Genomic DNA, 111,328 nt, shown 5'->3' with positions numbered 1-111,328 from the left:
AAGAACAAGGATTAGAATTTGATAACCCAATCGCAGAGCTAGGCGATGACGCTAACAGCATGGACCTAATCTTAGGTACAGGTAGCTCAGGCGGTACTTACTATCCACTAGGTGGTGAGATGGCAAACGTTTGGAAGAACAACATTGATGGTCTAAACGTAACATCTACTGAAACAGGTGCTTCACTAGATAACTTAGCATCTATGCGTGACGGTGAAATGGACTTAGGTATGACGGTTCACGTTCCAGCACAAGATGCGGTTAATGGTGAAGGTGAATTTGACGGTGGAGCTATTGAAAACGTAGCGTTCATTGGTCATATCTACCCTGAGGTTATACAAATCGTAACTCGAGAAGAAACTGGAATTGAAAGTTTCGAAGATTTACAAGATTAATAACACTGACGAAGAGATAACGCCGTTTGACGTTATCTCTTCTAATTTTCTCGAAAGGCGGGATGTCTATGCAGCAAGAACAACACAATCAAGTAGACGCGGATGAAATCAGGGAAAAATATGACCGTGAAAGTAACCAACGTACGAATATTGGAAAATGGGCCTGGATTGTCGCTTTTCTAGGCATCTCTTTAACCATTTTCCACTTATATACTGGATATTTTGGTGTTATTCAGACTCAAAAACAAGGCGCCATTCACTTAGGTACTGCACTGGGACTTATTTTTCTATTATTTCCCGCAAAAAAAGGATTACACAAAATACAAAAAGGAATCCCTTGGTATGATGTAATTCTAGCGTTTGTATCTATATATGTGGCTTATCACAAAATATTTTTCTATGACGCTTTAAGAGATGCCAGGATTCAAGGTTATACGGAATTCGACTTTTTAGTTTCTGTACTTGGAGTCTTGTTGCTACTTGAAGCGACTAGACGAGCAGTTGGTTTACCAATCGTAATTGTGGCCGGTGCTGCAATTCTTTACACACTTTATGGTAATGTTATCCCAACTCAAGTGTTATCTCACCCAGGTTTTGACTTGGACCGTATTATGAATCAGCTTTGGTTTGAAGACAGCGGTGTGTTCGGTACACCCATTAAAATTTCTGCCAAATTTATCTTCCTCTTCTTATTCTTTGGGGTCATGCTGATTCATACGAATATCGGTAAGTTTTTCAATGATTTAGCTTTTGCGCTAACTGGAAGATATACAGGTGGAACAGCTAAAGCAGCAGTTTCTGCCAGTGCATTACAAGGTATGGTATCTGGAAGTTCAGTTGGTAACACGGTGGCTTCAGGTTCTTTCACGATTCCAATGATGAAACGAGCAGGTTTCAAACCGGAATTCGCAGCTGCGACCGAAGCATCTGCCTCAACTGGTGGTCAAATTATGCCACCACTAATGGGTGCAGCCGCTTTTATCATGATGGAGTATATTGGCGTTAGTTTTTCTACCATTATGTTAGCAGCATTAATCCCAGCCATTCTGTATTTTACTGGAATTTTAATTGGTACACACTTTGAAGCAAAGAAACTGGGCATTTTAGGTCTACCTAAAGATCAAGTGCCAAGCTTTAGAAAACTAATGAAAAAGCAAGGGTACTTATTATTACCTCTTGTGATTATTGTTGGGACAATCGTTGTTGGGTTTACACCACAACGTGCAGCATTAATGGGTATTTTCTCAGCATTTTTAGTTAGTTTAATTCGCAAAGAAACACGTATGTCAATTAAACAAACGATTAAAGTCCTTGAAGAAGGGGCGCGGGTTGCCCTACCGGTAATTGCTGCGGTAGCAACTGCAGGTATTATCGCTGGTGTCGTTAGTATGACTGGGCTGGGTAACAAGTTTGCGGATGCGATTATTGCGTTATCTAACGGTATCTTACCACTAGCATTAATCTTCACGATGTTAGCATGTATCGTTTTAGGTATGGGGCTTCCAACAACAGCGAACTATGTTGTAACAGCAACAGTTGCAGCTCCAGCATTAATCAACAACTTTGGACTTGAGCCAATCGCAGTTCACATGTTTGTTTTCTACTTTGGTATTGTTGCAGATATTACACCACCTGTATGTTTAGCAGCCTATGCAGGCGCAGGTATAGCCAATGCCAATCCGTTTAGGTCCGGAACGACTGCCGTTAAGCTCGCCATCGCTGCCTTTATCATTCCATATATATTCGTGACTCAACCTATCTTACTTTGGGTTGATGTTGAACCACTTGCTTTAGGCATGGCTATAGCAACGGCCTTAATTGGAATGATTGCGATAAGCAGTTCGTTAATTGGGCATTTCTCAGCCGCTTCAAAAGTTTGGGAAAGGTTTATTCTTTTCGCAGGCGGTATGATGATGATTATTCCAGAAACGATCACAAACATCGTTGGTCTTGTTTTAATCGTTGGTGTTTGGCTGCTTCAAAGATCACGCAGAAAACACAAAGACCAGGATCATGACGGGGTAGCAGCCGCACAAGCTTAATATACAAACTCGCCATCTTATTGGCGAGTTTTTCTTTTGAATTCTATTAAAATCTGCTAGAATTTTATTCAGGGAGTGAACATATTGAGCAAAAGACGTTTAAACATAACAGGAACAATTTCTCTAGAAGATTATCAAATACATAATAAACACCATAAAAAGAAACTCGTGCTTGGTTACTTTTTGTTTGTAATGATCACATTTGCAATTGTATTACTGGCAACGGGTACAGTGACAGGATCTCTTCCTATCGTGGTGATCATTGCCCTAATATTAGGATCTGTCATTGGTGGGATATCCACGTTTATGCTTCTTATCACTAATAGGTTTGTTGCTAAACGAGAATATAAAAGTGATCAACTCATTCAAGAAGAAATGACTTTAAGTATAGGACCAAAAGGAATTGAACAAAAAATTAGAAACTCGAAGACATTGTTTGAGTGGAAACATTTCATTAAATTTAAAGAACACCCTCAACTATTTCAACTCTATGTATCTAAAAATAAAGCATTGATTATTCCAAAACACTTTTTCGAAACTGATGAAGAGATAAAACAATTTAAACATGAAGTTGAAGAACGAACACAACTCACTGCCCAATCATGATGAAGATAAACAAGCAGCAAAAGAAATTGCGCATGCTGTCTTATTCCATACAGAATCAGCATTACCACAAGGCTCATTCGTGAGAAGTCCATTACAAGAAGTTGTACATTTGGCAGACGAACGTGATAAGCAACCTGGAGACGCGCACCACTATAGAGATATGGATAAACAAGAAGAGCTAAGGCTGATCCGTAACATCGACGCTCAGCTTGATGAAATTTTCCAAGAACAGATGACAAGTTAAGAAACAAGGGCTTGCCAAATTGCACCCTTGTTTTTTTTGTACATACTATTATTGATAATATAAACTATTAAATAAAGAAATGATTACAAAGGATGGTTCAATGATCTATCAATTTAAAATGACGATTAAAGATAGTAAGCCACCTGTTTGGAGAAGGATTTTAGTAGATAGTCAATCTACTTTTGCTGAACTACATGACATCATACAGTTGGCATTCGATTGGGAGAATGAACACCTTCATTCGTTTGAATTTAGAGAAGAACCTGTTTATGGGTCTAATTTCTACTATATTGAAAACACACTTGAAGAGTTTCAACTTCCATTTAAAAAGACCCTTTCACCTGCTGAAGAGATTTTAGAAGACCATTTTATTGAAGTTAAAGACAAGTCTAACTATTCCTATGATTTTGGTGAAGACTGGGAACTGGAAATAAGGCTTGAATCCGTTCTAAACCCTGATCCTGATGCCTTGTATCCACAATGTATCAAAGCACGCAGGGATGGTCCTGGTGAGGTACACAAAATTTGGTGGCTGAAAGATCAAGCTGAAGAAACCGAATTTGACCATAAAGCCATTGCCCGAGAAGTGGATGAAGCGCTAGAACCACTCAAGCGACCAGCTTCTAACTCTGGCCAGGAAATTCCAAATGAAGAGTGGTTAAGATTATTTAAATTAGCAGATGACTTTAATAAACTCAAACCTTGGAAAAGATTATATGACGATCAAATCATAGCTGTATACATTCCCGAGCTTGATGATTATGCTTTTTGTTCGATTTTAGGACGAAATGGAGAAGAATTTGGATTAGTTGCTTACATTGGTCAAGTTGGATTAAAAAATTTATACACACTATTAAACGATCAAATAGATTCGATAGATGAATTTGCCAGAAGTCAAAGTGCGATTCAACTTTCATTATCTGACCGAGAAGAACTTGAACCTGAAGACTATGAAATTATTAAAAGCTTAGGTTTGTCTTATAGAGGTAAGAAGCAGTGGCCACTATTTAGAACTTATGTGCCCGGCTATTACCCATGGACTCTAAGCAAAGAAAGCTCTTATATTTTATCGATCGCTTTAGAAGAAGTAATTAAAGTCATAAAACGAATCAATACGATGCCTTTTGAATTACCCGATTCCACAAACGGGGAATTTTTTGCAAGAACACTTAATAACAGTGAAGAGTATAACGATGCAGTATTGAAGATTGATTGGGGAGAACTATTAAATTACGAGGTTCCGTTAGTTGTCAAAGACTTAGATATCAAAGGTGTTCAAAAACAATTTCAAAAAGCAAATATTTCTTTGGAATTTGATAGTTTTCAGCTCAATGAACCGGTCCAGAACAAACCAGAAGAAAGACCTTTTTATCCAAGAATGTTTGTTGCAGCGGATTCGAGTAACGGCATGGTCATTTTCCACGATATGCTAGAACCGGGACCATTCACTGAGCAAATACAATATACATTTTTAAAACTCGTTGAAAATATAAACGCTATTCCGAATAATGTCGTATTGCAACAAGAAGCCTATCGGCACCTCTCACCTTTACTGGAGCAATTGAATATTCAAAGTAATGTGAAAGAAACACTCCCAAACATCGATGAACTTAAACAAGGCATGTTAAACAACCTGCCATTCTAAGTTGAAAAATGACTAAAGATCAATAAACGTCTTTAGTCATTTTTATTTTGTAGTATTTGTTTTTTATACTTAATGAAATCGTCTAAATGTTTTTCAATAATTTGTTTTAATATTTCTAGATTTAGTTTTTGATAATCATGTACTGCAATATTTCGAAATCCTACCATAGCTTTTAGGCTACGTGTTACAGTATCATCTATTATTCCTTGTTCATTTAAATAAGAAAAGGCATCTCTACTTTGTTGTGGTAACCCAAATTTGTTTTCTGCTGAGATATGCATTGCTAAAACAATTGCTGCTTCACAGGCTCTTTGAATATTTAATATTATTGAATCTTGTTTTGTGTAATCAGATAAATTAGCAGGATTGTTATCATATACATCGTTAATTCTATTTATACAGCGTTCAATAATACTAATTTTATTTAAAATTACATCATTCTCCATATACAGACCCACTTTCTTTAATGCGGTCTAAAATCACTTCACGTTCTTCGTTTAATTTTGCATACATACGATACGAGTACATATGGTGTTCTTGTCGAACCTTTTCATTATTACAGAAAATAACTTCTCCTGTGTAAAATATTTGAGCTTTCATTACCGTAGTGGCTTCAGAAAGATCTATAAGATCAACATCATAGCCAATTAAATCAGCTAATTCTTGGGCAATCAAAAATAACTCATAAGGTGTTATCTTCATAATTGAATAATAAGCCAAGTCTATATCGCTTTTAGGGTGTGTAAGCCCTTCTTTTTGGGAGCCAAATAATATTATATACTCCGGGTTGATTTTATCTTTTAAATATTTTATAGCAACGTCTAGCAATTTATTGTCCATGCCACCACAACCTTTTAACTATATACTAATTAATGTTTTACCATATTGCCACAATTTAATCCCTATTCTTATAAAAAATCAGATAATCCACCCACTCGTCATTTTCTAATGAAAAGTCTATACGTTTGCATTCAAATTGAAAGCCTGCCCGTTCAGCGAGTTTCAAAGACGGTTGATTATCTGGATTAATGTGTAATTCAATACGGTGGAAATCCAGATGCTTGAAGAATGCATCTCTTCCTGCTATAACGCTCTCAGTCCCGTAACCTTGACCCCAAAATTGATTATGAAGCGAATAACCCATCATCGCCCATTGATAATCCATTCTCAAAATGGTAACTAACTCTACTTTTCCTAGATTGGCACCATCATTTTTTCTAAATATCGCAAGAATGTACATCTTATCTTGTTTAGCCGATTCTTCAAAACCTTTTATCCATTTTACAAACCATGACCGGGTACTTCCTGATAGATCTTTAGGTCGGCCTTCATCATACTTATATTGTGATGGTTTTCGCTGATCATAACTTTCATACCACTTTTCATAATCCTCTTCTATATAAGGGCGTAATATTAAGCGTTCTGTTTCAATAACTAGATTTGATATGTCCATCTTCTACCTCTTCTTATTTTCTATTTTCAAAAACAACTATAATTATGACTACGGCTATTAAAAATGCTACTGCAAATTTCAATAGAATCCCCACCTTTAGGTATATATGTATACCTATTGCTTAGTTCTCAAAAACATTCATCGTTTAAACTCAATTAACCAACAGTCCCTGTATTCACCTTCATGCCACTCGTGCTTCGGTAATAGCTTTACTTTTTCATAACCACATTTTTCATAGCATTTAAGTGCACGCTCATTCCAAGTTTGCGGATCCATTACGACTCGATTCGCTTCTTTTTCCTGAATCAAAAACTCGGTCATAGACGAAACAAGCCAGGTACCAATCCCCTGACCTTGATAATCAACTTCGCCGATAAATTGATCGATTCCAAACGTCTTCTCCGACTGGTCATAACCATACTTTTCAAGATACTTTCCTTCGACTTCATAGAATTGGATATACCCTATAGGCTGACCTTCGTATTCAACGATACAACCCTTTGCGATACCTTCAGAATCGTAGAACTCTTCTTTGACCTTCTCCAAATCAAATGGATTGTCACGCCCCTCATAATATTGTAAAACATCTGGGTCGGATAGCCATTTAGCCAACCATTGCTGATCTTTATTTTCAGTTTTTCTTACCAATAACTTTCCCTTTTTATATAACAATTCAATCATTCCTCATAGCGTTTTTTCTTATATCATCTCGTAGAGTGGCTCTATTTTCTTATAGGACTATTATTTTTTCTCATAGAAAGCACTCTTTTTCCCATAGATTTGCTAAATCTCCTCATAGAACCAATGTCTATTCTCATAGAAAACTATATTCTCTTCTCTAAAATACAACCTCCTAACCCATTTCTATATTCATTACCGTTTTCCTTTCATTAATAGAAACTTCTTACAATTTTAAACGTCTATATATTTGACTGGGGGGAATAGCAATGAAAAAGTTATGGATGATCATTCTTATTACTGTCGTCTTAACGGCTTGTGGGACTGCATCTGGAAACTCAATGCCAGAAGCAATGCCTGAGGACTTCAATTTTTCGGTCAAATTCGGAGTTAGTAGTAAAAACCAAGTCAATACTTACACTGACACCATCACTAAGGATTTGATTGCTAATGGGACGGCTACTGCTGACTTAACGTTGACTGATGAAGAGATGCAAGATATTTATAAAAAAATGAGAGAAATCAACATTATGGAAGAAAAGGATTTAATCCCTGACACTAATTGCGGCCAGGAACCACACACAGATGATTCTTGGAAAATCACTATAAAAGGAGAAACCATTACACATGAGTGGACTGAAAGTTACTGCGAGTTAACAGATGATGCTAGAAAACTGTATGATTTACGACAAGAGATCTGGCAACTGGTTAGATCCAAAGATGAATATAAACAACTGCCAAAAGCTGAAGGTGGTTATAGTTAATCCGACCCGAGACTGATAACATTTCCATCTGCAAACCGTTTTGAACAAAAAAAGATTTATTGTACACTTAACTCAACTCGAAAACCCTAATTTTTATTTTTTGACTTAAATTCAAAAGAAAGAAGTGAACTGTAGGTCAATGATTTAATACTCTTATTCTACTAAACAGATGAAGCCAGTAAATTAGACCCTTTTATAAGGGCTTAGTTGTCATGCTTTCATCTACCTGTAGGATAGGAGTATCTTTTTGCCCTCCTATCCTCTTATTTAAAGGATAGGAGTTTTTTATTCCTATCCAAACTATGATAGGAGTGATTTGATGATTTGTCGATTAACCAATATCAAATATGAATTAGCTGAACGAACATTATTGAATATAGAGGATTTATCTATTCATAAAGAAGATCAAATAGGTTTAATAGGTCTGAATGGATCTGGTAAATCTACATTGATGAAAATGATTGCGAATGAAACTCAGCCCACTGAAGGTGTAGTGTCTAGCTATGGAACGACTGCCTACCTTCCTCAGTTAAAACCACAGAAAGATACCTTAAGTGGTGGCGAAATCACGCAAGAGTGGATTCAACGTATTTTTTCCCAAGATAAGGATTTATTATTGCTGGATGAACCTACGACCCATTTAGATCAACAACACATAGAAAAACTAGAACAGAAGTTACAACAACTGAATAAACCTTTCCTAGTCGTTTCGCATGATCGAGCTTTCCTTGACATCCTCTGCACGAAAATCTGGGAAATTGATGAAGAGAAAATTAAAGAATATTCAGGCAATTACTCAGATTATGAGGCCCAGAAACAAGAACAACTTCTTCATCATGAAAAACAATACGAGAAGTATGTTAAGAAGAAAAAGCAGCTTGAAAATGCTTTACAACTAAAGGAACAAAAGGCTAACCGCGCGACAACTATACCTAAGAAAGTTTCTAAATCTGAAGCAAAAATCACAGGTTCTGCCCCTTATTATGCAAAAAAGCAAAAAAAGCTCTATCAAGGCGCTAAAGCAATCGAGTCCCGAATTGAACAACTCGACAAAGTTGAGAAAATAAAAGAGCTTCCGCCTATCAAAATGGATTTGGCAGCACCCTTAACCGCTGCCAATAAGCATTTAATTCGTGCCGAGCAGTTACCAGGTCACGTGGGGCCTAAACACCTTTGGAAACCTTCCACTTTTATGGTTGGTAATGGTGAAAAAATTGGGATTATTGGCCCAAATGGGAGTGGTAAAACTACGCTAATCCGTGAACTCATGACAAATGACGAACACATTCAGCGCTCCCCACAAGCCAAGTTTGGTTACTTCAGTCAACAACTGGAACATTTAGATACAGAAAAGTCTATTTTACGAAATGTGAAAGAAAAATCATCCCAGGACGAAACACTCATCCGAACAGTACTCGCTCGGTTAGGCTTTTTCCGAGATGACGTGTTTAAAAATGTAGCTGTCTTAAGTGGAGGCGAGCGTGTTAAAGTCGCATTGGCTAAAATTTTTGTGAGTGATGTGAATGTACTTGTTCTGGATGAACCCACTAACTTTCTCGACATCGCAGCATTAGAAGCTCTTGAACAATTACTTGTTGAGTACCCAGGAACTGTACTCTTTGTATCACACGACCGTCGCTTTGTGGAGAAGGTGGCCGATAAACTAATGATCTTGCATGAGGGCAATCTACATGTCCACCAAGGCTCTGAACAGGATTTCTGGCAAACATTAAAGAAAGCTGATTCAAATGAAGAACTGTTAAAAGTTGAAACACAAATCACCGAGGTGTTAAGCAGAATGGGCTTTGGAACCAGCGATGAACTCGAGGAAGAATTTGAACGACTGGTACAAAAGAAAAAAGACCTAGAATCATAATTTTAATACTATTTAATCCAAGCCCTGAATAATATGTTAAGGACTAGCTTTTGAAAGGGGATGCTTCATGGACAGTCGATTAATGTATGGGTTCGTTGCCGGTTTTGCATTTATGTTTATTCCAGTAAGATCAGATTTATTGGAAGGATTAGCACAATTCCTCGATACACTATTATATGTTATTGGTCTTGTAGCAGCAGTTATATTTGGTGCCGTCCTAATCTGGAATGCATTTAGAAGCCTAAAAAGCAGCGTCAAATAACGTTTCCCCCTCGTTCATGAGGGGGGGTATTTTCCATCCACGCGTCCAGTACTTGGACCAGAAAATTCCGGATGCTATAGAAGACGACAAACCAACAAATGTGGTTGCGACTTAAGAGAGAACAAAAAGGCACGTGAACTTTCACGTGCCTTACATTTTTATTAATAGGCAACATACATCATCAACAGTAACACAGGAAAGAATCCGGACCACAACGCAATATGTGACTCATATTTCTCAGGCAGTAGTTTGCTGTAAGTATAAAAGAAAAGAACCATCGCAGCGATCGTAATTGTACCATCAATCACAAGATCCTGATTTAAAAAACTAATAATTTTAAAGATCAGGCCTGTAAAGTAAAAAAATACAATCCCCAGCCCCGCATGAATTAACACCGACACCAACAAACGTGAATTAGCCACAACATCCCTCCAACGCACTTTTTGATTATCTATTAAATTCTCTATAGTAAGGTATATTCCTTCTCTATTAACTATATTCATAGAGAAAGAATTCTTTCTATGAGAAGATATCGTGGTTCTATAAGAAAAATCTGTCCTTCTATGAGAAAAGGACGAGCCTCTACGAGAAGTAACAGGCTTTCTATCAAAAATAAAAAGCACACAAGCCTAAGCTGAGTGCTTAAATCTAACTCGATTACGACCTTGATCTTTTGCTTTGTACAAGGCTTCATCAGCATGTTTTAATAAGACATCTCCTGGTATACTTGCCTCAGCATCATAGCAAACACCTATGCTAACACTTAAACTTTCTTCAACACCAGGGAACTTTAATTTTGGAATGCTTTCTCTTAATTCTTCAGCTAACACCCTAACATCTTCTTGATCCTTATCTCTTAGAATAGCTACAAATTCTTCACCACCATAACGAGCAATAAACCCATTATGATTAGTAAAATGTTGATTAAGTCGTTCAGCAAACACTTTTAAGCAAGCGTCGCCCATTTGGTGGCCGTATCGATCATTAATATTTTTAAATCGGTCTAAATCCATTAACATAATCGCAACAGACTCATCATTAACTCTTGCTTCTTCTATATCTTTATCGAGAACATTCATAAATGAACGTCTATTAGGAATTTGCGTTAATTCATCAAGGTAAGAGATTTTCTGCAAGAATTTATTCTTCTCTATTAACTCTCGCTGTGACATAACTAATTCGTCGGTGCGTTCTTTGACCTTTTCTTCCAGCTGTTCATTTAAAATCATTAGCTGATTCGTTGAATGTTTAAGATTTTCCTCCGTTTGCGCGTGTTGTATGGCTAAGATCATTGCTTGGACGAATAAATAGGTTAAAAATCCAACAGACAATATTGGTTCGGCGTTTATCCAACCGTTATAAAACAATGCATCATTAATTGCTGTTAATAACACAATGATGAACCCTAGTAGATTTAGGAAGGCATATTTCTCGTGATTCTTCCAAGCTTTTATAATAACTAACAAAATATAGACAAAACCAAATACTAGAGTCGATTGAAACACCATGAGATAATTTGTAAATATATATGTTGGCGTTAATAGGATGAATAACGAACATCCTAAGGTTAGTATGATGTAAAACCTAATAAACTTTTGATAAGACTGTTTCGGAAACATATAAGAAATAAGGATTGAAAATAAAGGTGCAAGCCATAAAAATGACCAATATTCCATTTTTATAGCCCAAACCCAAGGGAAATCCGGAAACACCTCAAAAAAGAACTTCTCTCCCTCTAAAGATAAACGTGTCATAACAATCAATGCGAGTAAACAAAAGAATAAGTGGTATCGATTTCGTCCCTGTATAAAATAACTCAATAAATAGTACATCATCAGTACAGATAGACTACCAATAATTAAGAAGGAAAAACCAACTCTAAGCTTTTGTATTCGAGAGACTTTTTCATTTGGACCAATCATCACTTCATCGAGTAAACCCATTACACGATGGTGAAAATTAACCATCTGAATCGTCACACTAACTTCTTTTTCTTCTGCATATAAGTCAACTATTTTTGATTGATTGGAAGGTATGGTATATTGACGATTGGTGCCCATTTGACCTTCTTCCAGGTATAGATCACCATTAACCCAAAGCTTATAAGCTGAACCCAAATTAGGTATATATATCGAATACAAATTAAGTAACTGTTCTTGGGATAGGCTTAATGTCGAATGATAGGTTGCATATTTATAATCGGAGAAAGCGTGAGGTACCTCTACTAGTTGTTGTTCCATACTTTTACTTCTTAATCCTTGAGGTGACAGCAACTGATTTGGGTAAAACTCCCACTCCCCATTTAATACATAAACCTCTTCGTTTAAATTTGCCTCTTGCAAAGCAAATAAACCTTCACTATTTGGGACTGAATTTTTTTGGTTTAACCAATACCAAACAAGCGAAAAAACAACTAAAACAAGTATAAGTACAAGCCATTTTTTGATACGCAAGTCAGCACACCCTTACACCTAATTCAATCATAGGAAAATTATACTACAATATATTAATTTTACTTGATAAAATTCTATTATACAATTCAATTTCAAATAAAAATAAGAGATTTGTTTTAGTTTGACTTAGTTTTGTCCACATTATTTAGTGAGGTGATATGATGACAACGCTAATCATTTTGCAGCTAATATTAATCGGTGTACTCATGTGGTTTTTACGTAAAGAACAGCAGGAAAAAGACGCTGTGGTCGCTAGAAAAATTGAAAAAGGTGAAGAGCTTATGAAAACCATGGCAATGGGTCTCTCTTATAGATTCAATTATCCACGTAAAATAAATGATGAAGATGAAATTGAATTTGAAAAAGGTTCAGATATTTTCTTAAAACAAACCCCACTTGAATTTGAAGATTTTGTTGCAAAAATAATCAAACAAAAACTTGGCGGAAATATATATACGACGCCACAAAGTGATGATCACGGTATAGATTTTGAACATCACTTAAATAATGAACTTTACTTAGGGCAAGTAAATGTCTTTAAAGAGAATGTAGGTCCAAAGCCTATTGCCGTCCTTCATTCAAATGTCGTGAAAGCAGGAGCCAAAGGTGGTTATGTTATAACAACGAGTGGCTTTACTCAAGCAGCTAGAAATTACGCAAAAGAACTAGATATTCAATTGATTGATGGAATCGAACTGGTTAGCTATTGGCTGGAAAGCATGGATGCTAAGGTTTATGAACCAAATGGTGAGTTCGCATAAGTTTAACGCCGCATTGGGAGGTCAATGCGGTTTTTATTTGCTTATCACATCGATATATTTGATTATTTTCAAAGAATATTTGCCTATTTTAAAAATTTATTTGGCCATTCTAAAATTTTATTTGCTTATTCGCTTATAATACATTTCTAAAAAGGAAAAGTCATACTTTTATAGAAATAGCTTATAGAACGATATTAATAAGAAGGTGATGATATGAGAATCGCCATCATTGCTGATGTACATGGGAATGCATCAGCTCTGGAAGCTGCTCTCAGTGAAATTGACGAGAAAAATATTAATCACATTTACTGCCTGGGAGATATGATTGGAATCGGCCCACAGACAAACGAGGTCTTACATATATTATTTTCTCGAAAAAATTTAACGATGATAACGGGAAACCATGATGAATCAGTTCTAGCAATAATTAATGGCGAAGAACACCCCAATAATCATCCACACGTCAAGCAGCACCACGAATGGATTGCTGAACGCATGGACCCATCATTCGTATCGAAGCTGGAACAACTTCCTCGTTATTTAAACGAAAATTTAGTTGGTCACCATTTCAATTTCATTCATTATCACATTAATGATGAAGAACTTGAAACACCTATTAGTGAAAACCCATTTCATAGAATTGTTGAGCCAAGCTTAAAGAACATGGAAGAGTTGTTTGATGGATATGAGGCAGAACTGATTGGATTTGGTCATCACCATCCCACCCACTTGTTCACAAACCCTCATACAATTTATCTAAATCCTGGTGCTTTAGGTTGTCACAATCAACCAGCTGCACGATACGCAATCGTTGATGTAAGTAATGATTCTTTAAATGTTAAATTAATGGAAACGCCTTATGATAATTCATATTTCCTTAAATCTTACGAAAAACTCGATGTCCCACAGCGGGACTTTATCATCCAAGCCTTTCATGGTGGACAAATGCCATAACTAGACCCATCAACATAAGGTTGATGGGTCATTTCTATTCTACATATCTATATTTTGTTCTAACTCGAACCGTTATATCAAGTTGCCCCGGTTCGATGGATGTCCCCCCGGATGAAGCTGCAAAGGTCTGATACATAACAGGACTATCACCAGTTAGTTCTTCAATTTTTATAGGAAGGGGATCTAGCTCCGCATTAACTGTTTCCGCTAATGTTTCAGCTTTGGCTAACGCATCTTCCATGGCACGTGTTAACCCGATCTGGTAAAAAACTTCTGGATGACTAACCGAAAATTCGATACTCATCACACGGTTCGCACCCGCTTCAACTGCAGAATCTATCACACGACCGACCGTTGCAATTTCATCTACACTAATTCTAAGTAAATGTGTTACTTGATAACCTCTAAACTGCTGAACACCATCAACATAATCGTATTGAGGAGTAATTGAATAATCGACTGTCTGAATATCCTGCCGTGGTATCCCTTGATTAACTAGTGCTTGAATAACTTGATTTATCGCCTCAGCATTTTGTTGCTGTGCAGTAGCTAAATCCTGATTTTCTGTCACCACACCTAGAGTGACTTCAGCAACATTAGGCTCAGCTGTGACAATTCCTTCTCCAGTTACAGTCATTACTCGTTCTTCTTCTTGACGTTCATCATCTGAAATTGAATTTGACCCATAATACAAAAACCCAACCACCTTTCATGAAATTATCGCTCATACTATTTCATGTCAAAATGGTTGGGTGTGTGATTATTTTTTAATAATAATAATTTTTATGGGTTTCTATATACATGACGTTCATTACTAATCGTAAACGTTTCACCAGAGCCAAGGTCGACCTGATGACCGTTAATCTCTATAACTTCATCGTTAACCCATTCAAAATCTGCCTGGTCTTGTCTATATTCATAATAAATTTGTTTTTCCGTCCACAGTGGCCCGTCTATTTTACCTACAATCCAATAGGAAGTTGCTGCTCCACCATTACCTAGATATAAATCCACCGTATATTTACCATCTGGAGAATCTGTTGTGTCGATATGAGTTAAAACATTTCCTGACAACCCACTTACAGCCACTAAGAGTAATGCTAAAACAGGAGAAATTATAAGGGTTACAACGCTTCGCATCACAGCCCATTTATTTTGTGCATCACCTAATAAACCTAAAATAAATGCCACAACCGCCATTACTATCAATACTGATTCAGAAGGGATCACTTTCCACTCCGAGTACAAACGCATATAAAGACTTAACCCTGCTAGAACCAAAGTGACAGTTATTAACGTAAATCCCCATATATTGAAGTAGCTCCGCATATGGCCCCTCCCAATCCTTTTTCTAGATTTTAACATAATCAATTCATAAACCTGGGGGCGGTATTCAAATTGTAATGATTTGTAACACAAATGAAATGGAAGCGACCAAATAAAAAAACGTTCTGATCTTAACCAGAACGCTTTTGTAAAATATATGATTCATCATACCCCGTATTCACATTAATTGCTTTTCTTGTGTATTTATAGTCAATAATCAGGTACGATTCACCTTCATGCTCCATTTTTTCAACCAACGTACCTGCATATCGTTCATTTTTCTCCCCATCTATAAACGCTTCTTCTAAATCTTCAAAAGTTAAGTTTAGAGGTTCACTAATTTCTTCAGCGTCGTACCCTGCAAACTTCCAGTTACCCGCTTCATTATAGTAATGAATATTGAATTGCATGGTTTCATTAAACGCCTCATCACCTAATTGAACAAAAGAAAGCGTAAATTGATAATTATTGCTCATCTCTAAATTAAACCTGGTATTTAAACTATAAGGCTGTAAAACTAGTATAAAATGGTTATAAATGAAAAATTCCTTTAAGTAATGTTCAGCCCATTCGTTAATAACATGACTAGATATTGTATCACTTAGGTGCGTTTTAGTGACTTCAACAGCCTCATTATATTCTTGCGTTCCTTCTACCATACCAAACCAATTTTGTTTTTGTGATTGTAGTTGTTGCATTATACCAATCGATGTCGCTAAGTTATTTTCTACAATTTCACGAGCTTCATCCACACTTAAGAATGTTTCTGCTTCTTTGGACACCTGATCGCCTTCACCTGATCCTACATTATCCGTACCTTCATCTATATCTTGTTCATTCGAATCACTTTCGGAAGGTTTTTGCTCTTCTTCAGGTTCCTCTTCAAATTTTACCTCTTCTTCAGGTTTTTCAGTGGTTTCTTGATTCTTCTCTTCAGTCACATCTTCTTCTGTTTCTTCTTCAACCGGCTCCGGAGCAGCAGGTTCTTCCACAGCATCATCTTGGCACCCCATTAATAACCCTAATGACACGAGCAGAACGATTAAATACTTCATTGAATCCCCCCATTGAATTCCATGATGTTTAAAACAATAAATTAATTTTATTGTAATAATTTGCAAAAGTCTATGATATTTAGAAAAAATAACCAAAACCCAACTAAGGTCTATAAGAAAGATAGACTAGTAAAAATTTAGATTCAATGAATGAGTCAAAGAACAAAGAGAAACCTCAAAGACAGTAATCTTTTATGTTAAAATTAGTAAAATAATACATTTAGGGTGATTCCATGAAAAAAATGATTATTTATGGTGCTATTATAATTTTGTTCTTATCTATTACCATATGGGCTACTATGTTTCAGCCAGGCATAGATAACCCAACTGCTCGTGACATTTTAAACAACAGCCCTAACGCAGATATTATTAAACTTGACGGTTTAATATACCTCAATGCAACGGAATCAGATAAACGTGAGTTAGTTAAGGGAGAAAAAATCGGAGAAATTAAAGGTCAGTCCTCTACTTCTTGGTGGTTCTGGAACCTATATGCCACCAAGCTTCCTGAAGGAACAGATGTGTATACCACTAAGGATAATAACTACAACAATGGGGATGCCCCTTTTACTATATTAGTTGAACTTGAGGGTAAAACTCTTAAATATAAAGCATTAGTCGAAGGTTAGCCCCTTCGACTTCACTTCCAGCCTCGCCATGTCCAGTTATTTAATAATTCTTTACCTTGCTCGACCCACTTATAGCATTCTTGAACAAAATCGTCACTATAACTGTATTCTTGTCTTGCTATTATAAATTCGTCTTCGTCTTTCAACTCTATTTCCCCATCAACTTTTAGTTCTAAATCTAGTTCATAGTCTGTATAAGTGATAACGCTATGTTTAAATTTAGCAGGAGAAGCTATATTTAAGTACAAATCATTCTTTTCCCCATTGGTATGATAAGCTTCAAATAAATTAAAGGGACGATCAAACCAAAAATATAAGAACACATTATTAGGCGTATACCATATTTCACCATTTTGGGAAATTTCTGCACCAGCCTCTTGATAAGCAACTATTCTATTAGGTCTCTCTTCGATTACAGTAGCAAATGACTCCCTGTATACTTTCCCATCAGATTTCTTTGCACAAATTTTAATCGAATCCACCCAATCCCCCCTTGTCTCTTTATTGCCTTATTTAATGATTATATTTCTATACCCTTCCATTCTGTAAAATTATGGTATAGTATTAAAAACCACTCCATAATTTTGAAATGGCTGATTAATACTATTGGAAGGTAAACAATTGAAAACCTGGCTTAAAATAAGCATCCTCACCATAATCTACGAATACAACTCAACACCATCAATATCAACTAATTGCATTTATAATCCTTTTTTACGCATTTGTTAATCTGGATTAACACTTAGTCCTTGTAGCTTCATATAATCTTTCGTCATATGTAGGGGAATATTATGCTTACCAGAAAATTTTTCAAGATCATCTGTTACGGTATCAGGTTTAAAGTCAACAATTCTAAAGTTACTCCCTTTTTGCATTTGAATAATGGCGCCTTTTTTAGACCGGCCAATTCGCTTAAAATTAATCATCTTAATATCACTTGGTTGAACCTCTTTATACATCAACTTAAACTTCCAAAATGAGACATAGTAAGTCAGTTTCTTATTGGAAATTTGAAAATTGAATCTTAAGAATCCAACTAATACAAAAGAAAGCATTAAAATAAGTGTTAAGACTACAACTATTGTTGAAGTTGTTATGAAAAGTAAGCTAGTTAGTAAAATTAAATACGTTAAGATATAAATTGGATTGATTTTGGCTTGATATTTTTTCATACAACTACTCCCCTACTAACTACCGAAAACTGGCCACCCTTTTTGTTGGGCTAACTTTTCCATATCTTCATCTGGATTCACCACCACTGGATGATCCACCATTTCTAATAAGTGACTATCGCTTTCACTATCCGCATATGCCCATAACGTTACATCATCCACTGTCAGACCGCGGTTATTTAACCATTCTTGTACAGCTTCAGCTTTTTTCTCACCATTGACGATATCACCCATCTTACCAACTGCAATATCATTTTCATCATAGAACAACTCTGAACCAATGATATCAACATCTTCTAAACCAACCGCATCTTTAAATGCCGTTAAGAACGGATTTAATGCACCAGATACAATTACAACTTGATCGCCATCTGCCTGGTGTTGTTTAATCTTTTCAACTAAAGGACGGTTAACTCGCTCTAAGTCGCCATTAGCCAATGCATGAAAGAACTCTTCTAGATCTTTTTTTGACTTACCCTTAAAGGATTTTACGAAAGAGCGGAAAAACGTATGTTTACCTGCTGTCTTACCGCCTGTTACTAATTTTCCAATCGCTTTACCTGTTCCTAAACCGACAGACACCCATTGTTTCGCACTATATTGTTTCTTTGCGACATCAAACATAACTTTAAACGAATTTCCCTGATACAACGTGCCATCGAAATCAACTGTAATGACTCTCACAATAACACCTCTTATTTTTTCTGCTTAGATTTTAATATCCATTTTAGCATAATATGGGAAAAGTGCACGAGATAACAATCACTTACTAATCGGAGAATTCGTTAAGATATAATAACAACAAAGTGAATGCAAATGTAATGATGGATATTATAATTGAATTCTTCAATACATCAATAAAATAACTTGAAAGCGTTCCACTATCCTCATAAATAAATAAAACACTACTATAAATTCCAATGATAAATCCATAGACTAGACCTTTAACCAATTTTTTCTCTGATTTCTGTAAAAAATTCATATCATACTCCCCTTTCTTTACGTTGGTGACCTGAAATATTCACCTATATCTTCTTATAAAATGTACTTTCTATAATAGTAAATTTTAACATACAATTCTGTTAATTCTGTTATAATGATAAAAATGAACTACGTCGGGGGGGTGCGATGATGAATATTAGAAAAGCCACTATGGAAGATGCCCCAGGGATTGGGAAAGTCCATGTTGACAGCTGGCAAACAACTTATAAGAATATCGTGTCGGATCGTTTCCTAAATCAACTTTCCTACGACAACCGCACTAACCTTTGGAAAAGAAACATCTCAGAAAATGAATTTCACATTGTTGTTGCGGAAAATGAAGAAGGAGAAATTATAGGTTTTGCTTCAGGCAAACAAGAAGATTCAGGTAATTTCCCTGATTATGATGGCGATATTACTTCAATCTATCTTTTAGATGAATATCAGGGCCAAGGAGTTGGCCAAAAACTATTAGAAGCTGTTTTCTACCAATTTAGAATCCTGGGCTACAATTCTGCAGTTGTATGGGTGCTTAAAGACAATCGTTCAAGACATTTTTATGAAAAAACAGGTGCTGAAGTTCTCATCGATGACCAAAAAGTTAAGATTGGTGGAGATCAGTTGGACATCATGGCCTACGGTTGGAAAGATTTATCAGTAGGAGTGAAATTATGAGTGCGAGAATAATAGCTGCTGTCATTTTTGGGGGATTATCAGGGTTAATATTAAATCTTGTAGTATCGTCCCTTGGAGCAGATCATACAAACCCTGCAACTATAACTATGTTAGGTATTATTGCAGGGCTAATCATAGTGTTAATAATGGAAGTTAACGATTGGCGCTATCAGAATAAGGGAGGGAACACGGGTGATTGAACGTTTAACGGGCAGTATTATAATAGGAGCTATTGTTGGTTTTATAGTTGGAATGATGGTTTATCCATCATCAGCAGCTATCACGTTATTTTTAGGAATAATCTCCGGCATATTAATCTGCACCGTCATCGAAATTAATAAATTGCATAAGGAAGATTAGAGAAACATCTTAATTGATGATTTTAATAGAGAAAAACAAAAACCCTACTAGAAAGACGTTATCTAGTAGGGGTAAGATACATGTTAATCAGTTCACCAATTAGAATACATTGTACACTCCAAACCTATTACTTCTTCCCAGTTCTAAATAAATCCATTGTTTTATAACCCTGCGATAAGACCTCTACCATTTGATTAGCACGTTTATCGCGAGTTTTCTGTTGTTTTGCTGAAAATATAAAACGAGCCCAGTCCTTCCGGTACCCTGGTGTTAAACTCTGATAAAACTTCAATTCCTCGGGATGGTCTTTTAGTAAACCTTCAACATCACCCACAAGGTTCTCATAATCTGAAACTTTTTGGCTTGAGGCCTTTGATTTTTTAGTAGATTTACCAACCCGCTTCAGTCCCATAATCGTGAATGTATCATCCAAACTCATAACTTTAGCGAACTTGATATCACTTCCCAATACAAAGCCATCCTTTGTGTCTAGCGCAGGAAAAATATCATCACGGTGTATGTAAGAATCGTAACGCTTATTCCCTTTCTTTGGATAAGCCAAATAAATATAACCATTCTCAATCAAATACTTCTGATTAATAATCTCTTTAATCTTTTCTTTCATGTCATCTAAGGATTCTACAAAGACAAAGATTCCATCATGCTCCTTGGAATACTCGTTTGAATAACCCTCGAACGTATCATAATCTTCAGGTTCGTTAATCACTACAAAATTACTAAACTGATCTAGCTTTAATTTTTGTTTAATCGACATATCCTAACCTCACTATCAATATTAAATCTGTAATTACAATATTCGACTTTATACCAGAATAACCCTGTTTTTATTATTTTACCTCTACTTTCATCAGTGGTAAGTCCCTGTCTGGAAACACAGTTGAAGGTATTGATCCTATTCGTACAGCGCCCATTTTTAAATAAAAGCCCTCTGCATATGGATCACTGTCTATCGTAAACTCTATAATTCCAAAATCTTTCGCTCTATGTAAAATATCTTGCCAAATTTGCTTGCCTATACCTTGACCTATAAATTCAGGGTTAATAAAAAGGTTTTCAAGTTTATTAGGATCACATTTAAAGCTGTCAAACCCAATAATTTGATTATCTTTTTCAATCACATAATACATAGGAGATTTGATAATATCTTCTTCAGTTATTGTTAATTCTTCTTTACATGCTTCTAAAAATTCATCAGAATATCCCCAATAAGCTTTTGACTTATAAGCTATATCACTAAGTACAAAAGCATCATTTGGTTCAGCTTTTCGAGTGTTCATAAACCGACCTCATCCCCTACTAGTCTCTTGTTTCACATATTTCATTTTCTTATTAACTTCCCTTTCAGTATCTCCTTCAAATTCACTAATCTTCATTTTTTTCATAATCCTATCCATTTTGGAATTGATTCGAACAACATAAATCAAAATGACAATCATTAAAACTAGACCTACTATTCCCATTCTTATCCTCTCCATTTATATTATTTTTCTTTAAAATCATCCTGTAGTATTCTAATGTATATCACTAATTGAAAGGTCGTTATATATGAAAAACGGATATAAAGTTATTGAAATTATAGATAATCAACTTAATGAAAATGGTCACGAATGTACAAAAGAGACTTATGAAAGACTGATTGAGCTAGGTTATTCCGACGTGCAAGCTAAACAAAAGATGGGACAGGTCATGGTGCAGGAAATGAAGGTCATGTTAAAAAATGAAGAAGCATTTAACGAAGACCGCTACTGTGAGAAATTAAAAGACTTAACTTAAATACTCTCGTTTTAACACTCTCATTAAATAAGGTGCACGATTCAACACAAATAAGCTAATTTCAGGCCCCTTCGTTTTATAAGCTCGATTAATATCAATCAAACGTTTGTTTAATAGTCCATTTAATGTACTCTGATTTCCCTTATAAATCGCAACGTTTTCTTTATTAGAATCTTTTATAAGTTTCCAGAGAATTTGTTTATCAGAATGATCTAAATGTCTCATCGTTTGATAGATAGATTTCTCTTCATCTGGAATGCGGTTTAAGATATAGGATTGGAATTGTGATTGATCCATACGTCACCCTCACTCATTCTTATTAGGAGTGGTCTAATGAATAAAACTAGTCACCATTTTTATCGTGATTTAGCGTGTAAAGACTTTCAACCTGTAGAGAGTAAATCCGCTCTTATAGAATTTCAATCTCAATATAAGTATTTGTTTATGGCTTATCATCCAGGTAAACAGCAAATCCAGACAATCTTCCATTTGAGGAGGTTTTAACTGCCTTCAAATATACTCTTAAGGAATTATTTTACAAACCACCTTCACGCGGAATGGTGTCTAATGCTTTTCAACATATTTACGGATATTTTCGACATGAGCTTACATTACAAGAAAAAGAATATTTTTCAACAATGATTGATCAATATCGAAACAAAGCAGTATCTATTTCACTTCTCATTAGCCAGCTAAAGCAATGGGCTGAAGCTTATAACAAAGAGTATATTAAGCAACAAAAGATTTTAAGTTTAACTTCATGAAGATTGAATATTTTTACCATATCATAACATACAATAACATTACACAATCTTACGCAAAGGGGCTTTGCGATGTTAGATCATCAACCGGTGTGGGTAAATATTGATTTGCCAACTAAACGTTATACGGTTCATCGTGAGTGCATATATACGAATAAGATGTGCGAGACACCGTATAAAGGCGTTGGTAAATTGAAGCGTGATGGAGGTTGGATTCGTTTTAGGAATGCGGAAGCAGCGAAAAAGAGGCTTCAGGAAGAGTATGGTCAGTTTGAGTTAATCATTCACTGTGAGTGAATGCCACCGTGAGAATCGGTGGCATTTTTATTTTTAATTTAATTGTTCTAATAACAGCTTATATTCGTCTTTGGATTCAGAATGTCCTGCCTCGTCAGCATGGTCAATCATGTACAATAGAATGTTTCTTAATCGGTTCTCTATAGATTCACGGACAGATAAAAGCCATTCATCATATAAGCCTTCAAATAAAGGGAAATTTAATTCTTTAATTACGCGTTCATATTTTATGAGCTTCATATTTAGGTTTGATTCTTTTTCAATAAAGTTTAATTGATCGATTAAATCTTTTACATCACAGTCTATATTTGTTGCTAGCGAAATTCGATCGGTTTCAATCTCGAGGAAATTATGAGTAGACAAGTCATTTTCTTCAAAGATTTTCTTCAAATGATTAATTGCTACCCGAACATTTTTCAACCCATTCGTCACCGTCAAATCTGGCCAAAACAAATCACATAAATTCTCACGAGTAACTGTTTGATTAATCGCTAGATAAGCCATAATATTTTTAGCCTTACGTTGATTCCATTTACCTTCTAGTTTTTCATTTTTGTAAATGGCCATAAATCCATTTAATAAATTCAATTTTAGGCTGTAATTGTTATCAATTTTACTCATACCATCTTTTAAAACAGATTGAATAGATTGTTGGAGTTCATCAAAATGTTTCGGTACAGTGATTGTTGATCCACTGTGGTTTGAAAGTTGACGAATAAATTTTTTAATTAATCTTGCCGTTTCTTGAGGTTGGTCTAGATGAACCATATTCGATGCGTCAGGAATGATGTAATATTTGCTCGTGGTGAAATAATTGGTGCTTATAAAATTTAGTTGAGGTGGATAGTTTTGATCCAGTTCTCCTGACAATAGCAGAACGGGTTCATTTATACTTAATAAATTATCATATGAAAAATTACTAGTATTTAAATCTAGCAGCTTAAAATAATTTTCAGGATTCAGCTGATGAAAGCTTTTCTTGAGAAGGTCAACATGACGACTAGATTGTTGATGAATGAATTGCTTTATCATTTCATCTACTAAAAAACTATACCCATGTTCTTCTGCTAAAGATTTGCGCAACCGTACACCTTTTTTGGCAACATTCTTGGGATAGGACCCTGGTGTGCTTAAAGATACGATGCTCTGTATGTTTGCAGGCTGATAAGATGTTATATAATCTAAAATGAAGAAAAAGCCATGTCCATGACCAATATAATGGTACTCGTTTATGGATAGTTCGTGTAATAAACCTCTAAAATCTTTATGGAAGACTTGCCAGCTTACGTCAAATTCAAACCCATCGCTTTCCCCATGACCTCTAAAATCAAAAGTTAAAAGATTATACTCACTTAAATATGATAAAAGAGGTTTCCATGTAGCTTGATTCATGCCGGCACCGTGAGCTAATACAACTGTTTCTTTATGTGAATCTATAAAATTATATGTATAAGATATTCCATTTTGTGTGTAAGTTTGTGTAGTCATGGGCAATCACCTTATATTTTAATTTTAATCATTATCTAAAATACCATAAGTGTAACGTTTGTGTAACCCTTGCTTTGTTATGGTGAAAATACCTTGATCACTATCGCTGAAGATTGGTTGCCGAGTTGCTCTTGTAGTAGCTCGGTTTTCCTATATTTAAGTATAAAAAAACGTGGTTAGAGGACCACGTTTTCGTTTTATTATAATTTTGGTTACGCAGGAAGGGGGTGGGAAATGGGTGGGGTCCTTCCTGCGATTGAAATGTACTATCCCGCCTGGTTCATCTTTCAATGGTTACCCCATGACGAGTTTTCCACAAAGGTTAGTATACGACATTTTTTATATAATTTCCTTCATTTTCTTTCAATTTTTTTATATTTTTTCATTTTTCGTTACGAATGTCTATAAATATACGTTAAAATTGAAACATTCGTAAGAAAAATAGGAAAAGGAAGTCCGTTATGTTTGATTCAACAAATGAAATGTTTCTCCAATTAAATAGCAGCTTCAAAAATCCTGGTCGAAAATATGTCATTCTAACAAACCGAGAAGAAATTGGTTCCATTCAAAACATGAAAGGTACATCAATTAATCTTGGTAATATTTTATTAAATTTAATTGGATGGCATTCCGGTATAAGTCTAAATTATGAATTAGTCAATGAACAAAATGAGCTTCTAGGTTATTTGCGTAAACAGATGGGCATTCGTTCAAAGGACCTTCATTTATTTCGAGCTGATCAATCTTGGGTGGCATCTGTTAGAACTCACGCCAAATTAAAAGACCCCAGCATTTCTGTAATGGGGGCAAATGATGAAGAATTGATTAAATGTGAGTGGCGCACAAGTGGGATCGATTATTCATTAACTGATGTTAAAAATAATCAACCAATAGGAACGATTCGAAAACGATCTATGGTTTATGAATCTGTTAAAGAGAATTTGATGAATGCTGATGGTTACTATATTCCAGTATTGAATGAGGCAGAAAAGACTCTTATGATGATTGGAATAGGAATTTCAATTGATTTATATTACTCTAACTAAACCGAGTGCAGTGTTATGGTGACTGCACTTGGTTTTTATTTTCGGTTGGAGTTGAATCTCCTTTAATATTATCTAAAATATAATAGGCCATCCCTATCAAGTAACATAATAAAACTATGATTACGATAATTAAATTTAATAAAATATTATAAAAACCAATTAAAAGCCCACTCACTGCAAATATAACAAAACTCCAAAGTAATGCACTTAATACTTTGCTTAAATAATGTACCATTATTCTCCCCCTATTCTACATTTCGTTCCCTTAATTCATCCAATATGACATGGAACCAAATAAATATGTAAGACGCAATTAACACAATAAGGATAATTATAGCGGGCATGAAACCAATAAACGTCATTAATAAATAAAACAAAATAAATTGCCCAAGTGCATATAGCACAAACATTCCAATGTATTCACCCATAATATAACCTCCTCTTTCTAGGATTCTATTTATTTAAATTTAAATTTAAATGTTTTGGTAAATTATTGCAATATTAATATTTATGGTAAAATAACCTTAACTTATTAAAGGAGCTTTCTTATGACACATGATCAAAACTGTCCATTTTGTAACCTAGAAGAAGATGAAAATCAAAAAATTGTTTTCGAAAATGATACCTGTTATTTTCTGCAACACGATAAACATCAAGATGTTCTAGAAGGCAGTGGTGTGATTGTGCCAAAAAAACATCGTAAAGACACTTTCTCCATGACACAAGATGAATGGAACGACTCATATGAATTGCTACAAAAAGCTAAAAACTATCTTGAAGAAAAATTTAATCCTGACGGCTATACCCTTGGATGGAATGTAGGAGACGCATCTAATCAATTTATACGTCACAGTCATTTTCATGTCATCCCTCGATATAACGATGAACCTTTAGCTGGAAAGGGATTACGCTATTGGATCAAGCAACCTGAGAATAAAAGAAAATAGTGGGTTTATCATGATTCAAATCTATAATATTGGGAGTTTTTTTATGAAGACTGGTTTTGCTTTTATTTTAGAATTACTGCGTATTGCAATTTTGTTTATAGTAATAGGTGGAGTCTTGTGGGCGTTGATAGAAAATGTTTATGATAATTCTTCCACAACAGCATGGGTTACTTCTTTAGCTGTTTTAATAATATTCTTTGTGTTATACAGAAACATACTACAATTCTCTGGTTGGTATAAGGGTAAAGGAAGAAACAAACTTTCGAAATCTGTAACACTATCATTAATTGGAGCTTCTATTATATTACTACTCGCACCTCTCGCTCTAGAAGCATTATAAGGAGATTATTAATGGGTCATGTGATATTAAATTTCATATTTCTGACCGGGATTGTTTATAGTTTGATAACTTTATTTATTGAACTAAGCAAGGAAAAGAAAAGTCGTTATTTTATCGTTCTTTCTGTAACCATCGGTATTATGTGTATATTATCTCTGGGGCTTAATTTATAACCTTATCATGGTAATCCAATGTTAACATTAGTTTTTTTGAAGATGTTTGAGTATAAAATATATCCACATTTTTTCTGAGGTAAGCTCAACAATATACCCTTTATCTTCTAAGTATTTGTAACTTTTTATCTGGCCACGACTCACCTTTTTTTCTAATTGCTGATTATAGAAATAAATCATCTCCTTTTCAGTCGAATAAGTGGTGTAAAAAGGTGAACAAATATCCTCCTTCCCTTGTAATATTGTCCACTTAGGGAGAGAGATAGAATAATCCTCATCCATTAGTTCACAATGAAATACTTCGCTCGCGAATAAATAGCTCTTCACATAATTATTAACACCTATATTCCAAAAATAAAGCTGAAAAACCAACACAACAGGAAGAGCCAACACTAAAAATTTATAAGTTAAGGTTTTTCCTTAATAAAAAGAATCACCCCAACTACCATAAACCCAATTATCATAATGACTGAATATGGTATGTATAATATATTACCTGCCATATTAACCATATCCCCTCTTCCATAAAAGCCACAATTTTATACCTTATTTACACAAAGGAGCATTACTATGGATTTTGATGAAATCGACTTTGATGATGAAAATCTAGAAACCTCTGATAGTTTAAGGTTGGCTTTATTAGCTGCTGCATTAACAACAGCGGCAGATTTAATAGCTACGATATCTGCCTTAAAAGCCATCGATGAAGAAAAAGAATCTATTAAACAAGATGCCCAAGACCAGCAAGTTCTTGAAGAACAATTACAAAATATGCAACAACAAATAGATGAATTAACACAACAAAACCAAGAACATATTAATCATCAAAATTATTTGATTGAAGTCCTGCAATCGATGCAAAGTCAAATCAATAAATTAAAAAGATAATTATGACGAAATTAAAGTCAATGACCGTACATATATGATATATGATGATAATGTTGAAAACCCATGGGAATTGGCCACTCATCGTTCTTTTGATGTGATTAATATGCTTTTTAGAAAAAGCTGGATTAAAAGAGAGACTATATTCTCTTTATGGTGGCAACGACCTATTTGCTGTGTTTTTGACTGAAGATATGTATAAGACTATCCAAAAGTTTAAGTGGATTGAGAAAAAAGAGAAGCCTGCTATGATACCAAGACAGTTTTGATATAAAACTTTTTGTATATTCTATTGCGATTTTTTCAATTGATCTATTTGCTTCTCTAAGTCTGCGATTCGATTTTTAAAATATATGTTTTGTTTTTCTAAATTAGCTGCAATTTTATATATAGAATAGCTAATGAACATTAACAACAAACCGACAATAACTATTGGTATGCCTCCGTTAAAGCCATTTGCAAGTACTGCAAAAGCCCCAAAAATTAAAGTGATTGTACTTACCACACCTACTACTGATGTGTATTTATAAACATTATTCAACTATCCCACCCCTAATCAATTTCTACTACTGTGGTCACTGGAACCTCAAGTTTTGTGTCGACCATCTTTTCATCGTCTATTGAAATATCAGCAATAGCTTCAAATTCGTAGGTGCCAGGTTTTAATTCAGTTAGACCTGGATGGTTAAATTCAACCTTATGAGCTTCCCCTTTCTTCAAATCTGTTGATAATAAAGGTTGTTCCATACCACCGATATGTTCAAAATCCCCACCAACTTGATAAACATTAAAGAAAAAGATACTTCCTCCATGATAGATTGTCTTTTGATCCTGATCCCCAAGGTATGTAATCGTGGCATAAACATCTAAATTTTCACCTTTTTGTTCAACGTTAATAGAAACTTCGAATTCACCTTCTTGAGCTGTTGCTTTCTCATCTTCTACAACTTGACTAACAGTTGCTGCACCATCGCCTTTTGTTCCACAGCCGTATAAACCGAATATCAGAATTGAACATAACAATAATAAAATGTATCTGATAGTTCTCACTCCTCATTAACTATTAAACGGTTTACTATTGCCAGTTTTAGCTGTTGATATCACTTTTGTGTGATATTTTTATCAAAGATTGTTTTTGTTTACTCATGAGAACCACTGCTTTCTACCATTTTGCGCTTAATAGTTCTTCTTTTTTCTCGTTATATTCTTCTTCGCTTATAATGTTATCTTCTTTTAAGCGATGAAGTTGACGGAGTTTTGATTCATAGTCCTCAGACCCCGTTTGTTGTTGAGTTGGACTTTTGCTTTCTCCTTGAACATCAACTTCATAAGTTGCCACTCCTTTATTTGAAAACACATTAACCGCATGATAGCCCGTAATAGCCACTGCAATTAATGTCCATATGATTCCAAAAGCGCCGAAATTAGAGATCTGCGTAATCCCTATAAATACAAATGCAACCCCAACAATCATTCCTAACATTGATTGACTTTTTCCAGGTTTAACTCGATATCCTCTGCTATTGTTTAGAAAATGATTATTCATCTTGATTCCCCTTTAACTATTTTCTTGTCTCACTTTTCTTATGGTTACAATTACATTCGTGAGTATTAAGCTCACCACAGCCACCCCTACAGCCAGACCATCTTGTATACCTTCATAAACACCCTCTAAACTGTGTGGGCTATCCCGTGTTTGGAAAATAAAATAGAAAGCAACAAATAGCGGCAATATTGACCAAACGTATGTAAATTTTGGTTTGTATATGTGTGTAATGAAGTTAATTAATACAATCACTAACACTGGTATAACACCATAAATAATCCAAATCAAACTAACCACCCTTTGACTATTTATTCCATACTTAATTAGACGATTCTATCTCTTTAAGGTTTCAGGACTTTTCTATAGTAAACAAGCGTTGAGCGATCATTAATACGTTTGATAACACTTGTTTTTCTAAATCCAAGTTTTTCGTAGAGATAACAGTTTCCTTTTTCCTCTAATAGGGTGGCTAAATGCCATGAATTGGCTTCTTGAACCATATCTTCTAAAAGCTTAATAGATACTTGAGCTAGCCCCTTCCCTTGGAATTCTGGAAGGATGAACATTGGACTAATCCAGTATTGAAAGTCTCCTGTACTTTGTACACAAATTGCACCAACTATTTTACTTTCCAAAATAATCTTATAGAAGCCACCAGATGGATTATTAATTCGATCATAGACTCGATTAATATCCTCATTGGCTGGATTAGTAGAGCAGTCTTTGTACTTTTTCAGCAAAGGTTTGAAGGCTTTAATTTGAATATCAAAAATAATATTGGCATCTTTATTAGTAGCTTTTTTTAATTTGATGTCCATAACATTTTCCTCTATTTAAATAATTTTTTGTGTTCTTTAGCTAAATCTATTTCTGGTATATAGCCTTCTTCAAGTTTTTGAATGACTTGTTGGGTTGTCGTTTGCGCAAATTGATAGTGATCTTCATCTATCTCTTGCTGTTCTAAAGCTTCATCAAGTTCGTCTTCATCCAATACAATGACTTTACCTGAAGGCAGGTAAACAACATCTACAAATAAATCATCTAAGTATGGTACACCGTCTTCAGTACCAATGCCTCTACAAATATCGAAATAAAATTGAACCGGTTCACCCATTTCATTAAATGAAGTAGTGACGGAGTAAAAGTCATCATCGGGAAAGTGCTGCATCCATGCATAGCCATTATCAACTACACACACTTCTTCATCACCGTATGTAAATGTCAGCTTTTCCTGTACGCTTTTCATCGTGAAAAGAGTTATATAGCCTGAATATTCTGAGGTCTTCACGTATTTTTGATAGTAGCCATTTTCTAAGATGCGACTCCAGTGCCTACGATCGGCATATTTTCTCTTTAACATTCCTTCCTCCTACTCTTCAGTGGGCTCAGCAGGTCCTGGAAGCTCAAGCTGATATATAGCAATGTCTAGCCACTGATTGAACTTATATCCTGAGTTTTTAATGGTACCAGCATGGTCAAAACCTAATTTTTCATGAAGTTTAATAGAACCTTCATTAGCTGCATCAATCACGCCAATCATCGTTTTATACTTGGCATTTTTAGCATATTCAATAATTTCTTCTAAAAGTGTGGCACCAATCCCTTTCCCACTACTTTTCTTTTTAACATAAACAGAATGTTCAACTGTGTATTGATAAGCCGGTCGAGGCCTAAAAGGTCCGTAAGTCGCAAAACCAACAACTTCTCCAGAATCTTCATAAACAATGATCGGAAGTTTAGCCTCTTGTTTAGCTTCAAACCACTCTTTTCGATTCTCATATGTAAAAGGTTTATAATCATAGACTGCTGTAGTTTTTAAGATAGCTTCATTATAGATTTCTAAGATAGCCTTAATATCATTATCGGTTGCCTGTCTGATCATGATGCGACATCCCCTCTTTATTGTTAATTTTTCCTAATTTTATCATAGTTTTATAGATAATAAAAAACGCGACCGTGGTCGCGTTTTACGCTTTCTGGGGCGTAGTTTTTCCATGAACAAACCATGCCTTAAGTTTTTCAAATCGTTTGAAGAAAAATTGCACGAATACACCGATTCCGAGTGCAATAATAAAGGTTCCAATACCAATTGGACCACCGATGATGAATGCGATCATCATAATCAAAACTTCTAATGATGATTTCGAAACCGCCAGGCTCCATCCTGTACGATAGTGAACCGCCATCATTAGATTATCAATCGGATTTTTTGCGAAATCAAATTGAAGATAAGCTCCAATTCCCGCACCCATAAAAATAACACCAATCACTAATAATAGTGATCGCATTGCCAATGTTGTGACAGCGAATTCAGGGAAAACGATTAATATCCAAAAATCTATAAAAACTCCGATTAAAAAGATTGTGATGACCGCTGCATAGTCAATTCTTCTTTTTAATAAAAAGCTATTTATAATCATTAGTGCGATACCAACAATAAGAATCCATGACCCAACAGTAAGTCCAATCAAGTCATATAATCCGTAAAATAGCGCATCCCAAGCGCCCACACCTAATTCAGATTTAATAAGCATTGTGACACCAAATGATAGCATCAGCATTCCTGTAATATAAAAAATAATCGAATATGTGAGTTCTTTCATGATTGTCACTCTTTTCTTTGAATGTTCAACCACGTCATATTATCATATGAAGAGAGTTTGGTACAGCATTTTTATTGTGAAACCTTTTGGTAATTAATTACGTTATAATGTAAGAAGCACTAAGTTTCAGCAAGTAGAACTTTAGTGTCAGAGTGTACGAGCGGACTGTCCTTAAGTTTCAATATATTAATTTAAGTGTCAATTAACGCTATATAAGTGTCAGCTAATTTTGGAAGGATGATTGTAATGGCAAGACCTGTTTGTCAAAATTGCCACACAGAGTGGTCGTGGAAAGATACACAGAAAAGTATGATGCAGTTTAAGCGAGGAATGATTTGCCCTCATTGTGGCGAAACGCAATATCAATCAAGAGATTCAATGATGAAGACGTCCATGTTTGGTATATTACCACTTTTTCTTGGACTTCCAATTGTTAATATTTTTAATTTATCTTGGTTGGGAACTACATTAGTAATTTTAGGAGTGGGTTTTGCTTATATGAGTATCATCCCGTTCTTCATGAAGCTATCTAATAAGGATGAGTTGTTATGGTAAATTATTTTCCTTCGAAGCGTGATTGGTGGTTAGGGGTAATCATTTGGGGTTTGCCTATTGTTATGATATTTAATGCTCTCATTTCTGTTGATGTTATCGGTTTAATAATATCCCCAATTTTATCCTTATTTTTAATGTGGATTTGGTTTAAAACTGGATATAAAATTGATGGTTCAACTCTGTATGTACAGTCAGGGCCGATTAAACGTAAGATAGACATCACTAAAATTCAGTCTTTAAAAAAATCACATACGTTATGGGCATCTCCTGCACTATCATTAGATCGCTTAGAAATTTTATACGAACGTGACTTTCGTTATGCAGTTATATCCCCTAAACATGAACGAGAGTTTGCCCAAGCTTTGTTAGAAGTTAATCCAAATATTAAATTAGATGATAAGCTGAAAGGTGGGCACTCATAATGTCATTAACCATGTTAATTTTCCTCGTTATATTTCTAGTGGTTGGGGCAATTTTAGCCGTGAGATTTACAAAAAATTAAACGCGATTGCATAATCGCGTTTTTCTAATTAAACCAGCCTAGAAATTCTAGTAATCCCGCCCCTAAAAGTGTCACGCCAATACCGATTCCCGCAAAAGCGAAAAACACCTTCCAATCTTTATCTTCAAACCAAACCATAAACGCGATTAATATCGCAAAAACAGAACCTGTTATGATTGCTGCGGTTGGCGTTGTGGGTGTGACCCAGTCGTACCAATTAATAGAAAGAATCATATTTCATCCTCCAAACATCTTATTGATAGATACTGCTATTAACAATTTGATATAAATTATTTTTTACTGACTATTGCTTTTCCAAACTTTATACGAAAGATAACAAGCTCCACCGAACCACAATAACCCACCAATCCAGAGGTTAACTACCTCGGGTAAATAATCAAATGGTGACAGAGATATATAAATGTGATTATGTATTAAATGCCCAATTATTTTTAGTAAGATAGTAATAATATAAAAAATTAGAACACCATTTAAAAAAGAACGCAATTTAATTTTTCTATTAGGCTCCCATTAAATTAATGCAACTATTAAAATGGGACCGATAATATAACCCCAACCCATGGTATCACCCCAAACCTAAATCTCTTTTCGTCCTAATTTCAGCCCATTCTTCCAACGCCTGATTTATTTTTTGGCCTCCTATACCTTTTCTCCACCCATCTAAAAATTGCTTTAGTGATTGTTCTTCTAAATATTGATCGCCTACCATTTTTAATAGATATTGAGTTCTGGCATAATCGAGGCGTGGGTCTCCCGCACCAGCATTAACCAAATCTAATACTGCAGTAATGTTAAGACCATCCGTAAGAACGTTTAGTGGGTGAAAATCAAGGTGGATGAGAAAGTGGTTGTTCAGTTTTATGGAATCCAGCATTCGCTTTTCTTTTTGGTTAGATAGCAATAAATTAGATGGTTGATTATAATTTACGCGATTAATTTTAGCTTGCATGTGACCGAATTCCTCACCTAATAATTTTGCGTGTTCTGGAGTTTCTTGTAGCTGATGTAATAGCGTCTTACCATCAGCCCATTCCATCAACATGGCTGAATAATCTTCAGCTTTAACTACTTTATGTACATTAGACACCGGAATTCCGTGTTGCTTCGCATAGAGAATAGTTTTTTCTTCTTTAACAAATTGATCATGACGATTGCTAGGTAAAACTCTAAGAGCAAATTGATTACGTCCATCTTTAACTTTATATACTTGGCTATCTCTCCCCCATGAAATAGATTCTAGAGTAACATGTTGGGGTAGATCTAACTCTTTTAGTAGAGTCTTCATGCCTGCCTAATTCTCCAAAGTCGGTATAGGCCGAATACTAATATTGCATATGCAATACCTTCTAATATCTTAAAGCTAGTTGAGACAAACCCCACCATTGAACCAATAGACATGTTACTTGGCCCACCACCATCTATAACATTTGTAATGAACATATCAGATAATAATCCAAGTAACGGGAGCAAGGCTAAAAGCCCAAAAGCTACTGTTCCAGCGTGGAAACGATTTTTCATGGAGATGGCAATACTTGCAATAAGAACACTATATGTAAAAATAAAACTCAGCATAACAATCGCATTGTACACTTAATACATCTCCTTTTTATCGCCTAATAATTCTGTAATTCTTTCCTGCTCCTCACCTTTATCCAGATATTCAAAAAAACCTAACCTATTCCCCCAAGGGTCAGAAAATGTTCCCCATTTGACGGGTACTTCTTTTCTTGAATGCACTTCAAAATCTTCAATGTTAAATTTATCGAGTAATCGTTGTTTTGCCGCTTCAATATTAGTAACGCCTAAACGTAAAGGACCACTCCCTACAGTCGGTATGCCTTCAGCGACTTGAAGCCAATTACCGGGAACGATTTCCCATTCGGCGAACCCTTCATGTGGAACAAAATCTGGTTTTCTCTGAAACAGCTCTTCATAAAATTTTTGGCCCTCATCTATATCACTAACTCGAAATTGAATAGTCATTTCAAAAATCATATATTCCCCTCCATTTTTACACCTATTACCAATTTCTACATAGTTTGACGTTTTTCCTCTACAAAAAATGAGTCGTTTCTATGAATTGTTCCGATTTCCTTTTGTTAAAATAGACTTAGGGTGATGACCATGAACATTTATGAAGTGAAAGTATATAAAGATTTGCAGACTTGGCGACGAAAAGTTTTAAAACGTTCCAATGCATTTAAACGTTTATCCAAGAAGACACAAACGAAATTTAACGGAATGATTCCAGACCGTGTGCATCGAGTGATTACTGAAGGCATTAAAGGAATGGTTAAAACAACATTGGTCGGTTCAAACATTACAACCCGTAAGCATCAGTATAACGGGATGAGTCTTGAAGAGCGGGATCAGCTTTTACGTCAAAAATTATCAAACTATAGAAAAACGGCTGCTGCTGAAGGGGCGAGCACTGGAGCAGGCGGAATATTGCTTGGACTTGCTGATTTTCCACTTCTTTTATCAGTGAAAATGAAATTCTTATTTGATGCAGCTGCTGTTTATGGCTATGATACAAACCATTATGAAGAACGTTTGTTTATTTTGCATGTTTTCCAGCTCGCATTTTCAGATGACCAACACAGACGAGAGACTTTTCATATTATAGAGAATTGGGAAGATCATAAAGAACGCTTAAAAGATATGGATTGGCAAGTCTTTCAACAAGAGTATCGTGATTATATTGATTTGGTGAAAATGCTTCAGCTTGTCCCAGGACTAGGCGCGATTGTTGGAGCATATGCCAACTATAATTTACTTGACCATTTGGGCGAGACCGCTATGAATGCCTATCGCTTGAGATTACTGCAAGAGAAACCTAGAGATTATTGAGTTAAACCAATTAAATGCAACTCGCATCGTTTGGTGATAATATGATAATCAAACTAAAGGAGGCGTCTAAATGTTAGAAGCAATAGATCATAAAATAATGCACTGTTACCCAGGGATGGTTGCCATAGTGACTGCAGCTCATAACGGAGAAGAAAACGTCATGGCAGCTGGGTGGCACTCTTACATATCGTTTACTCCGCCCATATATGGCGTAGCGATTGGCCCCGAGCGTCACACACATCAACTAGTTAAAGAGTCAGGAAAGTTTGCGATTAATTTTCTACCACTTGAAAAAGCTAGATTTATTTCACAAGCTGGAACATACACAGGATCACAAGTGAACAAGTTCGAAAAAGGCGGAATGAGCTTTGAGTACGGTGAGGCCACAGGTGCACCAGTTCTAAATGACGCCTATGTGGTCTATGAGTGTGAAGTAACTGATTGTAATACATACGGCGACCACGATTGGTTTGTTGGCGATATCGTTCAGTTTCATCAAGATAAAGAAAAATTCCTGGATAACGGTTTACCAGATTTTGATCAATTATCAATCCCTCTATATCTTGGTCGTTCTAAATATACAAGTGTAGAGAATAATAGTCGTTTTGAAAATCATAGAATTAAAGATTAGAAGGAGAAAACCATGAAAGTTGTCACACCAAAACCTTTCACCTATGAAGGTGGAGATAGAGCAGTTTTATTATTACATGGATTTACCGGAAGTACAGTCGACGTTCGAAAGTTAGGTCGTTTTTTGCAAAAGCGTGGGTATACTTGCCATGCACCATTATATAAAGGGCACGGTGTGGGGCCTGATCAACTTATTCAATCCAGCCCTGAACAGTGGTGGGAAGATGTAAAAAATGGATACGCGTTACTTAAAAATAGCGGGTACGAACAGATTGCAGTTGCAGGCGTTTCATTAGGGGCTGTTTTTTCTCTTAAACTAGCAGCCGAACATCGTGTTAATGGAGTAGTTTCGATGTGCGCTCCGATGCAGGCAAAAAGTATAGAAGACTTGACCAAGCGTGTGCATGATTATGCCCTAAGTTATAAGAAAATTGAAGGAAAAGATGCCGCCCAGATTGAAGCTGAAATAGCCAAGTTTAAACTACAACCCATGCTATCACTTAATGAACTACAAAAATTAATCGTGAATGTGAGCCAACAACTTAAGTCAATTACAATACCAACATTCGTCTTACAAGGCCTATTAGACGAAGAGTTGTACATCAACAGTGCTAAATTAATTTATGACGACATTAGTACTATGGAAAAGCAGCTTAAATGGTATGAAAAATCCGGGCACATCATAACTCTCGGGAAAGAGCGTGAACAAATAGTTGAGGATGTATCTCAATTTTTAGAGACATTAGATTGGGGATAATGTATGGAAATTAAAATCGAACCATTACATAGAGAAGACACGAGAAAGTTATTAGAGTTCGAACGTAAAAACCGTAAGTTCTTTGAGGAATTGGTACCTAGTCGCGGTGATGATTATTATGTCTCTGAAAATTTCATTCAAAACCTTGAATCGTTGTTGGATGAGCAAGATCAAGGATTATCTTATTTTTATTTAATAAAAGATATGCAAGGGACCATCCTTGGGCGAATGAATCTAGTAGACATTAATCAAACCCAACGATTCGGACATGTTGGTTACCGATTAGGTAAGGACTATACAGGCAAAGGAATCGCTAATCAATCATTAAAACTCTTGATGGAAAAACTAGATTCATTGGATGTTCACCAAGTACGTGCAAAGACAACGACAAACAATATAGCCTCACAGAAGGTGCTTGAGAAAAACGGCTTTGAACTCGTTGATACGAGTGATGAGGAATTCATGATGAATGGCCAACCATTAAAATTCGTTTATTACGAATATCAAAATAAATATTTATAAAGGTTTCACCAATAAAATTTCGTCTCTAATCGGAATCCCATTTTCAGCGACAAGTGGGATTTCGGGCTTTATCTCCCTTGCTTTCTCAACTGCATTTATCGAAAGTTCAGCTAAGCGGTATCCTCGCTTTTGATAAAAACCAATCGCACGTAAGTTATCATTGGTTGTGATGAGTTTGATATGCTGACAGTCGTTTAACTTGGCCATTTCTTCTACTTGTTGAATCAGTTTTGATCCGATGCCTTTATTTTCTACTAAACTATCCAATGAAATAATTTCACATACATTTCCTTCAATAACATAAGTGATTAAACCAACGATTTCATTGTCTTCGATTACTGCATAGCCATCTAATTCATTGCATTGATAGACCCCTGTTGATGTGACCATCTTGGGACTTCCCCAATGTTTTTCAAAAAACTGATTAAGCTTATGTTGAGGTACATCTTGGTTCGTAATCAAACTTTTCCCCTCCATCAGTCTACACCTTTAAAACGTTCTTTACTTTATCTTCAAAGTCAGCTTTTTTAGCATGTTCAACTGCTTCATTAAGATTTATATGACGTAGTAATTCATCCATCAACAATCGATAATAAGCATAGGTAACAGATTTATCAGATGTAACGATTTCTTGAATATTTTCATCAGTTAAATTAAGCGTTGTTTCACTAAACTGATTAGCAGCATAAAGTGCAAATCCTTCGAAGAACCACCTTGGCCCCATTAAGTCTTCTTCGCCATGGAGAATTCGAATATGTAATTCATGGGCCATTTCGTGTGCAAGAAGTTTTTCATAAGCACGCTCTTCTTGACCAGCTTTGTAATTTGCAGCATAGATTTCAGGTGTAACGACCGTCAAAGTTCCATTAATAACTATGCCTGAAACGGTTAGTGGCAACTCAACCTCTGGATCTACATCCAATGCTTCTTTGACCTTATCATCGAACTGCTCTTTTGAATCAAATACATGGACCTTTTTCACTAAAGGAGTTGTAACATGTTCATCCCAATGATGGTTTTTAGCAAAAATAGAAATCCTCTCTTGTGCATCTTGCACAACTTCTTCATACCAAGGCCGCTTATCTTCTTCTCTATTTGGTAGCTCAATCGTTAGGTCAAATCGTTTTTTAGTCATGGATAACACACCCCAAATTTACATAAAATCTAATCATTCAATCTACTCACACGATCAGAAATATAATTCCTTACTGCTAAAAGCTCCTCTCGATTGAAATGAGCTTCTTTGACTCCTTTATATTCATTAACGGTTTTACGAATTGTCGGATGGAACTTTTCAGGAAGCGCTACAAGCCCCCATTCCCCTGCTTCTTTTTTCGATGAAATAACTTCTTCTTTTAAATACCAATACACTCTTAGCAAGTTTAAGACACAATATACTGGATTATCTTCAATATTCTCTAAACAATCATTATAGTCCTCTACAATTGAAGATTTGTAATCAGACTGAGGAATTTTTGGAAAAATCTCGTCTATTGGTGGTCCAGTTAAGCTTATTCCATAGTGATTCATGATTGTGATATGGGCAGCCAGGTCAGGGTCAGTTAAAGGTACTTCATTAATAAAACTTTCAAAATCATTTTTATATTTTTCTCGCCAATCCTCACCATAATGGAAGTCAAATGGGCTTGGGTGTTGCCACGTTTGAAGTTGAGATTCATTTAGCACACTTATCTCCACAGGATAAGGTTGGGATGAGTGATTTAAGAACAGCTGAGTTAGTTCCTTTTTGGCCTCTACATTTACTGGGTATTTCGTGACCACCAGTAGATCAATGTCACTTTTATTAGGATTAAACCCTCCCATTGCTAGAGATCCATGGAGGTAAATCCCTACAAGATTATTATTTAAAATGTTTTGTGTTTCTTTTTGTATATTAAATGTAAAATCTTTTACATCTGAAGAGCATGTTTGCCAATTTGTCATCATTTTTCCTCCTTAACTCTATTTAAAGCTAAAACTAGAAAAGAGTCTAGCACATTTTGCAACTAGACTCTTTCATTCTACTATTTCACTTCTTCTAATAGCTCTTCTAATTTGTTTACTGCCTGGAACTCAGCTTCTTTTGCTAATTGTAGTTTATCTATCGTAATCTGAGCATTTTGTGGCTTGTTTGGCTCCCCACCTTGTGGAAATGGATAAAGCTCTATGAGTTCTTCTAAATGATTGGCTACTTCATTATATTTCTCTTGCGCATCATAGCACAGATTAGATATTCGCTCATCATCCTTCCATTCAACTTTTAACCAATCAAAAAACTTCGCAGCAACTCTTCTTGCGTCTTGGACCACGTGTATATTGTAGGCATTTCCGAATTCACTCACTTGACCCTTTTCAAACGCTTCTATCCATGCATCGTAACCTTTTAAACCATTTTCATAAGGTGGTAATTCATGTTGGTGTTCACGATATCTCGCATGTTCGATCGCCATTTCTAAAGCGTTTTTCAACTGAGATTTTCTGTCGATTTCAAACGAGTCTTGAACGGTTGCGACGAACATTTCATTCACTTGCCCACGACCGAGCTTTTCGTAAGGCAGTGGCTGATCTCCGGCAGGATCTTTAGCCATGAATGCTTGTTTTTGATCGTCATAACCATAAATATTCCCGAATTCAGGGACATGCATATCCCATGAAATCGCAGGCACACCCTGATCAATGCTATCTTGTACCATCGCAATCGCCTGTTTCAGTTCTTCTGGAGTTGGTGCCACAAAGTCTTTTGTACGAACGGTTGTAGCTTTAATTCCTAAATTAGCTAGTCCTCTTTCAAAAATGCTTTCCCAATCAAACGCTGTCGGTCCAGCGACATCTACATCGGCCGCATTAATGTTAATTCGAAAAGCAAAACCTGTATACCCCATAACTTGAGGTAGGTCATAATCTTCTTTTAAAAATCTAACTGTATTTAAAATAGCTACACCTGCGGAAGTCCAGCCTCCTGTCAAATCATTACAGTTTAATACCTGACTTTTTTCACTCATATTTCATTTCCCCTTTACAATAACTTGGATGAATCGAGTACTTTTTTAGTAGATAAGCCTTTATTTTGACGCTCCTTGATGTAATCACTAACTTCAACCCTTATACGTTCGCGCTGCAGTTTGTTACGTGACCTTGAGATGACGTTATAAATATTGCTTACCTTCATTTCAAACAGTTCGGCAATTTCTTTCGGTGATAATTGTTCGAAAAAGAATTGTTCAAAGATGCTGCGTTCATGGGCGGTTAAACAATTTAGTAATGTTGCCACACCTTGGAGTGTTTCTTTACGTATCAGTTGCTCGACAGGGTTGTTGGTTGGCCTGTGTTCAATAGACTGGTTAAGTTGAAATAATATGTGATCGATATCTGACCAATCAACTTCTTGATTATTAGTCGCAAATCCACTAAAGAGCTGCTCGTGGGCATATGGGCCACCCCGCCTCAATTTCATATGACCTTGGTTTTGTACAATGCGATGAAACCAAGCCATGAATTTTTCAGCATCAATTAGCGTTGATATTTTCAAAAAAGCTTGTAGTAATGCCTCTTGAACTATATCTTCGGCCATGTATGTATCCTGAGTCATCTTCCTTGCCCAGCCATACGCCTTGGCGCGGTGACGGCTGACGAGTTCACCGAACGCTTCAGGGTCTCCTTGTTTCGCACGTGCAATCAAGGCTTGGTCATTAATCAGGTCGGCAATAAATTGTTCTTCTTTTGCTTTAGACTGTTCGAGCAACATTTGTGTCCTCCTCTCTTTTCACTTTTAATATACAGATGCCATTCAAAGGAGAAATCTATCATAATATATTTAATTTTTTTGGAATGTTTTGGACATATCTTAACTATATTTTACTGGGGTGGTTTGTCAATTTCTAGAGAGGAGGGATACAATGTATCAAACACTTGTGTTAATTCATATTTTATCTGCAATTATTGGTGTGGGGCCTACTTTTTTCGCTCATGTATTATTTCGTAAAGAACAAAGTATTTCGGAATTACGTAGTTCACTTTCAATGTTTAAGAAACTTGAAATTTTCCCTAAGATTGGTGGAACACTAGCTGTTATTACGGGTATTATTTTGTATTTCATCGGGGAATGGGGAGCTTTTACACAATTGTGGTTATTGGGAACATTGATTTTGTATATTTTGATTCAAATTTTGATTATTGCTTTTATAGGTCCGAAATCTAAAAAATTGAGACTTTATTTATCAGATCCTACAACAGGAAGGCTTGATGTTTTACCTTCCGAATATAAAAAAATGTTCTATCAAGCGAATCGATTATTTTGGCTTGCTTCAACTATGGGTGTTTTAATCTTTATTCTAATGATTTTAAAGCCTTCTGGACTATAAAGACGCTATAGAATGATAATTTTTTCCTCTAAAATAAAAGATTGTCCTCTTTATTTAAAGGTTTTTTCATGTTAAGGTCGTATTGTTAATACAATACGGTGTATATTTATGAAAAGAGGGAAGTCATATGGCAAAACTAAAGTTTATAATTTTATCATTAATCGGTATTTTCTTATTTGTTACACCCGTACCTTATGATGGTTCAACAAGTGTACCAGTTGCTGTATTAGCTGGCTGGTTCAAAGATTTATTAGACGATAACATTTTATTTGTTGCATTAATATTAATTACGATTTCTGCACTTATGTCTATTGTTGTTAAATTAATGCCTCATCGTTTTCCTGAAGACTCCTTTATTGGAGCTGTCTTTGGCGTATCTACTTTTTGGTTATTAATTCGTATTTTAGGTATGTTCTTTATCATTTTTACTTACTTCGGCATTGGCTGGGAAGCTATAAGGCACGAATACACAGGAGGAGTTATTCTTAATGATTTAATGCCTTCATTAGTCGCTGTGTTCTTATTTGCTGGATTCTTCTTACCACTGTTATTAAATTACGGACTTCTTGAGTTTGTTGGGGCCTTATTTACTAAGATTATGCGTCCAGTATTCACTTTACCAGGCCGCTCAACAGTCGATAACTTAGCTTCATGGTTAGGTGACGGAACAATTGGTGTTCTATTAACCAGCCGTCAATATGAAGATGGTTATTATACAAAGCGTGAAGCTGCCGTTATTGGTACGACATTCTCAGTTGTTTCAATTACGTTCACGATTGTTGTGGTCGATCAAGTCGGTTTAATGCATATGTTTTTACCGCTTTATTTAACTATATTTGCAGCTGGTTTAGTCGCAGCAATTATTATGCCGCGTATTCCGCCTTTATCTGGAATTCCTGATACCTATTATTCTGAAGAAAAAGAGGTATTAAATGAAGATATTCCTGAAAACTATAATGCATTAAGTTGGGGCTACACTCAAGCTATTGACCGTGCAAAACGTTCACCAGGCTTTGGGCGTTTCCTAAAAGAAGGTGCTAAAAACGTTAGTGATATGTGGTTTGGTGTGCTACCGATTGTTATGGCTATTGGTACACTTGGTTTAATGGTGGCGACGTTCACTCCAGTATTCACATGGTTAGGTGCACCATTCGTACCGATTCTAGAATTCTTACAAGTTCCAGAAGCTCAAGCTGCTGCTGAGACGATTCTAGTTGGTTTTACGGATATGTTCTTACCGGCTCTTATGATTGAAGGTGTTGCTAATGAGATGACGCGATTCATTGTTGCAGCATTAAGTGTTACACAGCTAATCTACTTGTCAGAAGTTGGGGGCGTAATTTTAGCATCTAAAGTTCCTGTTAACTTCTGGCGATTAATAGTTATTTTCTTATTACGTACAATTATCACATTACCAGTCATTATCTTAATCGCGCATATGCTTTTCTAAAAATTTATATGGATCACCGCTCGCATGGTTGCGAGCGGTTTTTTATTTGCAGTTTAAGTTGTGATTAATGGAGTTGTTTGCGTGAATAATGGAGTTTTAATCTCGATTAATGGAGTTTGGTTTTCGATTAACATAGTTGAGTTCCAGAATAAAGGAGTTTTGATGAGGTTTATTCGAATTTCACTGAAAAAGCCTCTCTCACACCCTAAACCTTCGTCGCTCCAATGAGTGTATTTTTAATTGAAGTGCAGATCAATAATAATTAAGTTGATTTCGTTATTAATGGAGTTGAAGACTCAATTAATAGAGTTTTCTGTCCGATTAACAGAGTTTCAAACTTAATTAATTGAGTTCTAAAGTAGATTATTGAAATTTAACTAAAATAGCTGTCCACCAAATAGATTTAGACAAAGAAAAAACTTGGCCTCGGCCAAGTTTATCCCAATTATTATTTTAATTCGTTATTGATCATTTCAGTAAGACGTTCAATTGCTTCATCTTCATCAGCACCGTCTGCTTGAAGCTGTATGGTTGTGCCCGGTTCATCTCCTAGAGTCATCACGCCTAAAATACTTTTGGCATCGGCTACTTTTTCACCTTTAATAATTTTTATGTCAGAAGTGAAGCGAGCTGCTTCTTGTACAAGCTGTTGCGCTGGACGTGCTCGTATGCCTGTTTCATTTTTTACTTCGATGTCTATTAGTTTCATTGCCATGATCCTCCTATGCTACTCGTTCCTTGCTAAATGTTGCGTTACTGAGTTTAACATGGAACATTTCGGACATCAATTTAAACCATTCTCTATCTAATACGCTTCCCATAAAATAATTAGGATAATCATGTAAAAAATAGCTCCGGTTTAACGAGAGCTATTTCTTATATACTACTTGCAGATGCGTGAGAATTGCACCGCATCTGCTTTTATTCGTCTTTTGATACAGCCATGTTCAGCTAACGGCACATCTTATGAAGATTGCTGTGCTTCTTGGGTTGGGCTCGATTTTTTAATAAAGAATGCTAAGAACCACCCTACAACAGACAGGATCCCTGCTGTTAAAAACGACATGTTTACACCGTGGAGCGCGCCTTCAACGCCTTGCTCTGGTATGGCTTCGTTGGCCATGATGGACACGAGTAAGGCTGTTCCGACTGCTCCGGCCATTTGCCTCATGGTGTTGTTCATGGCAGTCCCGTGTGGCATGAGTTGCTTAGGTAATTGGTTAAGGCCAAGTGTTGTAACAGGCATCATAACCATGGCGATGCCAAGCATGCGTGCAGCATTCACGACAGCTAAGTAAACGAAACCTGTTGCTGGTGTTAGGTTCGTGAACATGAATGTTGTAATAATTACTAACAATAATCCAATAATCGATAAATACCTTGCACCGAACTTATCAAATAGTCGACCGGTAATTGGGTTCATGATTCCCATTAATGCGGCACCCGGCAAGAGCATGAGCCCTGATTCGAAGGCTGTGAATCCGAGCATATCTTGCATCATGATCGGGAGAATAACAGCCCCGCCAATCATGGACATAAACATGATCATACCAATGGCAGTCGTTAATGTAAAAACTTTATATTTAAAGATTTTAAACTCTAAGATTGGTGTTTTGAGTTTCGTCTGGCGTGAGATAAACCAAGTTAGCGCAATGCCACCAATCATGAGTGAAATAATAACGTTTTGACTTCCCCAACCTGTTTCAGGGTTACCTGCGATACTAAATCCATATAAAAGTCCACCGAAACCCAAAGTCGATAGAATAATAGATGTAAGGTCCATTTTCGGGAATGTCCGCTCTGTTACGTTTTTCAAAATAAAATAAGCGACAATGATGTCAATAATCGCGATCGGTAATACCACGTAGAACACACTACGCCATGGGAATTGCTCAACAAGGTACCCCGATAATGTCGGGCCTATTGCCGGCGCAAAGGCGATGACCATCCCGAACATCCCCATTGCAGCTCCACGTTTTTCAAGTGGATAGACCAGAAACATAATCGTCTGCATTAGTGGAAGCATAATACCTGCACCTGCTGCTTGTAGAATCCGGCCAACTATAAGGGTTTCAAAGGTTGGCGAGATCGCACAGACAACCGTTCCAACCGCAAAAGATCCCATAGCGGTTAAAAAGAGTGCCCGGGTTGTAAACCTTCCGATTAAAAAGGCGGTAACTGGAATCATAATTCCGTTTACTAACATAAATATCGACTGCAGCCATTGTGCTGAAGCATAGTTAATTTCAAGTGCTTCTGCAATTTTAGGTAGTGCAGTACCGAGTAATGTTTGATTTAAAATAGCTACAAATGCTCCTGAAATAAGCACGGCCATTAAAGGTCCGCGTTTAATATTCACTTCTTGTTGTTCTTTTTCTTCTGACATACTATTCCTTCTTCCCTTTATTCAGTCGCTAACATTACATCTTAACAAATATATTTCGTTTTGCGAAGGAATATGTTTGAGAAATTTATGAAAAACGACCATTGTGCGATGTTGATTTGGATTAATGGAGCGCTTATTGTGATTAATTGAGTTCTGAACATGATTAATGGAGTTGGGAGCTCGATTAATGGAGTTGAATCTCGGAATAATGGAGTTTACTTATAAATTAAGTGAGTAACTATATTTTTTTTAACAAAAAAAGCTCTGGCCTTAGCCAGAACTTATGCATCGTTATTCTTCCTCTTCATCTTTTTTCTCTTTCAAGTATTCATATCTTTGTCGCTGCCTGTAGCCGTAAGTGCCAGTAAGAATTGTTTCTTCACTTTCTAACGCAGTTCCTAAACCACCAATGATTGTTGCAAAGCTTGTGATTGTCCAAGCGATATAAATGTAACTAACATACGTTGCAGACTCACCAATTTGGAGTTCCAGTGTTTCCAAAGGGATGAATAGGAAGACAGCAACTAAAAACATTAAAAATAAGTTTAGGTAAAACAAAGTAACTGAAATGAGTAAAGTAAATAATGTGGCGATGTTGTATAACATTCTTAAGCGATTATTGGTTTTAGAATAAGGTTTCTCCCATAACTTATGTGCTGCCATAACCCATAAAATCATAGCTAGTATTGCTACAACAGTTAAAGTAATCAAGCGCCATAGATCGTAATTACTCGTATGCTTCCATATCGTTGGAAAAACCACTGCATAAGACCCTGTCGCAAAAGCTACCACCAATACCTTCACAAATGCGGGAAACATTCGCCAAGGTCGATTCGCTCTTACCATACCAGTTAAAATTCGTATTGCACCTAAAATTTTAGAAGGGATTGTAAATCGTACATCTATGTTTTGCTCACCGTTTTGTGGTGTTTCTCGACGTATTGGAGAGAATTTCTCAAATCCTTTATGCCCTGCAATAATTTGACCATCGACTAATTTCAGACCAGTTTTCCCATCTTCTTTAATCTTATCTTTCAATCGTTTCTCTGCTTGTTCACGGTCTTGATCCGAACTTCCAAAGTACATTTCACTAACGAGCTGAATAATAGATGATCGTATTCGTTTAACCATTGGAGTTGAACCCAACCCAGGCAAGCTAAGGATGGCGATATTTTCTTCTTCATAAGCTTCAGACACCACTACTTTTTTATTGTGAAACAGTGGTAAATCCGTAAGGCATATAAGATAATCTTTGTCGCCCTCTTTAATATTTTCCAAAATAGACTCTAAGATTTGACGTGAATTTCCCGTGGAACCTGTAAGAGAATCCGTGACATGATTAATTTCCCACTCACAGGAATCATCTATATAAACTTTCAGCAATGAAGGTAGTTCATCTTTAATTTCGTCAACAATATCATTCGCGAAACCTGGGGCTGTTATTAGTTTGATATTATTATTGGAACCATTTGAACCACTCAACATCGCTCACCTCTTTATATAAAAGTTAGTTAGTTATGTTTTGCACAAAATTTGTTTTTTAAACCTAAATTTTTTTATAAAAGAAAAAAATCTGGAGCAAGGTCCAGATTTTGATATTATTTATTTTGAAATGTCGGGCTAAGTTCACTCCAAACGTCAAAAAGGTTTCCATCTGGATCTTGAAAGGTAAAGTTATTACCTGGATGTCCACGATCTTCAATTGGCCCGACCATAACATCATTTTGCGAGAATTCATTATGTAATCTATGAAGTTTTTCATAACCGTCTACCTCAAATGTGATATTGAAGTGATCGTTCCCATTTTCAACTTGAAATGTGTTTGTTTGACCTGGAGCAGCCTTAACCAGAAACATACTGTGGTCAGCTACATCGATAATTGCTTTTGATTCATCTTTATAGTTGATTTGAGCTCCGAGGGTCTTTTCATACCAAGCAGCAGATCTCTCTACATTGCTGACAGGTACATAAGTTGTTCCTACACGAATTAGTTTCTCAGACATTTTAATTCCTTCTTTCTTATAATTTATTAAAAAAATTCATACAAACCTTCTACAAAATAATCATACTCTTTTCGGTTAATAGGTTCTTTGCCATAACTCTCAAAAAATATGTGCCAGTCCTGAGGCCAACGAAAAATTCCTTGTTTTGGACGAACGGCGATGGCCGTGTCATAACGGGGATCACCGTAAGCACCTCCACTCCAGTCAATGTCCTGTGATTTGGCGACCATCCGTAAGAACGTTGTCGACGGTTAAATCACCGTGAATGAGTGTTGGTTCTATTGGGGTCGGTGGCGTCGCTTTCAACTGGTTAAGAAGTTGTTGTGAACCGTCGACTTCATGGTGCTCTAAGTTATACTGGGCTTCTGCGAGCATACTTTCAAGCCACGGCTGGGTTGCGGTACGCAACGCTGCCGGGGCAGGTGCGCTGTGCACCTGAGCCACCACTGCACCAAACTCAGAGATTAGCTTCGCTCGCCTTTGTTCGTCTTTTTCTTCACTCAATGCGGAAGCTAGTGTCCTTCCAGGGAGTTTCTCCATCAATAGCCAGGAAGCGTAATCTTTTTCTATAAATAAAAAAGGTTTGGGAGTTGGTAAATTTAAATCTTTCAGATGTTCCAAGATGTATGATTCATTTTTTAGCCAAGTACGAAATAGTGGGTCTTTGCTTGTCTTTAGTGCATATGTACGTTCAGAAGTCTTGATAAATGCGACTTGTGAGGTACAGCCTTGTTCTTCTGGATCAGTTATGGCTTGTATTTCTCCAATTTTATTTAGGATGTCTTTGGGTATATTCATCATAATTCCTCTCAATTTTCGTTATAAATTTAGAAATTGGAAAAAGAGCAGCCCGCTTGAGGCTACTCTATGATTTGGTGATTATTTTTCATAAGCTCAACTGATCGTTGAATCATTTGTTTTAATACGTCTTCATCAATATCATCGAGTTTATTTAAGTAGATGCATGACTTTCCTGTTTTATGCTTTCCGAATTGTTCTAGGAGGTCTCGTAATTCATCTGTGCCTGACATTAGGTATAAGCTGAATTTTGCTTTTCGAGGTGAGAAACCGGCGAGCATAAATTCTCCTCCGTGGCCCGATTCGTACTTGTATTTATAAGCGCCAAACCCAATTATACTCGTGCCCCACATTTTGGCTTCATAGCCTGTCGTTTCAGTAAATATATCTAGAAGCTTGAATGCATCCTCACGCTTTTTGGGGCTCTCAACATTTTCAATAAATTCAATAACACTGTCGTCATTCTGCTTGGTTTTTAACTCATACACATAAAAAACCTCCTAAAAATTTTTAACCAACAAAAACGTCCAGATATTCATCCGTTCTTGAAAGCTTTTTCTCTGCATAAGGACAGGTTGCAGTGATGTTCAGGTTGTTCTCACGAGCATAATCCACCACCGCTTGGACTAATTTACCTCCAACACCTTGACCTTGAAGATTTTCGGATACTTCTGTGTGGTCAATGTCGATTGTGTCTTCATCCTTTTTCACAAATGTAATCTCAGCATCTTTGTTACTTGGATTACCCACGTAAAAGCCTTTTTCATCTCGCTTAATTTCCAAACTAGACACTCCTTTGATTTAAAATGGTTCCTAGATATTGAAGACCCATCTCTTCAATGTAATTATTGCGATCCATGAAGTTAAAAATTGCCCAAGTCACAACAGCCATAATAGCAATGACGATAATAATTAATAACACCATTTTCTTACCGCTAAAATTCATTTCTCTAACTCCTTCACGTTTTCTACCTTTTATTCATAAAAGGGTTGTGAATACTCAACAACACCTGACACATTTTTAAGTGCATCATCTTTTAGCTCAAGAACCATAAATGCTTCATCTGGAACTTCAAAAGGTGCTCGAATATTATAGTTCGAGGCTTTTTCGAAATTGAATTTTGAATAATAACCAGGGTCACCCAGTACAACGACTGAGTTAAAACCTAGTTCTTTTGCTTGCACGATTACTTGTCGGCATAAACTTTTTCCTATACCCTGTTTTTGATAATCAGGCATGACTGACACTGGTGCTAAGGCGAGTGAATCACACTCTTCCTCTTCATCTTTTATTTTAATTTTTGAAAGAATAACATGTCCAACAATTGTATTCGGTTCATTATCGACAGCGATGAGTGATAACTCAGGAACAAAGGCTTCGCACTTTCTAATTTTCTCAACAAGTTGGTGTTCGTTTCCGTCACTCATTTCTGCTTGGTCAAATGCTTTTTTCACCACATTCTCTGTTTCTATATAATCATTCGGATGTTCCTGCCTAATGGTGATTGTCATGGTTACCTCCCGTATTTGTGTTGGTTAATAGCTTCTTTGAGGTGGAAGCTTTTCTCTAAGTCTACGTCATTCAGGTTTGCCAAGGCGACTACATAGTAAAGTACATCATATAATTCTTCTTCGATTGTCCCTTTGATTGTATCTTCCGTTTCCATGCGCTTTCCTTTTCGCAATACTTCCGAAAGTTCTCCGACTTCTTCAATTAATTTTTGAAAATAAGCATGTTCTAATTCAGGTCTGTAATCCCTATTTCTGATATATTCCTGGAGTTCTTTTAATGTAATATTCTCCATAAACCCTCCTAGACCTCTTTTGCCTAATTTTAACATAAAAAAGCTCACCTAAAAGGCGAGCTTAGTCTTAATTATTAACTTTAGTAATCACTTTTTCCATGTAATCAAACACATCTTGTTTTGTTAGGCGGTCATCCAGCTCCGCTTCAACTTTATACATGATATCATCAAAAAATGTTAGGGCGATAATTTTATTATTATTATCTCTCTCTAGGTAGTATAGAGTTTGATTCGCCAGTTCTTCCGTCTCATAATCTAGGTTTGGATCCATTAAGTGTTTAATTTTATCTTTGACAGTCATAGTCGTAATCCGCCAGAATGAGGTGTACATCCGCTAAATTAAAGCGCCAATCCGCTAGATTCTGTTGTCTATCCGCTAATTAGATGATTCAATCCGCTAAATCAACCTCTCTATCCGCTAGAACCAATAGTCTATCCGCCAGCCACTTTTTATAACAAAAAAACGCCTGGAGAGCTCCAGACGTTTTCATCTATTAATGGTTTGATAGAGTGGCGTTCGGTTTATCGTGAACACCTAGGCGTTCTACGAGTTTCGAACTGTCTGCATTCAAACCTGTTATCTCGACTTCTTTTTCGTATTGACGGAATTTCAGTACAATTTTATCTATCACAGCTACAGCTGAATCATCCCAAACATGCGCGTGACTAAAGTCTACAACTACATGGTCTGCGTCTGCTTTAAAATCAAAATGCTTAAGCAAACTTTCAACTGAGGCAAAAAATACTTGACCTTTGACTTGGTAAACCATCGTTCGCGTGCGTTCTTCCAGCTCTTTTTCCACCTTAACAGATGAAATTTTTGCGACGAAGAAAATAGCACTTAAGATTACACCTGCCAGCACACCTTTTGATAAGTCGTGTGTTTTAACAACGGTCGCAACCGTTACAATCATAACTGCTGCATCCGTTTTTGGCATGACATGTAGCTTCTTCAGTGAACTCCAGTCAAATGTTCCGATAGAAACCATAATCATGATACCAACTAAGACGGCCATTGGAATTTGGACTAATAAATCCTGAAAGACAATAATTAATGTCATTAAAAATACCCCAGCAGTTAATGCCGACAAGCGTCCTCTTCCGCCAGATTTAACGTTAATCACCGATTGTCCAATCATCGCACAACCAGCCATTCCTCCGAAGAACCCAGTTACGACGTTCGCATAACCTTGACCTCGAGCTTCTTTGTTTTTATCACTTGGTGTATCCGTCATATCATCAACAATTTGAGATGTTAGTAACGATTCAAGTAAACCAACAAAAGCTAATGCTAATGCGGTTGGAAAAATAATTTGAAGTGTTTCAAATGTAAGTGGAATTTCAGGGATTAAAAAGACAGGAAGCGTACTTGTTAATTCACCCATGTCTCCTACTGTTTTAACTCCTATTCCTGTTGCCATCACGATGATTGTCATTACAACAATAGCGACAAGGGGTGCAGGCACCGCTTTTGTCACACGTGGAAATAAATAAATGATAGCTAAAGAACCTACTACTAATGCGTACATCGGCCAATCTGCTCCAACAAAATGAGGGAGTTGCGCTATAAAAATTAAAATTGCAAGCGCATTAACGAATCCGAGCATTACTGATCTCGGAACAAATTTCATCAACTGACCAACTTTCAAAAACCCAAATATTATTTGGAGTATACCTGTCAAAATCGTTGCTGCGAGTAAGTATTGAAGCCCCCACTCTGCAACTAACGTCACCATCAATAATGCCATGGCACCTGTGGCAGCGGAAATCATACCGGGACGTCCGCCTGTGAATGCAATCACCACAGCTATACTAAAGGAAGCGTAAAGTCCCACCATTGGGTCCACACCAGCAATGATCGAAAAGGCAATCGCTTCAGGAATTAAAGCCATGGCAACAACCATACCTGCAAGCACATCGTTCTTTACGTTTCCAAACCAACTATTTTTTATTGCTTGTACGTTCAATATCGCACCTCTTTTCCATTAATTTTTGCACCACCCGTAGCAGTGCTTATTCGACAAGAACGAAAGTGATTATACCACGTAAAGAAAAAATTTTATAATCGCATGTAAGCGTATACTTTGGAATTATGCTTTCTTATACTCTTTTTTTCTTCGATATAATAGTCAATCTAATCTATTAGTAAAAAAGTTGTACTTATTTTTTCCATGCATGATAGAATAAAAGAAAAAGGAGAACGTTATGTATCAAAACATTTTAGTAGCCGCAGATGGTTCGGACCATTCCATACGTACAGCAGAACATGCCGCTGAACTTGCAAATATGCAAGGTGATGCACATATTACTATCATTTATGTCATTGATGGTGATACGTCTAAACATGATGTTCTTGAAGTAGGCGACAAAGAAACGGTAGAAATGAAACGCCTAGAAAGATTAAAACCCATTGAAGAAAAATTTGATTTAATGGATTTAGATTATTCTATTGAAATTAAACGAGGCGAACCGGGCCCAACTATTGTGAGGTATGCCAATGATGAGGACTTCGACCTTGTGATTATTGGTAGCCGTGGGTTAAACGTTCTTCAAGAAATGGTTTTAGGTAGTGTCAGCCACAAAGTAGCAAAACGCGTTAAGTGCCCTGTGATGATCGTGAAATAGTTTAGGAGGGGTATATATGAATCTATTGATGTCAGCACTCAATACCGGTGACATGTTCGCCCAACTCATCATGTTTGTATTTGCACTCGGAATTCCTTTAATACTTATTCTTATATTCTTATCTATGAAGAAAAAGGATGACCGCTTAAAACGATTAGAAGACAAAGTAGATCAGCTTATTGCCGATAAACATAATTAGATTGGTAGGGACCGACATTTAATCGGTCCCTTTATTTATTTAAAAGTCCGGAAAACCCTTTTGGAGCTCCGGAAATACAGATTTTTTAAGTACTTTCGACACGATTCGACCATGGATAATCGATGAAAACGTCCGGAAACGACGAAAAAAGGTCCGATAATAAAAGAAAAACCCGAGTTAGGAAGAATCATCTTCCTTTACTCGGGTTAAATTGACCTTTTTTCAATTGAGGTTTAAATGAAAAGACCGTTAAGAATAACGATAAAAAGACAAACACAAAGCCTAGCAACTGCCAAACAGTTAATACTTCGCCAAGTACAACCACACCAACTAATACCGCAATGATAATCTCAACAGAGGCTAAAATCGTTGCTTTACTAGATTCGATAAAAGTTAATCCAATAGTATAAAGCATGTAAGCGATGACTGTTGAAAAAATTGCGAGCCCTAATATATTGCCCCAAATTCCACCTTCCAAAAGAACGTCACCATGTTCCCAGATTTGACTTGTTGGTATTAAAAACAAGCTGCCACAAAACACGGAATAAAACGTTATGGTAAAAGGATGATACCATTGACTGACGTTTTTACCTATTAAACTATAAGTCGCACAGAAAAAACCGGCGAGCAAGCCAAATATGACTGTTAGTATAGTAAGCGAAGATTCACCAAGTGGAATAAATTCAATAGCTAAGGCACTGCCTATAATGGTCAGTAATATTGAGATGATTTTTGCAGTAGTTAGTGTTTCTTTGAAAAGGATTTTTGCAATGATGGCTGCGAAGATTGGTGATGTGTAGACAAAGACAACGGCGACAGAAAGTGATGCCAGGTCCATCACTTGGAAGTAAAACCAATTGAAAAAGGCGATACTTAAAATTCCTAGGCCAATAAAATAAGGAAGATCTATTAACCTTATTTTAAGGTAACTCCTAGCTAAAGTGCCTAAAATGATTAATAAAATTAGGCTTGAAATCGTTAAACGTACCGTAACAACTTGCCACGGTGTGAGGCCATATGAGTATAAGTTCTGAACGAACAAACCCTGTATGCCCCATAAGGACGCGCCGAGAACAACCATAGCGTAAGCAATAGTATGATTCATTCTCATCGTTCAACCCTCCCTTTTCTCTCTATCTACCAGGTTCAGGTAAAACTACTAAGTTGCATATAATATTTTCAATGCGCGTTAATCTTACAACGCTTAGCGTTAAAAAGCAAACTATAAAAGATTGAAAGTTTTTCCAAAATTTTAAAGTGGATAGCCCGCTGAATTAAAAGATAGTCAATTATTCCAGAATAGTATTGATAATCTTATGAAGTGGCGAATAAATTGGGGCAAGTAGATAATAAATTTTAAGAAGTAGATAATAAACCTCAAAAAGTTGATAATAAAATTGATTAAGTAGATAATAAATCCGATGAAGTGGATAATAAATCATATATACTAGATAAAAAAAGTTACTCAGTACTTGATCTGAGTAACTTTTTCCTATCTTTAAGCCAACCCTGGCTTTACGCCATCTGGAATCGGACTTATATATTTGTCTTTGCCGGCAATTTGATAGTGTTCATCTTTTGCTTTTTGTAAAAGTTCCGGGTCCTGCATGACATCTAATGCAGTTGCAGCCATGAGTTTTCCAGCATAAAGCATGCCTTTCTGCCCAATTGACGTGCCAACTTGTGATACGGCTTGCCATGAATGAAGAGCCGTTCCGTTTGCCATGCACGTGGTTACCGCTTGCGTAGTTGGCGTAATCCAACTGACATCTGCAACATCCGTTGAACCAGCCGGGAGGTCCAGGTTTTCTTTATCAATAAAATCACGGGCCAAGGTGACGTTTTGTAGATTTTGAGCCCAGAGCTCATTCAGCTCTTCTTCAGATAATGACTTGCGAATGGTTTCAGCAAAAGCGACTTCATCTTCTGTATAAGTTGGTGGAGCGATTTGAGTAAAATTTTTCTCCATAACTTGATCGAGAACTTCATTATCAACCATATCTGATGACCCACTATCAAATACAATCTCTAGCTCCGTTTCAGTCATAAGCGCCGCACCCTCTGCGATTTTACAAACCCGTTCATAGATGCTTTTGACTTGGGACACTTTCGGTGCACGGACCAAATACAACACTTCCGCTTCAGACTGCACAACATTCGGTGCGTTACCACCGGTGTTTGTCACAGCATAATGTACCCGAGCCTCAGGAATAATGTGTTCCCTCAAATAGTTCACACCAATATTCATTAGCTCTACTGCATCTAGTGCACTTCGTCCAAGGTGAGGGCTAGCTGCGGCATGAGCTGAACGCCCTTTAAAACGAAAATAGACTTGATTAACCGCAAGCACCTTCATTTTAAAAAGGGTGTTAACTGGGCCTGGATGCCAGCATAATGCAAAATCAACATCGTCAAACACACCTTCTTTTGCCATGAACGCTTTACCATCACCGAATTCTTCAGCAGGACATCCATAGTAACGAACAGTACCTTCAATTCCATGTTCTTTCATGTAATCTTTCACAGCAACAGCTGCTGCAAATGAACCTGTTCCGAGTAAGTTATGACCACACCCATGGCCATTGCCACCCTTTTCAATAGGTTCATACTCACCAACACCTTTTTTCTGGCTTAAGCCTGGCAACGCATCGTACTCACCGAGAAAGGCTACGACAGGTTTTCCTTTTCCGTAAGTTGCAACAAAAGCCGTCTCAATCCCTGCAAGACCGCGCTCAACTTCAAACTCTTCATCTTCCAGTTTCTCAATAATATATTGAGTAGATTGTTTTTCAAGAAAAGCTGTTTCAGCATATTCCCAAATTTGTTCACTCATTTTCGTGAACAAATCCTGCTTATTTTCAATCAACTGTTCAACTGATTTTGCATGAAACATGAGATCACTCCTTTTGCTAACTTTCACCATTTAATTCGAAAGCTATCCAACCAACCCAAATAAGTCTGTCGTAAATAACATCACTAAAAATGAAATGTATACGGCAATATTTGATATTGAAATAATGTATCGACGATTTTCTGGTGCATACTTGATTTCCATAACCATATCAACCAGCGCACTTAGAACTGGGTAAAGAATTACTAATGTTAGAGGGATAAAAACGATAATCATTTGAAGTATGTAGAATATAAACATTACCAGCATGACAACACCGTAAATTATTAAAAATTGTTTGTAGCGTTTTTTATGCTGATCATTAATAAATCGAGATTCACGTATTGGGATATTTAATACTTTTATCAGTATCATTTCGACTGCAAAAGCTGCAATAAAAAGAACAGCAATAATAATTACTATGTCTATAAAAGTCATATGTTCACTCCTAAAATTAATCTTGTACTCCTATTATAGGAGAAGGCGGTTGAAACTGCATTACATTTCTTCTTGATCCATTAAACGATTCTCGTATAATTGATAAGTCACTTTCACTGTTTCATTAGCCTTTTGATAATGAACAATGAATTGTTGCTCATTGTAAATAACCGATTGAACACCAAGAACGTCATTGATGTTCACTTTTTCTAAATAATCTTCTTGTTTTCTATAAACTATTGTTTCTGATGCCGTACCTGTTGATACTACAATTTCTCTTTGTCCGTCACGATCAACATCTACTTCTTGTAAGTTTCCGTCCACCGTCAAAATTAGTTTTACACTATTCTCTCCTAACTTGTAATAATTAGATTGAGAATAGTTAGCTCCTAAAACACCATCAATTCTAATAACGCCTTCTCCAAATAAAGTCTTCTCCGAAATGTTGATTGTATGCGATGCATTGACCATAGCAACTTTACCTAAATCATAATACCGATCATTGTGGAGGATTGCACCATGTATTGGACCATCATTTTCATAGAACACATATGGCCCTTCTTTCTCCAAGGACTCAGGTTCTTCTATAATAGGTAATTCCTCATTCACTATATCAACTTGCGTCCAATTCAGTTTAATAAAATCCTTCTGGCCAATCGGTTGATTTTCTCGCTCGTTCCAAACACTTGGTTGCTTTTCTAATTGTTCAATCGATCGTTTCATATAGGGCAGCAAATCATTTTTAACAAGATCATGCCACTCCCTATCTTCTTGAATCATCATACTCATTTCATCAAACATTGAATCAATCATTTGATGTGTTTGTCTTAAAGTTTCTAAGTGTTCAAAGTCTAGCTCAGACAACGGCTTCTTCTTTCCTTGTAAATAGTGCAGATAAACATAAGTGTCGCGCCATATTGACGTATATTTCGAATGTTTAAACTGGTTAAATACCTCATCAGGGATTAAGTCATGGCGAAGATAAGATAGCTGCACTAATGCTGCCGCTTCATATGATTTCAATAGAGCTTCTTGTTGTGCTTCCTCATCTTTGTTGCTAAACCCTTCTAAAGATACACTAATCCTGCGTGACATTTCTTGATCAGACCATACTAAGTCCAGAAATTGCTCGCGTTCTTTATTGACTTGTTGATCATTTAAATCTTGGTTTTTTACAAATAGAAAAATGATTAGTATGACCAACAGACTGTAGGTCAGAATTAACCATTTATTTTTCATATATGTCATCCTTTACAATCTCGTAATCTATCGTTAAAAATGGTAGATTAAACAGCCACATTCTATGTTCAGCAATTAGTCGACCATCCGCAATTTCTCGTACTTTAAACTTCTCATGTAAGGGTAGTTTCATTAAGTAATCCCGAAAACCTAAATAGATACCTTGTTCACGACTGGATAAAATTAAGCTTTCATCTTCTTTAGATAAAGCTAATATTCCAGTCATTGTTGCTCCAGGTAATGGCAGAGCAATATTCATGTACGTTTTGTCACTTTCTTGGTGCTCAGAGTAAAGCGCGACGAACGTTGTATCGTGGTTAATTTTCCTGACCCAGGCCCGAACACGATCGCGTGAGTCTAAGTCTTTTTTTAGAGAATAAATATCCCCAGTCATTTCAACTTGTTGCTTAGAGATTGGTAGATTAATCTGCTGGGAAACTCTACTAAATAAACGGTAAACCATAGCAAACGGCAGAAACCAGTGACGCCAATTTACTTCGGCAAATAATCTGTAGTTACCTGTATTTTCATAGAAATCTTTAATGGTTCGAGCAAAGTCTAATTGATAAATAGTCATGTCATCGACTAAACCTTGAACCGACTGCTTATAATCAACTTTTCCTTTTAAAAATCCTTCTCCCACTCTCGCTTTACCTCGTAATTTACTCACTGGAAAATTAGGCTTCTGGAATTTAGTAGGTGGCAGAAATGCAGTGGCTACCATTACCCCACTCACTCCAAAAATAACGGCATTCATTAAGCCATGGAATTTTAACATAAAAGTAATTGAAATATGATATGAACCTGACCAGTTACCATAAGCGTAAGCTAATGAAAATAGTATGGTCATCCCAAGAGCGAGAAAAGCCAGCCGCATAAACCACTTCTGCCATGCACTAGTATATTTAGTTCGAAAGCTTAAAAGAATTAAACCATAGATTGCTACGATATAAACAAGCACTGATACAAGTTCAAGCGTCGTCGAGAAGGTGATCCCTAGCGCAACTATAATTGGAGAAACAATAATAATTGTCGCAAGTACACGGTACCCTCTTAACTGGTCAATTCGCCCCAAAAGTCCAACTATTATAGGTAACATAAATGCTGAATAATGAAAGTGAATCGCTGTTAGCCACTTCAACATGGGGCTGAATCCTGTATTAATTCCCGCTTCATAGGCAAAGAACCACATTCCACCAACGGCCAAGTACACCATCCCTATATCAATCATAAATTCCTCAAGATGAGTAAAACCACGATTGAGGAACCTCTTTACCCCATGAAAAGCGATCACAATTGTAAAGAAAAAGTATATGGCAGCAAGTAGCCCATCAAACCTTGTATCTCCAGTTAATTGAAGAATGATGACTGCAAGAAAGGCTGCTGACGATAGTTTTGCTAATTCGTCTTTTTTCAAGAACGACCCAAGCAAAAATGGGACATAAACGAGCTGTGCAACAGTCAAAAGTAAGAAGTACCACTCATGAGGCGACAGCCAGGCAATTGCACCCAAAACTATTAAATTGAGTAAAGCTATTCTATGTAAGGTCTTCACTTGTAAATTCCCCTTCGTAGGCAAATATCTGTCCGATGAGTGAATTCGTCACTTCAACAGAAATTTCAAATTTATTCAGCTCGTCATTGAAACGCTCTTTAACCCTCGCTTGGCCTTGCAACCATTTAGGTAAAGGCAACTCAATCTTCCCCAATATTAATCGTTGTTTACTAGAAGTAATAATTAGTTCACCATTTGATACTTGAAAGATTAAGTCAGAGTAGACAATCGGTGGTTCTCCTAAATAGTCTTTGATGACCTGACGCCTAGAATCATAACTCATTAAGGCATTAAAATACCGTAAGCGTTCAAACTCAAACGCTCGCTCCCAGTGAATTTGTTGTCCGTTCTCCCTTGGTGTGTTTTTGATCATAAATGGGATTTGTTCACCTTTTTCAGGAAACAAGAGTTTACGCTTCGTCCCTAGTTTCATAATCGGATTCAATAGTCGAGTTCCACCCTGAATAGTGTACATGACTCCTTTTCCAACGATCGCGCGTTCACCCATCAATTCGTATCGTTTTTGCAGCATCGGGTGGAGCTTGTTGAATTTATCTCCAAGTACTTTTTCGTAAATCGACATGCCTTACTCCTTTACCTTTTACAATTGCGAGCTGATGGCAGGTTTCGACTGACCATTAAACCTACCGCCGATAACACAACTAATGCTAGGTTAAATGTTAGTGGATTAAAAGGATGCGCGAGATTGCCAGGGTTAGCTACTATAGCGGCTATTGCTAACATCGGGAACGCGATTAACTGTAATTTAAATAAATGACTTTTCCTTCGATAAAAAAGCCACATCAATCCAATAATTATTTCCCCAGCACCAACTACATAATTTAGCCAAACCGCTTGCTTTTCAGTTATCGGTAATGACCCGGTCGTCATGGATACCTCAGTCGGATGCATGAATAATAATTTGGGTACTAGCCCGTGATAGGTCCACACCCAGAAAAATAGTAGTGCAATTAGCCATGCACTAAAAAATCGAATGTATTGCAGTTTAGGGTTTTCACCTAACTCTAACCAGCGACGCACAACATCAAAGCTCAGCGCTGTTGCCCATCCCATTAATGGCCTAAACACTAGATCTATTAAACGCCCCAACATTCCCCAACGAGTTTCATAGTCATAACGCGTTAAAAACTGTATCGATCCATCTTTTTGGGGATTATACTTCCAAAAGCCTCTTCCTTCTTTAATTAGAGACATTTTTTGATCTGTTCCAAAATGAAGTGAAGAGGTTTTCGATCCATCTTTGGCATCATGGGTTCCAACACTCTCACCCCACCCTTTCACCGCAAGACCAAACCCTATATTTGTTTGGTAGGTAAAGTGCTGCGGTTCACCGCCTTCTTTCGGTAAATATGTAATAGATGAGAAACGCAAATCCCATTGTTCATGTTGATCGGGTACTTGCGTGGCGCTCCATAGCTTATTCATCTCTGCTTTAATTGGAATCTCTACATAGATTGGTTTGCGTGACATCCTCTACCCTCCAAGTTATTCTTCCTTCATTTTACCAAAGATTTTCATTTAAGATGGTGTTACCCTTATCCTTTTTTCAAATAAAAGGAATTTATCACCGTTCAAAGGTATAAGCTTATTAATAAGAAGGAGGATTAGCATGCGCGGAAAGGAAATAACACGACCCGTCAAACTATGTCATGATGATGGGACTCTTAATCACGAGAGCGTTGGCTGGTCCCGCCACCCCATGATTCTATGTAATGTAAACGGTAGCTACCTTCGAAAAAAGAAGTGGAATTACTGGTGTATCACTGGACCAGAAGCTGTGTTTTCTATTACGGTTTCTCATTTCGATTATGCTGCGGTAATTTTCGCGTACATACTAGACCTTCAAACATTTGATTTTGTAGAAAAGTCTATAATCGTCCCGTTTGGTAAAGGTGTTGTTTTACCTGATAATGTACAAGACTCCATTAGTCTCCAACATAAAGGACTTCGCGTGGAAATTGAGGAAAATAACCATGCCAGCAACTTCTATGTGCTTTGGCCAAATTTCAAAAATAATAAACCATTAGAAGTAGATTTATCGATTCACCGGTCACCCACTCACGAGTCTCTAAATGTTGTCATTCCATGGAGTAACGAACGTTATCAATTTACATCTAAACAAATAGCCCTTCCTGTTCAAGGTGAAATAGCCTGGGTAGAGGGAATTTATAAGCTTCAAACACGCCATTCATTCGCAACCCTTGATTTTGGGCGTGGAAAATGGCCATATCAATCCAAATGGAATTGGGGCGCTGCTTCTGGCTTTGCGGAAGGTTATCGAATTGGATTAAACTTAGGAGGACAGTGGACAAGTGGTACTGGCCAAACTGAAAACGGAATAATCATCGACCATCAATTGCACAAAATTCATGATGAAATTGAATGGTTGTACAATAGACGAGATTATACAAAACCTTGGGTAATTCACACGCCTAATGATAAACAAATTAAACTCATGTTCGAACCTATATTCGAGCGAGTATCTGCATTTAACTTAGGAGTAGTTAAATCAATGGTCCATCAATTATTTGGTTATTATAGTGGAACAGTTGAAACCACAGATGGAGAATCGATACAAATCGATCAGTTGTTTGGTTGGGCTGAGGATCATGAAGCGAGGTGGTAATACCTCGCTTTTTAGTGTTTTCCAAACAAATAAAACCTCCCGAACAGGGAGGCTTAACTTATTCTTTAGTCGTTGAAAATTGCCACTCAATCCCGTACTTATCTTTCACTTTACCATAAGCTGGGCTGAAGAAAGTTTCTTGAATTGGCATTACTTCTTCTCCATCATTATCTCGAATTTTGCGGTACATGTCACTCGTTTCATCCGCATTATCTGTCACAATCGCAACAGAAATATGTGTTCCCGCTTCAATCGGGTGATCTGGGTCAGTATCTGATAACATAATCTCGTTATTTCCGATTTTTAAGTTAGCGTGTAACAATAATGATTCGTCACCGGTTTGTGATTCTGGTAAGTCGGCATATGTTTTAAACTCAATAACTTCTGCTCCAAAAACGTCTTCATAAAAACGCACCGCTTCAATACCTTGGCCGTTAAACATAAAATATGGATTCATACCTATAATCACAAGATCACCTCTGCATAAAATTTTCTTGTCTTTAGTATAGACAAGTCGGAGTTCCTTTACTAATGATTCATTCTCCTTATTGCGGGGGTTGGCCCGTTTTTTATAACATGTTATGGAAGTTTGCGCGTATAATATAATAACCTGTCTAAGGGAGCTGATGGCGCTTTGGATTTTTCACACCAGTTGGTTATTTTCTTCGTAATCGCCGTTATTGCATTTGTTTTAAGGTTTGTTCAAATTAAAACGATGGCAAGAGTCGACCTTTACATTTTCGTGTTCGGTCCACTTCTTGTATTTGGGTTAATTTTTCTTATTTTTGGCATGATTGATTTTAAGCGTGAGTTGTTTTTAGATATAGGGAAATGGATGTTTCTATATGGTGTCGTGGGTGCTGGGTGTGGGTACGGGTCGACGCGAGTTTTGGGTGGTCGATTTTAATAAGCCCGCCCATAAGTGATGGACGAGCTATAAAAACTTCTTCTTATAATCTTCTATAATTTCACGGTGGCTCCCGATCATTTGTTCAGGTAACTCCCCAGGCGCGAAAAATTGTATATCCATTGATTCTTTTTCATCGTGTTTTACTTTGCCACTATAGTTGTGAGTAAAGTAGGCTGCGGTAACCGAGTAAAATTCATCCCCGTTTTGAGCTTTTGTAAAATAGTCAGATCCGGAGTAGATATTAATTAAGCTTAGGTCCTCTACTTGCAAATTTGTTTCTTCTAAAACTTCACGTTTGGCGACGTCTTCGGTTGATTCACCTAACTCCATTAACCCTCCAGGAAGTCCCCAAACCCCTTTAGGGAATTGACGTTGCTCGAGTAATAATTCACCTTTTTGATTAATTACGATGACAACCGCTCCGACCAATATAAGCGGTCGAGTGCCCACTAATTTTCTCAAGCCCTCTATGTAGCCCATTTTAATCCTCCCCTAAAAGAAAAAGCCAGCTCGAGCCCGAACTGACTTATAAATCTCCTTTATACTCATAATAATCTTGTACTTGGTAGGTTTCAAAACCGATTCCTTCATATAAATGAAGCCCGCGATCGTCTTCTGTACCTACTTCTACAAAGATAATATGTCCTGTCTCTGCCTCCTGGCGCACAACTTCAATTAAGGCTGCTTTGCCAATACCTTGACGTCGGTATTCTGGAGTAACAGTAAATCCAAATATATACGTTTCAATTCCTTCCGCTTTCAAACGAATTTTCCCAACGGTTTGACCGTCTTTTTTGATCATATAAGTACGATGACCAGCATCTTTTAATAACACATTGATTAATAGCTCTGCTTCATCTCTAGTTAAGTTAAACCCATGCATATCAAGGTTAATAATGTCATCCCGATCTTCTGCCGTGGCTTTAACTAACTTAATATCAACCTCAGACTCGGGTAATTCTTTCCTTTTCCAACGCATTTGGTAATCCGAATAGGCGTACGTGGCCCCGATTTTCTTTAAGGTTTTTTTAGCGCATTGTGATTCTGGTGGTGCATTAATAAATAACTTCTGAGTATTTCGTTCTTTTAAAGCATCTAAAACTTCATGAAACAGCTTGGTGAAAATGCCTTTCTTTCTATGGTCAGGGTGCACCATTGCACACATTTCATAAGCGCCACCCACATAATAAAGGGCAACATACCCTAATAATTGTTCACCTTCATAATAGAAAAAATCGTTATCTTCGGTCATTCGTGAGCGGAGGAAATACCAGTTCAACTTGAGTTCTAAGCGATCTGCTTGCTCTACGATCATTTGTAGTCTCTCTATATCTTTTAATTGCGATTCTGTTAACAAACTCGTTCCCCCTTAGATGGAGATATTCCTTACCGGGATAGAATATCTTTTATACATTTGGAAGTCAATCATTTTATTTTATGTTTTCTTTTACATTATTTATCAATTTAATATCACCATTTTACCAAATATTTAAAGCTATTTCCTCCATAACGTATACTTCAAGTTGAGAATCCAAGAAACGAGCTTTCATATAACAGCCGTGATATAGTTGTATGCTATGAATCACTCAACTATAACCTATAAGATTTTGATGTCTATCATTGTGAATATTTAATCAATTCATAATATAAGGCAGTGAGAGTTAAAATAACTAAAAACACAATGACTGAAAACTCCATACTGCACCCCTGTTGCTATTCATTAACCCACCCACAGGCCAAGCAATAACACAAGGGATATACAAGAGCTTTCCAGTATTTCACTTTTAGTATGATACTAAGCAAGGTATTCATTCATGAAAAAGAGCATGGGCTATTCCTAGACTCTATTTTAAGGCCTTTATATTTCTAAGAACTTCTCTTGCAAATTGATAGTACTCTGTATGTGGATAAGTTTTTAATTTTTCTACCGCAATTTCCGCCTCTTTAACCGCTTCATCAGTTCGGCCTAATTGCTGATAGCAGTAGGCTCGATAGGAATACATGATTTCTCGCAGAGATCGATCAAAAGGATGATCTTGTATATAGATCGAACGCAGTTCTTCACGAAACAATCCTAAAGCTTTTTCAGGCTGCTTTAATTTTGTATAGCAGCGAGCTTCTTGTTCATCGATATGTTTATTAAATCCTTCAAGCATATAGTTAACATACCCTGTCGTCTTCTCAAACTCTTCCCTAATCTGACGGCAAGTGTTAAGCGCCCGTTTGGGATCATTTTCAAAAAACTCTTGATAGTGAGCTTCAATTAATAATTTTTCAAGAGTTAAGATAGGGTTTTCAGCTAAATCTGCAAACTTTTCAATTTCTTCAAGGTGTTTATGTGCTATATCATTGCGTCCAACATTGTAATTAAGGAGAACTGCTGTATTATGCTGCCAGTAAAAATAATCAAATATCAGCTCTTTTTTCGCTACACTTAGAGCTTCTTTGATTAATTCATAAGCTCGGTCCAAATTCCCTATGCCTGACTCTGAATCAGCCAATAATTGCTTAAGTAGTATCTTATTACTTATTAATTCACGCGTGTTTTCATACCCTTCCATTTGATTTAAAAGGGCGTGAATCTTCTTGATTGTTTCATAATAATTGGCTTGAGAATATTCAACTTGAATTAAAAACATTTCCACTTTGACTACATATGTATCCATTTGTAAATATTCATAAATTTCTCTGGCCTTTAAAGCCGGTTCCTTCCAATCATCGAATTTAACAAAATCATTTTCGCCACGATGCTCTTGATAATTCCAAAACAACAAGCGTGCGTACCACTCATACAAACGAGCTGATTCATAATTTGTGGATAGTTTCGGCAAGGTCTCATGAAGTCGCTCAATTATTTTATGTATGGTCGATGGCTGAGCTTCAAATTGTTCCTTTAATTCTTTTAAGACCTTCCTTAAATCCTCACGATTCAATTCTCCCATCAAATCAGCCGTGTCTACACTTAGCTGACCTGCGATGTGCTGTAGTGTCTGCACCGTCGGTTTTGTTTTTCCATTCTCAATTAAACTGACCATCGCAGCAGACATATGGTTCCCAGCCACTTGAGTTAACGTCAGTTTCTTTTCTTTACGAACCCTTTTTATACGCTCTCCAATATGACTCATAAAACGCCTCTTTTCCGACTGTACTATAATCATATTTTAACTTATTTAATAAAAAATTAAATATATTTTATAAGGTTTTTTAAACTGATATGAACGCTTTAATGGATTTTTATTCCAAAAATAGATGTTGACTTATTTTTAAATATATTTAAAATATAGTTTAATATATTTAAATGAGGTGTGTTTTTTTATGGTTAAACGAAATATGAGTTTAATTGTCAGTAACAATTTCCTGACCTATTTGGCCGATAGTATTTTTGACTTGGCTATTGCTTGGTATGTTTATCAATTAACAGGATCAGCCTTTTTCACAGCAACGACGACCGCGATTTCAATGACCACCAACATACTTGTAGGTCCTATGATTGGTGTTTTTATAGACCGAACGGAACCGAAAACATCCATGCAAATCGGTTACGCGATCATGATTCTAGTCGGTATTATCTTAGGTGGCACTTACTTTTTTAATGTTGATGGATTACTTGCTGTCATTTACATAGCTTTAACCCTGCACAACATTTGCATGATATTTATTGGACCGGCCCAAAGCAAGTTATTACCTCGAATCGTCGGGGAACAGCGCATCGTTAAGGTTAAAGGGTATTTATCGTCGACGACACAAACAAGTGATCTAATAGGACAATCCATTGGTGGGGTAGTCATTAGCGTGATTGGGTTTGTTGGAGTAATGTTGACTCATTCAGCCGTTTATTTACTTGCAAGTATTCTTTTAATGTTTGTGATCAATATTTCATTGAGAAAAAGTGAGAGTGTTCCACACTCAAAGCCCACTGTATGGAGTGATTTAAAAGGCGGATTTAAAATACTAAAACAGGAGAAGACTATTTTAAAAATAATTTTGTTAGCTATTGCTGCAAACGTATCAATGATCGGTGGGTCTCTTCTCGTTGTTTTAGTCAGCGATCAGTACAATGTCAACGCCACTTATTATGGGCTAATGAATGCGTCGGCCGCTGGCTTTGGAATACTAATTGGACTGTTTGCTAATAAACTCGTTAATCTAGCTAAACCTTATATGATGTTTGCAATCTCCCTGGTTTTAGCAGGGATAGGTTTTGTTGGCATGGGGTTGACCGCCAACTATTACATTGGCGTGGTTTTTTTCTTAGTAGTTACTGGGGCCACCACATTGATGAACATTATCTTCGGCTCACTGTTAATTATTCTGGTTAAAGATGAATTTCGTGGTCGAGTTAACACTTTATTAGGAGCCTTCTCTCCTATTTTAATTCCTCCAATAGTTTTGTTAGGTGGATACGTAGCTGATATTTACGAAGTCGGTTATCTATTTATATTTTCAGGTTTCTGGCTAATGTTAGTAGGGGTCATACCTTTTATTGACCGAGACATTCGATCCATTGACCATTTACCTAATGAAGGTTAAGGGCAAAAATAAAACGCTCGACCTTTGAAATCGAGCGTTTACTTTATTTTTTAGGTTTTAATTGCGAAACCTCTTTTTGCAAATCAGATACTTCTTCTTCTAGTTTAGTGATTTTTCGTTGAAAACGGTAAATCACTGGCGCATATGCTATCGCAATGATAATTGCCCAAAACAAGGTAAAGACCTCCTTATGTTAAAGTCCATACCTATTTTACTACAAAATTTCATGTCTTTGGAGTGAAGAAGCTATACTTAATAAAAAAACTTATCATATACAGTTGAAAGTAAGTAGCTGAAAAATTCATATCCTAAAAGCGGAAAGCTGATGATCAATAGTGCTAAGGATAAATATAAGTTATAATCACGGTCTTTTCTCCAATATAATAGTGCAAAAATGGCATAGCCAAATCCAGCCATAAAAATAAGTGCCCAAAACAATGAACCGCCTTTTGCTGCAAATAGAAAATAGCCTAAATATATCATTAAAAACCCAATAGAAGGTGCGTTTTTCATCCAAACATCTTTTTCAACATGTTTTAATTCTTCATATTTCTCCATCATATAATCTTTAGCCTGTTCAAAGTAACCTTTAAACTTGATTGTTAATTCACTCATGTCTCATCCTCCTAAAGAAGAAACTTGGCAAGGTGCCATGCTCTATTGGCAAAATCCTTAGTTCAAAAATAGTCTTTACTATATCATTACCCATTTTTATGTTAAAAATAGCCTGTTCATGTGAGATTTGTTAAACTTTTTAGTAGAAATAGTTAGGAGGTCCCATGATGAAGATAGTCTCAATTGAACCAACTCCAAGTCCATATTCTATGAAAATAATCGTCGATGAAGCCTTAAATGACTTCGAGACGGAAGAATATAAGCAAGATCAGGATTTAAGTGATGCACCTGAATATGTCCGAGAACTTTTTGGCATTGAAGGTGTAAAGGAACTTTATCGCGTGATTGATTTTATCGCGCTCGAAAGAAATCCTAAGGTACCTTGGGAAGACATTTTACCTCAAGTTAAAAATGTTCTGGGGTTGGCTGAAGGTGAAGAGTCAAGTGAAGAAAAACAAGCAGATTCTCATGAAGAGAATTTTGGGGAAGTTAAGGTTTTCATTCAGAAGTTTCGAAATATCCCCATGCAAGTTAAGATTGAGGAAAATGATGAAGAAAAACGATTCGGCTTATCTTCACGATTCATGGAAGCTGCCATGGAGGCTTCTAAAGATGCAGATATGTTAGCTGAACGTACATGGGTGGAGCAAGCCCCACGTTATGGTGACGCTGATGAGATTGGACAAGTTGTGGTAGATGAAATTGAAGCCACTTATGATCAAGATCGATTAGATGAATTGGTGAAACTGGCTGTAACCGGTGGTGCAGTTGAACAAGCCCGTCCTGCTGAAAAGTTAACGTTTGCAAAACTTGAATCTGAAGACTGGAAAGAGCGATATGCAGCCTTAGATCGTATGCCAGATCCGACTGTTGAGGATTTACCTGTTTTAGACAAAGCTTTAGAAGACCCTAAAATGTCTGTGCGCCGACTGGCGACTGCTTACCTAGGCGAAGTTGAAGACAAAACTGTTTTACCTTATATTTATAAAGCAATGAAAGACAAAACAGTAACCGTACGTCGGACAGCCGGGGACTGCTTATCTGATTTAGGATTTACCGAAGCCATTCCTAAAATGGTTGAAGCCTTAAAGGACCAAAGTAGAATCGTTCGCTGGCGTGCAGCTATGTTTCTTTATGAATATGGAGATGAAACAGCTCTTCCAGCTTTAGAAGAAGCCCTACAAGACCCTGAATTCGAAGTACGTATGCAAGCGAAGATGGCCTTATCAAGAATTCAAGAAGGCGAAGAAGCTCAAGGGTCGATTTGGAAGCAGATGATGGAAATGACGAAGGAAAAAGGGAAATAAATTGTTTAACCTCTCGCATGGACGAGAGGTTTTTTAATTAGTAATAAATTTGGCTTATTTCTATAATTGTTCGTTCTATAAACTGATTTAATTCCTGATGATCGTCTTTTTCTTTCTTTATAAAATAAAGACTTCTAAGGAATGCTTTGTAGTTCATACGTGAATTGAAGTATAGTTGGTTCCCTGTAGCCATTTGGTTAACTAAGTCTGTTTTCACTTGTTGTATTGCTTTAATAAATACTTCGTTGTTTAAACCGTTCACCAGCATTGTATTTACAGCGACTGCCACTCTTTCATCTTCATCGGCTGTAAACACTCCTTGGTCATAATGCATTTTTTCATTTAAAACATGAAAAAGTTTTTCAAGGTCGTTATTTGTTAAATGAGGTTGCTTTGCAATTTCAGAGATGGCATCTGCCCCATGTGCGATACTATGTACCCAACCTTCATCTTCAACTTGTCCGACAATATTTGTTTCTTGTGTTATATATAAGGTTAAGCATGTTGTGATGGTTGAAAGTTTTTGAGAATTAAATTGGTGTTGATGTAAAATCACAGCGATTACTAGCACAGAAAAAGAACGTTCATAAACATTATCACTTTTTAAATTGTTTAAACAACGGTCTAAAATATTTTCAATTTCCTTTTTAGAATACTTGTTCTCTAAGATGAACGTGACAAACTGAGGATAAATTAATCCATCTCTTAGTTCAGGGTCTGTTGAGCCAATGTGGTTTAACATAGATTCTGTCAGTTCTATTTTAGGTTTATCTTTTAATTGTTGTTTTAAATCTTGTTCAATCATAGGTTTCACCTAACTTTTTCAAATAATTAATAGCTTGTTCTGTTGAATAAATGAGTGATTGTTTTCCTTTGTTTTTTCTAATGGCAAGCGCACCTTGGAAAGCTTCCATAGCTTCTGATAAACGCCCCACTTCCATTAGACACTTTCCTTTGTGCTGAAAAGCGAAGTCCAAATACCCTCGTTCAGTCTCGTAACATTTGAGAAGCGCACGTTCAAACAGTTTAAACGCTTGACCGTGCTCATTGTCGTATTTATAAGCTTCACCTAATCTGATGAGGGTGATAATTTCTTCTCTTGAATCTGGTGCTGCTAATTCGAAGGCTTGGTTTAAATACTGAATCGCTTGCTTAGGCTCTTCTTTTACTCGATATAAATTTCCCAGCGTCCCAAAGAGAAAATAAAGCTTATCATTGTCGTTGGTTTGATTTAGTACGCGTTCCGCATCATCAATTAAACCCTGAAGCACTTCTCTATCATTTGCTTTTTCTCTTAGATAGTCATCTTCATCAAAATATATAATTTTCTCTAGCCATTTAAGTTGTTCGCGGAGTCGCTTCATAACTGGATCTCCTTTACTATAAATTCCAGTCTAGCGGGATGAGTTTGATGTCTCGAAAAAAATTTCGTACATCCTACCTCCCCCTTCTTTTACCAATTATCTTATCATAATTCATCAATTTTCTCTCAAAACGATTGATAAAATCTTGTTATTGAGCAATTTTATCACTTTGACAGATTTATAGAAATTGAGTTTAATTTTATTTAAAAAAGGAGTCGTAATCAATGATTATTAAATCTCGTGAAATTCCCATAACTCTGTTGCAGTTAGCTTCATTGAAACAACGTATTGAGTCAACCCACCTGCAGTTTCAAACAATAATAGATGATCACGTTATCTATCAATCTGGATATCGAGGAGAGTTGGCTTTTGACTACTATTTGAAGGCGATTGATGGTGAGAAAATTTGTTTATTACATAGTTTGAGAATTGTCGGTCCGAATGCTTTCCAAATGGATACTCTCATATTGACACCTAGTTTTTTCCTCATTGTAGAAGTGAAGAATTTTACGGGAACCATCGAATTCGATCATGAATTCGGACAGATGACGCAGTACTCTAACGGTCGAACAAGATCCTTCAAAGACCCAATTTCCCAAGTGGATAACCAAACATTTCACCTTCAAAATTGGCTTATGCAACAAGGGATCGCAGCTGTTCCAATCGAGTCATTAGTTGTGTTCGTTAGTAACCACGTTCATCTAACAAGAAAGGGTGATCAAGAAGTCGATAAACGAATTATACGTGCAGGGAAATTTATAGAAAAATATCAAGAACTTAAAGGGAAACACTCAGCACCTATACTCACGCACCAACAGTTAGTCAACTTAGCTCATATGTTGAAAAACCGCCACGCCCCCCTTCACATCGATGTCTTCAAGAAATATAACTTAACACTAAATGATATCGGACCTGGAGCACCATGTCTAAATTGTTCATATATACCTATGGACCGCATTTATGGACGATGGTTGTGCCCTAAATGCCAAACAATTAGTCGCGATGCCCACCTGTATGCGCTAAAGGATTTCCAACTTCTAGTTAAAGATCATATAAGTAACCGCGAAGCTAGGTGGATGCTGCAAGTTGATGACATTTTATTAGTCAGTAAATTACTAAAAAAGAGTGGTTTACCTTTTACAGGATACAAAAAAGATCGTGTTTATAATTTGAACTTTGATTTCCAAAAAGACTATGCACATTTAATGAAAAGTAGATAATAAATCTGCGAAACTAGATAATAAAATCGTTGAAATGGATAATAAATTTCAAGAAGTAGATAATAAATTTTTAAAAGTGGATAATAAATTAGGGATTCTGGATAATAAACGTACCAAACTAGATAATAAAGTAATCAAAGTAGATAATAAAACTCACTTTAAGTTTCTAGTAACACCACAAAAAAAGAAGCTTTTGCGCGTTCAGCGCAAAAGCCTCCTATCAAAAATTCTAATTTTTCACCGTCTCAAAGGGTAGCGGTTTCTCAACGTCGGATGATGATTTAGGACATGTCTTACAGCACTTGCGGTCCGAATTTGCGCCGTAGTAGAAGCAGCATGTGCGCCTGATTCGCTTGCCGTCATCCTCAATCCGACGTCCCCAGTAAAAGTTCGTCAGCTGATTACAATCGTCAGAGAATACTTCAGCTGACATGCCTCGAATAAGAAATTTATAATCTTCATCCACTCGTTCTAGTAAACCTACAAAACGTTCTTCTTTTAACTTTGTCTCATATAACCAATAAACATAAATCGATATGTTTTCCCAAAGGTTGGGCCTTGGTACGCGAGATACCTTGTTAAACACATTCACAAGCTCATCCATCTTAGAAAAAAGTTCCTCCACCACCTCACGTCGCTCTTCTTCACGTTTGGCCGGGTCAACTTTTTCTACTATAAATTCATCCAAACACAAATTCGGTAGCCATTTATCACCAACAGTATTAGGTACAATCCCAGTTCGACCAAAGTCCATATCTAACTTCAAGTCATGGACCGTTAACAAATATAGCGACGGCAGAACTATATTGAAACCGAGACGTTTCATCAACTGAGATCCGGCTACAAAAATGCTTTCTGTATTGAATTCAGATTTGATGTCCTGCAAATATTCCAACAAGAATTCCTCATCCAATAGTTGATCTAAAGTCACCGAAACATTTTCAGCATAGTCCACCATTCTGAAGTTGTCTTTAAGATAAATTTTTTCTGACTTCAAAAGTTGTGTCATGTAAAAACACCCTTTGTTGTTTATTGATTACTTTCGAGTTTTAAATAATAAATAGATAAAATAAGGCGCACCGATTAGTGATGTAAATACACCTGCTGGAACCACAAGCGGATCAAAGGCGGTCCGGGCGATTAAGTCTGCAAGCAGAACAATCAAACCGCCAATTAACGCTGATACCGGCAACAAGGCTCCATAAACTGAACCGACAAGGCGCCTTGCAATATGTGGCGCCATTAGTCCGACAAAACCTATACCACCAGCGAAGGCAACCGAACCACCTGCTAAGGCAGTTGCTAATATCAGTAAGACAAGTCGATCACGCTGTACCCTTGCCCCCGCGTTGGTTGCAAGATCATCACCAAGCTCTTGCATGTTCAGCTGTGATGTATAGAAAAATATTAAAACCACCAACCCTAGAATCCAAGGAGTGATAATTCCAATTTCTGTCCAATTTGTAGCGTTCAAACTACCTGTCAGCCAAATATTTGCTTTCGCAGCAGTATAGATAGGACCAAATGTCATAACCATCGTAGTTACTGCTTGAACAGCAGCTGATAGTCCAACGCCGATCAGCACCAATTTTATAGGTTGAACACCATTTCTCGTCGTGGCTAATAGGTAAACAAAAACCCCCATTAATACCGCTCCAACTAAAGAAGCAAGTGGTAGCCATTGAATACTGACACTTAGCGCATTACTTCGATCACTAAATACAGCCAGGAATCCAACTGTTGTTAAAGCAGCACCAGCCGTTATACCGATAATATCTGGTGACGCCAATGGATTTCGTATGATCCCTTGTAAAATGGCACCAGACATCGCAAGCCCTGCACCTGCCAATATGGCAAGTAATATTCTTGGCATGCGGAAATGGTTCACAACGAGTTGATTCATGTCGGTTCCATAACCGAAAATTGCCTTAACGACTTCGACAGGGTTAACTTTCATCTGTCCAAAACCTAAACTGGTGATCACCATCGCAACGGTAAGAAGCAATAAAGTAAGAATAACTGTAAATGATTTTTTATTTATTAATAATTGCGTTTTACCAAGTCGTAAATTAAAGTACTTACTCATTTATGCCCCTCCTCGCTATATAAATGAAGAAAGGAGCACCAATAAATGCTGTCATAACACCAATTGGAACTTCTGCTGGCATAATGATATAACGTGCACCGATATCAGCTGAAATTAAAAGAATCGCGCCAAGTAGTGCACTGTAAGGAATTAACCAACGATAATCATAGCCGACGAACCATCGGGCAACGTGCGGAATAATTAAACCGACGAACCCAATTGGGCCAGCAATCGCAACAGAGCCACCTGCTAATAGAACAATTACGACCGCTCCAATCACTTTAACTAACCACGTTTTCTGACCAAGCCCAACGGCAACGTCTTCTCCCATTGTGAGGACGTTCATCTTCTTTCCTATAAAAAGGGAAACAACCCACCCAACTATAAAATAAGGAAGAACACCATTTAACAATTCAAGGTCACGACCTTGAACAGCTCCTGCTAACCAGAATAACACTTGGTCTAACGCTCGTTCATCTAAGGTTAAAATACCTTGTGTCATTGAAGAAAATAGCGCAGCAATTGCAGCACCAGCTAAGGTTAATTTCACTGGTGTTAACCCGTCTGTTCCCACAGAACCAAGCATATACACAACAACAGCTGCGATGGCAGCACCAGCAAAAGCTAACCAAGTAAAACCTGTAATAGACGTTACACCAAAAAAGCTAACACCTAATACCACAAAAAAGCTGGCCCCAGCATTCACACCAAAAATGCTCGGTGATGCCAGTGGGTTTTTCGTTAAGCCCTGCATAATCGCACCTGCAATAGCCAAACTAGAACCAACGGCTGCTGCGATTAATGCACGCGGGATTCGTGCGTCTTGAATAATATAATGTTCATTTGATTGATCAAAATCCGTGAAAGAATCTATGACCATTTGTGTTGTAATTTTTGTTAGACCTAAAACAATACTTGCCCATACTAATAAGGAGACAAGTATCAGTCCAATGAAGAGCCCGAATACTCGGGTCGATGTTTTTGTAAGCATAGTATTATACCTTTCACATCAATTGTGTCGCTGTTTTAAGTCTAATCTAATTGATAATCATTGTCAATGAACTTGAGAATCATTTTCAATTAATTCAAGAAATAGTATTGACTTTGTAATTGATAACGATTATCATTTTATTGTGATTGAAAATCATTCTCATTATACCTTCTGCCAATAAAAAGCAGGACCATATAAAATTACATAATAGGAGGAGAACACAATGTTTAAAACAAATGCTTGGAAGTTAGCTTTACTTCTATTAGCTCTAGTGTTTGCATTAGCTGCTTGCGGGGGCTCAGATGATACTGACGAAAACGCAAGTGATCAAACAGACGGAGATCAAAACGAGGAACAAGGTGAGGAGTCTGATGAGGAATCAGAGTCGTACACAGTTGAACACGCAATGGGTGAAACAACAATTGAAGGTCAGCCAGAACGTATCGTTGTTCTAACTAACCACGGTACTGAAGCTCTACTATCAATGGGTATCACACCAGTTGGTGCGGTTCAGTCATGGACTGGAGATCCTTGGTATGATCATATTTCAGACCAAATGGAAGGCGTTGAAGTTGTAGGTTTAGAACACCAGTTAAACTTAGAGAAAATTGCTGAGCTTGAGCCAGACTTAATTTTAGCTAATAAAATGCGCCAGGAAGAACAAGCTGATAAACTAAAAGCTATTGCGCCAACAGTATTCGAAGAAACTTTACGTGGTGATTGGAAGATTAACTACGAGTTAATCGCAGAAGCTGTTAATATGGAAGAAAAAGGTCAAGAAGTACTAGATGACTACCAAAAACGTGTTGAAGATTTAAGCACTAAACTTGAAGAAGCAGGTAAACTAGACACGAAAGTATCTATGGTGCGCTTCATGCCATCAGATGTACGTATTTATCATAAAGATTCATTCTCAGGTATCATTTTAGATGAAATTGGATTAGCTCGTCCGGAATCGCAGGATGTGGATGATTTCGCTGCAAAAGGCGTAACTAAAGAGCGTATCAATGAAATGGATGGAGACGTAATCTTCTACTTCACTTACGATCCTGAAGGTGAAGACGGTCAGGCTGTAGAAGACGAATGGATTAATGATCCATTATGGAAAAACTTAAGTGCTGTTCAAGAAGGTAACGTTTATGAAGTAAGCGATACAATCTGGAATACAGCAGGTGGCGTAAAAGCAGCTAACTTAATGTTAGATGACTTAGAAGAAAAGCTTTTATCTGAATAATATCGTGAGTTTTACCCCCTCGTAATATATTAAAAGTCCGCGTCGTGGTCAGCGCGGACTTTTTTGTATTTTCAAACGTTCTGGTTTTAACTATACTATATTAAAAGGGGGATTTTTCCATGCGCGAAATCAGAGAAATTAAACAAGATGAACTGAAAGACATGAATAGAATTGAACAATTAGCTTATACAGCATTAAGAAGTGTCACTCAATCCGAGATTGATGAACGGCTTGAACGGTATAAAAAAATGTTGAATGAAGACCCAGAGGTTAGTTTTCACGGTTTGTTCGAGAATAATGAGTTACGAGGTTCCATGAAATTATATGACTTTAGCATGAATGTTTTTGGAAAGTTTCTGCCTACAGGTGGTGTAGGTTCTGTTGCCGTTGATTTGTTACATAAAAAAGAAAAAGTCGCCAAAGACCTCATCACATATTATTTAAACTATTATGATGAAAAAGGTTTTGCTCTAGCTGCTTTATATCCATTCCGCCCCGATTTTTATTATCAAATGGGATTCGGATACGGCACAAAGAAAGACAGCTACAAAGTTAAACCTAGCGCTTTCCCAAACTTTAAAAACAAACAAGGACTATCTTATTTAACTAAAAAGGATTCAAAAGCAGTCGTGGATTGTTATAACGAGTTTGCGTCAAGGCATCACGGCATGTTCCGAATGGAAGGACCGCGTTTTGATGATGCACTCGAATCATTAAAAGTAAAAACGATTGGTGTTAAGAGAAACGGAAAAGTTACAGGTTTTGCTGTATTCTCATTCAAGCCTGAGAGCGATCAAAACTTTTTATCAAACAATATCCATATCCATCAAATCATTTACACAGACCGAGATGCCTTGCAGCAGCTCTCAACCTTTTTCCATACGCAAAACGATCAAGTCAACCGCATAATTTTTCTAAGTCAGGACTCAGATTTTCATCATTTATTTGATGATGCGCGAGATGATTCAGACGTATTGATCCCTTCAGTTTATCATCAAACGAACACCTCAGGCCTTGGTTTGATGTATCGGGTGATTAATGTAAAAAGGTTCTTCCAACAACTCGGAAAACATAATTTCAATGGGGTTTCAACAACTGTCGAGTTTAACATCAATGATACGTTTTTTGAAAACAATAACGAACTAGTAACCGTGATGTTCAATAACGGAAAGCCAACAGTTGCACCAGGGGCGAAATCAGATGTTACCATTTATACAGACATCTCAGATTTTTCAAGCCTTGTTCTCGGGGTGGTTGATTTTAAAAAGCTTCACCTCTTTGGGCGTACAGAAGTTTCAAATGAAGAGCACATGGATACACTCGAACAGCTCTTCTACTCTAAAGAAAAACCAGTATGTACGACAGCTTTTTAATACTTAACTGCAACAATTGATTATATTCTTCGTCTGATTAGTAGAACATTTTTTATGGAGGGTCAGTATGAAGACAATCTTAGCCATCTCAGTTGTAGCTATGATTTCATTTCAAATAGTAAATGGTGATCAAGTAGTGAAAGATACGCCAAAAACACAACAAGATTCAGAAAGTCAGTCCAATCAACAAGATAAACAAACAGATGCTACTCAATCAGAACAATTAACAACTAGTGAAGCTGAAAAACATGTAGAACGCGCATTACAATTAGATGAGAAATTTAAAGTTCGTTATGACGGCGCTGAACCCAGCCAAAGTGAATATGAAGGGGAAAACATGGCGTTAATTCAAGTATATGAAACGAACGAACATGCTACAGCAACTTATGGTTGGTATTACATTGACATGGATAATGGTGACTTGTATAAATACACAATTGCTACTAATGAGATTACAAAAAAGTATGAGTTAAATGAACAAGGTGAATACCAAAAAGTTGAATAATATGATTAAGCATTCTCGTTTTTGGCGAGAGTGCTTTTTTATGGGTCATTTGAAAAACAATAACCGCTATTCTATAATTTTATTACTAAGACTTAAGGGGCGAATGAAGATTGATCGAAGTTTATGTAGATGGTGCATCGAAAGGAAATCCAGGCATTAGCGGCGCTGGAGTATATATTAAGGCCAAAGGACATAACTATGAATACTCATTTCCGTTAGGTACATTATCTAATCACGAAGCTGAATTCATGGCTGTCATTAAGGCTTTAGATATTTGCCAGGAGTTATACCCTGAAGAAATCTTATCATTTCGCTCCGATTCTCAAATTGTCGTTAATGCGATTGAAGAAGGTTACACTAAAAACCGTGTTTTCCAGCCCTTATTAGAAGAAATTAAAGAAAAAGCAAGCACCTTCCCCATCTATTTTATAAAATGGATTCCAAATAAAAAGAACCACCATGCTGACAGACTTGCTAAGCAGGCGATTCATGAATCTTGACGATACTTATTATAATGATAAGTAGAGAATTAAAGTTAAAAAGAACAGAAATGCTTCTATATTATAGATTAATGGGTTTGGTTTAAATTTTTCCAGAAATTTATAACGTTTGATCAAGCTTTGATCGAGTAAATTTATAAAATAATAAATCGTTACAAGTTGAAAAACCAATAGTATAATTGCCATAACAATTGAACCATTCACCCAAAAAGCAATGGCAAGGAATAATGCCCAAATGGCTTTAAATATATTAGCCAACCCTTCAACTGAACTACCTAAAGTTGTCATCAACCACTCCGCTCTTTCATTCCAAATCGGACTCTCTTCCTGTTTAACAATATGTACAATGTGACCAGTCTGAAGAGACATAGTCATGATCATCATGATTAGATATGTCATACCAAAAATTGCACCAATGATAAGAACTTCCGTGTTTAATATTTGATACAAAACGATCGGCAACGGAAGCCACATAGCATACATTAACGCCATTATGAGATGAAGAAATCCATGTTCGTTATTTTGGATTAATTTTCTGTAGGTTAGGAAAATCAAAAGGTATAATACTAACCCTACCACTCCTAATATAATCGCTGAGATTAACATACACTACTTACCACCTTCCACGCCTTACTACTAAATTTTACCACAACATCTAGCAACTCTTCTATTTTTAGTTTTCCACTCTATCTAGTTCTGGATCACTTTGTATAGTTCCTCCGTTATGTTAACGTGTTCATATTGTCAGATAATCAATCTTACACTGAGAGGAGTTTTACAAAATGCAATCAGTAAAAAAAGAATCTGTCGATAGACGTTTAAGAGATTTACGCAAGAGGATGTCACAAAAGGGTATTGATGTCGCTTTATTTTGGGACCCTGATAATGAATATTACTTAAGTGGGTTTAGAGCTATTTCTTATTCCCGCCCAATTATGCTTTTGGTTTATCAAGATCACACACAATACATCATTCCAGCCTTAGAAGAAGAACACGCTAAACTTAATGCTCAAGTAAATGAGTTCTTTGTATACTATGAAACAAAGCCTCACAGCCATATGAATACTCATCATTTAGATCCATTACTTCGCATAATGGATTCTTTAGAATCTAATACCGTTTTCGGACTTGAATTAGATATAATTCCTGCCTCAATGTTAAAGATGTTCCAAGATAATGGGTTCAGTGTTAAAGACATTGGTGAAGATTTAATCGAGCTTCGAGCGGTTAAAGATGAAGAAGAAATCTTCTGGCTTGATCAAGCAGGTCGCTTATCAGACATCGCACTTGAAGCCTCATTCGATAACTTGAAACCAGGTATAAGTGAACTTGAGTTTGATTCTTTTGGGGATAAAAAACTATTAGAAGTTGCTTCTGAAGAATTTCCCGATCAAATTGTAGGTTTTGAAAACTGGACATGTTCAGGTATTGAACGTAGCGCTATGCCTCACCTTTATTCTTCTACTCGTAAATATGAGCAAAATGATGTGGTCGTTCACAGCCGACAAGTTTGGATTAACGGTTATCGCGCTGAAAATGAACGAACTTTCTTAATTGGTGAACCAACTGACCAACAAAAAGAGTGTTTACAACTAGCGATCGATGCTCAACAAGCTGGATTCGACGCAGTCAAGCCAGGAGTAAAAGCTAGTGAAGTTGATCAAGCATCTTATAATATATTTAAAAATGCTGGCTACGGGGACTACATACAACACCGCATCGGCCATGGTCTAGGTTTAACGGAGCATGAAGAGCCTTACCTTAGATTCGATAACGATCTTATTTTAGAAGAAGGTATGGTATACACAATTGAACCAGGCCTTTATATGCCTGGGGTCGGTGGCTTTCGTCATTCAGATACTGTAATAGTTACCAAGGATGGTTGTAGAACTATTACTTCTTATCCAAGAAAACTTAAGAACTTAATGTTTTAAATAAATTCTACTTCATCAAAAAAGTAGCTTGAGTATTCTCAAGCTACTTTTTTACATTTTTAGGTACATATTTAAAAATTTCCCCAGATTCGAAAAAGTCTACCATTCTAGACAACCAATCAGAAAATTCCAATGATACCTCTGTTTCCTGATATAGATCTTCTGCATCTTCACGCTCTGCATCCGTCAAATTATCTTCAGCTAATAACTCTTCTAACTCACGACGCATACGACGTTTGATTTGTTCATTGCGTTGAACAGTTTGTCTCCAATTCTGTGTAAATAAGTTAATAAAAGTAGAATAGTAATCTTGTTCAACCGTATATAAGTCCTTTCTTGAACCTTGACCATATACTTTTCGCGCCAGATTTAGTTGTATCAATTGACGAACCGCTTGGCTCATTCTTGTTTTACTCATTCCCGTACGTTCTGAAAGCTGTTCTAAAGTCATTGGTTCACGTTCGTAATAAATAATACCCATGACTAAACCAATAGTTGAGGGAAAACCGTAAGAATTCATATTGTCAGCGATTTGATTGTATACTTCTTCTTTTAATTGATTAAGTTTTTCGTTTGAATCCATAACCTCTCTCCTCATTTTCTCGTTAATTACTACGTTAACACAATTTGGATTAAGGCAGAAGAATTATTTACTGTCTAAATACCGAGATAATTAAAGGATTTTTAAGAAAAAAAGAACTGAACAACATAAACTTTATAAAATTCGTGTAATTTGTAAACCTATAAGTTTATACAATGTTTTTAATATGTATTAAACACTGTTAATCTATTAGTTGTGCTTTTGAAAAAGCGAAAGGGGAGTTACATTGATTGAATTAAAAAGTGTTAACAAAGTCTATGATGATGGTTTCCAAGCTTTAAAAAACATAAACCTTACATTTGATGAAGGTAAAATTAATGTTCTAATCGGCCCCAGCGGTTGCGGGAAAACAACAACAATGAAATTGTTAAACCGCTTGGTAGATCATACCGATGGAACTATCTTAGTTGAAGGAAAAGATATTCAAGAAATGAACCCTATACAACTAAGAAGACAAATGGGGTACGTAATTCAGAGTATTGGACTTTTCCCACATATGACCATTTACGATAACGTGGCGACGGTGCCTAAATTATTAAGATGGAATAAAAGCAAAATTGATGAGACAGTTCATCGTTTACTTAATTTAGTTAACTTGGAACCTGAAACATTTAAAAAACGTTATCCATCCGAGTTAAGTGGTGGACAACAGCAACGCATTGGTGTTATTCGTGCTCTTGCAGCTGAACCAGACATCATTTTAATGGATGAACCGTTCAGTGCATTAGATCCAATTAGTCGTGAACAATTGCAGGATGAGTTAACTCATTTGCAAGCTGAAATTAACAAAACTATTGTTTTCGTTACTCACGATATGGATGAAGCTATTAAGATTGCTGACCAAATTATCTTGATGAAAGATGGAGAAGTTGTTCAAAAAGGTTCTCCTCATGAATTATTAACAGAACCTAAAAATGATTTTGTTAAAGAATTTATTGGTACTGAACGCTTACAAAAAGCTGAAACATTACCACTAGTTAGAGAGATGATGAATCAGGATTTCGTTTCAACATATGTTAGTGAATCTATCGATGAGGCATTGAACAAGTTAATTAATCACAATTTAACTCAATTGCCTGTAATTAATAACAAACAATATGCTGGTTTTGTAACAATTAAAGATTTATTAAAGGGCAGTGAAGAAACTGTATCAAATGTCATAAATACTGATCAGAAAACATTAAAACCTTCTGATGAAGCCAGTCAAGCAATGAGGCTACTTAAGGAACAAGAATTAAATGAAGTAACTGTATTGACAGATCAAAACGAAATTGCAGGTGTCGTTAACTACAAAGATATTTCAGAAGCACTCCAGAACTATTATGAGAAACAACAAGGGGTTGTTTAAATGGAGACGATCCTTGATTACATTGAGTATTTACAAGAACGATACGTTTCAATTTTAGAGTATTCGTACGAACATTTACTCATTTCGTTCTTGGCAATTATGTTTGGGATTTTATTAACAGTACCTGCAGCAATTTTATTGACGAGAGTAAAAAATGATCTATTCAATAGTACAGTTTTCAACATCGTCAATGTGTTCCAAACGATTCCAACCATCGCATTGTTAGCAATTATGATTCCATTCTTCGGAATCGGGTTGCAGCCTGCTGTAATTGCTTTATTTTTATACTCATTATTACCATTACTCAGAAACACCTATGCAGGGATTAAATCAGTTGACCCTGGAATTATTGAATCTGCTAAGGGGATGGGGTTTGGACAAGCAAAACAGTTATTTACAATCGAGATTCCACTGGCACTGCCATATATTATGTCAGGGATTAAAACGACTACCGTCTATATCATTAGCTGGACAACACTAGCCGCTGTTATTGGCGCTGGTGGGCTTGGCGATTTGATTTTGGGCGGAATCGGATTGAATGATAAATTTATGATTTTCACAGGTACATTCATTGCTATCATTTTGGCATTATCCATGGACCTGATTTTTGGAAAAGTAGAGAAAAAATTAACAAGATAAAAAAGGAGATTTTTTAAATGAAGAAATTATATTTAGCATTAGTTGCGATAGCTATGGTAAGTCTACTAGCTGCATGCGGATCAGACAGCAAAGAGAATGGCGAAGGCGGAATTGAACTAGAAATGGGTGCTCAATCTTATACTGACCCTAAAATTATTGCACAAATGGTAAAAGCTAAGGTTGAACAAGAAACAGATCATACAGTTAATATTACAGAAGATATTCAAGCAAGCCCTCAAATTATTAGCGCATTAGATCAAGGTGAATTTGATTTAGGTACTTTATATTCAGGAGAGCTTTACAACAACCACTTTGACGAGGAAAAAGTTGAATTTACAACAGATACAAAGAAAACTCTAGAGCAAGCACAAAAACTATTCAGTGAAAAATTCGGAATCAAATGGTATGACTCATTAGGGTTCCAAAACAAATATTCAATCGCTGTAACTAAAGAGATTGCAGAAAAACATGGTGTTGAAAAAATTTCTGATTTAAGTGATCTTGCTGGAGATTTAGTTTTAGGTACAGATACATCATGGCCAAACCGTGAGAATGACGGTTATCGCGCATTCCAAGAAGCTTATGGGTATGAATTCAGTGACGTACGTGGCATGGAAGCATCATTAATGTATGAAGGTGTAGAAGCTGGAGAACTAGACGTAGTAACGGCATATACAGTAGATCCTCAAATTATTGAATTAGACTTAAAAGTATTAAAAGATGACCGTCAATTCTTCCCTCCTTACCAAGCATCACTTGTAGGACGTGAAGATACATTAGAAAAATATCCCGAAGTAGATAAAATCTTACAAGAATTTATCGGTACAATCACTGAAGAAGAAATGACTCAATTAATCTATGAAGTTGATATTGAAGGTCGTAGTACAGAAGAAGTTGCTAAGGAGTTCTTAAAAGAAAAAGGCTTACTAGAATAATAGGTGGGTTCATATGGAATTTATAACAGAACTTTTATCGTATATGGCAGAAAATAAAGAGAATCTGCTGCAGTATACTTTTGACCACATTTTAATGGTCATTTACGGAATTGGTATGGCTATTGCTGTTGGGGTTCCCTTGGGAATCCTGGCAGCTAGATATGAAAAGATAGCACCCTTTATTTTATCGACAGTGAACGTGATTCAAATCATCCCAAGTCTAGCCATGTTAGCGATTTTAATGATTTACTTCGGTCTTGGCTTTACAACAGCCGTTATTGGTCTGTTTTTCTACTCCCTGCTACCTATTGTCAGAAATACGTATGTTGGAGTTAAAGAAGTTAGCCCTAACTTACTTGAAGCTGGTAAAGGATTGGGTATGACAGGGTTACAGGTACTAAGAAAAGTACAATTACCCCTTTCCATTCCTTTCTTTATGGCAGGATTAAGAGTAGCCTCTGTTATCGCTGTTGGCGTAGCTTGTATTGCTCCCTATATCGGTGCAGATGGATTAGGTCGTGAGATTGTATCTGGAATTAGTTTAAGATCCGAAATTAAAATCTATGCTGGTGCGATACCAGCCGCTCTATTAGCGATTTTCGCTGACACTATCCTAGGATTCATGGAAAGAAGAACAAAGAAACGTATTGTCTAGCACAGGAGGATATTGATTGAAACAACAAGTGTTAACAGAAATAGAAAACCTTTATGAAGAAATGATCGAGTTACGCCGTGACTTTCATAAACACCCTGAATTATCATTTCAGGAAGAACGTACGGCAAAAATCATAGAAGAATACCAAAAAGAACTAGGGCTAGATGTTCGTACAAATGTCGGTAATGGATACGGAATTGTAGCCACTTTAAAAGGGGCTAAGCCCGGGAAAACAGTTGCTATCCGTGCCGACTTTGATGCTTTACCAATTGATGAACAAAATGAAGTGCCTTATAAATCTCAAAACCCTGGGGTTATGCATGCTTGTGGACATGATGCCCACACTGCAATTGCATTAGGTATGGCCAAGGCATTAGTTAAACATCGTGATCAGCTACAAGGTAATGTAGTCTTTATTCATCAAAATGCTGAAGAACAGGAACCGGGTGGCGCAAAATCTATGATTGAAGATGGTGCACTAGATGGTGTTGATGTAATTTATGCAACACATATGGAAAACTATTTACCAGTAGACCACATTTATTACAACCATAATTATATTTTAGCTGCGTCTGATCACCTTGAAATTACAATAAAAGGTAAAGGCGGACATGGAGCGTTCCCTCACGATTGTATTGATGTTATTGGGGTTGGTGCCCAGCTTATTTCCAGCTTACAACAAATCGTCAGCAGAAAAATTGACCCGTTAAAATCGGGTGTACTAACGATTGGTTCACTACATTCCGGGGAAAAAGGAAATGTTATCCCCGACACGTTAAACCTTGATGCTACTATTCGATCGTATGATCCAAAAGTTAGGCAAGAACTTCACGACTGGGTACAATCAATTACGAAAAATACTTGCCAAGCTTTTGGAGCAGATTACGAAGTGACTTACAATTGGGGTTATCCAGCAACTAAGAATGACCCAAGCGCAACTGATCAAATTATTAAAGCAGCAAAAGAAGTGATTCCGGAAGAAAATGTTCTTCATATGGAACCTAATATGGGAGCTGAAGATTTCTCCTATTTCTTAAATGAAATTCCAGGAACATATTTCTTCACTGGATCGGCTAATGAGGAAAAAGGTTTCATTTATCCTTATCATCACCCCAAGTGGGACATTGATGAACGCTCAATTTTAAATGGTGCAAAAGTTATGACAGCCGCAACCATTGATTATTTAAATCACCACTCTTAATCTCCCTTTTAAGAATACAGTATATATAAAAAAAGGTTGACTCACATCTGAGTCAACCTTTTTTAAAATTAACCTTTATAATCTTCTGGTTTTACTTCTTCCCCATTTTTACCTTGGTAGCGTAGTCCCCATCCAGTGATTGCAGCTATTAACATAACGATTAATAGACCCCAACCTTGGAATACAAACGGGAATACTTCCACCGGGTTAACACCAGGTACATCATAGTTTTCTGTTACACCTTGGATTGTTGTGTAAGCTAATAATACACCACCACTCCAAGGGAAGATGTAACCTAATGCTGAACTTACTGTATCTAAGAAGTTCGCACGGCGGTAAGGGTGTAGGTTCGAGTTCTTACCAATTTTACTTACGAAAGGAGCTGCCGCAATTTCTGCTGCAGTGTTAATCGTAATAAATGAGTTCAAAAACGCAACAATGGCATACATTGAAAGTTCTGCACGTCTTGTAACCCCATTAATAATCTTAATAAAGAATGCCATAATCTTCTCCATCGTACCAGCAAGCTCAAGTAAATATGAAGCTGATAAAATAAATAAGATTAAAATTGCCATATTGAAGTAGCCGCTAAGACCACCCATTAAAGCACCTTCAACAACTGCTCCATCTTCACCATTATAAATGTTGATGACTTCTGTAAATGGTACACCAACTACGAAGAACAAAACTATTGAAGCAATAATACCCCAAGTTAAAGATGTAAGTAAATGATGTCCTCTTAGCGCTAAGAACAACACCAGAGCAAACGGAATCAAGAAGATCAAGCCGTTCGCACTTACCTCATTTTCTAGTTGGGACAATAACCCTGCATTATCAATGCCTGAACCTCCACCAAAAATCACAAATAAGATTAATGCTGGAATCGCTGCAGCAATTGAATATTTAAAACGAGAGCGTACAACTCCTGGCACATCAGCTTCCTGAGTTGTAGCTGAAACGATTGTCGTATCTGATACCGGTGCTAAGTTGTCTCCAAATACCGCACCTGATAAAATCGCAGCTAATAGAATGACTGGGTCTGCACCTAATACTACACCTGCTGGATACATTAAAATACCAAAGGCAGCAACCGTACCATAACCTGTACCAACTGCACTCGAGAATAGTGAAGCTAATATGAAAGTTAAACCTACGAATAAACCACCTTCAAATCCAGTTACGAAACCAAACCAGATCAGACCATCAACTAGGCCACCTGCTTGCAGGAGGGTTGCGAACATACCCGCCCAGAACCATGCGATGATCGCAACAACCCCAATTGGTTGCGCCATCCCATCAAATAGGCCTTGAGCATAATCGCCCCATTTTGACTTTGTTAATAATAAACCTAAAATTAATCCAATAACCATTCCAAGAATAAGGGCTTCTTCAGTCACTAAGCGAGTTACACTTAATACAACTGCCCAAATAATGAAAAAGACAAGTGGAATAGTCGCTACAAATGGACCACCACGAAACTCAAGTTTTTCGACTTTTTTCGAGGCGGTCGCTTCATTTAATTCTTCATTGTTATTCCCCATAACATGTCCTCCTCTCTAATTTAATAAATATTATACAAGAAGTTCACAAAATATACAAAATTATAAGTAAAAATATTATTTCGACAAAACTTCTATGTTTTTGACAAATTCTGAGTCACTTTACTTGATGACTTAATAAAATATTAAGATAAGATAGTGGATAATCCCAGTAGCTCAAAACCATTGTTTTTCTCTAATATTCATTAAATAAACAAAAACCGGACCGCTTAATTGCGAGTCCGGATCAATCTGACTTATAATTTTTCCACTTGAAATTCGTCTTGTAAAACTGGCCAGTTTTGAGGGAACGGTATATTAAGTACCCAGTAGCTCGCTCCTCTTAGCCCATAGTCTTTAATCGTCTCATATTTCGCCTGAACACTTCGAGCATCTTCATACCACACTTCATGGCGTTGGCCGCTCTCATCTGTATATTGAAAATATGGTGACTGATGCTGCTCGTTGAACTTGATGTCGACTCCATAACGAGCTGCTAAATCAACCGCTTCAAGCTGGCTAACTGTCGTTGCGTATGTCCCTTGCACCCATGGAATTTCCCAATCACGTCCGTACAACGGAACCCCCATCAAAATTTTTTCTGGAGGAATTTCAGTCACAGCATAATCTAGCACCTCACGAACTTCATCAATTGGCGCGATCGCCCAAGGTTCTCCACCAGCCCATCCCCATTCGTAGGTCATCAACACGACAAAGTCTAACAATTCACCATGCACTGGATAATCATGAGCTTCATACAATAGACCTGCTTGATCTGCTGAATCTTTTGGAGCCAGTGCAGATGAAATAATATATCCTTGTGGCCGAAGTCTCTCAACCACTCTTCTAAGAAAGTCGTTATAACCTTCCCGATCCTCTGGATAAACGTATTCAAAGTCAAAATTTACACCTTGATAACCCTTCTGTTCCATTAAATTAATCAAATTAGTAATCAAAGTTTCTTGCAACTCAGGATTTCTGAACAACGTGGCTGCCAAATCAGAATCAAAGCCATCACCTGAATAATTAGTTAAAACTAGTAAAGGTGCTGTATTTGTAGCCAAAGCAGCATCTATTAACCCTTCGTCATCCAAACTGGTAATCGTTCCGTCTTCTCTAAAACCATAGGTAAACGGTGATAAATAAGTCAGGTGGCGGCCCACATCATAGACTTCTCTAATTCCCTCTGGTCCAGTTCGTGTGATGTAAGCATTGACTTCGATTTCTGGTTCTGACGGTATTGGAACTCTTAATTGCATGCCAGGATTAATTAACGATGGATTTTCAATATCATTCACTTGGACTAGGTTTGAAACCGTTGTGCCGTACTGGTTCGCAATCATCCAAAGCGTTTCGCCACTTTGGACCGTGTGAGTTCGATAAGGAATTTGTAACATATCTCCTACTTGAATCTGGTCTGGGTTTGCAATATTGTTATACTCAGCTAATTCACTAACAGATACATCATAACGTTGAGAAATTCGCCACAACGTATCGCCAGGTTGCACGACATACTCAATGTTAGGGTCTGGTATCACTAGCGCTTGACCGACCACAAGTACGTTCTGGTCTTCTAACCCATTAACTAATGCAATCTGATTAATACCAGCCCCGTAACGTTGAGCAATGCGCCAAAGCGTATCACCGCTTCGGACAACATGAATATTCATGGATTTAACCTCCCTCTAGGTAGCCTATATCTATCATATTCATGTCGTGTTTGTCCTATGGAAATTAATTTACTTCGTATATATACAAAAAATCACTTGTCTCAACTACAGTGCCTCTTGGTACCTGAATATAAACGATTTGATTATGAACATTAAAAGTATGGCTCTGACGCTCACCGAACCATCTCTCTCCGGTAAACTGCCTAATCGGAAATTCTTTAGACATCACATGAAGCTTCACTTCTTTTCTATGTTGTTTCATCATGAGCTCAGATTCAGTGCCATCCCATGTAATGACTGGTTTATTCGGATGATAGATTTTCTCTTCACCGATACCCTTCATATAATATGTGGCGACGACTTCACCCTCTAAATCATCAATCTTCTCAACATATACCATAAACGATAACCCTTCACCTTGATTCAGATTCGTCAGCATTAGCTCATCTCCCTCAAGTTTAAACTGCCAGTTTTGTACTTCCTTTACGGATTCATGGTTAAAGTTTTGATTATTTATAGCTTCATAAAATTCTTGATCTATTTGTTCCAACTCATTATTAACTTCTTCGTCACCAATGACACCCCAGTTACTTTGAAGCATTCCATATACAACACCAGAGACTAGTAGAATAATAAAGTAACCTTTTAAAATAGATTTCCTTCTTTGAACCATTTTTTTAGGCTTTTGGGCTGGAGGTTTTGATTTTGCTACTGTAATAATAACTACAGTAAATACAATCGCAAGCACGATAATAGGTATTATAGTTAGTAATGCAGTCATTTGATCACCTCCAACTGCTTGGATAACCAAATAGCCATCACATAAGCTACCAAACTTGTCACTAACACTTTTAGGATAAATATGGAAAAAACATCTTCCATGATAAAAAACTCAGATATTCTTTCAATCAAACCATTATAAAATAATACACTTAAAAAGCCGATGATTAATACTAGTTTTGCAACTAGACCCATTGAAGCAATCTTCCCCGCAAAGTAACCCACTGCACTACATAGGAGTAAGTAGAGACTTGTAGTTGCTAACCCTATAAAAAAATCACCAATTGTATATCCTACAAAAATAAACGTAGATTCAGGTCCATTTAAGATCATCACGATTGATTTTATGAAAAATCCGCCTAATAAAACAGTTATTGCACCTATGATTGAGAGGGTAACCAAGTAAATTCCATTTGCTAAGTGACGCGTCAATTGATTCGTCACAAACACTTGCATGGCTTGGCGATTCGTTTTACTGTCCATCGTAAATGCAATCACAAAAGCCCAAATGCAAGTAAACGCAAAAATTAAATCACCAGACACATAGTAGAGGTCTAAATACATTGACCCATTTGAGGTACCATACTGCCCAACCCCTCCTAGAACCCCAAAAAACATTGCAATAATTTGTACCGTCATTAATGCCACAAATACGCTACTATACCCTTTTAGCTTATATAAATACTGATTTTTCACAGCACTACTTACGCTTGGCTGATTAAAAGACATCATCAATTCCCCCTTTGGATTGACCTGTTAAAAACATTGAGAGATCCGCCGCATCAACATTCAATATTTGAATTCCTCTTTGCTTCATTTGTTCGATTTCTTCTTTAGAAAACTCATTTTTCACCACGAGTGATTCTAAGTTAAATTCAAGCTTCTTTTTATGAAGAATGTTTTCTTCCACAATAAAGGGCTCAATATCCTCTCGTTTCCCCGTGATCCGAATTGCGTACTCTTTTAAGTCATTCATTGATTCATGAAGACATATTTCACCTTTATCGATTAACACAATGTCTTCAAGTATATCCTCTAATTCATTTAGTAAATGGCTAGATAAAATGATAGTACGTGGATGGTTGATATAGTCTTTTAATAGTGCACGATAAAAGTCTTGTCGAACGGAATAATCCATCCCGGTTGTAGGCTCATCGAATATAGTTAATGGACATCTTGAAGCTAAACCGACAATCATATTGAATGTACTTAATTTACCTTTAGATAACTGGTCATGATACAAGTTAGGATTTAGTTCAAAATAATCGAACAAACCTTCTGCAATCTCCATATCCCAATTACTATAAAACATCTCTCCTGACTTTAAGATTTCATCAAGTGTAAGCTCAGGAGAAAACACTAACTCGTCATTAACGCAGATCATGTTAGCTGAGACTTTTAAGTTATCATAAGGGTCTTCATCAAATACTTTCACTACCCCTTCATTAGGTCTCCATCGACCTGCAATTGTTTTTAATAAAGTGGTTTTTCCTGCTCCATTTCTTCCAATTAAACCGGTTATTCTATTTTCTTGAAATGTACAACTTAAATTTTTGATTGCTCGATTCTTCTTAAAGCTTTTTGATACGTTGTCGCAGATTACAATACCCATCATTCTCCCTGCCCTTCGTTTCTAATATCATTAATCAATTGGTACAGTTCATCATTGCTAACACCTAAATAGTTAGCCTCTTGAACAAGGTCTCTAACCATTTGTTTCAGGTTTTCATTTTTTCGTTTAAGTAAAATCATTTCTTTAGCAGCTTCTTTCACGAACATGCCCAGTCCACGTTTCTTATATAGAATATTGTTGTTGGCTAATATATTTAACCCTTTTGCAGCTGTAGCTGGATTAATATTAAACATATCTGCTAGTTGATATTGCGAATACATTTTTTCTCCAGGTGAAATGTGCTCATTAAGTATTTCTGTTTCCAGCCATTCTGCAATTTGAACATATATTGGTTTGACACTATCGTGATTCAATACCATTCTTCGCCCCCACCTTCATGCGAATTAGTGCATTAGTGATGTAATGTACTAATTTAAGTATATGACACTTTTTAGAAATATCAACTACTTTTACATATTTTGTTCAATATTTTTTCAGTTGACGTTCACAAATTGATGACAACCTTTTAAATCCTTATGTTAAAGTTAATAATAGAGACAGTTAGTGTGAACAAAGGAGTTCAAATGATGAAGAAATTATTTTTCTTTTTACTTATAGGGTTATTAACATTACTCGTTGCCTGTGGGGATGATGAAGGTCAAAGCAGTGATAATAAGGAAGATGAGAACAAGGAAGGTGAGATGAATCACGAAGATATGGAGAATGATTCATTAACACCTGTTGAAGTTGAGGTTTTAACGGAAGATCAAGTGTCTTTAAGTGAAGTAACATTAGAAGCTAAAGTGACTCATGGCGGTGAACCTGTTGAGGAAGCTGATGAAGTCATGTTTGAAGTCTGGAAAAAAGGTGATAAAGAAAACAGCAAGAAAGTTGAAGGTACATACACAGAAGATGGTATTTACGAAGCATCCTTTAACTTTGAAGAAGCTGGCACCTATGAAATGTATGCTCATGTAACTGCGGTATCGCAACATGTGATGCCAAAACATGAATTTGAAGTTAAAGAATAATTAAACTGAACTATAGATGAATAACCTCCCACAAAAATTAATCCCAACTTCTACTTGAGAAGTTGGGATTTTTATTATGCTTGTACTGCTTCTTTCATTTCTTCAATTTGTTCAACGTCCAACACTTTATGTAAATGAACGAGGATCAAGAGACGATCATCTTGCTTTGAGACACCCATGATGTATTCTTTTTCCACGCCACCAACCATTTGAGGCGGATCTTCAACTGAATCATCATTGACATCAATAACTTCTTTGGCTTCATCCACTAATAAGCCCATCTTTAATCCTTCAACTTGGACAATTAAAATTCTGGTTTCAGATGAATCTTCTGTTTCACCTATCTCTAGTAGATGACGTAAATCTACTACCGTTGTGACCTCTCCACGCAGCTCAACAATCCCCTTCACATAATCAGGTGCTTGAGGAACTTTTGTGAAAGAAGTTACCTTCTCAATCGATTGAACCTGATCAATAGGCACACCAAAATGCTCATCTCTCATTCTAAAAACCACATATTTTCTCAATATAGACACCGCCTTTTATAATTTAGCTGACGAATTAGTCATTTTTTCTTATAGAAATCGTAACTTAACCCCTTAATGAAGTCAATATAAGGATATCATGATAATATAAAGGAGGGTGATGATAATGAAGATTTATATAGATGCTGATGCGTGTCCAGTAAAAGACATTATTATTGAGGAAGCAGAAAAGTTTAACCTACCTGTTATTTTAATAAAGAGCTATGCCCATTTTTCCAACCAAATTGAAAAGCAGCACGTAGAAACAGTTTACGTGGACTCTGACAATGAAGCTGCAGATTACAAACTAATGCAAATGGTCGATTCTGGGGATGTCGTAATTACACAGGATTATGGGTTAGCCTCTCTTTTATTAGCAAAAAACTGCACCATTTTACACCATAAAGGGTTTATATACACACCTCAAAAAATGGACATGCTATTGAACTCAAGGTATGCTAGTGCGATGGAACGAAAAAGTGGAAAACGCACAAAAGGTCCGAAAGCTATGACTGACCAAGACCGGGAGAAATTTAAACATATTTTCTTAAAAATTATTAGCCATTAATATAATCTTACAGCGGTATATATATACCATGCTGATAGAGACAATAGAACTACAACCACAAGAGAAGAATAAGTGATTGTATGAAAACGATTCATGTATTTTTGTCCCAATTGTAACGCTAGTATATAGACGGGGACCGTAATGATAATCGCCAATACGGTCAATCCAAGTGCGTAAAAAGCAACCTCCAGCACGCCATCAATGTTCTGTCCTCTCTGGTTCACAAATCCTACGACTGCCACCGCTATATAAATTGGATAGAGATTAATGATCGTTACACCGATAAAATATAAAAGCGTTAAAATGTTGTTTTTCATTCTTTCCGCCCACCCCAGTTACAATATTTATCCAATTATAACCCAAAACTTAAACTTTTATTTGCATATCATCCATAAAATCCCAATAAAGTAGTGCACATCGGATATGAAAATCTGATTATTCGAGCTTTCATGACAAAAACTTACAACTTAATCACTATTTACTATTTATTTTGAATAGTGGTAATATTTTAGCAATTATCAATAGAACACGAATACCTCACGACAAACACCAATATATTTGGCATTGTCGTGTTAGTTTTCTGAAAGGAATTTTTTGTGAGACGATTCATTATTTTGATTAGTATTTTTATTTTATTCTTAATTTCAATAAAAACTTCCATTGGCAATTTTGGTAAGCCTAGTCAAAAGTTCAACTACTTAGTTCACTTTAAAGGTCCATTACATAATGACCTATTTTCAACTTTTGGGATTGAAGATCAAGATATTATTCACAAGTACCAACTACTTCCTGTTTACCACTTAAATATAACTGATAAACAGGCAAAACACCTGAGAAAGCACTCCAAAGTAAAATCAATTGAGTTAGATTCTTCAATCCATACATATGAAAACTGACTCAATGAACTCTTTTATAAGTAGATTAACTCTACTTAAATAATAAATTCTTTAGGAGGCTAAATTTGAAAAAGTTTTTTGTATTGTTTATCACTGTATTATTTCTCTTGGTGCCACTACAAACGAGCTTCGCAGATGAAGCAAAAACTCAAGCCAAGGATGAATACTTAGTCCAGTTTGATGGTCCAGCGAAAAAAGGACTAATCAAATCATTTGGTGTTGAAGATCAGGATATCCTCACAGAATATGACTCACTACCTGTCTTTCACTTAAAACTTACTGAAAAACAAGCCAAAGGATTAAAAAATCACCCTCAGATTAAATATGTCGAAGAAAACGCTGAAGCCAAGGCATTTGCCCAGCAAACACCATGGGGCATTCCTCATGTAGAAGGAACAACAGCACAAAATAATGGCCACACAGGTGACGGTGTAAAAGTGGCTATTCTAGATACTGGTATTGATGCTTCACATGAAGATTTAGTAGTAGCAGGTGGTTACTCGGTATTTGGTGACTCACCTTACAATGATGGTAATAGTCATGGCACACACGTGGCTGGTACTGTTGGTGCCCTTGATAATGACTTAGGTGTTGTCGGGGTTGCTCCTGATGCAGAGTTATATGCAGTAAAAGTTTTAGATGATAATGGTAGCGGTTCTTATGCTGGTATTGCAGAAGGAATTGAATGGGCAATTGAAAATAATATGGACATTATTAATATGAGCCTTGGAGGTTCGACTGACTCTTCTGTATTAGAAGAATTTGTAGACTTAGCTTATGAAGAAGGCATTTTAGTCGTTGCAGCAGCAGGAAACAGCGGTACATGGTTAGGTTGGTTCGACACTGTCGGTTACCCTGCCAAATATGATTCTGCAATGGCTGTAGCAGCGGTTGATCAAAACAATAACAGAGCTTCATTTTCAAGTACAGGTAACGCTGTAGAGATTTCGGCACCAGGTGTAGGTGTATTAAGTAGTGTTCCTGGCAATGGTTATGCCTCTTATGATGGGACATCGATGGCCTCACCTCATGTAGCCGGTGTTGCTGCACAAGTTTGGGCAGCAAAACCAAGTCTAACTAATGTAGAGTTACGACAATTACTTAATCAAACCGCACAATACTTAGGTGATCCTTTCCATTATGGAAATGGTCTAGTTCAGTCATATGATGCTATAAACTATTAATCTAGTTATTTAGCAGGGTAAGGGCCCACTCTGCTTTATATAAAAATTTTAGGAGGTTACTAATGAAAAAAATTTTAGTATTAATCAGTGCATTAGTATTACTTCTTATGCCATTACAGACAGGTTTTGCGCAGGAAGTGAACACTCAAAGTAAAGATGACTACTTAGTAAAATTTAATGGTCCTGCAGATAAAGGATTGCTTAAAGCTTTTGGAGTTGAGGACAGTGACATCTCACATACGTTTGATGAACTTCCAGTAGTAGCTCTAAGCTTATCAGAAGGTCAGGCAAAAGGGTTACTCAACCACCCTCAAATTGAGGCCGTTGAGGAAGACGCTGAAGTTCATGCATTTGCTCAAACAACCCCTTGGGGTGTACCTCACGTCCAAGGAACGGATGCACAAAATGCTGGTTACACAGGTAACGGTGTTAAAGTTGCAATTCTGGACACTGGAATCGATGCGACTCATGAAGACTTAACTGTTTCAGGTGGCCACTCAGTATTTGATGATGCAGAAAATAGCGACCCTTATAATGATGGCAACGGACACGGAACGCACGTAGCAGGAACGGTTGCCGCAACAAATAACACTTTAGGTGTGCTAGGAGTTGCTCCACAGGCTGAATTGTACGCAGTAAAAGTATTAAACAATGATGGCAGTGGTTCTTACTCTGGTATCGCCGAAGGTATTGAATGGTCAATCCAAAACGGTATGGATATCATCAACATGAGCTTAGGCGGTTCTCAAAGCTCTTCTATTTTAGAAGACTTTGCAAATCTAGCGTATGATGAAGGTCTATTAGTAGTAGCTGCAGCAGGTAACAGCGGGAACCGCGGTGGTAAAAATGATAGTGTCGGCTATCCAGCAAAATACTCTTCAGTTATCGCAGTCGCAGCAGTTGATCAAAACAACAACCGTGCTTCATTCTCAAGCACAGGTCCTGCAGTTGAATTGTCTGCTCCAGGTGTAAACATATTAAGCTCGGTACCTGGTAACAGCTATGATTCTTATAATGGAACATCCATGGCTTCCCCACATGTAGCAGGTGTAGCTGCACAAGTTTGGGGTGCTAAATCAGGTCTTACTAATGTAGAGCTTCGTCAATTACTAAATGACACTGCTCAACCATTAGGAGGCTCTAACCAATACGGTAATGGTCTCGTTCAATCATTAGATGCTATTAATTATTAATTTTTTACGAAGAAGCTGCCAACTAGGCGGCTTCTTTTTTTATAGGATTTATTTTATTTGAGTTTTAATGATGATTAATAAAGTTAGTCATCTTTTAAATTGAGTTCTAAACCAGATTAATGGAGTTTACGAACTGATTAATCGAGTTTATTCCATTAATAATAGAGTTCTTCCTTCGATTAATGGAATTTTTCAAGTTTGGATTATTAAAAAAAAGAACTCGAAACCTAAATTTCGAGTTCTCTCTTTATTTATTATTGGAAGCTTTGAGGACCTTGATTTTGTTGTTGCTGTTGTTGAGCTTGCTCTCCCATTTGCGCTCCTTGCTGTGCACCCGTTTGCTGCTGACCTTGCTGCTGAGTCATTTGTGCACCTGGTTGAGCTTGACCTGCTTGCTGTCCTTGTTGGTTATGTGCCGGGAAAGATATGTTCGTTAATGCTTGTCCCGCTTCATTCTGGAATATGTTTTGAGTCGCTAAGTCTCCTAACGAAAGCATACCTGCCAGTTGGCCATTCTCAGTAACAGGTAAGCGGCGAATTTGTTTTTCAGCCATTAATTGCGCTGCTTGATGAACATCCATACTCGCGTCCGCTGATGTAAGTTGGCTACTCATACACTCACCCACTGTACAGTTACCATCTTTGCCCATAGCAGTTGCACGCGTTGTAATATCTCGGTCCGTAATAATCCCTCTTAACGCACCGTTTTCCACTACAGGGATGGCACCAATATCATTTTGCACCATAAGCTCCGCAGCTTCTTTTAAAGATTGTTGAGAGGTTACAGATACAACGTTTTTACTCATTAAATTTTTAATAGCATTTTCCATGTGTAAAATTCACTCCTTTTACCATTAGATTTGGCAGAAATAGTGATTTTATGCACCAGCTTTTAGTAATGTATAATGAAAATAAAAACTAGGTGAGGTCACATAAATGCTTATACATAATAAAGAAGTTAAAGGGCAGGTTATCGATTCTCAAACACGTTGTGAACATTATCATACTGATCGTGATATAATCGCAATTAAATTCAAGTGCTGCAATACTTATTATCCTTGCTATCAGTGTCATGAAGAAGAAGCGGGTCACTCGATTGAACGATGGAAGGCTGAGGAATATAACCAAAAAGCTATTCTTTGCGGTTCATGCGTAACTGAATTGACTATAGAAGATTATTTAAAATCCAATAATAAATGCCCAAATTGTGAGGCCCTGTTTAACCCAGGTTGTCAGCTGCATTATCATCTGTATTTTGAGACAAAATAAGCTTGACGTCATTAGTGACGTCAAGCCCGTTATTACCCTTTTATATCCCTTCTTCTATAAAGCGTTAATCCAATAAACATTAACCCTAATGCAATCATCGTTAGCACCATAGTACCCAGCCAATCAAAATCTTCTAACGGCACACTGGCAATATGCTCATAAGGAGATAATTTTTTCACCCAATCTGGGAACTTCAATATACCTCCAAAATAAATGATGACGAAAGCAAATCCTAAATATAACCAGGCTAATCCATTTAATCTACCTAAACCTAAGAATAAGGTAGCAACACCGAGCATCACCCAAGCAGCAGGTAAGTAGACCATAATGGCTTGAAAAAGTTCTGTAAAAGTAACACCCTCTTTAATCGCACTGGCTCCGGCAACACTTAGTCCAATTGCGCTCGAACCCACCATAATCATACTTGCTATTAATGCCACTATCATATAATTCCCTAAAAATCGTTTACGTGAAATGGCTGTTGATAAAATTTGTTCTGTACGATTCTTCTTCTCTTCCTTTTTTAACTTAAAGGCAGCCATTACAATTGGGATGGTGCTTAAGATTGCCATAATTGAAGCAATCATGGTCACGAACTGCAATGTCATTGGAACTCCTTCTTTTGTGGCCATAAACTCTTTCATCATTTCAATTTCTGCAAAGTAAGTTTCCGTGTCACCTAAAACAGATCCATAGGTGGCGCCAAATATAAATAATACAGCCGCCCATGAAATTAATGATGTTTTTTGTAACCTTAAGGTCAACCCGATATGACTTTGAGATAACGGTGTCGCGTGACGTCTCCCATTTCTAGTTGGTAAAAAACCAGCTCCTAAATCACGTATAGCATTTAAATATAAGGCCACAACAGCGATTAATATTGATAACACTAACGTCATAATCACTGGCCACCAGTAGTTATTTACAAATACCTGAGATTCCAGTACCCAACCAAATGGCGAGAACCAGGAAATCGTTGAATTAACCACATCACCCACAGCTCTCACCAGATAAGCTACACCTAATAATAAAAACGATAAACCAGTTGCACCTTTGGATGATTGAGATAGTTGAGCAAATAAAGCTGTAGTTGCGGCAAAGAAAATGCCCGTTACACCTAAGGCTGCGCCATATAACATTGACCCATTTAATCCCATACTTTCAATTCCTAAAGCATAAAGCCCGTAGCCCATAGCTAAAGCCAACACAATAAACGTTCCTGTCATCACGATCAGTGTAGCACTCATGTTGGATAATCTTCCGCTTGGTAAGGCACGAATCATTTCAATTCGTCCATCCTCTTCATCTGCACGAGTATGTCTGACTACCAGTAAAATACTCATGATTCCAATCACCAATAATGTCATCGCTAACATTTGATGGGCCATCATCGCTCCCTCGGTATAGTTATCTAAGCCATACCCTGGGCCAATCAAAGCTGTAATTGCCGGGTTTTCCATTGTTGAAGCAATTTGTTGGCGTTCTGTTTGTGACGGATAAAGGTCATCAAATGCAACAGCCGTTAATAATGACATCACTAAAAATCCTAAGATCCATATCGGAATCCGCAAACGGTCACGACGTAATATTAATCGAGCTAACCTTCCTGACTGCGAAAAATATTCTTTTCCCACTACTTCTCACCTCCAACCGTTTCCCCTTCATAATGTCTCATGAATAGGTCTTCTAATGTTGGTGGTGCGCTTTCGATTTTCACAATGCCTTGTTGGCTCACATGCGTCATGACCTGGTCTAGTTGTTCCGTATCTACTTGAAACTTATAAGACCGCCCTTCCTCCTGCACATCATGAATGCCTGATAATCCTTCAAATGATAAAGGCTCTCTAGTTTCAACATAAAGATTTGTACGAGTTAAGTGCCTCAGTTCCCTTAGTGAGCCCGACTCAATAATTTCACCTTGCCGGATGATACCCACTTTATCACACAGCTTCTCAACTTCAGATAAAATATGACTCGATAACAAGACGCTTTTACCTTGGTCTTTTGCTTCCAACACACACTCCTGAAAAACTCGTTCCATCAAAGGGTCTAAACCTGAAGTTGGCTCATCTAAAATGTAAAGGTCAGCGTCTGCTGCAAAAGCTGTGACTAACGCTACTTTTTGACGATTCCCCTTTGAGTAAGCTCCACATTTTTTGGTTGGATCAAGTTGAAATCGCTCGATTAATTCTTCATTGCGACTACGATCAATTTTAGCGCCACGCATTTTTGTAAAGAAATCAATGACTTCTCCTCCCGTTAAATTTGACCATAAATTCACATCGCCTGGCACATAAGCAATTCGTTTATGAATATCTACTGCATCTTTCCAAACGTCCTTGCCGAAAATCTTGGCTTCCCCAGAAGATGCCTTAATAATACCAAGTAAAATTCGAATCGTTGTCGATTTACCAGCACCATTCGGTCCAATAAATCCATAAACCTCACCTTCATTCACTTGCATATCGACTCCATTTAACGCCTTAACCTTGCCGAATTTCTTTGTTAACCCTTTCGCTTCTAACATAACCACAGTTTTCATCCCCCTATTTGTAAAAAGCTTTTCTTAACACTTCAATATAATCTAAAAATTCTTCCTTCAATGATTCAAAATCTAAATTTGAGAAATCTGTTCCCTCATGTCGATGAATAAGATTATTTTGATAGCCATCTATTGACCATTGAATGAGCTGAAAAGCTTTATCTACGTCAATATCATCTTTAAATGACGAGAAATCAATATTTGAATACAATTTGGCATAAGATTCTTCACGCAACTTAACGATTCGTCGTCGTAACTCATCTGGTAATTTAGATTCTTCCATAATAAATACCTGACTCATAAAATTAAATATTTGAGAGTGCTCTAAGTAGACTTTCATTTTGAACTCTGCAATTTTGCTCATTCTTTCGAAAAAGTCAGTTTCTGATAAGTCGACTTTGTTTAAATACTCTTCTTCAATTACATCTAAGCTTTCCTTAACTAAGTACAAAAACAATTCCCATTTATTATTAAAGTAATAGTACAACATCCCCTTTCCCACTCCAGCATTTTTAACTATTCGGTTCGTGGACGCTCGATCGTATCCATATTCTGCAAATTCATTCAGTGCAGAAAAAATTATTCTTTGTTGTTTATCATCTTGGTTATCTGAAAAGCCCATTTTGTCGACTTTCACCCTTCCTTGACCGTCACGGTCAACCTCATTATAAATCTATTCGACCACACTGGTCAATAGAATAATTTCTTCAAAATTTTACTATATATCTATTATGAGGTGTGCTATCATAGGATAGTAAAATAACAAAGGGGGAATACGTTTCATGTTTAAAAAGGTCATCATGAGCGTGATGCTGTTAGTGGTATTAGTATTAACAGCTTGTTCAGAAGAGGAAACGAGAAGTAATAAAGAAGTTACGGTTGATGCTTTTCAATCGATGATGGAAATGGAAAAATACGAAGCAACAAGTTCATTAGATGTTAATGTTGAGGCTGAGGTTCAAGACCCCTTCATTCAACCTTATATCCAAATGGTTAATGATATGGAACTTAGCGTAGATCAACGTGTAGATATGACAAAGAACCTTCAAGAAATGGTTGTACATTTCTCTGCACAAATGAATCCTATGAGCTTTAATGTTGATCTTCCAATTCTACAAAACATAGAAGATCAAACCATGTATATTGAAACTGACAGCTTAGTTGAAAACTTCGGTATGATGTTAGGTTTATCTGAAGACTTAAGTGGTAAATTACTAAAAATCGATCTAGCTGAATTAGAAGGTGCGGAAACTGAAGCACTTGATTATCAAGAAATTCAAGAAAAAGCACAAACAATGATGACAGATTTTCTACAAGATAAAAGTGAAGAAGACTTCACTAAAGATGGCGAGACTTATATCGTTACATTTACTAAAGAAGAGTTAACTGATTTCGTTGCTCAAATGGTCACTGAATTTGATGACACGATTTCAGATGAAGAACTTCAACAAGGTATCGATGAAATGAACACAGCTCTTGAAGAAGTTGATTTAAATACATTTGAAGTACATGTGACAATGGATGGCGATCAAATCAAGAGCCAAAAATTTGTGTTAGACACCGCATTTGACGCTGAAGGAACTCCAGTTCAACTTAACTTGGAAGCTGACACAACATACAATAGTATCGGTGAAGATATAGAATTCACTATCGACCCTGAAAACAGTGAAATCCTTGAAATGTCTGAGTTTGAACAGATGATGATGGGCGGCATGGGTTACTAATATTGAAGGATCGGGATTATTCGTCCCGGTTCTTTTTTTATGGACTTGGAAACTTACCAGTTCAACTTAGATACTATTTACAAAAAATTGGATAATTATTTTCAAACTTAGATACTAATGAAAAGACTCGTCCACTAATTCCCCTAACTTAGTTACTAATCCCCTTCAGTATAAACAACAAAAAATGACTTGAAACAAACCTAAAATTAGATTACAATCTAATTAGATAATTATCTAATGGAGGTTAAAGCATGCAATTAGATCGATTAGTCAACTTCCACAAAACAGTTGGCGATAAAACGCGTTTAAGAATTATTGGTTTACTCAAAGAAGGTGGGGCACTTCATGGTCAAGCTATTGCCGGTAAGCTTGGTTTAACTCCTCCAACTATTTCACATCATATTACAAAGCTAAAAGAAATTGATATTGTTTACCAACGTCGCGATAAAAACACGATTTATTATAGTCTCAACGAAAAAAAACTTGCCTTATTAGCCGAGGCAATTACAAGATTGGGGGATGAAGACATGAATGCAGAACTTCAAGTGACTGAAGAAGAAAAGCATAATGTTCTTAATAACTTCATAGATTCTAATGGTCGGTTAAAGTCGATTCCTGCTCAGCTCAAAAAACGCTTAATTGTTTTAGAGCACATTATTAAAGGTCTAGAGTCAGGTAAAACTTATCCTGAACCTGAAATCAATGAGCACATCAAAAAGTATCATGAAGATTTCGCAACGATTAGAAGAGAATTTATTATGCATCACTTCATGACGAGAGATAAGGGTTACTATGAATTGAACCCTAAAGAATTATGGCTGATTTAAATCAGCTATAATTTTTGATTAACTAATTAGATTATTATTAAATTAGATATGTATGAAAAGAGTGTAATTAATGAAAAACTGGCATATATGGTTACAAGAAAAAGAATATCAGAAACTCTTCTGGTCTGGAGTTGTTAATGGCGTTGGTAATCGCTTTACCCAAGTCGCATTGCTTGCTTTAATCTACCAAATGACGGAGTCCGGATTTGCCATCGGTCTCCTCTTTTTAATCAGATTGTTACCCTTTTTAATTATGGCTCCCATAGGTGGTCGATTAGCTGATCGCCTATCTAAGAAATATATATTAGTAACGATTGAATTAGTTCGTATACCTATTGTATTAACTTTATTATTCGTAGATAGTCCCAATCAACTTTGGCTAATCTACTTAAGCTCTTTTGGATTGGCATTAGGTGAAGCTGTTTATGCGCCTACCCGTAAAGCCACGATTCCTTCTTTGGTTAAAAACGATCGTTTATTGCACGTTAACGCTATTGAACAAGTTGTTTTAGGAGTCGTTTTAATCATAGGATCGACATCTGGAGGTGTCATTTCTTATCTATTTGGTATGAATACGGCTTTCATTTTAAATGCTATGAGCTTCTTAATTTCAGCTGCATTTTTAATTAGACTGTCTATAAAGGATGAACACAGCACATGTTTTACCAAACCAGTCAAGGATGTTCCTTATAAATTATTTTTCAAATCACCAGCGTTATTTATCTTTATCTTTATTTGTTTTACGATGCCGATCGCAAATGGAATAGACAATGTGTTATTAAGCATTTATGCATTAGAAGTATTTGAAATGGGTGACCTTGGTGTCGGTTTGATTTACGGAAGTCTTGGGGTTGGCTTAGTCTTAAGTTCTTTCTTCTCAAATTGGATGAAAGGCAAACTCATCCCAGTGATTATCATCTTTATTGCTTTAGAAGGAGTAGGGCACATCTTTTTAAGCCTGTCCCCTACATTCTTACTAGCCCTATTATCGATTTTATTCATTACATTCAGTGCCGGGCTTAGCAATATAAGTATTGACACGTTAATTATGAAAACTGTACCACAATCCAAACAAGGAACATTTTTTGGACTGACTGAAATGATTTCTAATGTAACTTTAGGTATATTTATTGCTATTGGTGGTCTTTTGTTAGAAATATTCGAGCCAAGGACACTTGGTGCAGTAGTAGGAGTTCTATATATGTGTTTAACAATTATATATGGATTGATGTTTAAAAGGGTTAATTTAATTAAGGAGAAAAGAAATCTGAAGAAAATGGTAGGATAAAGGAGACAAAACATGTTAGTAGAATTAACAAAATTCAAGGTTAAAAATGGCCAATCAAAACGAGTTGATGAATGGCTTCAGTTTTTAAACGACCATATGGAAGATGTTTTATTAACGTTAGAAGACGAAAAAATGTATGTTGAATCTATATTTAGAGAGCTTCAACATGGTGATGAATTTTTATATTGGTATTCAATTCAAGGTCAAGGTGGTCAGGATGTTTTAGACTCTGACCATTGGATTGATAAAAAGCACCTAGAATATTGGAATGAATGCATTGATCTAACGTTTAAGCCTGTTGATTTAAGTACAGAAGTCGTCATGATTCCTAAAAAAATCAGAAATAATATGGAATAAAAGAGGCTAGGACAAAACAAAATAATATTTTATTGTTTTTTGTATGAGAAGTATCTAGCGCAGTTAAAATGCGGAGATTCTTGCGGGAACAGCACGAGTCTCGAGACCCCACAGGCAGTGTTTTTCTGCCGAGGGATGCGCCTGCGGTTACTCGGCGCAAGGGACATAGTGGTTTCTTCGATGAAGTTCCCTGCTCGAGCCGTGCCCGCGGAAAGCGGAGTATTTTAACGGAACAAATTTATATGTGTAATCAAAAAATAATCCAGACAGATTCAACAGAATCGTCTGGATTTTCTTTGTGAAAATTTATATTTGTCCTAGTCTCTTTATCTCACATACAATCCTTGTCCAACATACAGAGTACTTAAGTTCTCATCTTGTGGGTTGAGTTCTCTTAGTTGCCACAATTTCATCCCATGTTTCTGAGCAATTTCCCAGGCTGTATCACCAGGTTTTACTTCATATTGATTTCCACTAATTCTTATTTGTTGACCAACATTAAGTCTGCCTAAATCTTGAATCTTCGGATTTAAAATCTTTAATTGTCTTAAACTAATCCAGTTATTAATGGCGATTTCCCAGGCTGTATCCCCTCTTTTAACCGTATAATACTGCCATGACGGACGCTTCGGACTAGGATCATAGCTATCCTGTTTTGGAGCTGGCTCTGGCTGATCTGTTTGTAATTTAGTCGTCGAATAAACAAACATTTGAACCCAATACCCTTGATAATAACCAACACCAATACGGTTAAAATCAGGACTAAGAATGTTTCTTCTGTGACCTGAACTATTCATCCAGTCTTGAACAACAGTAGAAGCAGTTGGTTGACCCATGGCGATATTTTCACCTGCAGTTCGGTAACTAATTCCGAATTGCTTCATCATATCAAAAGGTGAACCATAAGTAGGTGACGTATGAGAAAAGTAATTATTATTGTACATATCTTTAGCTTTTGCTTCAGCAACTTTAGAAAGCTCTGCACTATATGTTAATGGACTTCTCCCCCGCTCTTGCCTTTCAGCGTTTGTCAGCTCTGTAACCTTTTGTTCTGGAGATTGAGCTGAAACTTCTATTTGAAGTACTAATGGGACCATTAAAAATAAAATAATTAAACTTGATAATAAACGCATGCATTATCCTCCTTTCTCCTTTTATTGTTTATCATGGATGAAATCTTAAGCTGGTAATTCTAGGCTAAAACTTTATAGACATTTTTTATAAACCAAAGTATTATCCTATATAAGGAAAAACAAAAATTCTGGAGACGTTTTTATGTATGAGAAAACTAAGTATTTAATTATTCTATTAACTGTGACAAGTCAAATTGGAGCTATTGTAGCTATATTTTTTAATGTAACATTAGCCATCGCACTCGCAATTATTTACGGAATTTCTTTAATTTCATTAATAACTATTTTTATTGTTGAAAGGCGAAAAGAAAAAAAGGAGGAAATTAATTATGATGATTTTGACTACTGAACAAGCACCTGGGTATGAGGTAGAAGAACTTATTGGGTACGTTAAAGGGAGTACGATTCAAGCAAAGCACGTTGGCCGAGACATAACAGCTGCTTTAAAAGGGTTAGTCGGTGGCGAAATTGGTAGTTATGCTGACATGATGAATGAAGCGCGAAAACTTGCAATCCATCGAATGGTTCAAGATGCAGAGGCTAAAGGTGCCAATGCCATTATAGTGATGCGCTTACACACCTCTACAGTTATGGGAGGCGCAGCAGAAATTATTGCTTATGGTACTGCTGTAAAATTAAATAAAGTAAGTTCATAAACCACAGCCTGGCTTAAAGTCAGGCTGTTCTTTTATACATAATCTCAACCTTCACTGAAATACTAAGCAAATAGAGGTTATAAGTGAAGGAAGTGGAGTTTGTGGGAAAAGAAGGTACTCAAATCCCAATAAATAAAGATTTTAGCAAGAATATAGAATATTTACTTAAAGAATTACGGGTAGATCAAAATTTTGATATCATCCACCACAAGATAGAACATGGCGGTATTAAATTAGGTCTTTTCTTTGTTGATGGTTTTGCCGGTGGTCTGGCAATGATTGAAACGCTAAAGAGCTTGAAAGAATTAGATGAAGAAAAGCTTCAAAAAGACCCGGTTAATGCTCTATCCAAAAAGATCATCCCCCACCAGGAGATTGGAACTTCAAATGATTTAGAAGAAGTTATTGTACAAGTTTTATCAGGGCAAGCAGCTTTTATCATTGAAGGTTGTGAAGAAGCTGTCTTGGTGGATTCGCGTGAATATCCTATTCGTTCTCCCCAAGAACCCGACCTTGAGAGGGTTGTACGAGGTCCACGTGATGGTTTTGTTGAAACAATCGTATTTAACACCGCTCTAATCCGAAGACACGTTAGAGATCGTTCGCTAATTTTTCAATACATGCAGGTTGGACAACGTTCGAAAACTGATATCTGCTTATCTTATATTGATAGCGTCGTCGACCCGGAACTTGTTAAAAGACTTAAGAAGAAAATTAAAGAGATTAACATTGATGATTTATCAATGGGGGAAAAAACGTTAGAGGAATTTCTCTTTGGAAAAACGATGAACCCTTATCCACAGGTTCGTTATACAGAGCGTGGTGATACTGCAAGTGTTCACCTCATGGAAGGACATGTGCTCATTATTGTTGACGGGTCACCAAGTGTTATGGTTTGTCCGGCAACTTTTTGGCACCATTTACAGCATGCTGAGGAATATCGCCAGAAACCTATTGTAGGCGCTTTTCTTCGTTGGGTCAGGTTTGCTGCATTATTTGCAGGGCTTTTTCTACTTCCACTATGGTATCTATTTGCAACGAACCCAGAACTGCTACCTAATGCTTTGAGTTTTATAGGAGTTAAGGAAGAGGGTTCGATACCGCTCTTTCTTCAATTTTTTATTGCTGAAATTGGGGTTGAGATATTAAGAATGGCTGCAATTCACACCCCGAGCGCATTAGCCACAGCCCTAGGGTTGATTGCTGCTTTAATGATCGGACAAATTGCCATTGATGTTGGATTATTTACATCTGAAGTTATACTTTATTTAGCCATCGCCGTGCTTGGTAACTATGCCATGCCAAGTTATGAATTATCCTTGGCAAATAGGATTGTCAGATTAAAATTTTTAACCGCTGCAGCAGCATTCGGAGTAATCGGTCTGGTGATTTCTATTGTTCTTTGGTTATTATTACTTATATCTACGAAAACATTAAACACACCGTACTTATGGCCACTTATTCCGTTTAATGCGAAAGCATTTTTCGTTACTATCTTCCGTTCACCTATGCCATTACAAAAGAGCCGGCCAAGCGTATTAAATACCCAAGATGACTCCCGTCAATCAGGAGAATCCTAATCACATACGTGGTTAGGATTTTCTTATTATCTTGAAATGTTATAGTTATGTTAGACATTTTTTAATAAAGAAAGGGATATCAACTTATGACACTTACCCAAACCATACAATCATTAGATGCTCTTGGACAGAAAAGACTGATTGATCAAGGCGAAATTACTCCTCTCGAATTGACTGAACATTACATAAATCAAATTAAAGAATTAAACCCAAAACTTAACGCTGTCGTTCACCCTATGTTTGAGGATGCTTTGGCAAAAGCTGAAAATCATGCCAAGGGACCTGGAACCCTTAATGGATTACCTTACTTAATTAAAGATTTAAACTCAGTTAAAGGACATCCTGCAACCAATGGATCTAAACTTTTGAAAGATTTCATTGCACCTGAGAGTGATATGCTCGTTAATCGTTTTGAACAGGCTGGATTAAACTTCTTAGGTAAAACTAATACACCTGAATTCGGTTTTCTTCCCACAACGGAGCCTGAGTTATTTGGACCGACTAAAAACCCTTGGGATCTGGATTTATCTCCAGGAGGGTCAAGTGGTGGCGCGGCTGCTGCAGTTGCTTCAGGGATGGTTCCATTTGCGCACGCTAGTGATGGTGGAGGTTCTATTCGCATTCCCGCTTCATGTTGTGGATTATTCGGGATGAAACCATCTCGCGGGAGAATGCCGTATGCACCGTATATTGATCAACTATCTGTCAATCATGCTGTGACTAAATCGGTACGTGATAGTGCTGCTCTATTAGATATTCTTAAAGGTGGTACTCCAACTGAACTCTACCCTACATTCAACAATCAGGAAGATTTCTTAGCTGAGAGTCAAAAAGAACCTGGTAAGTTGAGGATTGCTGTTGCGCCTGATTGGGGCGGACAAGTTTCGATTGATGAAGACTCACGTCAAGCGATTAATCAAACAGCAAAATTATTGGAAGACCTTGGACACGAAGTAGAATCCACTTCACCTAATTTTGATTTTAAAACCTTTACTGAACAATTCATCAAAGATTGGGTAGCAGGTGGATCTGTCATTATAAAACACTTAGGGTTTATTAGTGGAAAAACGCCAAGCGCAGAGAATCTGGAAGCTATCTCTTATGATGTTTTCAAAAAAGGAACAGAAATGACGGCTTTAGAATATGAAGAAGCCAGAGTTTTGTTACACTTTGAAGCTAAAAAAATCCTTTCAATATTTAGTTCATATGATATGATCCTTACACCTGTCCTTAACAGTAAGCCCGTTAAAACAGGCTCACTAAACGGGACTGATATTGATAGCATGTATAGAAATATGGTGGATTACGTTAGCTTTACTCCGATTGCCAACGTGACCGGGCAACCTGCCATGAGTGTACCTTTATATTGGACAAATGAAGGTGTACCAATCGGCTCACATTTCATGGGACGCTTAGGTGATGAAGCGACTTTATTCCAATTAGCTCATCAACTCGAGCAAGCACAGCCTTGGATGGAACAATATTTAAAAATTAAATTATAATTATGAAAAAGTCCGTCTCCATTCATTGGTAGACGGACTACTTTTATTTCCCTTCAAATCGATGGACCAATTCAAATGACGGCCTGGATCGATAGGATTGATGAGGAACCATGTACCCTTTCATCGCATCTTTCGTACGGTCCAATAGTTGTTTTGATGTAATTAACTCCTGCATCGTATCCTCATCTAATTTTTGAGAGAAAACTTCTTTTGTTTCCCCTTCTTCAGGGCGCAACTCTCCAGATACATACTCTCCTTTAAAAGTTACACTGATATTCCCAGCGCTAAGGTTTTGGTTAATCCCTACTACCCCATGCAAATTTACTTTTACTCCTGTTTCTTCGTAGATTTCGCGATGACAGGCATCCGTTAGGGATTCACCTTCTTCAAGCAACCCCCCTGGTATCTCGACCGTGTGTGACCGATGTTCATTTCGAACAAGTAATACTTCTCCTGCTTCATTTGTGATATAGCCTGCAACCCCTACTCTATGTTGAGGTAAATGATAGTTTTCAGAAGTCGAATGCATGAATTCTTCTTTACTATCGATATACAGATTGCCTAGCTCTTTTCTTCTTTCTTGAGCCTGTTTATGTAAATCAGTTTGTCTGATGTTCTTTTCAATTTGTTCATAATGCTCCTGATCTTTGTATTCCCACATCGCCATGATCTCGTTCTGACCTTCGTTAACCCAGCGTCCGACTAATTTGGCTCCATGGTAGATTTGATTAGGATAAAGATATTCATGAAAAAATTTATTAAACGTATCTAGTTTGTTAGGGTCTATGGTGTAAGTTTTCCTTCTATAAAACATCCAACCTCTCCCTTGTCCTTTATTTATATAAATTATTTCATGTCCTAGGTATATTATCAATATTTTTCCAAATAAACTATTCAATAAAAAGTAAGGCATAATAAAGCAAAGCACCCTTTAGTCTTTATAGAGTGACCCAATAATATGAGACAGGAAAAAACACCCCCTATGTCGTATGTAAAAGTATTCGACAATTTAGGAGGTGTTTTTCTTTATGGGTAAAAATCGATTTTATCCTGAAGAAGTGA

142 protein-coding genes and 2 pseudogenes (1 of these 144 cut by a window edge) are annotated in these 111,328 nt (G+C 36.7%); 61 read left to right on the top strand and 83 right to left on the bottom strand.

What is annotated here, in order from left to right:
- From E3U55_RS06560 to E3U55_RS06540, 5 genes are all read left to right on the top strand, one after another.
- Nucleotides 1-395, top strand: partial view of a TAXI family TRAP transporter solute-binding subunit gene (locus E3U55_RS06560; protein WP_228547490.1) — the end only. 610 nt of this gene lie to the left of the window's left edge; only the last 395 of its 1,005 coding nucleotides appear in the window; its start codon lies off the left edge, out of view; its stop codon occupies nt 393-395.
- A 62-nt stretch (nt 396-457) separates the two neighbouring features.
- A complete protein-coding gene (locus tag E3U55_RS06555; protein WP_407644100.1) occupies nt 458-2,437 on the top strand; it encodes a TRAP transporter permease in 1,980 nt (659 codons plus the stop codon).
- A gap of 84 nt (nt 2,438-2,521) precedes the next feature.
- Nucleotides 2,522-3,043, top strand: coding sequence for a YcxB family protein (locus E3U55_RS06550; RefSeq protein ID WP_134339629.1), 522 nt, complete (start codon nt 2,522-2,524; stop codon nt 3,041-3,043).
- Nucleotides 3,009-3,287, top strand: a complete 279-nt coding sequence (locus E3U55_RS06545) for a hypothetical protein (protein WP_228547489.1) — start codon at nt 3,009-3,011, stop codon at nt 3,285-3,287. Before E3U55_RS06550 ends, E3U55_RS06545 begins: the two co-directional genes overlap by 35 nt.
- A 100-nt stretch (nt 3,288-3,387) precedes the next feature.
- A complete protein-coding gene (locus E3U55_RS06540) occupies nt 3,388-4,932 on the top strand; it encodes a plasmid pRiA4b ORF-3 family protein (RefSeq protein WP_194840834.1) in 1,545 nt (514 codons plus the stop codon).
- A 32-nt stretch (nt 4,933-4,964) separates the two neighbouring features.
- Here E3U55_RS06540 and hepT read toward each other — a convergent pair whose 3' ends face one another.
- The 4 genes from hepT to E3U55_RS06520 form a co-directional block, all read right to left on the bottom strand.
- Nucleotides 4,965-5,378, bottom strand: a complete 414-nt coding sequence (hepT, locus tag E3U55_RS06535; protein ID WP_134339626.1) for a type VII toxin-antitoxin system HepT family RNase toxin — start codon at nt 5,376-5,378, stop codon at nt 4,965-4,967.
- Nucleotides 5,368-5,772: a type VII toxin-antitoxin system MntA family adenylyltransferase antitoxin gene (mntA, locus tag E3U55_RS06530; protein WP_228547488.1), complete on the bottom strand. Its 405-nt coding sequence runs from the start codon at nt 5,770-5,772 to the stop codon at nt 5,368-5,370. Before mntA ends, hepT begins: the two co-directional genes overlap by 11 nt.
- A 55-nt stretch (nt 5,773-5,827) precedes the next feature.
- Complete coding sequence (locus E3U55_RS06525; RefSeq protein ID WP_134339625.1) at nt 5,828-6,385, bottom strand: GNAT family N-acetyltransferase; 558 nt, start codon at nt 6,383-6,385, stop codon at nt 5,828-5,830.
- A 138-nt stretch (nt 6,386-6,523) separates the two neighbouring features.
- Entirely contained in the window at nt 6,524-7,066 is a 543-nt protein-coding gene (locus E3U55_RS06520) for a GNAT family N-acetyltransferase (RefSeq protein WP_134339624.1), read from the bottom strand.
- A 266-nt stretch (nt 7,067-7,332) separates the two neighbouring features.
- On the opposite strand from E3U55_RS06520, the gene E3U55_RS06515 reads away from it, so the two are divergent.
- The 3 genes from E3U55_RS06515 (at nt 7,333) to E3U55_RS06505 (ending at nt 9,965) form a co-directional block, all read left to right on the top strand.
- A complete protein-coding gene (locus E3U55_RS06515; protein WP_134339623.1) occupies nt 7,333-7,827 on the top strand; it encodes a hypothetical protein in 495 nt (164 codons plus the stop codon).
- Between the two features lie 316 nt (nt 7,828-8,143).
- Nucleotides 8,144-9,703, top strand: a complete 1,560-nt coding sequence (abc-f, locus tag E3U55_RS06510) for a ribosomal protection-like ABC-F family protein (protein WP_407644099.1) — start codon at nt 8,144-8,146, stop codon at nt 9,701-9,703.
- Nucleotides 9,704-9,770: 67 nt separating this feature from the next.
- On the top strand, nt 9,771-9,965 hold the full coding sequence (locus E3U55_RS06505) for a hypothetical protein (protein ID WP_134339621.1): 195 nt from the start codon (nt 9,771-9,773) through the stop codon (nt 9,963-9,965).
- Between the two features lie 161 nt (nt 9,966-10,126).
- Here the strand turns inward: E3U55_RS06505 and E3U55_RS06500 are convergent, their stop codons facing one another.
- Nucleotides 10,127-10,387 carry a hypothetical protein gene (locus E3U55_RS06500; RefSeq protein ID WP_134339620.1) on the bottom strand — a complete coding sequence of 87 codons (261 nt, stop codon included), beginning with the start codon at nt 10,385-10,387 and terminating at the stop codon, nt 10,127-10,129.
- A 207-nt stretch (nt 10,388-10,594) separates the two neighbouring features.
- A complete protein-coding gene (locus tag E3U55_RS06495; RefSeq protein ID WP_134339619.1) occupies nt 10,595-12,418 on the bottom strand; it encodes a sensor domain-containing diguanylate cyclase in 1,824 nt (607 codons plus the stop codon).
- A gap of 161 nt (nt 12,419-12,579) precedes the next feature.
- Here E3U55_RS06495 and E3U55_RS06490 point away from each other — a divergent pair, with 161 nt between their 5' ends.
- Both E3U55_RS06490 and E3U55_RS06485 read left to right on the top strand, forming a co-directional pair.
- Nucleotides 12,580-13,179 (top strand): restriction endonuclease, encoded by a 600-nt coding sequence (locus tag E3U55_RS06490; RefSeq protein ID WP_228547487.1) that lies wholly within the window; start codon nt 12,580-12,582, stop codon nt 13,177-13,179.
- 213 nt (nt 13,180-13,392) lie between these two features.
- Nucleotides 13,393-14,133 carry a metallophosphoesterase family protein gene (locus tag E3U55_RS06485; RefSeq protein ID WP_134339617.1) on the top strand — a complete coding sequence of 247 codons (741 nt, stop codon included), beginning with the start codon at nt 13,393-13,395 and terminating at the stop codon, nt 14,131-14,133.
- A 34-nt stretch (nt 14,134-14,167) separates the two neighbouring features.
- On the opposite strand, the gene E3U55_RS06480 is transcribed toward E3U55_RS06485, so the two are convergent.
- From E3U55_RS06480 to E3U55_RS06470, 3 genes are all read right to left on the bottom strand, one after another.
- Nucleotides 14,168-14,827, bottom strand: a complete 660-nt coding sequence (locus E3U55_RS06480; protein WP_134339616.1) for an SIMPL domain-containing protein — start codon at nt 14,825-14,827, stop codon at nt 14,168-14,170.
- 89 nt (nt 14,828-14,916) lie between these two features.
- Nucleotides 14,917-15,462 (bottom strand): DUF5412 family protein, encoded by a 546-nt coding sequence (locus E3U55_RS06475; protein ID WP_134339615.1) that lies wholly within the window; start codon nt 15,460-15,462, stop codon nt 14,917-14,919.
- 128 nt (nt 15,463-15,590) lie between these two features.
- Complete coding sequence (locus E3U55_RS06470; RefSeq protein ID WP_134339614.1) at nt 15,591-16,514, bottom strand: hypothetical protein; 924 nt, start codon at nt 16,512-16,514, stop codon at nt 15,591-15,593.
- A gap of 233 nt (nt 16,515-16,747) precedes the next feature.
- On the opposite strand from E3U55_RS06470, the gene E3U55_RS06465 reads away from it, so the two are divergent.
- On the top strand, nt 16,748-17,143 hold the full coding sequence (locus E3U55_RS06465) for a hypothetical protein (RefSeq protein ID WP_134339613.1): 396 nt from the start codon (nt 16,748-16,750) through the stop codon (nt 17,141-17,143).
- Between the two features lie 11 nt (nt 17,144-17,154).
- On the opposite strand, the gene E3U55_RS06460 is transcribed toward E3U55_RS06465, so the two are convergent.
- From E3U55_RS06460 to E3U55_RS06445, 4 genes are all read right to left on the bottom strand, one after another.
- The gene (locus E3U55_RS06460) at nt 17,155-17,625 is read right to left on the bottom strand and encodes a DUF402 domain-containing protein (protein WP_134339612.1); all 471 of its coding nucleotides are present in this window, start codon (nt 17,623-17,625) and stop codon (nt 17,155-17,157) included.
- A 243-nt stretch (nt 17,626-17,868) separates the two neighbouring features.
- Nucleotides 17,869-18,315, bottom strand: a complete 447-nt coding sequence (locus E3U55_RS06455) for a hypothetical protein (protein ID WP_134339611.1) — start codon at nt 18,313-18,315, stop codon at nt 17,869-17,871.
- 15 nt (nt 18,316-18,330) lie between these two features.
- A complete protein-coding gene (locus E3U55_RS06450) occupies nt 18,331-18,999 on the bottom strand; it encodes an HAD family hydrolase (RefSeq protein ID WP_134339610.1) in 669 nt (222 codons plus the stop codon).
- An 85-nt stretch (nt 19,000-19,084) separates the two neighbouring features.
- Nucleotides 19,085-19,297, bottom strand: a complete 213-nt coding sequence (locus E3U55_RS06445) for a hypothetical protein (protein WP_134339609.1) — start codon at nt 19,295-19,297, stop codon at nt 19,085-19,087.
- 149 nt (nt 19,298-19,446) lie between these two features.
- Between E3U55_RS06445 and E3U55_RS06440 the strand changes: the two genes are divergently transcribed.
- Genes E3U55_RS06440 through E3U55_RS17295 form a run of 3 tightly spaced genes read left to right on the top strand, consistent with a single transcriptional unit; the run spans nt 19,447 to nt 20,331 of the window.
- On the top strand, nt 19,447-19,971 hold the full coding sequence (locus E3U55_RS06440; protein ID WP_134339608.1) for a GNAT family N-acetyltransferase: 525 nt from the start codon (nt 19,447-19,449) through the stop codon (nt 19,969-19,971).
- Nucleotides 19,968-20,171, top strand: a complete 204-nt coding sequence (locus E3U55_RS06435; protein WP_134339607.1) for a hypothetical protein — start codon at nt 19,968-19,970, stop codon at nt 20,169-20,171. Before E3U55_RS06440 ends, E3U55_RS06435 begins: the two co-directional genes overlap by 4 nt.
- Nucleotides 20,164-20,331 carry a hypothetical protein gene (locus tag E3U55_RS17295; RefSeq protein ID WP_153801910.1) on the top strand — a complete coding sequence of 56 codons (168 nt, stop codon included), beginning with the start codon at nt 20,164-20,166 and terminating at the stop codon, nt 20,329-20,331. The genes E3U55_RS06435 and E3U55_RS17295 overlap by 8 nt, the downstream gene beginning before the upstream one ends.
- A 127-nt stretch (nt 20,332-20,458) precedes the next feature.
- On the opposite strand, the gene E3U55_RS06430 is transcribed toward E3U55_RS17295, so the two are convergent.
- From E3U55_RS06430 to E3U55_RS17290, 3 genes are all read right to left on the bottom strand, one after another.
- The gene (locus tag E3U55_RS06430) at nt 20,459-21,106 is read right to left on the bottom strand and encodes a YdeI/OmpD-associated family protein (protein WP_134339606.1); all 648 of its coding nucleotides are present in this window, start codon (nt 21,104-21,106) and stop codon (nt 20,459-20,461) included.
- 73 nt (nt 21,107-21,179) lie between these two features.
- The gene (locus E3U55_RS06425; protein WP_134339605.1) at nt 21,180-21,629 is read right to left on the bottom strand and encodes a GNAT family N-acetyltransferase; all 450 of its coding nucleotides are present in this window, start codon (nt 21,627-21,629) and stop codon (nt 21,180-21,182) included.
- A gap of 9 nt (nt 21,630-21,638) precedes the next feature.
- Nucleotides 21,639-21,812 (bottom strand): hypothetical protein, encoded by a 174-nt coding sequence (locus E3U55_RS17290; RefSeq protein ID WP_153801909.1) that lies wholly within the window; start codon nt 21,810-21,812, stop codon nt 21,639-21,641.
- Between the two features lie 85 nt (nt 21,813-21,897).
- Here E3U55_RS17290 and E3U55_RS06420 point away from each other — a divergent pair, with 85 nt between their 5' ends.
- Complete coding sequence (locus tag E3U55_RS06420) at nt 21,898-22,125, top strand: hypothetical protein (protein ID WP_134339604.1); 228 nt, start codon at nt 21,898-21,900, stop codon at nt 22,123-22,125.
- Here the strand turns inward: E3U55_RS06420 and E3U55_RS06415 are convergent.
- Entirely contained in the window at nt 22,117-22,422 is a 306-nt protein-coding gene (locus tag E3U55_RS06415; protein ID WP_134339603.1) for a hypothetical protein, read from the bottom strand. The two genes, E3U55_RS06420 and E3U55_RS06415, sit on opposite strands and share 9 nt — an antisense overlap.
- Before the next feature lie 36 nt (nt 22,423-22,458).
- Between E3U55_RS06415 and E3U55_RS17285 the strand changes: the two genes are divergently transcribed.
- From E3U55_RS17285 to E3U55_RS06405, 3 genes and pseudogenes are all read left to right on the top strand, one after another.
- Nucleotides 22,459-22,629: a hypothetical protein gene (locus tag E3U55_RS17285; protein WP_153801908.1), complete on the top strand. Its 171-nt coding sequence runs from the start codon at nt 22,459-22,461 to the stop codon at nt 22,627-22,629.
- Nucleotides 22,630-22,652: 23 nt separating this feature from the next.
- Nucleotides 22,653-22,889: pseudogene (locus tag E3U55_RS06410) on the top strand (DUF1722 domain-containing protein); the annotation flags it as partial.
- Nucleotides 22,890-22,958: 69 nt separating this feature from the next.
- Nucleotides 22,959-23,183 carry a hypothetical protein gene (locus E3U55_RS06405; RefSeq protein ID WP_134339601.1) on the top strand — a complete coding sequence of 75 codons (225 nt, stop codon included), beginning with the start codon at nt 22,959-22,961 and terminating at the stop codon, nt 23,181-23,183.
- A 33-nt stretch (nt 23,184-23,216) separates the two neighbouring features.
- Here the strand turns inward: E3U55_RS06405 and E3U55_RS06400 are convergent, their stop codons facing one another.
- Nucleotides 23,217-24,671, bottom strand: a complete 1,455-nt coding sequence (locus E3U55_RS06400; protein ID WP_134339600.1) for an alpha/beta hydrolase — start codon at nt 24,669-24,671, stop codon at nt 23,217-23,219.
- Nucleotides 24,672-25,132: 461 nt separating this feature from the next.
- Here E3U55_RS06400 and E3U55_RS06395 point away from each other — a divergent pair, with 461 nt between their 5' ends.
- Complete coding sequence (locus E3U55_RS06395; protein ID WP_134339599.1) at nt 25,133-25,717, top strand: hypothetical protein; 585 nt, start codon at nt 25,133-25,135, stop codon at nt 25,715-25,717.
- Between the two features lie 13 nt (nt 25,718-25,730).
- On the opposite strand, the gene E3U55_RS06390 is transcribed toward E3U55_RS06395, so the two are convergent.
- Together E3U55_RS06390 and E3U55_RS06385 are read right to left on the bottom strand one after the other, a co-directional pair.
- Nucleotides 25,731-25,952, bottom strand: a complete 222-nt coding sequence (locus E3U55_RS06390) for a hypothetical protein (protein WP_134339598.1) — start codon at nt 25,950-25,952, stop codon at nt 25,731-25,733.
- A gap of 10 nt (nt 25,953-25,962) precedes the next feature.
- Nucleotides 25,963-26,145, bottom strand: a complete 183-nt coding sequence (locus E3U55_RS06385) for a hypothetical protein (protein WP_134339597.1) — start codon at nt 26,143-26,145, stop codon at nt 25,963-25,965.
- A gap of 120 nt (nt 26,146-26,265) precedes the next feature.
- Here E3U55_RS06385 and E3U55_RS06380 point away from each other — a divergent pair, with 120 nt between their 5' ends.
- The 3 genes from E3U55_RS06380 to E3U55_RS06370 all read left to right on the top strand — a co-directional run bounded on the left by E3U55_RS06380 (nt 26,266) and on the right by E3U55_RS06370 (nt 28,065).
- Nucleotides 26,266-26,664, top strand: coding sequence for an HIT family protein (locus E3U55_RS06380; protein ID WP_134339596.1), 399 nt, complete (start codon nt 26,266-26,268; stop codon nt 26,662-26,664).
- 43 nt (nt 26,665-26,707) lie between these two features.
- Entirely contained in the window at nt 26,708-27,004 is a 297-nt protein-coding gene (locus tag E3U55_RS06375; RefSeq protein WP_134339595.1) for a hypothetical protein, read from the top strand.
- 743 nt (nt 27,005-27,747) lie between these two features.
- Complete coding sequence (locus E3U55_RS06370) at nt 27,748-28,065, top strand: hypothetical protein (RefSeq protein ID WP_134339594.1); 318 nt, start codon at nt 27,748-27,750, stop codon at nt 28,063-28,065.
- Nucleotides 28,066-28,351: 286 nt separating this feature from the next.
- Here the strand turns inward: E3U55_RS06370 and E3U55_RS06365 are convergent, their stop codons facing one another.
- The 8 genes from E3U55_RS06365 to E3U55_RS06330 form a co-directional block, all read right to left on the bottom strand.
- Entirely contained in the window at nt 28,352-28,603 is a 252-nt protein-coding gene (locus E3U55_RS06365) for a hypothetical protein (protein WP_134339593.1), read from the bottom strand.
- An 11-nt stretch (nt 28,604-28,614) separates the two neighbouring features.
- On the bottom strand, nt 28,615-29,112 hold the full coding sequence (locus E3U55_RS06360; RefSeq protein WP_134339592.1) for a hypothetical protein: 498 nt from the start codon (nt 29,110-29,112) through the stop codon (nt 28,615-28,617).
- 112 nt (nt 29,113-29,224) lie between these two features.
- Entirely contained in the window at nt 29,225-29,608 is a 384-nt protein-coding gene (locus tag E3U55_RS06355) for an SHOCT domain-containing protein (RefSeq protein WP_134339591.1), read from the bottom strand.
- Nucleotides 29,609-29,620: 12 nt separating this feature from the next.
- Nucleotides 29,621-29,896, bottom strand: a complete 276-nt coding sequence (locus tag E3U55_RS06350) for a hypothetical protein (RefSeq protein WP_134339590.1) — start codon at nt 29,894-29,896, stop codon at nt 29,621-29,623.
- A 53-nt stretch (nt 29,897-29,949) separates the two neighbouring features.
- Nucleotides 29,950-30,426 (bottom strand): GNAT family N-acetyltransferase, encoded by a 477-nt coding sequence (locus E3U55_RS06345; RefSeq protein WP_134339589.1) that lies wholly within the window; start codon nt 30,424-30,426, stop codon nt 29,950-29,952.
- 11 nt (nt 30,427-30,437) lie between these two features.
- A complete protein-coding gene (locus E3U55_RS06340) occupies nt 30,438-30,968 on the bottom strand; it encodes a DUF402 domain-containing protein (RefSeq protein ID WP_134339588.1) in 531 nt (176 codons plus the stop codon).
- A 9-nt stretch (nt 30,969-30,977) separates the two neighbouring features.
- Nucleotides 30,978-31,490 carry a GNAT family N-acetyltransferase gene (locus E3U55_RS06335; RefSeq protein WP_134339587.1) on the bottom strand — a complete coding sequence of 171 codons (513 nt, stop codon included), beginning with the start codon at nt 31,488-31,490 and terminating at the stop codon, nt 30,978-30,980.
- 85 nt (nt 31,491-31,575) lie between these two features.
- Nucleotides 31,576-32,211, bottom strand: coding sequence for a YczE/YyaS/YitT family protein (locus E3U55_RS06330; protein ID WP_134339586.1), 636 nt, complete (start codon nt 32,209-32,211; stop codon nt 31,576-31,578).
- 246 nt (nt 32,212-32,457) lie between these two features.
- Between E3U55_RS06330 and E3U55_RS06325 the strand changes: the two genes are divergently transcribed.
- Together E3U55_RS06325 and E3U55_RS06320 are read left to right on the top strand one after the other, a co-directional pair.
- Nucleotides 32,458-32,766, top strand: coding sequence for a TIGR04104 family putative zinc finger protein (locus E3U55_RS06325; protein ID WP_194840833.1), 309 nt, complete (start codon nt 32,458-32,460; stop codon nt 32,764-32,766).
- Nucleotides 32,760-33,188, top strand: coding sequence for a PH domain-containing protein (locus tag E3U55_RS06320; RefSeq protein ID WP_134339584.1), 429 nt, complete (start codon nt 32,760-32,762; stop codon nt 33,186-33,188). Before E3U55_RS06325 ends, E3U55_RS06320 begins: the two co-directional genes overlap by 7 nt.
- Nucleotides 33,189-33,292: 104 nt before the next feature.
- On the opposite strand, the gene E3U55_RS06315 is transcribed toward E3U55_RS06320, so the two are convergent.
- The 4 genes from E3U55_RS06315 to E3U55_RS06300 all read right to left on the bottom strand — a co-directional run bounded on the left by E3U55_RS06315 (nt 33,293) and on the right by E3U55_RS06300 (nt 35,284).
- Nucleotides 33,293-33,502 carry a hypothetical protein gene (locus tag E3U55_RS06315; protein ID WP_134339583.1) on the bottom strand — a complete coding sequence of 70 codons (210 nt, stop codon included), beginning with the start codon at nt 33,500-33,502 and terminating at the stop codon, nt 33,293-33,295.
- 352 nt (nt 33,503-33,854) lie between these two features.
- Entirely contained in the window at nt 33,855-34,574 is a 720-nt protein-coding gene (locus E3U55_RS06310) for a phosphotransferase family protein (RefSeq protein ID WP_134339582.1), read from the bottom strand.
- A complete protein-coding gene (locus E3U55_RS06305) occupies nt 34,571-34,879 on the bottom strand; it encodes a hypothetical protein (protein ID WP_134339581.1) in 309 nt (102 codons plus the stop codon). Before E3U55_RS06305 ends, E3U55_RS06310 begins: the two co-directional genes overlap by 4 nt.
- Entirely contained in the window at nt 34,880-35,284 is a 405-nt protein-coding gene (locus E3U55_RS06300; RefSeq protein WP_134339580.1) for a VOC family protein, read from the bottom strand.
- A 129-nt stretch (nt 35,285-35,413) separates the two neighbouring features.
- Here E3U55_RS06300 and E3U55_RS06295 point away from each other — a divergent pair, with 129 nt between their 5' ends.
- From E3U55_RS06295 to E3U55_RS06280, 4 genes are all read left to right on the top strand, one after another.
- Nucleotides 35,414-36,139, top strand: coding sequence for an EcsC family protein (locus E3U55_RS06295; protein WP_134339579.1), 726 nt, complete (start codon nt 35,414-35,416; stop codon nt 36,137-36,139).
- Between the two features lie 70 nt (nt 36,140-36,209).
- Nucleotides 36,210-36,770 carry a flavin reductase family protein gene (locus E3U55_RS06290; protein WP_134339578.1) on the top strand — a complete coding sequence of 187 codons (561 nt, stop codon included), beginning with the start codon at nt 36,210-36,212 and terminating at the stop codon, nt 36,768-36,770.
- Between the two features lie 12 nt (nt 36,771-36,782).
- Nucleotides 36,783-37,526: an alpha/beta hydrolase gene (locus E3U55_RS06285; RefSeq protein ID WP_134339577.1), complete on the top strand. Its 744-nt coding sequence runs from the start codon at nt 36,783-36,785 to the stop codon at nt 37,524-37,526.
- A gap of 3 nt (nt 37,527-37,529) precedes the next feature.
- Nucleotides 37,530-38,048 carry a GNAT family N-acetyltransferase gene (locus E3U55_RS06280; RefSeq protein WP_134339576.1) on the top strand — a complete coding sequence of 173 codons (519 nt, stop codon included), beginning with the start codon at nt 37,530-37,532 and terminating at the stop codon, nt 38,046-38,048.
- Here E3U55_RS06280 and E3U55_RS06275 read toward each other — a convergent pair.
- From E3U55_RS06275 to E3U55_RS06255, 5 genes are all read right to left on the bottom strand, one after another.
- Nucleotides 38,043-38,525, bottom strand: a complete 483-nt coding sequence (locus E3U55_RS06275; protein ID WP_134339575.1) for a GNAT family N-acetyltransferase — start codon at nt 38,523-38,525, stop codon at nt 38,043-38,045. The two genes, E3U55_RS06280 and E3U55_RS06275, sit on opposite strands and share 6 nt — an antisense overlap.
- Nucleotides 38,526-38,529: 4 nt before the next feature.
- Complete coding sequence (locus E3U55_RS06270; protein WP_134339574.1) at nt 38,530-39,183, bottom strand: M1 aminopeptidase family protein; 654 nt, start codon at nt 39,181-39,183, stop codon at nt 38,530-38,532.
- A gap of 29 nt (nt 39,184-39,212) precedes the next feature.
- Complete coding sequence (locus tag E3U55_RS06265; protein WP_228547486.1) at nt 39,213-39,992, bottom strand: aminoglycoside adenylyltransferase domain-containing protein; 780 nt, start codon at nt 39,990-39,992, stop codon at nt 39,213-39,215.
- A gap of 80 nt (nt 39,993-40,072) precedes the next feature.
- Nucleotides 40,073-41,050 carry a cysteine peptidase family C39 domain-containing protein gene (locus E3U55_RS06260; protein ID WP_134339572.1) on the bottom strand — a complete coding sequence of 326 codons (978 nt, stop codon included), beginning with the start codon at nt 41,048-41,050 and terminating at the stop codon, nt 40,073-40,075.
- 14 nt (nt 41,051-41,064) lie between these two features.
- The gene (locus E3U55_RS06255; protein ID WP_134339571.1) at nt 41,065-41,793 is read right to left on the bottom strand and encodes an RNA polymerase sigma factor; all 729 of its coding nucleotides are present in this window, start codon (nt 41,791-41,793) and stop codon (nt 41,065-41,067) included.
- A gap of 151 nt (nt 41,794-41,944) precedes the next feature.
- On the opposite strand from E3U55_RS06255, the gene E3U55_RS06250 reads away from it, so the two are divergent.
- Both E3U55_RS06250 and E3U55_RS06245 read left to right on the top strand, forming a co-directional pair.
- Nucleotides 41,945-42,409, top strand: coding sequence for a DUF2269 family protein (locus E3U55_RS06250; protein ID WP_134339570.1), 465 nt, complete (start codon nt 41,945-41,947; stop codon nt 42,407-42,409).
- Between the two features lie 127 nt (nt 42,410-42,536).
- Nucleotides 42,537-43,859, top strand: coding sequence for a YjiH family protein (locus tag E3U55_RS06245; RefSeq protein WP_134339569.1), 1,323 nt, complete (start codon nt 42,537-42,539; stop codon nt 43,857-43,859).
- A gap of 448 nt (nt 43,860-44,307) precedes the next feature.
- Here E3U55_RS06245 and E3U55_RS06240 read toward each other — a convergent pair whose 3' ends face one another.
- From E3U55_RS06240 to E3U55_RS06190, 12 genes are all read right to left on the bottom strand, one after another.
- Nucleotides 44,308-44,568 (bottom strand): HPr family phosphocarrier protein, encoded by a 261-nt coding sequence (locus E3U55_RS06240; RefSeq protein ID WP_134339568.1) that lies wholly within the window; start codon nt 44,566-44,568, stop codon nt 44,308-44,310.
- Nucleotides 44,569-44,823: 255 nt separating this feature from the next.
- The gene (locus E3U55_RS06235; protein WP_134339567.1) at nt 44,824-46,245 is read right to left on the bottom strand and encodes an MDR family MFS transporter; all 1,422 of its coding nucleotides are present in this window, start codon (nt 46,243-46,245) and stop codon (nt 44,824-44,826) included.
- Between the two features lie 291 nt (nt 46,246-46,536).
- A complete protein-coding gene (locus tag E3U55_RS06230) occupies nt 46,537-47,730 on the bottom strand; it encodes an MFS transporter (protein ID WP_134339566.1) in 1,194 nt (397 codons plus the stop codon).
- Between the two features lie 113 nt (nt 47,731-47,843).
- Complete coding sequence (locus E3U55_RS06225; protein ID WP_134339565.1) at nt 47,844-48,248, bottom strand: VOC family protein; 405 nt, start codon at nt 48,246-48,248, stop codon at nt 47,844-47,846.
- A 204-nt stretch (nt 48,249-48,452) separates the two neighbouring features.
- Nucleotides 48,453-49,046: a phosphotransferase gene (locus tag E3U55_RS06220; protein WP_194840832.1), complete on the bottom strand. Its 594-nt coding sequence runs from the start codon at nt 49,044-49,046 to the stop codon at nt 48,453-48,455.
- A gap of 62 nt (nt 49,047-49,108) precedes the next feature.
- Entirely contained in the window at nt 49,109-49,534 is a 426-nt protein-coding gene (locus E3U55_RS06215) for a DUF1801 domain-containing protein (RefSeq protein ID WP_134339563.1), read from the bottom strand.
- 22 nt (nt 49,535-49,556) lie between these two features.
- Nucleotides 49,557-49,829, bottom strand: coding sequence for a GNAT family N-acetyltransferase (locus tag E3U55_RS06210; RefSeq protein WP_407644098.1), 273 nt, complete (start codon nt 49,827-49,829; stop codon nt 49,557-49,559).
- A gap of 1 nt (nt 49,830) precedes the next feature.
- A complete protein-coding gene (locus E3U55_RS17270) occupies nt 49,831-49,992 on the bottom strand; it encodes a hypothetical protein (RefSeq protein WP_153801904.1) in 162 nt (53 codons plus the stop codon).
- 29 nt (nt 49,993-50,021) lie between these two features.
- Nucleotides 50,022-50,558 carry a GNAT family N-acetyltransferase gene (locus E3U55_RS06205; RefSeq protein ID WP_134339561.1) on the bottom strand — a complete coding sequence of 179 codons (537 nt, stop codon included), beginning with the start codon at nt 50,556-50,558 and terminating at the stop codon, nt 50,022-50,024.
- 2 nt (nt 50,559-50,560) lie between these two features.
- Entirely contained in the window at nt 50,561-50,851 is a 291-nt protein-coding gene (locus tag E3U55_RS06200; protein ID WP_228547484.1) for a MazG nucleotide pyrophosphohydrolase domain-containing protein, read from the bottom strand.
- Between the two features lie 67 nt (nt 50,852-50,918).
- Nucleotides 50,919-51,152, bottom strand: coding sequence for a hypothetical protein (locus E3U55_RS06195; protein ID WP_134339560.1), 234 nt, complete (start codon nt 51,150-51,152; stop codon nt 50,919-50,921).
- Nucleotides 51,153-51,345: 193 nt separating this feature from the next.
- Nucleotides 51,346-52,818 (bottom strand): SulP family inorganic anion transporter, encoded by a 1,473-nt coding sequence (locus E3U55_RS06190; RefSeq protein ID WP_134339559.1) that lies wholly within the window; start codon nt 52,816-52,818, stop codon nt 51,346-51,348.
- A 238-nt stretch (nt 52,819-53,056) separates the two neighbouring features.
- On the opposite strand from E3U55_RS06190, the gene E3U55_RS06185 reads away from it, so the two are divergent.
- Both E3U55_RS06185 and E3U55_RS06180 read left to right on the top strand, forming a co-directional pair.
- Entirely contained in the window at nt 53,057-53,476 is a 420-nt protein-coding gene (locus E3U55_RS06185; protein ID WP_134339558.1) for a universal stress protein, read from the top strand.
- Between the two features lie 16 nt (nt 53,477-53,492).
- Complete coding sequence (locus tag E3U55_RS06180) at nt 53,493-53,675, top strand: hypothetical protein (RefSeq protein WP_134339557.1); 183 nt, start codon at nt 53,493-53,495, stop codon at nt 53,673-53,675.
- A gap of 187 nt (nt 53,676-53,862) precedes the next feature.
- Here E3U55_RS06180 and E3U55_RS06175 read toward each other — a convergent pair whose 3' ends face one another.
- The 7 genes from E3U55_RS06175 to E3U55_RS06145 form a co-directional block, all read right to left on the bottom strand.
- Nucleotides 53,863-54,786, bottom strand: coding sequence for a DMT family transporter (locus E3U55_RS06175; RefSeq protein WP_134339556.1), 924 nt, complete (start codon nt 54,784-54,786; stop codon nt 53,863-53,865).
- 387 nt (nt 54,787-55,173) lie between these two features.
- On the bottom strand, nt 55,174-56,568 hold the full coding sequence (locus tag E3U55_RS06170; RefSeq protein ID WP_134339555.1) for a M20 family metallopeptidase: 1,395 nt from the start codon (nt 56,566-56,568) through the stop codon (nt 55,174-55,176).
- A 42-nt stretch (nt 56,569-56,610) separates the two neighbouring features.
- Nucleotides 56,611-57,003, bottom strand: a complete 393-nt coding sequence (locus E3U55_RS06165) for a DUF4181 domain-containing protein (RefSeq protein WP_134339554.1) — start codon at nt 57,001-57,003, stop codon at nt 56,611-56,613.
- Between the two features lie 60 nt (nt 57,004-57,063).
- On the bottom strand, nt 57,064-58,242 hold the full coding sequence (locus E3U55_RS06160) for a hypothetical protein (RefSeq protein WP_134339553.1): 1,179 nt from the start codon (nt 58,240-58,242) through the stop codon (nt 57,064-57,066).
- Nucleotides 58,232-59,797, bottom strand: a complete 1,566-nt coding sequence (locus E3U55_RS06155) for a YndJ family protein (protein ID WP_194840831.1) — start codon at nt 59,795-59,797, stop codon at nt 58,232-58,234. The genes E3U55_RS06160 and E3U55_RS06155 overlap by 11 nt, the downstream gene beginning before the upstream one ends.
- Nucleotides 59,781-60,380 carry a DUF4166 domain-containing protein gene (locus E3U55_RS06150; protein WP_134339551.1) on the bottom strand — a complete coding sequence of 200 codons (600 nt, stop codon included), beginning with the start codon at nt 60,378-60,380 and terminating at the stop codon, nt 59,781-59,783. The genes E3U55_RS06155 and E3U55_RS06150 overlap by 17 nt, the downstream gene beginning before the upstream one ends.
- An 11-nt stretch (nt 60,381-60,391) precedes the next feature.
- Nucleotides 60,392-61,288, bottom strand: a complete 897-nt coding sequence (locus E3U55_RS06145) for a DoxX-like family protein (protein WP_134339550.1) — start codon at nt 61,286-61,288, stop codon at nt 60,392-60,394.
- 139 nt (nt 61,289-61,427) lie between these two features.
- On the opposite strand from E3U55_RS06145, the gene E3U55_RS06140 reads away from it, so the two are divergent.
- Complete coding sequence (locus E3U55_RS06140) at nt 61,428-62,444, top strand: DUF2804 domain-containing protein (RefSeq protein WP_134339549.1); 1,017 nt, start codon at nt 61,428-61,430, stop codon at nt 62,442-62,444.
- A gap of 58 nt (nt 62,445-62,502) precedes the next feature.
- Here E3U55_RS06140 and E3U55_RS06135 read toward each other — a convergent pair whose 3' ends face one another.
- On the bottom strand, nt 62,503-62,913 hold the full coding sequence (locus E3U55_RS06135; RefSeq protein WP_134339548.1) for a VOC family protein: 411 nt from the start codon (nt 62,911-62,913) through the stop codon (nt 62,503-62,505).
- A gap of 165 nt (nt 62,914-63,078) precedes the next feature.
- Here E3U55_RS06135 and E3U55_RS06130 point away from each other — a divergent pair, with 165 nt between their 5' ends.
- Complete coding sequence (locus E3U55_RS06130; protein WP_134339546.1) at nt 63,079-63,351, top strand: hypothetical protein; 273 nt, start codon at nt 63,079-63,081, stop codon at nt 63,349-63,351.
- Between the two features lie 27 nt (nt 63,352-63,378).
- Here the strand turns inward: E3U55_RS06130 and E3U55_RS06125 are convergent, their stop codons facing one another.
- From E3U55_RS06125 to E3U55_RS06115, 3 genes are all read right to left on the bottom strand, one after another.
- Nucleotides 63,379-63,834, bottom strand: coding sequence for an NUDIX hydrolase (locus E3U55_RS06125; RefSeq protein WP_134339544.1), 456 nt, complete (start codon nt 63,832-63,834; stop codon nt 63,379-63,381).
- Nucleotides 63,835-63,880: 46 nt separating this feature from the next.
- Nucleotides 63,881-64,711 carry a GNAT family N-acetyltransferase gene (locus tag E3U55_RS06120; protein ID WP_134339542.1) on the bottom strand — a complete coding sequence of 277 codons (831 nt, stop codon included), beginning with the start codon at nt 64,709-64,711 and terminating at the stop codon, nt 63,881-63,883.
- 487 nt (nt 64,712-65,198) lie between these two features.
- Nucleotides 65,199-66,479, bottom strand: coding sequence for a helix-turn-helix domain-containing protein (locus E3U55_RS06115; RefSeq protein ID WP_194840830.1), 1,281 nt, complete (start codon nt 66,477-66,479; stop codon nt 65,199-65,201).
- Between the two features lie 190 nt (nt 66,480-66,669).
- On the opposite strand from E3U55_RS06115, the gene E3U55_RS06110 reads away from it, so the two are divergent.
- On the top strand, nt 66,670-67,884 hold the full coding sequence (locus tag E3U55_RS06110; protein WP_134339539.1) for an MFS transporter: 1,215 nt from the start codon (nt 66,670-66,672) through the stop codon (nt 67,882-67,884).
- 43 nt (nt 67,885-67,927) lie between these two features.
- Here E3U55_RS06110 and E3U55_RS17800 read toward each other — a convergent pair whose 3' ends face one another.
- On the bottom strand, nt 67,928-68,059 hold the full coding sequence (locus E3U55_RS17800; protein ID WP_267195380.1) for a hypothetical protein: 132 nt from the start codon (nt 68,057-68,059) through the stop codon (nt 67,928-67,930).
- A gap of 77 nt (nt 68,060-68,136) precedes the next feature.
- Nucleotides 68,137-68,499 carry a hypothetical protein gene (locus E3U55_RS06105; RefSeq protein ID WP_134339537.1) on the bottom strand — a complete coding sequence of 121 codons (363 nt, stop codon included), beginning with the start codon at nt 68,497-68,499 and terminating at the stop codon, nt 68,137-68,139.
- A gap of 167 nt (nt 68,500-68,666) precedes the next feature.
- Between E3U55_RS06105 and E3U55_RS06100 the strand changes: the two genes are divergently transcribed.
- On the top strand, nt 68,667-69,806 hold the full coding sequence (locus E3U55_RS06100) for a conserved virulence factor C family protein (RefSeq protein ID WP_134339536.1): 1,140 nt from the start codon (nt 68,667-68,669) through the stop codon (nt 69,804-69,806).
- A gap of 37 nt (nt 69,807-69,843) precedes the next feature.
- Here E3U55_RS06100 and E3U55_RS06095 read toward each other — a convergent pair whose 3' ends face one another.
- Both E3U55_RS06095 and E3U55_RS06090 read right to left on the bottom strand, forming a co-directional pair.
- The gene (locus E3U55_RS06095) at nt 69,844-70,611 is read right to left on the bottom strand and encodes a DUF2785 domain-containing protein (RefSeq protein ID WP_134339534.1); all 768 of its coding nucleotides are present in this window, start codon (nt 70,609-70,611) and stop codon (nt 69,844-69,846) included.
- A complete protein-coding gene (locus E3U55_RS06090; RefSeq protein ID WP_134339532.1) occupies nt 70,604-71,170 on the bottom strand; it encodes a tetratricopeptide repeat protein in 567 nt (188 codons plus the stop codon). Before E3U55_RS06090 ends, E3U55_RS06095 begins: the two co-directional genes overlap by 8 nt.
- 224 nt (nt 71,171-71,394) lie before the next feature.
- On the opposite strand from E3U55_RS06090, the gene E3U55_RS06085 reads away from it, so the two are divergent.
- Nucleotides 71,395-72,390 carry a nuclease-related domain-containing protein gene (locus E3U55_RS06085; protein ID WP_134339530.1) on the top strand — a complete coding sequence of 332 codons (996 nt, stop codon included), beginning with the start codon at nt 71,395-71,397 and terminating at the stop codon, nt 72,388-72,390.
- Nucleotides 72,391-72,619: 229 nt separating this feature from the next.
- On the opposite strand, the gene E3U55_RS06080 is transcribed toward E3U55_RS06085, so the two are convergent.
- From E3U55_RS06080 to E3U55_RS06070, 3 genes are read right to left on the bottom strand one after another with little or no spacing between them, the layout of a single operon-like run.
- Nucleotides 72,620-73,399, bottom strand: coding sequence for a hypothetical protein (locus E3U55_RS06080; RefSeq protein ID WP_134339528.1), 780 nt, complete (start codon nt 73,397-73,399; stop codon nt 72,620-72,622).
- Nucleotides 73,400-73,426: 27 nt separating this feature from the next.
- Nucleotides 73,427-74,476, bottom strand: a complete 1,050-nt coding sequence (locus tag E3U55_RS06075) for a FecCD family ABC transporter permease (protein WP_134339526.1) — start codon at nt 74,474-74,476, stop codon at nt 73,427-73,429.
- Entirely contained in the window at nt 74,469-75,467 is a 999-nt protein-coding gene (locus E3U55_RS06070) for a FecCD family ABC transporter permease (protein WP_134339525.1), read from the bottom strand. The genes E3U55_RS06075 and E3U55_RS06070 overlap by 8 nt, the downstream gene beginning before the upstream one ends.
- Before the next feature lie 223 nt (nt 75,468-75,690).
- Between E3U55_RS06070 and E3U55_RS06065 the strand changes: the two genes are divergently transcribed.
- The 4 genes from E3U55_RS06065 to E3U55_RS06050 all read left to right on the top strand — a co-directional run bounded on the left by E3U55_RS06065 (nt 75,691) and on the right by E3U55_RS06050 (nt 79,079).
- Nucleotides 75,691-76,701, top strand: a complete 1,011-nt coding sequence (locus E3U55_RS06065; RefSeq protein WP_134339523.1) for an ABC transporter substrate-binding protein — start codon at nt 75,691-75,693, stop codon at nt 76,699-76,701.
- Nucleotides 76,702-76,820: 119 nt separating this feature from the next.
- A complete protein-coding gene (locus E3U55_RS06060; RefSeq protein ID WP_134339521.1) occupies nt 76,821-78,074 on the top strand; it encodes a GNAT family N-acetyltransferase in 1,254 nt (417 codons plus the stop codon).
- Between the two features lie 67 nt (nt 78,075-78,141).
- The gene (locus E3U55_RS06055; RefSeq protein WP_134339519.1) at nt 78,142-78,579 is read left to right on the top strand and encodes a hypothetical protein; all 438 of its coding nucleotides are present in this window, start codon (nt 78,142-78,144) and stop codon (nt 78,577-78,579) included.
- A 110-nt stretch (nt 78,580-78,689) separates the two neighbouring features.
- Nucleotides 78,690-79,079 carry a ribonuclease HI family protein gene (locus E3U55_RS06050; RefSeq protein WP_134339517.1) on the top strand — a complete coding sequence of 130 codons (390 nt, stop codon included), beginning with the start codon at nt 78,690-78,692 and terminating at the stop codon, nt 79,077-79,079.
- A 9-nt stretch (nt 79,080-79,088) separates the two neighbouring features.
- Here the strand turns inward: E3U55_RS06050 and E3U55_RS06045 are convergent, their stop codons facing one another.
- The gene (locus E3U55_RS06045) at nt 79,089-79,685 is read right to left on the bottom strand and encodes a hypothetical protein (protein WP_134339515.1); all 597 of its coding nucleotides are present in this window, start codon (nt 79,683-79,685) and stop codon (nt 79,089-79,091) included.
- A gap of 176 nt (nt 79,686-79,861) precedes the next feature.
- Between E3U55_RS06045 and E3U55_RS06040 the strand changes: the two genes are divergently transcribed.
- Nucleotides 79,862-81,013: a M24 family metallopeptidase gene (locus E3U55_RS06040; RefSeq protein ID WP_134339513.1), complete on the top strand. Its 1,152-nt coding sequence runs from the start codon at nt 79,862-79,864 to the stop codon at nt 81,011-81,013.
- Nucleotides 81,014-81,056: 43 nt separating this feature from the next.
- On the opposite strand, the gene E3U55_RS06035 is transcribed toward E3U55_RS06040, so the two are convergent.
- Nucleotides 81,057-81,611, bottom strand: a complete 555-nt coding sequence (locus E3U55_RS06035; RefSeq protein WP_153801901.1) for a GbsR/MarR family transcriptional regulator — start codon at nt 81,609-81,611, stop codon at nt 81,057-81,059.
- 229 nt (nt 81,612-81,840) lie between these two features.
- Between E3U55_RS06035 and E3U55_RS06030 the strand changes: the two genes are divergently transcribed.
- Genes E3U55_RS06030 through E3U55_RS06010 form a run of 5 tightly spaced genes read left to right on the top strand, consistent with a single transcriptional unit; the run spans nt 81,841 to nt 86,392 of the window.
- Nucleotides 81,841-82,962, top strand: a complete 1,122-nt coding sequence (locus tag E3U55_RS06030) for a betaine/proline/choline family ABC transporter ATP-binding protein (RefSeq protein WP_134339509.1) — start codon at nt 81,841-81,843, stop codon at nt 82,960-82,962.
- Nucleotides 82,963-83,601: an ABC transporter permease gene (locus E3U55_RS06025; RefSeq protein WP_134339508.1), complete on the top strand. Its 639-nt coding sequence runs from the start codon at nt 82,963-82,965 to the stop codon at nt 83,599-83,601.
- A gap of 17 nt (nt 83,602-83,618) precedes the next feature.
- Nucleotides 83,619-84,536, top strand: coding sequence for an ABC transporter substrate-binding protein (locus E3U55_RS06020; protein ID WP_134339506.1), 918 nt, complete (start codon nt 83,619-83,621; stop codon nt 84,534-84,536).
- A gap of 13 nt (nt 84,537-84,549) precedes the next feature.
- Nucleotides 84,550-85,191, top strand: coding sequence for an ABC transporter permease (locus E3U55_RS06015; RefSeq protein WP_134339504.1), 642 nt, complete (start codon nt 84,550-84,552; stop codon nt 85,189-85,191).
- A gap of 16 nt (nt 85,192-85,207) precedes the next feature.
- Nucleotides 85,208-86,392 carry a M20 metallopeptidase family protein gene (locus tag E3U55_RS06010; protein ID WP_134339502.1) on the top strand — a complete coding sequence of 395 codons (1,185 nt, stop codon included), beginning with the start codon at nt 85,208-85,210 and terminating at the stop codon, nt 86,390-86,392.
- Between the two features lie 68 nt (nt 86,393-86,460).
- On the opposite strand, the gene E3U55_RS06005 is transcribed toward E3U55_RS06010, so the two are convergent.
- From E3U55_RS06005 to E3U55_RS05980, 6 genes are all read right to left on the bottom strand, one after another.
- Nucleotides 86,461-87,933 carry a Na+/H+ antiporter NhaC family protein gene (locus E3U55_RS06005; protein ID WP_134339500.1) on the bottom strand — a complete coding sequence of 491 codons (1,473 nt, stop codon included), beginning with the start codon at nt 87,931-87,933 and terminating at the stop codon, nt 86,461-86,463.
- A gap of 254 nt (nt 87,934-88,187) precedes the next feature.
- Nucleotides 88,188-89,600, bottom strand: a complete 1,413-nt coding sequence (locus tag E3U55_RS06000; protein WP_134339499.1) for a LysM peptidoglycan-binding domain-containing protein — start codon at nt 89,598-89,600, stop codon at nt 88,188-88,190.
- Between the two features lie 64 nt (nt 89,601-89,664).
- Nucleotides 89,665-90,381, bottom strand: coding sequence for a hypothetical protein (locus tag E3U55_RS05995; RefSeq protein ID WP_134339497.1), 717 nt, complete (start codon nt 90,379-90,381; stop codon nt 89,665-89,667).
- Nucleotides 90,378-91,109 carry a hypothetical protein gene (locus E3U55_RS05990; protein ID WP_134339495.1) on the bottom strand — a complete coding sequence of 244 codons (732 nt, stop codon included), beginning with the start codon at nt 91,107-91,109 and terminating at the stop codon, nt 90,378-90,380. Before E3U55_RS05990 ends, E3U55_RS05995 begins: the two co-directional genes overlap by 4 nt.
- The gene (locus tag E3U55_RS05985) at nt 91,099-91,992 is read right to left on the bottom strand and encodes an ATP-binding cassette domain-containing protein (protein WP_134339494.1); all 894 of its coding nucleotides are present in this window, start codon (nt 91,990-91,992) and stop codon (nt 91,099-91,101) included. Before E3U55_RS05985 ends, E3U55_RS05990 begins: the two co-directional genes overlap by 11 nt.
- Complete coding sequence (locus E3U55_RS05980; protein ID WP_134339492.1) at nt 91,992-92,372, bottom strand: GntR family transcriptional regulator; 381 nt, start codon at nt 92,370-92,372, stop codon at nt 91,992-91,994. The genes E3U55_RS05985 and E3U55_RS05980 overlap by 1 nt, the downstream gene beginning before the upstream one ends.
- A 207-nt stretch (nt 92,373-92,579) precedes the next feature.
- Between E3U55_RS05980 and E3U55_RS05975 the strand changes: the two genes are divergently transcribed.
- Nucleotides 92,580-93,023 carry a FixH family protein gene (locus E3U55_RS05975; protein ID WP_194840829.1) on the top strand — a complete coding sequence of 148 codons (444 nt, stop codon included), beginning with the start codon at nt 92,580-92,582 and terminating at the stop codon, nt 93,021-93,023.
- A 74-nt stretch (nt 93,024-93,097) separates the two neighbouring features.
- On the opposite strand, the gene E3U55_RS05970 is transcribed toward E3U55_RS05975, so the two are convergent.
- The gene (locus tag E3U55_RS05970) at nt 93,098-93,538 is read right to left on the bottom strand and encodes a chemotaxis protein CheW (protein ID WP_267195382.1); all 441 of its coding nucleotides are present in this window, start codon (nt 93,536-93,538) and stop codon (nt 93,098-93,100) included.
- A 136-nt stretch (nt 93,539-93,674) separates the two neighbouring features.
- Here E3U55_RS05970 and E3U55_RS05965 point away from each other — a divergent pair, with 136 nt between their 5' ends.
- Nucleotides 93,675-94,115 (top strand): YaiI/YqxD family protein, encoded by a 441-nt coding sequence (locus E3U55_RS05965; RefSeq protein WP_134339487.1) that lies wholly within the window; start codon nt 93,675-93,677, stop codon nt 94,113-94,115.
- Here the strand turns inward: E3U55_RS05965 and E3U55_RS05960 are convergent.
- Nucleotides 94,112-94,432: a hypothetical protein gene (locus tag E3U55_RS05960; RefSeq protein WP_134339485.1), complete on the bottom strand. Its 321-nt coding sequence runs from the start codon at nt 94,430-94,432 to the stop codon at nt 94,112-94,114. The genes E3U55_RS05965 and E3U55_RS05960 overlap by 4 nt on opposite strands.
- Before the next feature lie 279 nt (nt 94,433-94,711).
- On the opposite strand from E3U55_RS05960, the gene E3U55_RS05955 reads away from it, so the two are divergent.
- From E3U55_RS05955 to E3U55_RS05945, 3 genes are all read left to right on the top strand, one after another.
- Nucleotides 94,712-95,011, top strand: a complete 300-nt coding sequence (locus E3U55_RS05955; RefSeq protein ID WP_134339484.1) for a protease inhibitor I9 family protein — start codon at nt 94,712-94,714, stop codon at nt 95,009-95,011.
- Nucleotides 95,012-95,076: 65 nt separating this feature from the next.
- On the top strand, nt 95,077-96,195 hold the full coding sequence (locus E3U55_RS05950; RefSeq protein WP_134339482.1) for a S8 family peptidase: 1,119 nt from the start codon (nt 95,077-95,079) through the stop codon (nt 96,193-96,195).
- Between the two features lie 62 nt (nt 96,196-96,257).
- Nucleotides 96,258-97,388 (top strand): S8 family peptidase, encoded by a 1,131-nt coding sequence (locus E3U55_RS05945; protein ID WP_134339480.1) that lies wholly within the window; start codon nt 96,258-96,260, stop codon nt 97,386-97,388.
- Nucleotides 97,389-97,642: 254 nt separating this feature from the next.
- On the opposite strand, the gene E3U55_RS05940 is transcribed toward E3U55_RS05945, so the two are convergent.
- Nucleotides 97,643-98,218: a CBS domain-containing protein gene (locus E3U55_RS05940; protein WP_134339478.1), complete on the bottom strand. Its 576-nt coding sequence runs from the start codon at nt 98,216-98,218 to the stop codon at nt 97,643-97,645.
- A 106-nt stretch (nt 98,219-98,324) separates the two neighbouring features.
- Between E3U55_RS05940 and E3U55_RS05935 the strand changes: the two genes are divergently transcribed.
- Nucleotides 98,325-98,657, top strand: coding sequence for a CHY zinc finger protein (locus tag E3U55_RS05935; RefSeq protein WP_134339476.1), 333 nt, complete (start codon nt 98,325-98,327; stop codon nt 98,655-98,657).
- Between the two features lie 32 nt (nt 98,658-98,689).
- Here E3U55_RS05935 and E3U55_RS05930 read toward each other — a convergent pair whose 3' ends face one another.
- From E3U55_RS05930 to E3U55_RS05920, 3 genes are read right to left on the bottom strand one after another with little or no spacing between them, the layout of a single operon-like run.
- A complete protein-coding gene (locus E3U55_RS05930; RefSeq protein WP_134339475.1) occupies nt 98,690-100,291 on the bottom strand; it encodes an ABC transporter permease in 1,602 nt (533 codons plus the stop codon).
- Nucleotides 100,291-101,190 carry an ABC transporter ATP-binding protein gene (locus tag E3U55_RS05925; protein ID WP_134339473.1) on the bottom strand — a complete coding sequence of 300 codons (900 nt, stop codon included), beginning with the start codon at nt 101,188-101,190 and terminating at the stop codon, nt 100,291-100,293. The genes E3U55_RS05930 and E3U55_RS05925 overlap by 1 nt, the downstream gene beginning before the upstream one ends.
- A gap of 13 nt (nt 101,191-101,203) precedes the next feature.
- Nucleotides 101,204-101,821, bottom strand: a complete 618-nt coding sequence (locus E3U55_RS05920) for a TetR/AcrR family transcriptional regulator (protein WP_134339471.1) — start codon at nt 101,819-101,821, stop codon at nt 101,204-101,206.
- A 160-nt stretch (nt 101,822-101,981) separates the two neighbouring features.
- Here E3U55_RS05920 and E3U55_RS05915 point away from each other — a divergent pair, with 160 nt between their 5' ends.
- The 4 genes from E3U55_RS05915 (at nt 101,982) to E3U55_RS05900 (ending at nt 105,395) form a co-directional block, all read left to right on the top strand.
- Complete coding sequence (locus E3U55_RS05915) at nt 101,982-102,923, top strand: hypothetical protein (protein ID WP_134339469.1); 942 nt, start codon at nt 101,982-101,984, stop codon at nt 102,921-102,923.
- Nucleotides 102,924-103,174: 251 nt separating this feature from the next.
- Entirely contained in the window at nt 103,175-103,750 is a 576-nt protein-coding gene (locus E3U55_RS05910; RefSeq protein WP_134339467.1) for a DUF2087 domain-containing protein, read from the top strand.
- Between the two features lie 70 nt (nt 103,751-103,820).
- Nucleotides 103,821-105,038 carry an MFS transporter gene (locus tag E3U55_RS05905; RefSeq protein WP_134339466.1) on the top strand — a complete coding sequence of 406 codons (1,218 nt, stop codon included), beginning with the start codon at nt 103,821-103,823 and terminating at the stop codon, nt 105,036-105,038.
- Nucleotides 105,039-105,050: 12 nt separating this feature from the next.
- Nucleotides 105,051-105,395, top strand: coding sequence for a DUF6176 family protein (locus E3U55_RS05900; protein WP_134339464.1), 345 nt, complete (start codon nt 105,051-105,053; stop codon nt 105,393-105,395).
- A 701-nt stretch (nt 105,396-106,096) separates the two neighbouring features.
- Here E3U55_RS05900 and E3U55_RS17685 read toward each other — a convergent pair.
- A pseudogene (locus tag E3U55_RS17685) lies at nt 106,097-106,462 on the bottom strand (CAP domain-containing protein); the annotation flags it as partial.
- A 208-nt stretch (nt 106,463-106,670) separates the two neighbouring features.
- On the opposite strand from E3U55_RS17685, the gene E3U55_RS05890 reads away from it, so the two are divergent.
- The 4 genes from E3U55_RS05890 (at nt 106,671) to E3U55_RS05875 (ending at nt 110,266) form a co-directional block, all read left to right on the top strand.
- Nucleotides 106,671-106,877 carry a hypothetical protein gene (locus E3U55_RS05890; protein ID WP_134339460.1) on the top strand — a complete coding sequence of 69 codons (207 nt, stop codon included), beginning with the start codon at nt 106,671-106,673 and terminating at the stop codon, nt 106,875-106,877.
- Nucleotides 106,858-107,184, top strand: coding sequence for a YbjQ family protein (locus tag E3U55_RS05885; RefSeq protein ID WP_134339458.1), 327 nt, complete (start codon nt 106,858-106,860; stop codon nt 107,182-107,184). Before E3U55_RS05890 ends, E3U55_RS05885 begins: the two co-directional genes overlap by 20 nt.
- A gap of 101 nt (nt 107,185-107,285) precedes the next feature.
- Nucleotides 107,286-108,764 (top strand): spore germination protein, encoded by a 1,479-nt coding sequence (locus E3U55_RS05880; protein WP_134339456.1) that lies wholly within the window; start codon nt 107,286-107,288, stop codon nt 108,762-108,764.
- A gap of 86 nt (nt 108,765-108,850) precedes the next feature.
- Complete coding sequence (locus E3U55_RS05875; protein ID WP_134339454.1) at nt 108,851-110,266, top strand: amidase; 1,416 nt, start codon at nt 108,851-108,853, stop codon at nt 110,264-110,266.
- Between the two features lie 43 nt (nt 110,267-110,309).
- Here the strand turns inward: E3U55_RS05875 and E3U55_RS05870 are convergent, their stop codons facing one another.
- Complete coding sequence (locus E3U55_RS05870) at nt 110,310-111,080, bottom strand: NUDIX domain-containing protein (protein WP_134339452.1); 771 nt, start codon at nt 111,078-111,080, stop codon at nt 110,310-110,312.
- Nucleotides 111,081-111,328 lie beyond the last annotated feature (248 nt).

This window comes from Filobacillus milosensis, assembly GCF_004402015.1.
In the GTDB taxonomy this organism is placed as follows: domain Bacteria; phylum Bacillota; class Bacilli; order Bacillales; family Alkalibacillaceae; genus Filobacillus; species Filobacillus milosensis.
Note: the sequence above shows the minus strand (reverse complement) of the source record. Positions and strands in the feature narration are given on the sequence as shown.

What these genes read in the sequence shown, in the direction of transcription:
- E3U55_RS06240 (WP_134339568.1), bottom strand. Translation starts at nt 44,568, where the DNA reads ATGAAACTAATAGACATCGAAGTAAAAAATGAAACAGGCATACGAGCA.
- E3U55_RS06020 (WP_134339506.1), top strand. Translation starts at nt 83,619, where the DNA reads ATGAAGAAATTATATTTAGCATTAGTTGCGATAGCTATGGTAAGTCTA.
- E3U55_RS06150 (WP_134339551.1), bottom strand. Translation starts at nt 60,380, where the DNA reads ATGTCGATTTACGAAAAAGTACTTGGAGATAAATTCAACAAGCTCCAC.
- E3U55_RS06085 (WP_134339530.1), top strand. Translation starts at nt 71,395, where the DNA reads ATGATTATTAAATCTCGTGAAATTCCCATAACTCTGTTGCAGTTAGCT.
- E3U55_RS05985 (WP_134339494.1), bottom strand. Translation starts at nt 91,992, where the DNA reads ATGGGTATTGTAATCTGCGACAACGTATCAAAAAGCTTTAAGAAGAAT.
- E3U55_RS06025 (WP_134339508.1), top strand. Translation starts at nt 82,963, where the DNA reads ATGGAGACGATCCTTGATTACATTGAGTATTTACAAGAACGATACGTT.
- E3U55_RS06065 (WP_134339523.1), top strand. Translation starts at nt 75,691, where the DNA reads ATGTTTAAAACAAATGCTTGGAAGTTAGCTTTACTTCTATTAGCTCTA.
- E3U55_RS06125 (WP_134339544.1), bottom strand. Translation starts at nt 63,834, where the DNA reads ATGGGCTACATAGAGGGCTTGAGAAAATTAGTGGGCACTCGACCGCTT.
- E3U55_RS05870 (WP_134339452.1), bottom strand. Translation starts at nt 111,080, where the DNA reads ATGTTTTATAGAAGGAAAACTTACACCATAGACCCTAACAAACTAGAT.
- E3U55_RS06385 (WP_134339597.1), bottom strand. Translation starts at nt 26,145, where the DNA reads ATGGGTGAATACATTGGAATGTTTGTGCTATATGCACTTGGGCAATTT.
- E3U55_RS05945 (WP_134339480.1), top strand. Translation starts at nt 96,258, where the DNA reads ATGAAAAAAATTTTAGTATTAATCAGTGCATTAGTATTACTTCTTATG.
- E3U55_RS06015 (WP_134339504.1), top strand. Translation starts at nt 84,550, where the DNA reads ATGGAATTTATAACAGAACTTTTATCGTATATGGCAGAAAATAAAGAG.
- E3U55_RS06140 (WP_134339549.1), top strand. Translation starts at nt 61,428, where the DNA reads ATGCGCGGAAAGGAAATAACACGACCCGTCAAACTATGTCATGATGAT.
- E3U55_RS06005 (WP_134339500.1), bottom strand. Translation starts at nt 87,933, where the DNA reads ATGGGGAATAACAATGAAGAATTAAATGAAGCGACCGCCTCGAAAAAA.
- E3U55_RS06320 (WP_134339584.1), top strand. Translation starts at nt 32,760, where the DNA reads ATGGTAAATTATTTTCCTTCGAAGCGTGATTGGTGGTTAGGGGTAATC.
- E3U55_RS06445 (WP_134339609.1), bottom strand. Translation starts at nt 19,297, where the DNA reads ATGAATTTTTTACAGAAATCAGAGAAAAAATTGGTTAAAGGTCTAGTC.
- E3U55_RS05885 (WP_134339458.1), top strand. Translation starts at nt 106,858, where the DNA reads ATGATGATTTTGACTACTGAACAAGCACCTGGGTATGAGGTAGAAGAA.
- E3U55_RS06475 (WP_134339615.1), bottom strand. Translation starts at nt 15,462, where the DNA reads ATGCGGAGCTACTTCAATATATGGGGATTTACGTTAATAACTGTCACT.
- E3U55_RS06340 (WP_134339588.1), bottom strand. Translation starts at nt 30,968, where the DNA reads ATGTTAAAGAGAAAATATGCCGATCGTAGGCACTGGAGTCGCATCTTA.
- E3U55_RS06235 (WP_134339567.1), bottom strand. Translation starts at nt 46,245, where the DNA reads ATGTCAGAAGAAAAAGAACAACAAGAAGTGAATATTAAACGCGGACCT.
- hepT (WP_134339626.1), bottom strand. Translation starts at nt 5,378, where the DNA reads ATGGAGAATGATGTAATTTTAAATAAAATTAGTATTATTGAACGCTGT.
- E3U55_RS06095 (WP_134339534.1), bottom strand. Translation starts at nt 70,611, where the DNA reads ATGATTGAACAAGATTTAAAACAACAATTAAAAGATAAACCTAAAATA.
- E3U55_RS06070 (WP_134339525.1), bottom strand. Translation starts at nt 75,467, where the DNA reads ATGCTTACAAAAACATCGACCCGAGTATTCGGGCTCTTCATTGGACTG.
- E3U55_RS06035 (WP_153801901.1), bottom strand. Translation starts at nt 81,611, where the DNA reads ATGAGGAGAGAGGTTATGGATTCAAACGAAAAACTTAATCAATTAAAA.
- E3U55_RS06185 (WP_134339558.1), top strand. Translation starts at nt 53,057, where the DNA reads ATGTATCAAAACATTTTAGTAGCCGCAGATGGTTCGGACCATTCCATA.
- E3U55_RS06395 (WP_134339599.1), top strand. Translation starts at nt 25,133, where the DNA reads ATGTTTGATTCAACAAATGAAATGTTTCTCCAATTAAATAGCAGCTTC.
- E3U55_RS05980 (WP_134339492.1), bottom strand. Translation starts at nt 92,372, where the DNA reads ATGGTATTGAATCACGATAGTGTCAAACCAATATATGTTCAAATTGCA.
- E3U55_RS06145 (WP_134339550.1), bottom strand. Translation starts at nt 61,288, where the DNA reads ATGTCACGCAAACCAATCTATGTAGAGATTCCAATTAAAGCAGAGATG.
- E3U55_RS06265 (WP_228547486.1), bottom strand. Translation starts at nt 39,992, where the DNA reads ATGACAAATTGGCAAACATGCTCTTCAGATGTAAAAGATTTTACATTT.
- E3U55_RS06075 (WP_134339526.1), bottom strand. Translation starts at nt 74,476, where the DNA reads ATGAGTAAGTACTTTAATTTACGACTTGGTAAAACGCAATTATTAATA.
- E3U55_RS06345 (WP_134339589.1), bottom strand. Translation starts at nt 30,426, where the DNA reads ATGGACATCAAATTAAAAAAAGCTACTAATAAAGATGCCAATATTATT.
- E3U55_RS06080 (WP_134339528.1), bottom strand. Translation starts at nt 73,399, where the DNA reads ATGACACAACTTTTGAAGTCAGAAAAAATTTATCTTAAAGACAACTTC.
- E3U55_RS06260 (WP_134339572.1), bottom strand. Translation starts at nt 41,050, where the DNA reads ATGAGTGAAAAAAGTCAGGTATTAAACTGTAATGATTTGACAGGAGGC.
- E3U55_RS06540 (WP_194840834.1), top strand. Translation starts at nt 3,388, where the DNA reads ATGATCTATCAATTTAAAATGACGATTAAAGATAGTAAGCCACCTGTT.
- E3U55_RS17270 (WP_153801904.1), bottom strand. Translation starts at nt 49,992, where the DNA reads ATGAATTTTAGCGGTAAGAAAATGGTGTTATTAATTATTATCGTCATT.
- E3U55_RS06250 (WP_134339570.1), top strand. Translation starts at nt 41,945, where the DNA reads ATGTATCAAACACTTGTGTTAATTCATATTTTATCTGCAATTATTGGT.
- E3U55_RS06380 (WP_134339596.1), top strand. Translation starts at nt 26,266, where the DNA reads ATGACACATGATCAAAACTGTCCATTTTGTAACCTAGAAGAAGATGAA.
- E3U55_RS06330 (WP_134339586.1), bottom strand. Translation starts at nt 32,211, where the DNA reads ATGAAAGAACTCACATATTCGATTATTTTTTATATTACAGGAATGCTG.
- E3U55_RS06290 (WP_134339578.1), top strand. Translation starts at nt 36,210, where the DNA reads ATGTTAGAAGCAATAGATCATAAAATAATGCACTGTTACCCAGGGATG.
- E3U55_RS06470 (WP_134339614.1), bottom strand. Translation starts at nt 16,514, where the DNA reads ATGAAGTATTTAATCGTTCTGCTCGTGTCATTAGGGTTATTAATGGGG.
- E3U55_RS06280 (WP_134339576.1), top strand. Translation starts at nt 37,530, where the DNA reads ATGGAAATTAAAATCGAACCATTACATAGAGAAGACACGAGAAAGTTA.
- E3U55_RS06375 (WP_134339595.1), top strand. Translation starts at nt 26,708, where the DNA reads ATGAAGACTGGTTTTGCTTTTATTTTAGAATTACTGCGTATTGCAATT.
- E3U55_RS06370 (WP_134339594.1), top strand. Translation starts at nt 27,748, where the DNA reads ATGGATTTTGATGAAATCGACTTTGATGATGAAAATCTAGAAACCTCT.
- E3U55_RS06420 (WP_134339604.1), top strand. Translation starts at nt 21,898, where the DNA reads ATGAAAAACGGATATAAAGTTATTGAAATTATAGATAATCAACTTAAT.
- E3U55_RS06255 (WP_134339571.1), bottom strand. Translation starts at nt 41,793, where the DNA reads ATGTTGCTCGAACAGTCTAAAGCAAAAGAAGAACAATTTATTGCCGAC.
- E3U55_RS06490 (WP_228547487.1), top strand. Translation starts at nt 12,580, where the DNA reads ATGACAACGCTAATCATTTTGCAGCTAATATTAATCGGTGTACTCATG.
- E3U55_RS06425 (WP_134339605.1), bottom strand. Translation starts at nt 21,629, where the DNA reads ATGAACACTCGAAAAGCTGAACCAAATGATGCTTTTGTACTTAGTGAT.
- E3U55_RS06105 (WP_134339537.1), bottom strand. Translation starts at nt 68,499, where the DNA reads ATGAGTGAATTAACAATCAAGTTTAAAGGTTACTTTGAACAGGCTAAA.
- E3U55_RS05900 (WP_134339464.1), top strand. Translation starts at nt 105,051, where the DNA reads ATGTTAGTAGAATTAACAAAATTCAAGGTTAAAAATGGCCAATCAAAA.
- E3U55_RS06465 (WP_134339613.1), top strand. Translation starts at nt 16,748, where the DNA reads ATGAAAAAAATGATTATTTATGGTGCTATTATAATTTTGTTCTTATCT.
- mntA (WP_228547488.1), bottom strand. Translation starts at nt 5,772, where the DNA reads ATGGACAATAAATTGCTAGACGTTGCTATAAAATATTTAAAAGATAAA.
- E3U55_RS06355 (WP_134339591.1), bottom strand. Translation starts at nt 29,608, where the DNA reads ATGAATAATCATTTTCTAAACAATAGCAGAGGATATCGAGTTAAACCT.
- E3U55_RS06055 (WP_134339519.1), top strand. Translation starts at nt 78,142, where the DNA reads ATGAAGACAATCTTAGCCATCTCAGTTGTAGCTATGATTTCATTTCAA.
- E3U55_RS06060 (WP_134339521.1), top strand. Translation starts at nt 76,821, where the DNA reads ATGCGCGAAATCAGAGAAATTAAACAAGATGAACTGAAAGACATGAAT.
- E3U55_RS06230 (WP_134339566.1), bottom strand. Translation starts at nt 47,730, where the DNA reads ATGTTGAGTGGTTCAAATGGTTCCAATAATAATATCAAACTAATAACA.
- E3U55_RS05890 (WP_134339460.1), top strand. Translation starts at nt 106,671, where the DNA reads ATGTATGAGAAAACTAAGTATTTAATTATTCTATTAACTGTGACAAGT.
- E3U55_RS06160 (WP_134339553.1), bottom strand. Translation starts at nt 58,242, where the DNA reads ATGAAAAATAAATGGTTAATTCTGACCTACAGTCTGTTGGTCATACTA.
- E3U55_RS06525 (WP_134339625.1), bottom strand. Translation starts at nt 6,385, where the DNA reads ATGGACATATCAAATCTAGTTATTGAAACAGAACGCTTAATATTACGC.
- E3U55_RS06405 (WP_134339601.1), top strand. Translation starts at nt 22,959, where the DNA reads ATGTTAGATCATCAACCGGTGTGGGTAAATATTGATTTGCCAACTAAA.
- E3U55_RS06165 (WP_134339554.1), bottom strand. Translation starts at nt 57,003, where the DNA reads ATGACTTTTATAGACATAGTAATTATTATTGCTGTTCTTTTTATTGCA.
- E3U55_RS05965 (WP_134339487.1), top strand. Translation starts at nt 93,675, where the DNA reads ATGAAGATTTATATAGATGCTGATGCGTGTCCAGTAAAAGACATTATT.
- E3U55_RS06455 (WP_134339611.1), bottom strand. Translation starts at nt 18,315, where the DNA reads ATGAAAAAATATCAAGCCAAAATCAATCCAATTTATATCTTAACGTAT.
- E3U55_RS06205 (WP_134339561.1), bottom strand. Translation starts at nt 50,558, where the DNA reads ATGACAATCACCATTAGGCAGGAACATCCGAATGATTATATAGAAACA.
- E3U55_RS06520 (WP_134339624.1), bottom strand. Translation starts at nt 7,066, where the DNA reads ATGATTGAATTGTTATATAAAAAGGGAAAGTTATTGGTAAGAAAAACT.
- E3U55_RS06325 (WP_194840833.1), top strand. Translation starts at nt 32,458, where the DNA reads ATGGCAAGACCTGTTTGTCAAAATTGCCACACAGAGTGGTCGTGGAAA.
- E3U55_RS05940 (WP_134339478.1), bottom strand. Translation starts at nt 98,218, where the DNA reads ATGGAAAATGCTATTAAAAATTTAATGAGTAAAAACGTTGTATCTGTA.
- E3U55_RS06295 (WP_134339579.1), top strand. Translation starts at nt 35,414, where the DNA reads ATGAACATTTATGAAGTGAAAGTATATAAAGATTTGCAGACTTGGCGA.
- E3U55_RS06275 (WP_134339575.1), bottom strand. Translation starts at nt 38,525, where the DNA reads ATGGAGGGGAAAAGTTTGATTACGAACCAAGATGTACCTCAACATAAG.
- E3U55_RS06515 (WP_134339623.1), top strand. Translation starts at nt 7,333, where the DNA reads ATGAAAAAGTTATGGATGATCATTCTTATTACTGTCGTCTTAACGGCT.
- E3U55_RS06430 (WP_134339606.1), bottom strand. Translation starts at nt 21,106, where the DNA reads ATGTCGATTAAACAAAAATTAAAGCTAGATCAGTTTAGTAATTTTGTA.
- E3U55_RS06440 (WP_134339608.1), top strand. Translation starts at nt 19,447, where the DNA reads ATGAATATTAGAAAAGCCACTATGGAAGATGCCCCAGGGATTGGGAAA.
- E3U55_RS05905 (WP_134339466.1), top strand. Translation starts at nt 103,821, where the DNA reads ATGAAAAACTGGCATATATGGTTACAAGAAAAAGAATATCAGAAACTC.
- E3U55_RS06180 (WP_134339557.1), top strand. Translation starts at nt 53,493, where the DNA reads ATGAATCTATTGATGTCAGCACTCAATACCGGTGACATGTTCGCCCAA.
- E3U55_RS06300 (WP_134339580.1), bottom strand. Translation starts at nt 35,284, where the DNA reads ATGATTTTTGAAATGACTATTCAATTTCGAGTTAGTGATATAGATGAG.
- E3U55_RS06045 (WP_134339515.1), bottom strand. Translation starts at nt 79,685, where the DNA reads ATGTTAATCTCAGCGATTATATTAGGAGTGGTAGGGTTAGTATTATAC.
- E3U55_RS06225 (WP_134339565.1), bottom strand. Translation starts at nt 48,248, where the DNA reads ATGTCTGAGAAACTAATTCGTGTAGGAACAACTTATGTACCTGTCAGC.
- E3U55_RS06270 (WP_134339574.1), bottom strand. Translation starts at nt 39,183, where the DNA reads ATGACTAAAAAACGATTTGACCTAACGATTGAGCTACCAAATAGAGAA.
- E3U55_RS06310 (WP_134339582.1), bottom strand. Translation starts at nt 34,574, where the DNA reads ATGAAGACTCTACTAAAAGAGTTAGATCTACCCCAACATGTTACTCTA.
- E3U55_RS06040 (WP_134339513.1), top strand. Translation starts at nt 79,862, where the DNA reads ATGCAATCAGTAAAAAAAGAATCTGTCGATAGACGTTTAAGAGATTTA.
- E3U55_RS06000 (WP_134339499.1), bottom strand. Translation starts at nt 89,600, where the DNA reads ATGAATATTCATGTTGTCCGAAGCGGTGATACGCTTTGGCGCATTGCT.
- E3U55_RS06435 (WP_134339607.1), top strand. Translation starts at nt 19,968, where the DNA reads ATGAGTGCGAGAATAATAGCTGCTGTCATTTTTGGGGGATTATCAGGG.
- E3U55_RS06115 (WP_194840830.1), bottom strand. Translation starts at nt 66,479, where the DNA reads ATGAGTCATATTGGAGAGCGTATAAAAAGGGTTCGTAAAGAAAAGAAA.
- E3U55_RS06505 (WP_134339621.1), top strand. Translation starts at nt 9,771, where the DNA reads ATGGACAGTCGATTAATGTATGGGTTCGTTGCCGGTTTTGCATTTATG.
- E3U55_RS05960 (WP_134339485.1), bottom strand. Translation starts at nt 94,432, where the DNA reads ATGAAAAACAACATTTTAACGCTTTTATATTTTATCGGTGTAACGATC.
- E3U55_RS06335 (WP_134339587.1), bottom strand. Translation starts at nt 31,490, where the DNA reads ATGATCAGACAGGCAACCGATAATGATATTAAGGCTATCTTAGAAATC.
- E3U55_RS06090 (WP_134339532.1), bottom strand. Translation starts at nt 71,170, where the DNA reads ATGAAGCGACTCCGCGAACAACTTAAATGGCTAGAGAAAATTATATAT.
- E3U55_RS05920 (WP_134339471.1), bottom strand. Translation starts at nt 101,821, where the DNA reads ATGGGCTTTTCAGATAACCAAGATGATAAACAACAAAGAATAATTTTT.
- E3U55_RS06110 (WP_134339539.1), top strand. Translation starts at nt 66,670, where the DNA reads ATGGTTAAACGAAATATGAGTTTAATTGTCAGTAACAATTTCCTGACC.
- E3U55_RS06245 (WP_134339569.1), top strand. Translation starts at nt 42,537, where the DNA reads ATGGCAAAACTAAAGTTTATAATTTTATCATTAATCGGTATTTTCTTA.
- E3U55_RS05910 (WP_134339467.1), top strand. Translation starts at nt 103,175, where the DNA reads ATGCAATTAGATCGATTAGTCAACTTCCACAAAACAGTTGGCGATAAA.
- E3U55_RS06555 (WP_407644100.1), top strand. Translation starts at nt 458, where the DNA reads ATGTCTATGCAGCAAGAACAACACAATCAAGTAGACGCGGATGAAATC.
- E3U55_RS06200 (WP_228547484.1), bottom strand. Translation starts at nt 50,851, where the DNA reads ATGGAGAATATTACATTAAAAGAACTCCAGGAATATATCAGAAATAGG.
- E3U55_RS06175 (WP_134339556.1), bottom strand. Translation starts at nt 54,786, where the DNA reads ATGAGAATGAATCATACTATTGCTTACGCTATGGTTGTTCTCGGCGCG.
- E3U55_RS06415 (WP_134339603.1), bottom strand. Translation starts at nt 22,422, where the DNA reads ATGGATCAATCACAATTCCAATCCTATATCTTAAACCGCATTCCAGAT.
- E3U55_RS06390 (WP_134339598.1), bottom strand. Translation starts at nt 25,952, where the DNA reads ATGGTACATTATTTAAGCAAAGTATTAAGTGCATTACTTTGGAGTTTT.
- E3U55_RS17285 (WP_153801908.1), top strand. Translation starts at nt 22,459, where the DNA reads ATGAATAAAACTAGTCACCATTTTTATCGTGATTTAGCGTGTAAAGAC.
- E3U55_RS05975 (WP_194840829.1), top strand. Translation starts at nt 92,580, where the DNA reads ATGAAGAAATTATTTTTCTTTTTACTTATAGGGTTATTAACATTACTC.
- E3U55_RS05995 (WP_134339497.1), bottom strand. Translation starts at nt 90,381, where the DNA reads ATGACTGCATTACTAACTATAATACCTATTATCGTGCTTGCGATTGTA.
- E3U55_RS06485 (WP_134339617.1), top strand. Translation starts at nt 13,393, where the DNA reads ATGAGAATCGCCATCATTGCTGATGTACATGGGAATGCATCAGCTCTG.
- E3U55_RS06285 (WP_134339577.1), top strand. Translation starts at nt 36,783, where the DNA reads ATGAAAGTTGTCACACCAAAACCTTTCACCTATGAAGGTGGAGATAGA.
- E3U55_RS06170 (WP_134339555.1), bottom strand. Translation starts at nt 56,568, where the DNA reads ATGTTTCATGCAAAATCAGTTGAACAGTTGATTGAAAATAAGCAGGAT.
- E3U55_RS05875 (WP_134339454.1), top strand. Translation starts at nt 108,851, where the DNA reads ATGACACTTACCCAAACCATACAATCATTAGATGCTCTTGGACAGAAA.
- E3U55_RS05915 (WP_134339469.1), top strand. Translation starts at nt 101,982, where the DNA reads ATGTTTAAAAAGGTCATCATGAGCGTGATGCTGTTAGTGGTATTAGTA.
- E3U55_RS06400 (WP_134339600.1), bottom strand. Translation starts at nt 24,671, where the DNA reads ATGACTACACAAACTTACACACAAAATGGAATATCTTATACATATAAT.
- E3U55_RS06315 (WP_134339583.1), bottom strand. Translation starts at nt 33,502, where the DNA reads ATGATTCTTTCTATTAATTGGTACGACTGGGTCACACCCACAACGCCA.
- E3U55_RS17290 (WP_153801909.1), bottom strand. Translation starts at nt 21,812, where the DNA reads ATGGGAATAGTAGGTCTAGTTTTAATGATTGTCATTTTGATTTATGTT.
- E3U55_RS05935 (WP_134339476.1), top strand. Translation starts at nt 98,325, where the DNA reads ATGCTTATACATAATAAAGAAGTTAAAGGGCAGGTTATCGATTCTCAA.
- E3U55_RS06220 (WP_194840832.1), bottom strand. Translation starts at nt 49,046, where the DNA reads ATGAATATACCCAAAGACATCCTAAATAAAATTGGAGAAATACAAGCC.
- E3U55_RS05990 (WP_134339495.1), bottom strand. Translation starts at nt 91,109, where the DNA reads ATGTCTTTTAATCAGCCAAGCGTAAGTAGTGCTGTGAAAAATCAGTAT.
- E3U55_RS06100 (WP_134339536.1), top strand. Translation starts at nt 68,667, where the DNA reads ATGAAGATAGTCTCAATTGAACCAACTCCAAGTCCATATTCTATGAAA.
- E3U55_RS06195 (WP_134339560.1), bottom strand. Translation starts at nt 51,152, where the DNA reads ATGACTGTCAAAGATAAAATTAAACACTTAATGGATCCAAACCTAGAT.